Here is a 115,343-nt window from a genome sequence, read left to right on the forward strand (position 1 = left end):
ATGAACAATTTTTGGCAACAATGCGCAGCGCAGCTCGAGCGCGAACTGACTCCCCAGCAGTATCAGACCTGGATCAGGCCGCTGGCGCCGGTGGATTACGACGCATCGACGAAGATGTTGCGTATCGCCGCGCCTAACCGTTTCAAGCTGGACTGGGTCAAGAGCCAGTTCTCGGGCCGCATTTCCGACATGGCCCGCGACTTCTGGCAAACGCCCGTGGAGGTGCAGTTCGTCCTGGGCTCGCCGAACGGCGGCGCCATGCCTGCGAACGCCCCCACGGGCGTGCGCATGCCATTGCGTCAGTCGTTGAACAATGGCAACGGCGGTGACCACCAGGGTAACGGGGGCGGCGTGGCGACGGCCGCGGCCCATCCGGGCATGAGCCGCCACCACCAGGCCCCGGCTGCGCCCACGGGCGTGCAACCCTCGCAGGTGTTATCGTCGCCGCCGGGAGAACGGGGTGCCGAATCCGCCGACGCCGATCCGGACGCACCGAGCCTCGATGCCGCAGAAGCCGCGGCCGCCCGCCGTAACTGGCGCGCACCGGCGGCCGGCGGCGAGGCCTCGCCGCAAGTCGATCGATCGAAGCTGAACAACGCGCTGACGTTCGAAACGTTCGTGACCGGTAAGGCGAACCAGTTGGCTCGCGCCGCGGCTATTCAGGTGGCGGACAATCCCGGGATCTCGTACAACCCGCTATTCCTGTACGGCGGCGTGGGCCTGGGCAAGACCCACTTGATCCACGCGATCGGCAATCAGATGCTGGTGGATAACCCCGGAGCGCGGATTCGCTACATTCACGCGGAACAATACGTGTCCGACGTTGTGAAGGCCTATCAGCGCAAGGCATTCGACGAATTCAAGCGTTACTACCATTCGCTCGATCTGCTGCTGATCGATGATATCCAGTTCTTCTCAGGCAAGTCCCGGACGCAAGAGGAATTTTTCTACGCATTCGAGGCCCTGGTGGCCAACCGTGCGCAGGTCATCATCACCAGCGATACCTATCCGAAGGAAATTTCCGGCATCGATGATCGGCTGATATCCCGCTTCGACTCCGGGTTGACGGTGGCCATCGAGCCGCCGGAACTGGAAATGCGCGTGGCGATTCTGATGCGCAAGGCGCAGACGGAAGGCGCGACGGTGTCAGAAGATGTCGCGTTCTTCGTCGCCAAGCATTTGCGCTCGAACGTCCGCGAGTTGGAAGGCGCGCTGCGGAAGATCCTGGCCTATTCGAAATTCCATGGTCGTGAAATCACGATCGAGCTGACCAAGGAAGCGTTAAAAGACCTTCTGACGGTCCAAAATCGCCAGATTTCGGTCGAAAACATCCAGAAAACCACCGCCGACTTCTACAGCATCAAAGTAGCGGACATGTATTCGAAGAAGCGCCCCGCGAACATTGCGCGGCCGCGCCAGATCGCGATGTATCTGGCCAAGGAACTCACGCAGAAAAGCCTGCCGGAAATCGGTGAATTGTTCGGCGGACGGGACCATACGACCGTGCTCCACGCGGTGCGAAAGATCGCCGAGGAACGCAGCAAGGACCCGCAGTTAAACCACGAACTGCACGTATTGGAGCAGACCCTGAAGGGCTGACCCAAGCCATTGAACCGTTGGGTGTTTCGCTGCCCGACTCAGTTGGCGGCACTCCCCACCGCCTTCACGCTTGCCCCGGCATCGGCATTTCCGCCCGGTCGCCTCTCCCCCCATATTGCACAAGCAACGCGCACGTGTCTAACCGGCATTCCGGGGAGTGCGCACGGCTGTCACGGCGCATTTGCTGTGGTCATGGCGCACGCGGGGCGCGATCGATCAGGTTGCCATGCGCAACGCGCATTGATTATGGCGGTTTAGGCCATTGAATCTCCTGTTTTATAAGGCTTTTCAGCCCATTTTGAGGCACAATACGGTATTGCGGTAAAAGAAGCGTGCAGGCCTGCGCCGGGGGTTGCAGCGCCGGCCAGAACGCTTCCAATACGCAATTCGGACCTGAACGGTCAACCGCCGTGGCGCGGTGTTGCCATGGGTCTCGGTGGTTGATTGTCTCTACACACGAAGGATGTCGAATGCTATTGGTCAAGACTGAACGGGATACGCTGCTGCGACCGCTGCAGACGGTATGCGGTATCGTCGAGCGGCGCCACACGCTGCCGATTCTCGCAAACGTGCTGATAAAGAAACAGGGTGCGTCGCTTTCCTTCCTGTCGACTGACCTCGAAGTCCAGATCACGACGTCGGCCGATTGCGCCGCCGGTGCCGACGAGGCCGCTACCACGGTGGCCGCCCGCAAGCTGCTGGACATCCTGCGCGCTTTGCCGGGCGGCGACGTCAGCCTGACCCTGGAAGACAAGCGCTTGGTGGTGAAGTCCGGCAAGAGCCGTTTCGGCTTGCAGATGCTGGCGGCCGACGAGTTTCCGACGCTGGCGAAGGTCGAGGAATTCGGCGCGACTTTCAAGGTGCCGCAGCGTGCGATGCGCCAGTTGCTGTCGGCTGTGCATTTTGCAATGGCGCAGCAGGATATCCGTTACTACTTGAACGGGATGCTGTTCGTTGTCGAAGGCAGCAAGCTGATGGCGGTGGCGACCGATGGCCACCGTCTGGCTTATTGCTCGACGACGATCGAAGGCGATTTCCCGAAGCAGGACGTCATCGTGCCGCGCAAGACGGTTCTGGAGCTGCAACGGCTGCTGGAAGATATCGATGAGCCGGTCGAGATCGCGTTAGGCGGCTCGCAGATCAAGTTCTCGTTCGGCCCGGTGGAATTGATCTCGAAATTGGTCGAGGGCAAGTTCCCGGATTTCCAGCGCGTGATCCCGAAAGCGCAGAAGAATCTCTTCCTGATTGGTCGCGACGAATTGCAGCGTTCGCTGCAGCGTGCCGCCATCCTGACCACGGACAAGTTCAAGGGCGTGCGTTGGGAGGTAAAGCCGGGCGTGCTGGGCATCAAGTCCAGCAATGCCGACCAGGAAGAAGCCAGCGAAGAGCTGGAGATTGCGTATGACGGCGACGCGATCGATATCGGCTTCAATGTTACCTACCTCTTGGATGTGCTCGCGAATACGAAGGCCGACATGCTGAACATCGGCCTGGGCGATTCGAACTCGAGCGCGTTGATCACCATTCCCGAGAACGATGACTTCAAGTACGTGGTGATGCCAATGCGCATCTGACGTCCGCTGGTGCGTGGCCGGGAGGCTCAACGAGGGAGGGACCGCTGGTGTCCTGCTCGCGCCTTTTTTCCCGGCCGGTCATTGGCCGCGGTAAAGCCTCGCGACAAGCACGTTGCCCGCGGGACAGCGCGGAATGATTCCCCCGACGCACCGGAAAGGCGCCACCACGGCGCGACCTCCCCTCCCACGCGGATATCCGAGCGGATTCGACTGGAGTGGGATGGCTTGCCGCGGTAGCACTTTCCAGGAAAACACCTGACTTGTGTTTCCTTCCTGGCGCGAGAAGCGCTGTTTGCGGGACAGGAAGATGAGCAGGGCGGCACTGGCAGCGTGCCGCATCCGTTGCGCTCCGTTTGCCGATCGCAGCGTCCTATAGATGGGCAGGGCAATTGCCTTGCACCGTCGAGCAGAACCGGAATAGAACATGACTGAACAGCAGAAACCGCAAGTACCGGAAGCCGACAATGCATACGGCGCCTCGTCGATCCAGATCCTCGAAGGACTGGAAGCGGTGCGCAAGCGCCCTGGCATGTATATCGGCGATACGTCCGACGGCACCGGCTTGCACCATCTGGTCTTCGAAGTGCTGGACAACTCGATCGACGAGGCTCTCGCGGGCCATTGCGACGATATCCTGGTCACGATCCATCCGGATAACTCGATCTCCGTCGTGGATAACGGCCGGGGTATCCCGACCGGTCTCAAGATGGACGACAAGCACGAACCGAAGCGCAGCGCCGCTGAAATCGTGATGACCGAGCTGCACGCAGGCGGCAAGTTCGATCAGAACAGTTACAAAGTCTCCGGCGGTCTGCATGGTGTGGGGGTGTCTTGCGTAAACGCGCTGTCGAAGTGGTTACGTTTGACCGTGCGGCGTGACGGCAAGAAGCATTTCCTGGAATTCAATCGCGGCGTGGTCATCAACCGGACGCTGGAAACGCGTGATGGCGTGGAAGTGTCACCGATTCCGGTGGTGGGTGATGCCGAGCATAACGGCACCGAAGTCCACTTCATGGCGGACGAGGATATCTTTGGTAACGTCGATTTCCACTACGACATTTTGTCGAAGCGCATTCGTGAGCTGTCGTTCCTGAACAATGGCGTGCGTATCCGCCTGCAGGACAAGCGCTCCGGCAAGGAAGACGATTACGCGTTTGCCGGTGGCGTGAAAGGCTTTGTTGAATACATCAATCGCGCCAAGCAAGTCCTGCATCCGACGATTTTCCACGCGGTTGGCGAGAAGGATAACGTCACCGTCGAAGTGTCGATGCAATGGAACGACAGCTTCAACGAGAACGTGTTGTGCTTTACGAATAACATTCCGCAGCGCGATGGCGGTACCCACTTGACCGGCCTGCGCGCGGCGATGACGCGCGTTCTGAACAAGTACATTGTTGAAACGGACGCGGCGAAAAAAGCCAAGATCGAAACGTCGGGCGACGATATGCGCGAAGGTTTGTCCTGCGTGTTGTCGGTGAAAGTGCCCGAGCCGAAGTTCTCATCGCAGACGAAGGACAAGCTGGTGTCCTCGGAAGTGCGCGCGCCGGTGGAAGAAGTGGTGGCGAAGGCACTCGAAGACTACCTGCTTGAAACGCCTAACGACGCGAAGATCATCGTCTCGAAGATTATCGATGCGGCGCGCGCGCGCGATGCGGCGCGGAAAGCGCGTGAAATGACGCGCCGGAAGAGCGTGCTCGACGGCGTGGGGCTGCCCGGTAAGCTGGCCGACTGCCAGGAAAAAGATCCGGCCAAGTCCGAGGTCTACCTGGTGGAGGGTGACTCCGCAGGCGGCTCGGCCAAGCAAGGCCGGGATCGGAAATTCCAGGCGATTCTGCCGTTGCGCGGGAAAGTGCTGAACGTTGAAAAAGCACGCTATGACAAGCTACTTTCCTCGGAACAGATCGTCACGTTGATCACCGCGCTAGGTTGCGGGATCGGCAAGGACGATTACAACGTCGAGAAACTCCGCTATCACCGCATCATCATCATGACCGATGCGGACGTGGACGGCGCGCATATTCGGACGCTGTTGCTGACGCTGTTTTATCGTCAGTTGCCGGACCTGATCGAGAAGGGGTATGTGTATATCGCGCAACCGCCGCTGTTGAAAATCAAGCACGGCAAGGAAGAGCGGTATCTCAAGGATGAATCGGAACTGCGGCAGTACAAGTTGAAGCTCGCGCTCAATGGTGCTGGGCTGACAACGCACGAAGGCGCGGAACCGATCACGGGCGATGCACTGGGGGAACTGGCGCGGAGCTATTTGCTGTCGGAAGCGGTCATCGACCGGGTGCGTCGGCATGTTGATGCGTCCGCCCTCGAAGCCATCATGGATGGCGTCGAGATCAACCTGGATAGCAAGGAAAAAGCCGACGCGAGCGCCGCCGCGCTGCAGGCTGCCATTACTGCTACGCCGTTGAAGCCTGAGATCAGCGTGACGACAATGCACGATGATGTGCGTGAGTCGTGGTCACTTCGGGTTTCGCGTCGGCATCACGGGAATATCAAAGTCTCCGTGATCGATGGTGAGTTCCTTGCTACAGCGGACTTCCGGCAACTTGTGTCGACGGCCGAGACGTTCAAGGGGCTGATTGGTGAAGGCGCGCTGATCGCGCGTGGTGAACGTAATCAAGCCGTGACCGACTTCAAGAGCGCCATGAAATGGCTGCTGGCCGATGCGGAACGGAATGTGGCGATCCAGCGTTATAAGGGCCTGGGTGAGATGAACCCCGAGCAGCTCTGGGAGACCACCATGGACCCGGCAGTGCGACGGTTGCTCCGAGTGCAAATCGAAGATGCGATTGCGGCAGACGGGATTTTTAATACCCTGATGGGCGATGAAGTTGAACCAAGACGCGCGTTTATCGAAAGTAATGCGCTGAGAGCGGGAAATATTGATGTTTGAGTGAGTTGTAGCTAGACCCATAAGCTGAGAAAAACGGACCCATAAGTTGAGAAACTTATAGGTCCGTTTTTTTGATAGGCACAGTTTATAAAGCGCAAATTTAAGTCCTGTGCACGCCGTATTAATCATTGCACAGCCGCCGGGATGAGTGGTGCCGCATAGCGTGTTCACGTAACTGCGACGGCCCTGAAGGACTTATCTTTTTACGTACTTTTTTGCGCTTTTATATCTGGCCGCGTCCATTTCATCGAAGTACAAATTGCCTTGCTCTTTCGGTCGAATCGGTTCTTGCGCCAAATGCTTGTGTTCAAGTAATTTTCGGCTCTGCGTTCCCAACATTACAAAATTTTCGACAACGCTTTCAAGCGCTCGGATACGCTGCTCCATCTCACTTACGTATGCTCGCTCTGCATCGATTGGTTGATTACTCGAGCCAGATGCGATGCGTAACTGGCATACCGCGCCAGGAACGATTTCAACCGACAACATTTTCGACTGCATTTTAGGAAAGTCTGAGAACGCATCCTCCCCCTCAAAAACGTGCCGAAGCCAAGCATACTCAGCCCACGAAAGGTCTGCAGCGGTAGCACGGTCATCCATTCCAATCCGTAAAACTCTCTCTACCCCGCGTGTGACACGAGACCATTCTCCGTCCCAAATTTCCTGACCACCTACTGCCGCGAGCATCCCGAACCACGCCATCGCTACCGGCCACTTATCCTTCACTCGTTGGAGCAGAAAAACGTGCGTAGTCGAGCGGCCTACGAGAAATGCTCCGGCTGCCACCAGCAAGTTCGGCATTGGGTCGCATCGCTCACCATATTCCGCGTTAAGACGTATGAGAAGTTTTTGAAACGCTTTAACACGGTCCTCAACAGAATCACTTAGTAGACCGCTCTCCGCTCCCATAAGCGCGGCGATACTATTGCCTCTTACGGCCTTTGTCGTTACAAAACCGGCCATCCTCGCAAGCGCCCATTCCACGACCTCCACAGGATTCGCGTTTTCAGGAACGGTCATCTCGAGCAATGACCAAATCGGAAAAAGGTCGTTGAGCGATAACGTTCGCTTCGCAAAGCGCCGGTCGTCTTGAAATAAATGAAGCCGGTCAGCGCAGGTGTCTCTTACCTTATCGGCATCGTGAAGTAATTGCGCCTTCGCAAACGACATAGAAAAGCACGAAGATGCGTGCCCATACGCTAATGAGCCGAGCCTGGTTGCACCTTCGGTTTGACTCAGCAACTCGCCCAGTACTATCGACGCCCAACGATACGAGCGGTTCAAAATATTTTTTGTCTTAGCACCTCTTTTCTTCCCTTTTTCGAAGAAAGAGACACAGTCCGAAAAACTGAGCACCCGCCCAAACTGACTAATCGGAAATGCTTCTGGCGCGAATGTTCTGAGCCAAGACAAGGTCTCCGCCATCACTTCATCAGCAAGAACGATAAGTCGGGGTACTGCGTAACCTTGCTTTAACAAGTCGCTATCCAAACCGACGGCAATACCGGAAAGCTTGATACAAGCTTCTGGACTAGCAAAGAACTCAATCACTGATACTTGGTACTTAAACAGAAGCGAAGGCAACTCTAGCCGAGGAACGCCAACCCAACGAAAATCTTGTAGATTCATGATAGACCGGAGAATAGGCTTGCCGATGTCATTGGGCTAGGAAGCGCAAATGCTGCCTCTAAGGGCTTATTGGTTTCGTCCGTTCGAAATGCATTCAATGCCGTTCGTGCACGAGTGATTGCCGTGTAGCCCAACTCTCGATGATTCAAGCCGTACCCCTTTAGCTCTTCTACAGCAAACATGTGGACCGACCTAAATTCGGTTCCTTTGGCAGAATGCATCGTTATCACATGAATCCGCTTTTCATCGCCGAAATTCGAATCGCTATCGACCCCATGCACACAAACTAGACTCGCCAAATCGGTACCGTCAAAACGTTCCCTAAGCTCGGCCAGAGTTTCTCGCTTGCCGCAGAATACTCCAATTGAATCCTCGCTAAATGCATCTAACTGAACCCGAATTAAATCTAACATCGATGCGAACTGGCCATCTCGGGTATCAATCTGATGCATTTCTGCGGTGGAGGTACCTTCAACTTTAGCGTTGTAGTTAGACGTCTCCTCAAGAGACCTCTCCCCAGGCGAGGGCTCTAGAAGCCTATCAGCGACATGCGCAATGCGTTGACCAATTCGATAATGAGCCTTCAGCGTGTACCTAGCAAGATTTAGACTGTCCCCGATATCTAATCCATCACGTTTATAAACTCCTTGCCGCTTATCGCCACAAATACAGACTCTATCGCTCAGGCATAGCAATGCATCAAGCTCACGCACCGTCAAGTCCTGCGCTTCATCAACGAATATGGCACTGTATAACTTTGGCGATGGGAGACGTTTATTCGCTTCAATGACGGCCTCAAGCATCGCGACCCTGTCAGCCTCATCGAAATCGTCGCCTTTGGTCTTTTTTATCGGAACGTTTCCTAAATATTGACGTATGTGGTCAAACGCCCACGAATGATATGTTTTAATTTGCGATGTTGAGATTAGCTGGCTAGCGATAGGGCCGCTTCGTATGAAATTAGCTAACGTCTTCGTGTACGTAATAATTAGGACGTTCTTTTCGCCTGTTCCAGCCAAGTATTGCGCCCGTAGCAACAGCAAGTTCGTCTTACCTGAACCAGGAGGCCCTTCAAGTAAATAACGCCCCTGCACGGGCATTTCAAGAAATGCCCGCTGCGTATTATCGAGCTGTTCCAACTTTCGCCACCACATCGAATTCATTTCGGTCTCGCTCTTAAGGGGTCTGCTTGCTCAAAGTCATGCCGTGTATAGCCGAAGCGTCGCCAGGATTTGCATCGATAATATCAAGGCCAGCTAAAAATACTTCTGCTAGCGTATTAGTCAATATATGCTCGCCCTCAGCCTCGCCCTCCTGAATAGTGACAGAACAAGCAATTGCGTCGGCTTGAAACTTAGTATCGATTCCTTTCTCCGCCTCTACGATATACGCACCGTACATCAACGTAGCGGTATTTTCCTGCAAAGCGTCGCACCATCGAAAACACACCAAACACAGAATGCATACTGTATCGGTTACCGATAACTCGAACTGATAGACTGGATGTTCCACAAGCTTAGGCGGCCGCATATTAAGAACAAACCGGCCTTCGCAAACACCAAGCAAATTTGCTCTCACAGACTCCGAAAATCGCTTTTCAAATGAATTTCTTTGAAACTGCAATTGAGCATCGCGAGCCACTTTCGCTTGCTTAGCTGCACTCGGCACAGATTTCAACAGACGCCCCTTCAAACGCGACAAGGCATCGTCAGTAACATCTCTAGCAAAGTCATTCCATTCAACAATCGCCAACCGCGTATCGAGGTCTTTTGTTAAACAACGACTTGAAAGAGCCTTTAATGTTGCTAAACGTCCATCACCAGAATCGCCGAAAGATGGAATGTTTGTCATGACGGCTCGAGCAACTAGCCATCGATTCCCCATCGTCACTTCATCATGGAAAATCTGCCGTTTCATGATTAAATCATGAAGAACTGCTCCAACTTGGTAAATATTCAAACCTTTCCAGAGGCGAGTCGTCGGTGCATCTAAGCGGAACAGGTATTCGGGTGAACTGTATTGCGCAGTCGCTACAAAGGGGCGCGTTTGGCCTGTATCGGTAAGGCTCGCTTCGTCCCCATCAGACATTTCAAACGCACGCGCCACACCGAGGTCAAGAAGCTTTAACTGCTTGAAATCCGGGGATACATGGATGTTCTCAGTAAGCGTCCACCCAAGGCATCTTTCGTCGCGACATGGACGTCATCATGCTGTCGGATTTTTCGACGGATGCAGACGATGGAAGGTAAGCAAGTGGTACCCGTGACGCCGCGCACTGCGCGACGCAGTTTCACCAAGGAATTCAAGCGAGAGCTTGTGCGCCAGTCCATGCTGCCGGAGGTTTCTCGTGCAGCTCTGGCCTTGGCCAACGGCGTCAACGCCAATCAACTGGCACGCTGGTGTCGCGAGCATCAGCGTGCCGACCACGTCACTTTCGTGCCCGTCGTCAGCGCCGCATCCACTGCTTCAGAATACGCTCGTGCTCCGCTAGCCACAGTTCCCCCGACTGAGCTCGAGTGGCTGCATGGCCATACCAGGATCGTCATTCGGGGGAACGTCGAGGTCGAGATTCTGCGCACGATCATCTCGCAAACCTTGGCATCAACAAGCGCCGCATGATCGGCCTACCTCCCGGCACGCAAGTGTGGCTTGTCGCAGGCGTAACCGATATGCGGCGTGGCTTCGACGGTTTGGCCGCTGTCGTGCAAACCAAACTTGCCAACAACCCGTACGGCGGCCAGGTGTTCGTCTTCCGAGGTCGGCGCGGCGACCGAATCAAGGTACTCTGGTGGGATGGACAGGGTCTGTGTTTGCTCTGCAAGCGCCTCGAACACGGTTACTTCGTCTGGCCGCAGGCCGATTCCGGTAGCGTGCATTTGAGCGCTGCGCAGTTGTCCATGTTGCTTGAAGGCATCGACTGGCGCCGACCACAGCGCACCGCCACACCCCGTGCGGCGTAGTCGTAGCAGTTGTATACGGGGCCTGAAATGCGTAAACTGTCGCCATGGCCGAATCCCCTAACAGTGCGCTCCCCACCGAGGTCGTTGCGCTTCAGCGCATGGTCGCGGATCTGGCCGGCCAGGTGCGCAAACTCCAATCGAATCTGAGCGCACGCGAACTGCTCATCGAGCATTTACAGATTCAGATCGCGGCGCTTCGCCGCCAGATGTACGGCCGCAAGTCCGAGAAGCTGGAGACCGAGATCGGTCAGCTCGAGCTCAAGCTCGAGGAATTGCTGCTCGACAACGGGGAAGATCCGCCGCCCGCCACACCTGTCGAACAAGAACGTAAAAACCGCTCTCGCAAGCCGCTGCCGGAGGACCTGCCACGCGACACGCTCGAGCATCTGCCCTCAGGCGATGACTGCCCGGACTGTGGCGGTGCGCTCAAGCCAATCGGTGAGGATGTCGCCGAGCAGCTCGAGTACTTGCCCGGGAGCTGGCGTGTCATTCGACACGTGCGCCCCAAATTCAGTTGCGCATGCTGTCAGACACTCGTTCAAGCGAGCGCGCCGTCACGACCCATTGCCCGAGGGTTAGCCGGTCCCGGTTTGCTCGCACACGTCATGATCGGCAAATATGCCGATCACCGTGTGTTACGAACACAGCCTCCATAGCAGGAAGGAGAACTGTGGTGCTTTATTGAAGATGAGGGTGGGCCCCTCGGAGTCGGTTTGCAGGAGCAGGCTCCAAACCACCTCAAGCTGCTGGGGTAAAGAGCTCTGGTGGTGAGCGTTGAGGAAAAGGCGCAGCAATGACTGCGTCAGGTGCGGTACAGAGAGACGAATGAAAATGAACCGTCGATGTGGTGTCGAAACGTATATAGATGGCGTCGAAACCGGGCCTTGGTGGTTAGCCCGGGATGAAGGTCGAGGGAAGCCTGCCGACTGCTCGACCGGCGCCCGGCATGAAGGCGGCGTGACTCTGTATCAGGCTTCAGTAAGGAACGTAAGAACCTGTCGTCCCGATGTTAAGGGAGAAGTTCAAGTGGAAAGCCTCTGCGAGAACGAGAGTACCGATGCGGGGCACAGGGACGGAGATGCTCGTAGTAGGGTAGAAGGCTCTGTAATGGAGCTGGACCGAAGGGGCGTCGTCGTTCGGTCTCAGCATGGACACAACCTGCAAGGGGATGACGTTCATGTCTGAGGCAAAGTCGTTTGATATTACCAAGCGTGAAGTTTGGGACGCGTACAAGCGCGTCAAAGCGAATCGTGGCGCGGCCGGAGTTGACGGGGTCGGTATTATCGAGTTCGATCGAGATCTAAGCAGGAATCTTTACCGGATCTGGAATCGAATGGCCTCGGGCAGCTACTTCCCGTCACCGGTCAAGCGAGTTGACATTCCGAAGGGGGATGGCAAAACGCGACCGCTGGGTATTCCCACGGTTGCTGATCGGATTGCACAGATGGTCGTTCGGCGACGGCTTGAGCCGTTGCTGGAGCCGGTATTCCATAAGGATTCTTATGGCTATCGACCGGGGCGCTCGGCACACGATGCCTTGCGCGTTGCCAGAAGTCGTTGCTGGCAACGTCCCTGGGTGCTTGACCCTGATATCAAGGGGTTCTTCGATAACATCGATCACGCCCTATTGATGAAAGCTGTGCAGCGGCATACCGACTGCCGGTGGACTGCGCTGTATGTTAGGCGCTGGCTGAGCGCGGATGTGGTGATGCCGGACGGAACACGGCAAATGCGCGATAGGGGCACGCCGCAAGGGGGTGTTATTAGTCCCTTGTTGGCAAACCTCTTCCTGCATTACGCGTTCGACAAATGGATGGAGCGACATCATCCTACGGTGTCGTTTGAACGCTATGCGGATGACGTCATCTGCCATTGTGAAAGCGAAGCGGAGGCGCAGTCGTTATTGACTGATCTTAAAGCTCGTATGGCACAGTGTCAGTTGGAATTGCATCCAGAGAAAACTCAGGTCGTATATTGCGTCGATGCGAATCGGCGTGGTGACTTTGCTGTGAAGCGGTTCGACTTCCTTGGTTATACGTTTAAGCCAAGACAGGCGATGAATCGGCGAGGGGAGTTGTTCACAAGCTTCTCGCCGGCCGTGAGCGACAAAGCGGCGAAAGCTATGCGGCAGGAGATGCGTGATTGGGGCCTATCTCGCCTGAGCCGATATGATTTGGGGGAGCTGCTAGCGCGGCTTCGACCGAAGATTGTTGGTTGGGTACGGTATTACGGGCTCTTCCATCCGTCGACCTTGCAACGTTCCCTGAAGGCACTGGACTTCCATCTAGTGCGATGGGCGCGACGCAAGTACAAGAAGCTTCGCGGCCATATCTCGAGGGCCTGGGATTGGCTGTCTGATCTTCAACATCGCGCTCCGACGCTATGTCCGCATTGGGGCGCGGCAATACAAGCGACTGGACGATAGGAGCCGGATGAGTCGAGAGATTCACGTCCGGTTCTGGGAGAGCGCAGGGGTGAGATTCCCCTGCGCCACTCACCTGCCGCTGTACCGACAGTCGCACATCTATGCACGTGACGGACTGGACTTAGATCGCTCGACGCTGAGTGAATGGGTCGGCGGTGTCACACGACTGCTGCGCCCATTGGTAGAGGCGCTGCGCCGATATGTAATGGCGGGGCCGAGCGTGCACGCTGATGACACGCCCGTGCCGATGCTGGCACCGGGCAAAGGCAAGACTGTCACGGGTCGGCTGTGGGCGTATGTGCGTGACGAACGCCCAGCGGGCTCGGCAAATGCCGCCGCATTATGGATGGCGTTCACGCCCGATCGTCGCGGCGAACATCCGCAACGACATCTCGGCGAGTTCAACGGCATCATCCACGCCGACGGATTTGTGGGATATGACGCGCTGTATGGCGACTCGCGAACGCAGGCTGCCTGCTGGGCGCATGCCAGACGCAAATTCTACGAACTCACGAAGTCGCATCCGTCACCGGCGGCAGGCGAAGCGGTGCGCCGCATCGCGGCACTGTATGCAATTGAAGAGCAGATCAGGGGGGAGCCGCCGGACAAGCGTTTGCAAGTGCGAACCGAACACAGCAAGCCGCTGCTCGATAGTATGCGAGCGTGGTTGGACTCGCTGATCCCAACGCTATCGACCAAATCGGCGCTCGCCGGTGCGATCCAGTACGCGCTCAATCGATGGGAGGCGTTGAACACGTTCGTGCAGGATGGCCGGGGCGAGATCGACAATAACGCCGTCGAACGCGCGTTGCGCGCCGTGGCAACGGGGCGTTCATTGTGCACCTCCTTCTGAAACCTGGATAAACATTGGGATCTGGCCTTCGACATCGTTGCGACACGGGCGATACTTGCGCGCCAGTGCTGCGGTAACCGCTTCGCTGTGCAGATCGATCGTCCGAATCTGCCATGGGGCATCAGGCACGACCTGCTCGGCAGGCAGAATCCGATCGTTGATCAAACGCCGGATCATGTAGTGAGTGACACCAAGCTCCTTCGCTGCCTCAGACATCGTCAGCCAGTCGCCATCCTTATCTGCCGACTTGTAGGCGTGGATATCGCGGACATGCCGTACAGAGCTGACACGATGTGCGGTCCAGGTCTTGCCCTGTCCTGTGCGTATTCCCATGCGGTTCAGTGATGCAGCAATGTCCTCGTCGGACCATCGGGTTACCATGCTGCGAATAACCGCGAGCGCTTCGTCTGACGTACTGCAGCCATGCTCGCCAGTTCGCGGCCTGCGAATCCGTAGCCGGGAATGTTGACCGCCTTGCCAGTGGATCGTCAGAATGATTTCGCGTGTAGCCTCGTCGACGTCGGCAACGATATCGACGATGAGCGCGCGAACAAGCTGTTGACGTGTGCGCATGGCGACGCTCGGTGCATTCCACGCAGCATGAAGATCTTCGGCGAGCTTCGTAAAGTCAGGCAGGGGAGCCTGCGCCTTTGGTGCAGTCACCGTCTCCACGCGCGTCTGGCAGGCCTGTACACGACGTAATGCCGCTTCCCAGTTCTTCTCCAGCTGCGCGGCAATCAGGCGGTTCTCGGGATCACAGGCGGCGTAGCGCCGCTCAGCCAGCGTGGCCTCGTACTGGGCCTGCTGCAGTTCGAGTTCCACGATCTGTTGCTGCTCGTTCAGGGTATCCATGTGCATTTGCTCAGCCTGTTGTGCCGCTTCGATCGCCAATGGCTCCACGACGCGCAGAAGCTCCTTGCTGACAGTCGCATCGATACGGGAACCACCGAACCTCATACATCGCGCTGACGTGTCGAAGCGGTCACACCGGTACACGGCCTGCGGGATACGTCCAGCGTAGGCCACCGACAGGCGACGTCCACAGCGTGCGCAGGCAAGCAGGCCAGCGAGCAGCGCGCGGCCACCACGACCGGATTTTACGTCGCCCGCCTTGCCGTAAGCATTTGTCGCGAGCTTCTTCTGGTTGCGTTCAAACTCCGCCCAGTCGATGTAGCCTTCGTGGTGTTCCCGGAGCATGACGTCCCAGTTCTCAAACGGCTTGCGGTGCTTGTAGCTCTTGCGTGCCCGGCCTTCGACGATCGTCATCTGCTTGCCGCTCTTGCCATACGCGTAGACACCAGCATAGAACGGATTCTTGAGCACCGAAATCACGTTACGGTAGCGTATTGGAGTCCAGTCGACCCGCGTCAGCGTCCGGCCGTCAGAGGGGCGCGGGAAGTGGACCTGTTCAGCGTTCATCGACAGCAGAACCTGCCGCGCGCTGCCCAGTTGCCGGAAACGAGTAAAAATCAGGCGTATGACTTCCTGCAACCGTGCGTCTGGATCGAAACCCAGACCAACATCACGATGCCAGATATAGCCGACCGGCACGCTGATACGTAATTCACCACGGTGTGCCTTCTCTCGTTTGGCGTCGTGCATGCGCGTTCGAAGCACGTTGAGTTCGAATTCGCTGATGCTGCCCTTCATGCCAAGTAATAGCCGGTCATTTGCCCGGCAAGGATCGTACACACCGTCAAGGTCGATTACCCGCGCTTGAACGAGACCACAGAGCTCGAGCAGATGATGCCAGTCGCGTCCATTGCGGGCAAGGCGTGAGGCGTCCAGGCAAAGCACTGCGCCGACATCGCCTGCACACAATAACGCGACCAGACGATCAAAGCCCGGTCTCGCAACTGTGCCGCTCGCCGAGCGTCCCTGGTCGTCGTCGATGACTTCGACGTCGCGAAATCCATGTCGCTTTGCTTCCTGCACGAGGTCATACTGCCGGCGCCGGCTCTCGAGGTTCAGTTGGACCTGCGTTCGGCTGGACTGTCGGACATAAACTACCGCCTTGCGTTTAAGAAGATCTGCGGGCAAACGATCATCATTCGTCATCGTTACGCCCCTTCGCAGTCGGGATGCCCGCCGCCTGCATCAACAGGCATGCGAGATGCCTGAGCGTGTTTGCCCGTTGCACCGCGTTCATCCCCTGAAGCTCGACCGCGTCGAACATCAGGTTCATCTGGGGCGGCATCGACCGCGATAACTGTTGACCTGCTGGAACGACGTTTGGCAGATTGCCCATTGCGTTTCTCCCGGACGTTGGTGGAACCGTCCGGAGAGTTTCCCCGCAAATGCAGATCGACCAGCAATTGATGCAGATTATGCAGTGTCGCTACGGTAACTCTCGGTTCGCCGAGAACCATCGCTGAACAAATCGCGGCATCGAGCATCCATCCCGCGATCATCCTGATTACACCGGGGTCCGCCTCCACATGGACGACCTGACCTCCGCCGCGACGCTCGATGTCTTTAACCTTGACGCGACGCCCATACAGCGGATGCCAACGATAATGAATCTCGACTTCCTGCCCGATATGGGCAGAATGAACGGGAAATTGCGCTGGGCCGCAAGAATTATCTATTTGCTGGCTCGGAGTCAGGGGGCGAACGTGCGGCCGCCATGTACAGCCTAATCGGTACGGCCAAACTGAACGGCATCGAGCCCGAAGCGTATCTGCGCGAAGTGCTCACGCGCATAGCCGACCACCCGGTGAATCAGATCGACGATCTGCTGCCGTGGAACATCGCTTCCAGCAAACTCCACGAGGCTTAAAAAGCTTATTGAAGTGCCCATTTATTTTTAAATGGGCACTACCGGCATGCCGCCATTCGATACCCGGCCACATGAAATACGCGGCTAACAAGATGCCTTCGGTCGACGCTTACTGTTCTCAGGCTTAATATCACGATGTACGATATTAAGTTCATCTAGGTATTGAACGGCCACCACTAACTGAGAAATTAGCGAATGCACATGCTCATCCGGTACAGAACTCAGCGACTTAGCTAGTTGAGGCCAGTCGATAAACTCCATCTCCGTGAATGCAGTATCTTCTGCCTCTGAAATTTCAAATACTTTTACTAAATTCGGGCAATCGTGACTTACCAGGCGCCGCTGAACGTCCAATCGTCTACGTTCTGCCGGTCCAGATGGACCGCTGAGAAACTTCGGCTCGAATACTTTAAAGGCGCGTAATTCGCCGGCGCACGTAACCTTGAAAACTGCGGCTGAGCCGCCCGCGTCGAGAAGTTCGGGTACGCTACACTCATTTTTTTTCTTTAAAAACGCTACCAGACGTTTTTCTAAATCTTGTATGACTGCATCATCTAGTGACGGCATGTGCGATTCCCGTACGCCCATTACGATTTAATAAAAACGCCAACATTATGCAATGTCAACGTTATTGCATCTTTCCGCGCCCTAAAATCGAGCGACTACAATGCGTTCCGCAAACGATTATCCGTTCTCCACAATCTGCCGAAATTCTATGGCAAGTCGCTCCTCGACTTCCTCGAAGTGGCTGTGCAACGCACAGACAGTCTCCACCCCGATATGGGTACTATCGCGGGCATCGTTAACGCTATAGTCCATTAACATTGCCATCACAACGTTAATATAACTGATATGAATGTCTTTGCGGTACAAACGACACCCGTCGAACCAAAGCAACGGCTGTGAGTGATATCTGGTCAGAAGCAGAACAATGCGCGAGGAGCACGCACCTATAGCAACAGTCGCAAGGGGCAAGCGAACCGCTTAGTGGAATATCACATTCCGCTAGCTTGAAAAAACCTAAGCTAATGCCTAAGTTAGTAAACCAACGCCGATGCAATGTCGGCACGCAACGCCACCATTGAACTTTTATCGGTTCATTTGACTGCTCGCTCTGACCCTACCCCGGAATTAGTCCCGGCGGATTCAACCGGTCATTCCAATGTCTAATCGCGGAAGCACACGAACGTCCTTTGATAGCCGGTCATAGACAATCTAGTTGAATATTTTTTAGCTGGCATTGCAGGGCAGTAACCGCCCATGCGGCGACATTCGCGGTTGCGATTGAGCGGACGTTCAGCCGTCGGATCTGTGCCGGAAAACAATTTTTCGCTAGCTATACCGTACCTGCCCTACGTCCTTCATGCCTCGAACGAGACCCTAAGCCCCTGGACAAGGTGTGCAATGGCGAATTCATGACTCGAGGCCGCTACCCGCACGTGGCGGGGCGCGATGACGGCGGATGACTTGGTGGACGCGGCCCTTGTTGGACTGGGCCAAGGGGCGCGTGACTATTCCGACACGCCAGGACGTCGACGCACAGGGGCGCTGGGAAGCAGATCGCCGTGCGCTGACGCCGCTGTTCGCCAACGGCAAGCCGACGCCGCGCAACGATGGCGACCATCAAGCGCGCCCGGAGAAATCAATCGTTACAAAAACTTCCGACAGATCCTGCGGCACCGCCCGTTTAATTCAGTAAGCAACTCGCTTATGTGTTTTGAGATGGAAGGAGTCATGCAAGGTCTGAACAAATTGTTGGCGGCGGCAGGGGTCGTCGCTGTGGTGGCTGTTTGCGGTAATGTCGCTGCGTTCGCACAGGAAGTGATCGTTGCCCGGCCGGCGCCACCGCCGCTGCGCGTGGAAGTCGTACCACCGCCACGGGTCGGATACGCGTGGGTTCGCGGACATTGGCAGTGGGACGGGCGCGCCTATGCGTGGGTCCCTGGTCACTGGCGCGGCTCCCCAATGTGCCCGCCCGGCACGCATCCGGGACCCCACGGCCACCGTTGCTTCCCCTAAAGGGATGATCATGAAAAAACTTGCGTTCCTTGCGTTCGGCGCTGTTTTTGTTGTCATGATGTCAGGATGCACGGTGTCGCCTCGCACCGGACTTGTCTGCCCACCGGGGACGCATCCTGGTCCCTACGGGCATCGATGCATCGTAGATTAAAGGAAAGGGTGTACGCGATGAGCGACGACATCGGTCTGCGTAAGCGGTAAGGCCGCCTTCGTTGCTTATCGCCCCAGTCACTTTGGTCGCGTTGCACCATTAAGCAGGCAATTTTCTTTGGGTCGATTCTGCTGCTGCAACTTGCTGCCGGCAAATCGGCCTTTTCCATTACGCTCGAAGGCTATTTCGCACTACGTGGCTCTTACACCTGAGGCTAGCGACTGTGGGGGGGTAGTCGATCCCTGCGGAATGCAAAAGTGCGCCATTCCGCCTCTCCATCAAGTCAACGCCGAACAGCATCCGTTTCAGGCTACCGTTCTCCATGGGATACGACTAAACCGATCTCGGTTCGACTCATGAATAGCCACCCACAGTCAACAGTACGAAGGTTTGCACAATGACTTTAAATGCCGGCGAGATGACGATGTGGCAGTTGGTGCAACTTTACACGGGTCGAGTCGGATACCAGCGCGGTGTGAAGTCAGAAGGACTATCTGCAGACCCTCCAGTCATTGACTGCTCGGGGTGGACCAGACTGCTTCTCACGAAAGCGATGCGAGCAGAGAACGAAGCCGCTGGCTGCACAGTATTTGGTTTCGATTATGTAGACGCCCTGCAAGCGTGGTCGGATCGGATCATTCAGGAGATTGAGTCCCGGACAGGCTTCATTCTTGAGGGGCGAGAGATCACAGCCTTCAGTCTTCCGCGTTGCGCCACCATCGGGCTGAAAATGGGAGACCCGGCCTGGGCGAGTAACCATCCCCGTCTACGCGGCATCACTCACATTGTTCAGGTTATTCGTCGCCCGGAAGATGACGCGCCATTTGTCTCCGAGTCCTTCGGCGGTTCGGTTTCATCGGGAATAAGTCTCACGCCGCTCGGAAAGTGGCTGGCCCTCTCACAGCGGCACCTCCGCGCTGGCGAAATGTGGGCCGTCGATCCGTTTCGGTTGACCCAGAGAATTGAACGATCACCATGAAGGTCGCTTCCTAGCCGATTGCCGCCCTCCCCTGCCGGTGAATGCGACCGTCTAGCTTCGCGGCACTTTTTGATCATCGGCCGCAGTGGTGCCTGACACCAGCTTTGGCGATTTCACGCCACTCTCACCTTTGACGACCACGTTAATCGGTTAAGCAACCACGCTCTACAAATTGAGTTGAAATACAGCTAAAAAGTTACTTGCGTAAGCGCTTACGACGCGAAAACACCATCGGATGCGCATCAAAGTGTGCCAGCAAGCGCGACTTCTGCATGTCCGTGAGGTTCGAGTCTGCAATCATTCCCGGCCAGACGTCTACCGCAGCGGCGACCGTGCGCTGGATGACAGCAGCGGCCGGCTTCTCGACCAAACCCAGCAAGTCACAGAAAGACCGCAGCGTTGCAGGAGAGAGCCGCGCCTTGGCTTGCTTCTCATCTCCTGGATTGTGTGCTCGCAACTTCGGCTTCTTCTCGCCCACCGGCGGCAGAATATGCAACGCATGCCCTTCACGGTTGGCGTATGCGCTGTACCCGACAATGTCATATGCTGGCGACAACGCTGGCGTGTGGCCGTCGCGATAAATCACGCCCATGTTCTTGAGATGCATGTCGGGATTGCCGAGCAGCTCATTGACCGTCAGCCGGCGAAGCAACTCATACACGGCATCCTCGCCAAGCGACGGTACCGCAAGCATGACGGCTGCAACCTCTGCATAGCTCTTCGTATATTTGTCCTCGGGCTGCACGTCTAGAATCTGGCCGAAATCCTCGACCTGAATCCGGCTGCCAGGTTGGCGGTCGAATCGCGTGACGGCGAGAAAGGCCGTTTTCTGATCAGCGTCGCCCAAGTCGTAGCCGTGCTCGACCGCGAGCTTTTCCAGCGGCTCAAGCTGCGCGGTACAGGTGCTGACGCCCGCCGCGCGCGCCAGGCGCAGGGACAGCTCTTCAAGCTCGGGTAGGCGAGGGTATCCCACGACCGGCAGCTTGGCGATGATATGGGTGTCCTGCATCTTGGTGCGGCCGACATACCGGTCGCCATCCTTGATGACGGCAAGTTTCGGCTGAACGCCGGATACCGACACTCCGTCATCCATCGGCTCCTCAGTCACCGTCATCTCGAGCGAATCGGCATTCTGGGTGACCAGATGCGTCAACTCCTCGCGCGTAAGATGAGCAGGGCGCGCATAGACGTTACCTGGGAGGTCGCGTCCGGTGGCCGCCAGCATCTCGAAATGGTCCTTAGGATCGCAGCCACGAACGTCCGCAATGTGCGCCCGGAACACCCCTTCCGGTAGCAGCCCCTGAAAGAACGAGGGAAGCAGCCAGCCATTGCGAGGGGAATAGCGACCATTGAACACCTTGGCCGTCACGGTCGCCCACAGTGCGCGCTGCGCGTCGGCGTCGTCGGCAACCATGGAAAGGGACAGGGTCGGGGGGGCGCTCAGGTAGGCAAAAGCATCATCCGCCACAAACCGAATGATGGGATTGTCATCACCATACTTGAACAGAACGCCCACGCGGGTCGTGCCGAGCAGGATTTCGAGCGCTTTGACGTTCATGCGTCACCTACCTTCTTGACGCGCTCAAGCGCAGCCTCGACCCGGGTTTTTACGTGAGGGGCTGCGACCAGCGACTCCGCGACTAACCCCCGCGCAGCTTCTTTTGGCACCAACACTACCTCGAGCCCGAGCTGGTCAGCTATTGCGAAAAGGGTGGAGACCTTGAAGTCTGAACCCGTAAGCGCCCGCCGAAGCGTGACGCGAGTTACGCCAGCCGCTGCGGCAAGGTCGGACTTGTCAGTAGAGCCCGATTGCACGGCGTCGGAGAGCACAGCGCTGAGTTCGCCAAGGGTACGCATTAGAGTAATAAAGTATCCGAATTTCCTATTTGGATACTTTATTATTTTCGCGCAACTCTGTCAACAGATGATTAATAAAGTGTCTATAAAGACACAAAGGATACTTTATTAATCAAATAACTCTAAACTCGAGCAGTCCGTCGAGGTCCAGTGACTGCAATGTAGTTGGGGTAGCCGTTCAAATCATGACCCTTGCGACCGTGCTCAACGGCATCGGTCTGGTCGTCAACGGCGTCGTAATACTTTCCGCAAGTCAACTTAGCCAGAGGTGGGCCACCCGGCAGAAACCGTCACGGGCCCCTCAATACCTGCTCGCATCGATTTTTGCCGGACTGGCCGCTCGGCTCGCTTTCGCCAGCCGGCATTGAACATCGGAAAAGATTATCATCATCAGCGTAGTACCCTATTCCCGCTTTCTCACCACTGCTGATAAGGATTCTTATGATTATCAAATACACCGACAATGATTAATTTGTCATCAGCACAGCGTGCCGACACGACGCGCCAGGGTCCTCTTCCCTTGCCTGTTCCTTCCCAATCCCCGAGGTCTCTACTGTAGAGTCTGTCGAGCGCAACTTTAGGAAATTCCTGTTTTAATTTAGCTAGAACGGACGACGAAAACCGGGTATTCACCATGGGGTGACTACTTTTGTGTTGACGTCCATTCTCAAGTTCAGAAATTGCTTTTTCAGCCAGTTTATGCTGCTGATTTGTGAAATTTACTTTTTGGTTCGTAAAAATTATAGAATTACTAACGATAAATTGCTTCGCCCCCTCTTTTCCTTCAGATATTCCCGTACTACGTGATTCATGTGACGATTGATAGAGCGCATGTCGCAAACTTGAATTACTATTTCTCTGCCGAGAAATATCAGTGCTACGCGTACTAAACGAAGAACCATCTTCAGAATAATGCCGTCGATTTTTCTCAATATGCAACCCAACAACGTCTTGAAGATTGCGCTTTTGGTAAATTTCATTTATTTTTACTATTTGCTCCTTTCGCGAACTTAAAAACATTTCACCTTGAAAATTACTTAATTCTCGAACAAACCCATCAATATGATCCCTTGCCCTTATTCCCGAGGCAGTTACATGATAAACAACATCATTAAAACCATGCTCCTCAATAATACTTCTGTTCTTTTCCATCGAAAACTCATGTGAATCAAACAGCGTAACTTGGTCATTCTTGGCATGCAATAAATCACTCTGCACATCGCTTCTTTTTCGAAGTTGTTGCAAAATATCCTTATTAACGCTATCTGAAAATTGCCTGGTATGTTGGAAAGTTTTTTGTTCTGTCGTTTGAACATTAAGCAACACACCATACATCGCAGCACTACAACCTGACCACGACCATTTATTCCATTCAGGAGTAATATTATATTCATTCTGCAAAATCACTTTGACCTTTGAACTTAAACCAGAACCGGTAAGCCATTGACCGCCCACCATCGTTACCTTCCAGTTATCGGAATTCTTTATATCACCAAATTTTTTTATAAATTTTTTCAAATTCCTATCTAGAAAATTCATATCATCAATATGATAAATGCCAATATTATTTGTTTTGGAACAAACAACGGAAACGATAACTCCATTTTCAGCACCGAAAGAAAGCAGATAACTTAGTGGCTTAGAATTACTCTTGGATATTTTATACTCACCAGCAAGCACTACTTCATCTGGTGTTAATGAAATTTTCAACTCCGCTAAATTATTTATTGCAGAACTTCTTATTTCAGAAATTTTACTTGAAATTGTATAAAAACAGGCATTGGTTACTTTATCTATCTTTTCAGCTAGACTTTCACTTACATTCTCGATGTTTTCGGTTGATATAGCAGGCAATCCACCACTCACATTAACCTTTGTCAGTTTTATCATTCCTTCCCCTGCAATCTCGCGTCTTAAATTTCATGTAAGTAAAATAGCTATGGCAATATTGTCGAACCAGCGCGAGTAAGTCGCTATCAAAAACCGAAGCAACGCGATTACGCGGACGAAACGCATCCTTGTACGCGTTGCCGCATGCGTGATTAACCGCAAAGAAAACGATCATCAGCCGACGCAAAGACATTGCAATATTTGCAACAGCCGTGAAGCCGGATATCAAACACAGAAAACCAGCCATCCCGAAATAACGTTCAGCGTTTTAACACAGCCTCAATACACCCATCCGCCTTGTCGCGGACCGTCTTGTACATATCAGTGCCCTCCACCAGATTCGCAGTGAGCGTGATCGCGATAGAAGGGGCCAACTACCCTTTTTCGATCATTTCACCGCCATCTTCACAAACGGGCCCGCGCCCCATCTGGCAACAATGTCGTCGTGCTATTAGTGGTAAAAGAGATAACCACCCTGGGATGGGTGGGCAATCAACGGATGCGCAAAAGGCAATGTGTCAGACAAGCGACACGCATCGCGCACACTTAATGAAGAAAAAAGAGCAGATTTTTTAAAATAATAAGCAATGCTTGTTAAAATAAAACGTTTATAAAATGCACTTTTATGATGTGTATTCGTATTTTTAAAGGTAACTGATACTCATACGCGCTCCTTCTACGACGTCACGGTGCTTTTATCTTCTGGATCCGCGATTGCTAAAATCACCGTCCAACGCTATCAGCAACCCGTCTACGCTTTCGATGTAGGTGATAGGCCCGTCATAGTCGATGGCATTTTGTTGCATGCCGCGCGGCTTACGTCCTGGATCTAAGACCATCGTTAAACCACCTGCCTGATGGATTGCCGCCAATCCTTTCGATCCGTCTGCAAGCGATCCAGACAATACGATGCCTATGGCCCGTCTTCCCACGCTTGCAGCCAAGGACGCGAACAGAACATCAACGGTACGATTTCGATAGCGATTACTTGAACCGTCCAGACAGGCGATTGCTTCATTCTGGTCTATGTACAATACCTGACTCGATTCAGCTACATAGCAAACTCCAGCCTGAGTTGCCATTCCGTTCGTGGCAACGACAACGGAGAGTCGGCTTCTTCGCCGAAGAACCTTTGCCAAGTAACTGACCTTGTCGCTTGAGCGATGCAGCACAACGAAAACAGAAGCGTCAATGGACTCCGGCCAGCGCTCAAGAAGTCGGCAGATATCATCCAACCCCTCGACTCCCGAGGCACCAATACCTATCGCATACATAGGTCGCTTCATTTTCTAACCTCGGAGGAAACGGGCGAGATTCAGATCGACAGACAGAGCACTTCTAATCCGACGAATTCTCAGAGATCTGGGAAATTCACACAGACCCGGTACTTGCTAACCTCACGCTCCACGTCGTTTAGGGACGCCTGGTATTTTGGCGGGTTAAGGGCACGACATCGCCGCTTCTCATGACGTCAGATGCTTTTTCCAACCGCTGTTTTGGAGACGGAACACGTCAAATTTTACTCTTTGCGGGCATGACGGCATTCTTTACAGGATCGACCAGACCTTTACCATCGCTACCGTCCTCCCACTCCGCCTTCGGTATAGGATTAGGCTGCGCCTGGGCCAATTCCGCATTGTGGGCGGCCAAGGCTTTGGTATCAGTGAGATCGTCTTCCGAAAAATCTGATTTTGCATCAATAGTGTGCATAGGTACGTCCATTTAGCTCGTGGGGCGATGCTACGACGCTTCCGTCGATGGTTTTTTGGGGTCGGACGTCGGGTCATTCGGGCTGCCAATCACATCCCTGTCCTCGGTACCATCGCTTTCGATGTCGCCATTCTCTTTCCGCGCCGGTGGGATCGCGTCAGGCTCGACATTGCTGGGATGGGGCTGATTAGCGGATTGCGTATGCTGTAGCATAAAGTTCCTCCTGGAACGTGGTCCAGCACATTACAGGTACGCAAGGATCGTTCCGCGAGGCCGCGAATCGTCGGTCCGCACTTTGACGCCACAGCGAAGTGAAACGCAATCATGGCGTCAGCGATCCAGCTTTGCACCGTCAGCCCCCCCTGCGCGATCTGGGCCACGGAAGACACCGTAGTGACGCAATACATCGCGACAGGCATCGACCGATCAGGGCTAGCAAATCACCCAGGTTGCAAGAACGATTAGTCCCAGTCTGATTGTCATGATTTCCAGACGCCGATACATTCCGCTGATCTTCATACGGCAACATGGGTCGACGCATTGATAGCGAAATCTGCGCCATTGGATTGCCGCGGATCATCCGTCGCCACAATATTCACGTCTAGATAAGACATGCATCAACGACTTGTTAAATTCATCGATCACGTTGTTGATAGCCGTCGACGCTGGATCGACCTTGAACGTGCCACCGGCATATCTCGCCTGCGGTGGCGAAACGCCTATATTGGCAAGCAGAGAATTAACGGCGACATGCTGGAGGCTATAGCAAAGCGCTGGCCCCAATACCTTTGCTGGCTTATGGCTGGCGACGCAGCAGTCGGCGCGGAACAACGAGACCTAGAGGCCGACGCAATCGGCCCATAGCGCGTCTCTGCGTGCACCTACAGGGATTCCGTGCACCAAATCGTCGACAGGCGCGCCCGGGATACGTATTACTGTGGTTTGTACATGCGTGGTGATGCGCGTTGTACAACGCGCATCACCACGCCTCGCCTTAGAACGACAACCCCATCCCTACTTGCAGCGTTTGATTCGTCGTGGTCGAGCTGGGCTCATAGTAGAAATAGTCTACGGTCCCTGACTGGCCATATTTGAAATGGCTGATCTGATAGGCGGCGTTCACATGCAGATGTTGCGTGACAGCATAATCGAGGCCAAGCGACCCCATCACCGTGAGGTCGGAACCAAGCCTGAATTTACCTTGCGTGATATCGGTCTTCATACTGGCCGCGAACGTCCCGCCTACCGACGCTTCTCCGCTGAATACCAATTTTGGCGTGATCGCATATTGGCCGATCATGCCAAGCCCCGCGCTGTGATGGCTATAATGCTCATCATAGCCATAGTAACTCGTGGAATCACGGAGCCATTGGTGATAACCGTAATACACGTAGTAAATGACCTGCCCCTGATTCGTCACCGTAAACGCTTTACCGACCTTCACTGTGACATCCGTCGAGTTCACCCGAGTGCCCGCTTGATACGGAATGGAAGCGCCGCTGGCGCTGTTCAGATGACCGTCGTAGTCCGTACGCCCCTTTGAATAAGCAAAACTCGCGCTGAGATAGACATCCTTGATGCCAGCCATATCGCGCTGTATCGATAGTTTCCCTTGGTACGCCGATTGAAAGCCCGTTTCCGTATCCAGCGTTTGATTGTTCGAGGACTCACGGTAGTTTGTATATTGCCCGCCCGCCGATGCGGTCAACTGGGTGTTGACACTTTGGAAAATAGTGCCGGCGTGGGCCGTTATGGAAACACCCATGGCCGCGACAAACGCCGTTGCAATTAACCAAAAGAGACGCTGGATACAAACGGTATTTTTCTGCCGATACGCATCTTCAAAAGGTACGAGGGAAGTCGACGAAAGAAAAAAGCGCGCGCGGGAAGGCATGGAATCCTATGAATAACGGGCTGTTGTGGAGATGCAGCCGGCAGCATAAACGAGACAGTAAGAATTTGTAACCAGAAACTTTAAATTTCTCAAACAGTCGCTTTAACACATCACCAAGACAGAGGCGTACATAACATGGCAAGTGTCATATCAGTTATCTAGGCTGCTCAGAAACGGGGGAGGCCGCACGACATATGAATGTCAACATCCCGCGTATCTCAACGGGGTTTACGAGCAAACAATTACTCTTAAAGAAACGACCGTTCGACCCGTTTACCAGACATACCTTGTACCGGAGTCGCGCAGCGATGAAGACCTCTACAAAATTAATGTCCCTTGTCGTCACGGCCCTGGTCGGCGTGGTCGCCATTGCAGGCATCGCGCTCTACTCATTGAATACCTCGTTGCTCGACAGTCGTCGTTCCGAAGTGATCACACTGCTTAAAAAAGCGGAACACATCATCCAGTACTACCGTGACCAACAGGCAAAGGGCAGTATGACCCAGGAAGCGGCGCAAGCGGGAGCCATTCAGGCATTGGTCCAAACCAATCCTGATCGCGTCAGCTATTTCTGGGTTACCGATAGCGGTGGCGTCAACATCGTCCATCCGAACACGGACCTCATTGGCAAGAAGCTGTCCGGCAATCAAACCACCAGCGGCATGAGCGACGACGAAGCCTACCGTCAGGGGTTGGCGAACAATCATTTCGCGATGATCGACCTGCTGGTCAAACGCAGCGCCGATACCCCCGCGGTGCCAAAACTGCAAGGCGTGTTCCAGGTGCCGGATTGGAAGTGGCGCGTAGGCACCGGATTCTTCTATGACGATATCAATGCCGCTTTCTGGCGCGTCGCCCGCGTGCTGATCAGCATCACCGTCGTGCTGATCATCGCCGTCGGCACGATCGCCTGGCTCATCACGCGCAGCGTCCAGAAAACCCTGGGGGGCGAGCCAAACGAAGCCGCGACATTTGCGACCCAGATTGCCGCCGGCAACCTCGCCGCCGATGTGCCGCTCGCCGATGGCGACGAGAGCAGCCTGATGTTCGCGTTGCACGGCATGCGTACACGCCTGCGTGACCTCGTGGAAGAGATCAAGCATGCCACCGATTCCATTGCCACCGGCTCGAACGAAATCGCCCAGGGCAACACGGACTTGTCACAACGCACCGAAGAGCAAGCCGCCTCGCTGCAGGAAACAGCTTCGAGCATGGAGCAACTGACCTCCACCGTTAAAATGAACGCCGACAATGCGCAGCAGGCAAGCCGTCTCGCCGCGGAAGCGTCCGGCGCGACCACGCGCGGTGGCGAAGCGGTAGATGAAGTGATTGGCACCATGCGCAATATCTCGGAACAGTCAGAGCGCATCGGCAACATCATCTCGGTGATCGAGGGCATTGCATTCCAAACCAATATCCTGGCCCTGAACGCCGCCGTGGAAGCGGCGCGGGCAGGCGAGGAAGGACGCGGCTTTGCCGTCGTGGCCGGCGAAGTACGTACGTTGGCACAACGCAGCGCCAGTGCGGCAAAAGACATTAAGGATCTGATCGGGCAATCGATCGCACGCGTTGAACAAGGAACCGGGCAGGTCGCAGTGGCCGGCGAGCGGATGACCGAAATCGTGCAATCGATCCGTCGCGTCAGCGACATCATGAATGAGATTGCCGCGGCGTCGTCGGAACAAAGCAATGGCATTGAGCAAGTGAACCGTGCGGTCTCACAAATGGACGAGGTGACGCAACAGAACGCGGCACTCGTCGAGCAAGCCGCCGCTGCTGCCGCGTCGCTCGATCAACAAGCAGATCGCCTGCGCAACACCGTGGGCGTGTTTCGCTTGGCTTGAGCCCAGCAGGTTCGACCTTGAAAGCGGCGCGGAATAACGCACGTACGAAGCGCCGCTTATGCATTACGATTCCCACACGCAACAAACGAAGCAGCACCCGCGCCCCCCATTATTTCCCGATAGGCTTCCGCCAAGACCACCCTTTCGGTGGCATCCTATCGGAGAAAAGCCAAATGGGACTATTTGATACCCTCACATCGAAGTTGTTCGGCACTGCGCATGCAAAAGGCCCGGATGCATCCCGTAATCCTGCCCCGTCCGGCGAGGCACCGAGCGCCGAGACCGACCCGATGGTGCTTCTGCGTGAGCGCGCAAGCAAACATCCGGAAAAGCTTGACTGGGAACATTCGATTGTCGACTTGATGAAGCTGGTCGGCATGGATAGCAGCTTGGATGCGCGGACAAAGATGGCGGACGAATTGAAGTACTCCGGTGATAAAGCGGACAGCGCCGCAATGAACGTCTGGCTGCATAAACAAGTTCTGGAATCGATCGCAAAGCGCGGCAGCATCTAATTTCTCCTCTCGGCGTGCATCGTCACCGCCTGCTTCGCTGATTCCATCGACGACACTGCCCCACTCGTTCACTGCAGTGTCGCTCTCCTCCTCTTCCGTATATCAGCTGACTGCTTCGGGCAAATATGTCCATTGCTTCGTCATATTGAACGCCTTCTCGGCACAACGATTCAGACCGGGGGCGGTTGACCGCAATATCCAGAATTGATCGGTTTAATAGCGCGGCTTACGGAACGACTTTCCATGAATGTGAATGAGCTCACACAACAATTCCCCGGCATATGGGATGAAAAGCGCTTCTGGGATACCACTCCCGCACACGCTCTCGTACGCCGCGACAACGGCGACTATTCGTACTGGGATAAAGAAAGTCGGGAAATTTATATAAAAAACACCGTATTTCCTGACGCATCCACTTGGGTCGTCATCGCGGTGAAACTCGGACATGTCGACGGCGGCCTTGCGTCATTCGTTGTCCTGTCGCCAAAAATACATGACTTCAAGCTCCATCTGGCGCATTGCACAATGGCGATCGCCGTCCCTCCGCCAGATGCTTGCGTTTTCGGCGACCAGGATAGCGAAGCCAATGGCCATGAAATCGTGGTCTACCAAAGCACCATTCTCAGCGAGATCAAGCCGGAACTAGTTCGCCAACGCATCGCATTATTGAAAGAAAACATCAAGCAAGCGGAAGCGATGCTGCATCAAATTCCGCAGCTGATGGTAAAACAGCAACTCCCGCCCTACAAACTCACGAGGCCTGAACGCACCGCCTTTACCGCTAACTGCGAATCAACCGTTACCGCGTTTGTCGGCAGGCGTCGCGCCTTGGTGAGCGATATGTTTTCCAAGACGGTCCGTCCGCTGTCCGAGGGCGGCTTTCGATCTTTCGTGATTTTCCTGATGAGCGAGTCGCGAGAGCGTGATACGCGCCCCTTTTCGTCCATGCGTCAATCGACGATGGACGTGAAGCGATTCGACCGTGAAGACACTCTCAGCTTTTGGCATGCGGATCATACCGAAGTTGCAGTCACCCGACTGCGTTCCGGCCCGGGAAACGACGAAACCGTTACCGCTTACGCAAAAGCGTGCCGATGCCTGATACACGGAATACAGTCCGCTGATTGGCCATCTTTCCATGACGGACTTGAAAAATTTGCACCACTGGTCGTCGAGCTGACCGAGGGCTCGAACGTCATCGTTCGTCACGACATCTCCATCACTTCACTCTCGGGCCAAGAGATTGCAAGCCAGGTGGCGGCCTTTTGGAAATGCCTCGATAACGCACGCGCGTATTTCCAACTGCTCGAAAAAACCGGTATGAACGGCCATGTTCATTTTGAGGTCGTCAAGGAAAAGCGGCGCGCCATCCCGGAGTCAAGTTTCTGGGAAACGCAGGAACGGAGACTCTACGACGGCGACTACACCCATATGGGCAACGACGGCCATGCGCCGGGTGGCAACACGGTGTCGGCATTGGAAACAACGCCTTCTCTGGAAAACGACGTGGATGCGCCGTTCCCTCACCCGCTGTTCTAGAGTGAACGTTCGGCCAGCACATAGGCGACAATAGGGCTTCTCACTACCGTCATCCGCGCAGCTACCCGGCCGTTTCATCCGGTTAGCCGGCACGCGCGGCGTACGCCAGGAGCGTCCTCCATGAAAGCAGCCATCGGTCAGTACGTCGTCGACAAGGATCCGGCGGTCAATACGGAACGCGCCTCGGCATCGATCGCGCAAGCACATCTCGCCGGTGCGCACTTGCTCGTGTTGCCGGAGATGGCGCTTGCGCTCGATCCCACTGATGCCGATCTGGCCCGCCGAAGTGCCCAGCCATTGGACGGACCGTTCGTTACCGCGCTAAGCCATGCCAGCGCCAACGCCCCCGGCATGACCATCGTGTTCACAATGCCGGAGCCGGTTCTGGGCGACAACACCCAGGACGGCGGCAAGGCTTACAACACACAGGTTGCCTTGCGTGACGGCAAGTTGATCGCCGAATATCGCAAGATCCATTTGTATGACGCATTCAATATGCAGGAATCGAAGCGCATCGCGCCGGGTGATGCGGTGCCGCCCTTGCTCGACGTTCACGGCATGAAAATCGGCATGATGACCTGCTACGATGTGCGCTTTCCTGAACTTGCGCGGCGCCTGGCCATCGATGGCGCCGATGCCCTGGTGTTGCCGTCGGCGTGGATAAAAGGACCGATGAAGGAATGGCACTGGGAAGTGCTATGCACCGCCCGGGCATTGGAAAATACCTGCTATATGGTGGCCTGTGGCGAATGTGGGCCGCGCAATATCGGCGCCAGCATGGTCGTCGATCCGCTCGGCGTCTGCATCGCCCGCGCCGCGGATACGCCAACGCTGCTGTTCGCCGAGTTGCTGCCGGAGCGTATTGCCCAGGCGCGTGCCAGCTTGCCCTCGCTGGCGAATCGGCGGTTTGGAACGCCGGAACTGGCCGTCAATTCACATTCGAGATGAACGCGAGATAGCCGTCTCGCAGATTCGCCGCGGTTTCCATCTTCACGAAGACGTTCTTGCCATAAAAGAACGGCAAGCCGAAGTCCATCTGGTTGGTTTGCTGGACCCCGATGTCGTTGTACGCGTAATAATTGTTGCTGCTAAAAAGCGTCTGGGCGTTCGCGATATTGAACGTTGTACTGTATGTACTGGTCGCCCCCGAGACGTTCGACGAGAACGTCACGCTCCGACTGACGGTGCTGGACGGACAGAAAAATCCGCTATAGCTACCGCTGGTACAGGTGGCGATGGACGAGTCGTCCAAATACAGGAAGTTCGAACCCGTGTCGACAAACGCGCCTGTATTTGTCGTGCCGTTATAGGTCGACTTGAAATTGAAAGCACTGTCGGTCTGAACGACCGTGGCGCTACCCAGCGCATTATTGGTGCGCGTCCCGATACCAAAGACGAGTGCCCCGGTTGCGGTGGCGGCCCCCGTGCTGGCGATGACCGGCAATTCAATAATCACACCATTGTTGTCGGTGGCGAATTTGGATACGGGATTGGTGATCTGCTGCGCGAGCGGTACCGTTGTTTGCGACGGACTGCTGCATGCTGTCGTCGACGAGCATCCCCAATACCATGCCGACGTTGCCGTGCTGACGCACGTTGCGCCGCAATCCTGAATCAGCCCCTCCACACCCAGTATGCCATTGGCTCCGAGCGTGGCTGCCGTCGAATACGACGTGGCGCTGCCGTTCGAACACTGACTGGGGGCGCTCCCCACCGCGGAGTCGGCGATAACCTGGATCGGTACACTCGAGGCCGACTGCCCGCTCATCTTGATGTCCGCGAGCCGGCCGGTGCCCCACGTGTAACCACTGAGAAACTGGCCACAAACGGCAAGATACTGGCTGGATGAACTCAACTGTATCCGCGTAAGCGTGCTCAGCGAGTTGGGAACGGCCGACGCCAAAACCCGCAATCCGACCGACCCGGTGTCCACGATCACATTATTGATGGTGTCGCAGGTACTCGAACCCGGTGCACAGACGGTCACTGTCACAAACGGCGCATTGGCCAGATTAGCGTTCGGCCCCTGTTGAACCGTGATGGTCGAAACATTGGTATCCGCCGCGGCAATCGTGCTGGTTGCAGCAGCGGACGTCGCGCTGTTGCTACTGCTACTCGAACCGCCACCACCACCACACCCGGCTAGCATGCCAACGGCAATTAGTCCGGCAAGCCAGCCGGTTATCACGACAGGGCGCGGGCGAATTACGGTAAGAAAAGACAGAAATCGCATGATTCGATACGGTTGAACAGCGGTACGCCAGGCACGGGAAAACGCGCACACACGCACGCGTATTTATTTGATGTTGGCCGTATCCAAGCCGGACGGCACGAGCGTGGGCACCCAGGCCCGCCCATTGAATGCGCCGGGATGGCCTGTGATCTGAACCACCACATTGCTTGTTTGCACGTTGACGGGCGCGCTTCGCCCACGCCGAATGCCATTTTCGGTATCGGCCGTCTTGGCGGCCTCTCGTGCGTCCGCGTATTGCGTAAACGCGCCGCTGCCAAGAATGGATTGCAAATCAGGTATGAACGGCCCGGAAAACGCAACGCCGAACACCGTTCCATCAACATTCAGGTATTCACGTTCGACCGTACCGTCAGCTTGTGTCGACTCCCTCACCGAGTAAGTGGACGCGGATGCCGCGCCGCTCGTTGTTGCAGCCAGTGCCGTCGTGCCGGTGCGCGCCTGGAACGACTGCACCGCCGCGCTTGACAGCGTCGCCGATGCCGGTAAGCGAGGTGCGCCACCCAGATCGGCATGCGCCGGGAGCCCCGCGCCAAACATAAGCGCGCAGGCCACTGCAAAGCCCGCCATGCCGGGATATGGCGGCGCGGTGATAAGGCGGTGCGTGCGGGAAGACAGCATCAAGAGAAAATTCATCGGTACGACCTGCTAAATAAGAAGCCGTGGCAAATGTCTTTTACATATCTGACGGTTGCGTGACAGCTATCTCGAAATTTTTCCACCGTCCTGAGCGAAATCAAACGCGTGTTCCATATCGCCTTGTCGACGGCTTGCTTATTGTGCCCGATCCGTGCGTCATGGGAGCATCGCGCGGTCAGGATGCAACACTTGTGCGGCAGTGTTCCGCGCGGCCTTGATCGTACCTCCAAAGCCGTGCAGGGGGAATAGTGATATCGTCGCCAATGAACGTTTCCCTCCAATTTTTCTTGCGAGCTCTCGATCATGAAAGTGGCAGTCATGGGCGCCGGCGCGGTCGGCTGCTATTACGGCGGCCTGTTGGCCCGCGCGGGTCACGACGTGGCGCTGATCGGACGGCCGCGGCACGTGAATGCGATCAACGCCCACGGGCTACGTTTTCAAACGGCGACGTCCGACACGCACATTCCCATGCGCGCCAGCACCGAGACATCCGCCGTGGCGGAGGCGGATCTGGTGCTGTTTTGCGTGAAGTCGATGGATACACCGGCCACGGCACGCGACATGAAACCGTTCCTGAAAACCGGCGCGTTGGTGCTGTCGCTGCAGAATGGCGTGGAGAACGTGGATACCCTGCGCGCGGCCCTACTGGACCCGGATCAGTTGGCACGCGATGGCGCGAAAGGTGCGGCCAGCGTTTCGGTAGCCGCCGCGGTCGTGTACGTCGCGTCGGCGATGGGTGGTGATGGCCATGTGATACACCACGGTCGCGGTGAACTCGTCATCGAGCCATCGCCCGCCAGTGACGCCGTGGCCAGCGCATTGGTCGCGGCCGGCGTGCCGACGGAAGTGTCGCCTGATGTGAGAGAGGCCCTCTGGATCAAGCTGATGATCAACTGCGCTTACAACGCGTTGTCGGCCATCACGCAGTTGCCCTATGGCCCCCTGTCCCGTGGAGAGGGCATTCCGGAAACGCTGCGGGCCGTCGTTGGTGAATGCCTGGCCGTCGCCCATGCCGAAGGCATTGCCATCACCCGTGATATCCATGCCGATATCGCGCGGACCGCGGCGACGATGCCCGGTCAACGCTCCTCCACCGCACAGGATCTGACGCGCGGAAAGCTTACCGAGATCGATCATCTGAACGGGCTGATCGTTCGCAAAGGCATGATGCACGGCATCGATACCCCGGTGAATCGCACGCTGCACGCGCTGGTCAAACTCATTGAAGTCAAGCCGGGTGCCGCTGGCTGAGCAGGCCATCGGCACCTGCCCGTGCGTCTTGCCACGCCAAGCTTGCTCGCTGAGCAAGCTTGGCGCGCGCGTCTGGATTCGTCAGTACCCATACGTCAGGTTGATAAATACGCCTTTCGCACGGTCATCGCCAGCGATGCGGAAACGGTACTGGACGCTCGCTTGCCAATACGATCGCGGCGCGTGATACCGATCCTGCCGGAATTGCCACCGCATGGTAAAGCCTGCGCCCACCCCAACGCCGTAGCCGTTATTGGTCAATTGATTGTAATCACCGCCAACCACCGCATACGGGAAGATGGTCGCTTCCGGCTTGATCGCGTCAATGCGATACGTGCGGCCGAGGTCGGCCTCGGTGGTCCAGTAGTTCTTGCCGGCCTGTAAATATCGCCCCACTTCGCCGTAGAAGGTCCCAGTCCACCAGCTTGGCACGTCGTAGCGGATAGCCGTGCCAAAGCCGTTCGAATACGCCGCACGCGCAAGCCAGTCCGACACGGCGTTGCGGCCGAGTGGTATTTCCCGCTCCACAGCCAATACCGCGTTTTGCGTGGCAAACGGGCGCCCGCGCACCCCCACCGCACCGCTCAGGCTTGCAACCCCGGCATCGCGCGCGCCACTGTTCGACGCCGAGGCAAAGCCGGATCGATCGTCCCACCATGTGCCGCTGGCGCGCGCGTAGACTTCGACGGTATGGCCGCTCATATAACCCCAAGGCCGCCAATATCCTTCCACCGAAGTCTGCAGCGATTTGTTCGCGGTGCTGGCGCTCGGATTGTTTTCCAAGCCGGCGGCCACGCCCGGTCGGTAGCTCGTGGACACGGTAAGGCCACCACGGCGATCGATCTCGCTTTCGGTACGCCGCGTGTCGAGCAGCGTCGGTGGGGGAAGGGCAATCGTACCCGCCTGGTCCGCATCGATTGCCCGCTTGAAATAGCTGCTTGCCACCGGTGCGTCTCCGGCCTGAAGCGTCGCATAGCCAGCATCGAGATAACCGGTGGGCGGCAAATCCCCGTTGGCATCGGCGCGCTGGAAGCGTTGTGCCGCCAGCTTGGGGCGGTTGGCGGCGCTAGCCAGGTAGGCGCCTTGCAGATCCGGTACCAGATCGAGGAGGCCCTGGTTCACTGCGTTCGTTGCGACCCGACGCGCTTCCGATTGCCGGCCATCGGCGTTCAAGGCATCGATCAGCAATAACACGTGCGTGGCGTCGTCCGGCGCGATACGAACGGCTTCCCGTGCCGCCAGTACCGCGGCGGTGTTGTCACGTCGATCGAAAGCGCGTGCACCTGCTTGATACGCGGCATAGGCGGGATCGTAGGGATAGGTCATGCAGGCAGGACCGTATGTGCTCAACGTACATTCAAGGATAGGGGGGGCCGGCCGACCGCGGGCCACCGTTTGCGTCGATGCGGCGCCAGTGCCCGACCACGGCTCCGGAATGGTAACGGCACGTAGCGCGGAGGATGAGACAAGAAGGGGTGCGGCGCCGCCAGCGTCGGTGTCTGATGTTGTCGCCGGTATCCGCGGGTACAGTCGTGCGAGCGTCGGCGCTTTGCCAGTTGCCAAAGCCTGCGCTTCGCGCCACCGCTGCGCCACGGCAACCGCGTTGATATCGGTTGGCGCGGGATGCGCCTCGCCATCGGATTGTCCGAGTGCATCGTGCAATGGCTGCAAGGCAACCTCCGCCACCCCGGCATTTCCGAGATATAAGGCGAGATCGGCAATGCTGAGACGTGCATTGATGGCGCGAGTGCGGCGCGCCAATGCCAGATTGTCATCCGAATCAGTCGGGGCGAGCGATGGCGCATCGCGCACGGCCAGTTGCTGCAACGCCGACTGCGCATCGGCAATCGCTTCGCCGGGCTTGTTCTGCTGCGCCCGCGCAAACGCACGCCACACGTAAAATATCGCCCCGGAGGGATCACTGTCGCTCGCACCAGTCGTGCCGTGCAGCGCGATTGCGGCGGTCGCCTCGGTGTCGGCCGCTTGTGGTTGCCGGTCCGCGAACAGCGCCGCGATCAGCAATTCGCGATACGTCGGATCATTCGGCGCGAACAGTGTCGCGGCCTTCGCGTGCTTGACGGCCTGGACGTCATCGCCGTTCTTCAGCGCCAGTGCCGCGGCCGTCGCATCCGGAATGGCCAGCCGGGCACCCACCACCGCGCGTCGGTCGTTGAGGTCGCGCTCCGCATCGGCACGAGAAATAGCGGCAGCGTCCGCACGATCGTGGCCGGCCCGCGCCGCGGCGGTGAAGGGGGCGCTCGATGTATCAGCGATGTCGGACCCACCTGATGCGTCCATTTCGAGCGCGGCCTGGATCGCCGCATAAGCTTCGGCATCCTTGTGTTGCGCGGCCAGCGTATCGACCAGCAACAACCGCACCGCCATTGAACGGGGATCAAGGTCCAATGAACGGCTCGCCGCCGCCTCGGCCGCCGGATAGTCTTGCCGCGCATACGCGCGATACCCTTCCTGCGCGGCAAGAAACGCGGGCGTTGGCGTGTAGGGCCGTCCGGCGATCAGGATTTGCTGACGGCGAGCAAGCAATACCCGTTGGTCGCCGAAGTCCCTGCGTGCGTCGTCGATGACGTGAATTGCCTCGCGTTGATGCCCCCCGGCCGCCAGCGCATTCGCAAGCAGCAGGCGCAGATCGATGACATCCGGACGCTGTCGGATGGCTTCGCGCGCTTGCGTGGCGCTTTCGTCATAGCGGCGGGCGTTGTAGTCGCGCTGCGCCTCCTGCGCCACCGCGTATGCCGGACCGCTGAGCGGTAACGGCAATACCGCGTCAGCGTGCGCGAACGGCATGGCCCCGCCAAGCAAAAGCGGTACGACGCGTGACACCGTCTTCAAGACCGATGTCACCGACATGAGCGACGACATGGCCAACCTGAGCGGCGTGATCCCGTTGCGTCGCGTCGTCGCGCGAGGGACGCACCCGGTAAATTGCGCCGACGTTGGCGCGATCCGATCCGCCGCCCTCTTGGAGAATGTGCGTCGTCGCTCAGTCATTGCAGCAGCCGCTCGACGAGTTGATTGGAAACATAATGAGGTCCGTCGAACAGATAGACGCGATAGCCTTGATAGGCGAGTAATTGCGGCTTCAGTTCCTCGGCCGTCGCCGCACGGAATAGCGGTGCCGGTGGGGCCGAGGGCGACGCCGTGCCAGCCGCCGAGGACGCACCGGCCGCGGTCACGGCCGATGCCGATGCGGCGCCATGCGGGTCTACAGTGGGCGATGCAGGTAAAGGACGGAACGCTTCGGCAATGATCCGTACACGGCTCTCGCCAAAGTGACCGACAAGCGCATCGGCATATCCACGCGCGACGCGCGCCTCGCGAGCATAGACGCCTACCCCGTCCTGAAACAGCACGCCGATATCGTCGGGCAGCCAGGAGGCAAGCCAGCGCGCCAGTGCGGCGCCTCCGATATTCGATTGATCGTAGACGCTGATCCATAGAGGGCGGGGCAGCGACGCCAGCAATCCACGCATCGCCGAAACCTGCTTCCAGGTAGGGTCGACTTCAACCGGGAAATACCACCCGTCGATCGCCAACGGCATGCCGCCGTTACCGCGTTGCTGTTGCTGGATCAGCGCCGCCAGCTGGCGCGACTGCGCCGCCAGTGTCGACACTTCCGCTCGTGCACGCGGCTCGCTCGATAGGCCGGCCAGCCCCATCAACACGCGCCGCGCCCAGGGCATTGTCGCGATCCGTCGCCATTCGGGAAAACGCGGCGCGGCCTGGCATCCCTCGGGCACCGTATGACCTTCCGCGGGCACGAAGCAGACGCCGTCCACCGCGCTCCATTGCACCATCAGATCTGTCACGCCTAATGCATCCCATCGTCCGGCCGGATCGATATGCGCATTGTCGAGCTGCCAGACCACGCCCTGCGCCAAGCCAGGTCCCTGGCAGCCGCTCAGTATCGGTGTCGCGCTGGAGGCCGCGATGGCCGACGCTGCTGAAATCCCGAGAGGTGCGCCCGTGAATATTTTCCCCACCCCGCCGCGAGCCATCAGCCAGGCGAAGGCACCCCGACGGCCCATGGTACGCAATGCCGCACGGCGCGCCGGCTTCACACGGCCCCCGATGACGCGCCGGGAAGCGGCTCGCTCATGTCCGAGGGAGAGTGCGGCACCGCCCAGACTGGCGCCGGCTGCGAGGCGGTGACTTCTCGTGCCCGCGCCTGTGCCGCGATGGCCGCCTGCAACCCCTCCTGCGTGATGACACCCTGCGCCACCATGAAATCACCGATGCGCCCATGACGCTCCGGCTGATAGCGCGAGAGCACTTCGAAAAAGCGCTCGCGTGTCACGTAGCCGAACTCGATCATCAGATCGCCCAGCAGCGGCACGCGCGTCTGCTTGACGACTTCGTCCCGGTCAGCACCACGCAACATTCGTACACCGGTATTGATCTCGCTTTCGCTTGCCACGTGCTGCACCACGTGACGTGTATCCTCATAGCCCATCGCCGTCGCGAGTTCCAGCATGACGTCATCCGGCAGCACGCTCGCGCTCAGGATGATCGTATGTCCCAAGGCATCCTCGCCATGAATCAGCACGCTGTGCAGCGTCGCCACGTCCAACGGCAGTCGGTCCTTGCTGGCCTCGACCTTGGCAAGATCGAAGTGGACGCGTTCGAGGTCACCCTGGAACGCAATGGCCTCGGCAAGCGTTTCCTCGTCGAGCCATCCGCGCGTCATCAAGACGCGGCCCAACGGTACCTGCCGCGCAAAGTCGTCTTTCAAGGCTTCTTCCAATTGCGCCGGCGCAATGGCCTGCCACGACACCAGCAATTCCCCCAGCCGCAGATGCCGGCCGGCGGCAAGCCCATCGGTTGAAGGGAAGTCGTGCATCGTCTTGTCCCAGACAAGGCGCTTACCGGTGAGCAAGTGATAGCCGAACAACCGCCACGCGCGTGTGACGGCGAGGAAGTTGACGAAGTTGCTGACCACGCTTCGCGGTATGGCGATCAGCGCCTGCTCCCACCCATAGAGGCGCGATACGAAATACGCGCGCTGCGTGACCCGCAGGATCACCATCACGGCATTGATGACAAGCACGACGCGCAACCACGCCGCCTCGATGACCGGCGACGGAATCGGCAGCCAGTCAAAGCCGATGCCGGCGAGAATGATCAACACCAGGTATTGCAAGGCGACCACATAGGCAAGGATGCCGATGAACGCCGTGACGATGCTCTTGCGGTCGCGAAACAGCAAATAGCGCTGCGTGAACGAGCCGGTCCAGCCGGTCTGCTGCCAGTTCTGCAGTCCGATCCCCATTACCCAACGCGCCTTTTGCCGATACGCGGCGCGCAGGTTGTCGGGGAAAAACTCGCGCACGCACAGCGGCATCGTCAGCGTGATCTCCTTTGACGGCAACAGCCCGAACAGGCGGGTGCGCATCGTGCGGAACTGCACCGGGAAACGCACAAAAATCGCGCTCATGCCCATGCGCCCCAGACGCGTGCCGACATCGTAATCTTCAGTGAGGCTGTCCGGATTGAAGGGCTGGCGATCCGTTGCATCAATCAAGGCCTGCATCGCGCGCCGCGAAAAACACGTGCCGGTGCCGGCAGACGGCACCGTGCCGGTGATGCTCTCCCGAACGACCAGATCCTTGCCGTGCCATTCGGCGAACTCGTCCATATACGTACCGGCAACCAGTTCGTACCAATTCCGCTCCAGTGACACGACCGGCAACTGGATCATGTCCTTGCGCGGCAGCAGGTAATTGAAAAACTTCAGTTCCAGCGGGTGCAAGACGTCTTCACTGTCATGCATGACCATGCCGGCGAACTGCGTTCCATGATGCTGCTCGTACCGCACCACCGCCTGCACCACCCAGTTCAGGCAATCGGCCTTGCAGGTCGGCCCGTCGTGCGGCACTTCCACATGCCGCAATTGCTTGTAGCGGCGGCGCATCCGCTCGACCTCGGCAATCGTCCTGGGATCGTTTCGATAGGTACCGACAAAAATCACGTAGTTGCGATATTCGAGCACGCGCACCGCATCCTCGATCATCGCACCGATCACATCGTGTTCGTGCCACGCGGGCACCATGATCGCGATCAGTTGCTCATCGCGCCCTCGCAGTTGGGCGACCGTCAGCGGACGATAGGTCCGCTTGATCGTCAGCGAACGATACAGCTCCCTGATCCAGAACCAGGCATCGATGAACGCATCGTCGATGCTGGAAAACAGAATCAGGGTGGCGAGAACGGAAGCGCAGTACTCAAGGACCTTGTAGTACTCCGCGACGTAATAGGCGCTATAGAGGGACATACGCGGGTCCGTCCAGTACGCGGCCCACCCGGCCGCTATCGAGACCTGTCATCGCTGCCCCCGCTTACGGCTTGCGGTCCGTGGGACGGGCCGACGCATTGCCAGCGCTTCCCGACGCGGCATGCTTGTCCCGCGCGCCGTTGCCGTTGCCATTTCCATTGCCGTTGCGCGGCTCGGCAACATCGTCGAACGCCAAGCCTCGATTGTGTGCCGCCAGCTCACGGCGCCGGCTGGCCCGACCACGTGCCACCGCCGCCACGAGCAGGACGATCAGGAACGCGACGAGCAAGGCCAGCGGGATAACCCAGCTCAAGCGCAGACGGGCCCATGCGGCGGCCTTGGCCAGCCCGCTGGCATTGATGCCATCCAGGTTATTCGTGTCCAGCCCCTTCAGCAGGCCGGTATGATCAAAGATCGCGACATTGCCAGGACCGATATCTAGGTTATTGGCGATACGCACGTCTCCCGGACCGGCGTGACGATAAACAATCCCGTAGTAATCCCCAGCATGTTCAACATCGACCATCCCGACACCGGCATCCGCACCATCACGTCGACCCATCCCATTCGCGTCCCATATGACGCGGTTGTCCGGTGCGGTGATCTTCATCCGGTCGTTCGACAGCGCCAGCGGCGAGTCGGTCAGATCATCCATCGGCGCATCCACTGCCAGGAAGGTGCCGGAGAGGCGCGCCTTTTGACCCGCGGGTACGACGGTCAACGTGGCGTGGTGTGGCGAGACCATGGATACCGTTGCCAAGCGGCTCACGCGCGCGAGGCTGTCCGGTGCGCTATCGAGATAGGCCTGCGGGACGATCACGTCGACCCCATCGGCAAAGCGCGCTGCCATGCCGGTGAAGTCCGCGGTTGGCGTGGCGGTACCCAGTTGCAGGTGGCTCGTCGGCAGGATGGCAACCGGCCCGCCCTCTGAGTTACGGCAGCCTGTGTTCGATTCGCGCTCGAAGTGAATGCGCAGTTGGCTACGCGCCCGCAAGGTGTATTGCGGGATGTCCACGCTCAGGCGTTGCTCGCGACCATCCATCGTCAACAGCTTCGCGCCAATCAGCGTGTCGTTCATGAAGACCGATGCGACCACCGGGGTGTTTTCACTATCCGGCGTGCCGGCAAGGTCGAGGACGACTTGCTTTGGCGCTCGCCCCTTCGAACTGACGGCCCCGAGATCGAACAACGCCGACCAATCGGTCACGCGTTGAACGCTTACCGCTTGAGGTTGCGCGCCGAGCGCCGCCAGTGAGATACGGTCGCTCCGACCGACGATGGGATTCACCGCGTCGTGCACGATCAGATTGTTCGATACATTGATCGGACGCCAGATCGATGAGAACGTATCCACCGCCTTACGGTCCGCCAGCACGATGATCGCCTGGCCCGCCACATGCGCGACCCGCGCCTGCCCCGGATCCAGCGGCGCCGTCAAACCGCCCAACGCCCGGCTACGCCACGCGTCATAAGCGGCCGTCGCCTGCGGACCGGCCACGCCAACCTGCAAGCGCAGTGCATCGGATTCACGGTTGATCTGCGTACGCAACGCGTCGTCCATGACGACGAAGTCCGCGGGAAACGCCCGAGCAGAACCGACGACCAGCAACGCCGCGGCTTCGGCGTCGTTTGCCAGCGTATGGTTGCCGCTTCCGTTCAAGGCCGCAAACGCCGGGATCGCACGCAACGCGGCCGGAACCGTCACGTTTGACAGATTAATGGTGTCCCCGGTCTTGGGAAACGCGTGGAACCGTGGTGCGTTGCCGTCCTGCTCCAGCAATGTGCCGATACGCCAGGCAGCGTCAAACGCACCCGACGATACGTGGCTCGCTCCCACGACAACCGACGGCTCACGCGGCAGCGCGCTCCATGCGCCACGGAGGTCGCGGATCGCGTTGGTGTCGTAGGTGTAGTTCAGGCGCGTGTTCGTATCCACGCGTAGGATGTTGCCGCGGAACGGCTGGTTCACGCAGCGGTCGACATCTAGGATCGTCCACCAGCGCACCCCTAAACGCAAAAAGCCACGAACACGCGCGGCACCGCTGACACCCAATAGCTGCCCGGCATCGCCATCCGACGCGGTGATCCCGCGGGACGATACCGGGGAACCATCCAACGACAGCACCAACGTGGTCCGGCCACCGTCGCCACGCAGATAGCTGCCGTCGAACTGCAACGTCGGCTTGCCCAATGGCACGCCTTCCGGTACGGGGAAATAGTATTCGCGCACGCTGCTAGTGGTGTCCAGCGGGTCCGTGTCCGGCACGCCGAGTTGCCGCAGTGCGATGGAGCGACTGACGAGGGATTGACCGACCCCGGCGAAGGCATCGGCCACACTGCCATTGCCACCGACCGGCGGGCTTGGCCGCATGTCGGCCGCCGCTATCGCCGACAACGGCGATGGCGCCCCTGATGGATTGCTCGCCGAACCGATCGTCGACGCCGGGAGCGCGGTCGGTGCCGATGCACTTCGTGCCTGTACCGACTTCCTGTTCCCTTCATGTGCATGGCTTGGCGCGGCCATGACCACACCCTCCGCGCACAGCGCCGATACCAATGTCACGCCAATCGCGTTTCTGAAGACCGAACGTGCTTGCGAAGACAGGAAAACGGCTTTCAAGGAGACTCCTTCATTGGCAAAAGGTTAGGCAACGAGGCTAACGCCCACTATCAGCGTGGCTCTGGATCATGCCGACACTTGCCTCATCTCAAAAACGCAAGGGCGGCACGGGCGATTTGATCCGGCACGACGCAACGGACGTTGCCATACGACGAAAGGCAAACCGCTCTTCGTGACCGGCATGCAATTCTTGAGGACCATGCTTACGCGATAGCGCGAAACAGCGGCGCGACGTTGCTCTGCGCCGTCATTGGCACCGGGACGAACTCCCGCACATCACGTCCGGCCAGCACCGCGGCGATCCGTTCACAGGCGTGACCATCCCCGTACGGGTTGATGTCGAATGATGCGCTCGTCGCATCAGGGTCCGCCATCGCCATGCGTTCCAGGCAGGACAACACACCGTTGCGAATGGCCTTGCGGTTCGTGCCTACTAGCCGCACGATGCCGGCATCAACGGCCTCCGGACGTTCGGTCACGTCGCGCATCACCAGTACCGGCTTGCCCAACGACGGCGCCTCTTCCTGGATGCCGCCGGAATCCGTCAGGATCAGCGCGGCGCGCTGCATCAATCGTACGAAGGCCAGATAGTCGAGCGGTGCGATCAGATGCACATTCGGTGCATCCGAAAGCATGGCCCGCACAGGCTCCTGCACATTCGGATTCAGATGCACCGGGTAGACGATTTGAATACGCCGGGTCTGCGCAAGATCATGCAGCGCACCGCAAATCTGGTCGAACCCGTCGCCGAAGTTTTCACGGCGATGGCCGGTGACCAATACAACCGGCAGTGACGGATCAAGCGCCGGGAGCGCGGCGTCGAGACGCGCGCGCAGTGCGGTATCGGATCCCAACTTTTTTCCGATCATCCGCAATGCGTCGATTACCGTATTGCCTGTCACGACGATCCGGCCATTCAGGGACTCCGCCTCCAACTTGTCCCGAGCAGATGGCGTAGGTGCGAACATTAGGTCGCTGATCACATCCACGACGCGCCGATTCATCTCCTCCGGCCACGGCGAGGCGAGATTACCGGTACGTAGTCCAGCTTCCACGTGCGCCACGGGAATCTGTCTGTGAAAAGCCGCCATTGCGGCTGTCGTGGCGGTGGTGGTATCCCCATGCACCAATACACGATCAGGACGGTATCGGACCAGTACATCGTCCAATGCCGCTAACATCCTGCCTGCCAGTGCGTTCAAGGACTGATCCGTCGTCATGACGGAGAGGTCGATGGTCGGCGTTATCTCAAAAATAGACAGCACTTGGTCCAGCATCGCGCGATGCTGGCCGGTGACACACACGATGGACTCGATGTCCGGCTCTTGCCTGAGGCGATGGACGAGCGGCGCCATTTTGATGGCCTCCGGTCGCGTCCCGAAGATCGACAGGATACGGGTAGTCATGCGGGCTTCCCTGATTCTTGGAATCTTTGGAGGATGCGGATCGCGCGTTGAAAACGTCCTTTGGCCAATCCACTCCGAACGTCTGTGTACATCATAGGCACGGCACCCGAAAAACATCCCGCCCCTACTTACGGCGTTGCCATCGATAAATGCAATAGGAATTTGATTTGAAAGACAAATGCGGCGGAGCAACCGATTTGTTATGAAATGTATCCGACGCACACACGACACGTAGCGTCATTTGCTTTGCCTGATCTTTCGGCACATTCCCTTATTTCATGTGCCATGGCAAATCAACACGATTGCCTCAGCAGCCGTGTTCCCCGGACAAAAGGCGGTGGCTGTCGAAGGAGAAGATATTTTCCGCATCACGCATTGCGCGCCGATCCGGTGCCAGGACCGCGCAATGGATACTGTCGGGCCCTTTTGCCAGGTCTGTCAAAAAGCCCCGACGTCGATCCGGGATCACGAAACGGCGCCTGCCTCCGTATCCGCGGTTTCCGCAGAACCCGCGCTGAGCAACCCGAAGTGCGATTCAAGATCCAGCTCGGCTTGACGCAAGACAGTCAAGGCTGCCTTGGCCGCCGCATCGGGGTCCTTCGCCTCGATGGCGATGCAGAGGTCCTGATGCATGGGCAGTGAGCGGGCAGCCGCACCAGGTACCTTCATGCCGATATCGAAACTCGCCTGGAGAATGGCCGACATGGCGTTCTGCATCTGCTGGACAAACTGATTGCCGCACGCTTTCAGCACGACCCCATGGAAGGCGACATCAGCAGGCACATAGTTGTCGACATCGCTTTCCACCGCGCGCGCCATCGCGTCGTAGGCAACACGCAAGGCGATACGATCCGCGTCCGTTGCACGGATGGCGGCCATTCGGGCGGCGGCCGGCTCGATCAGACGACGCAGTTCGAGCAGGTCCGCAACCAACGCGGCATCGATCGCGCCGGTTGCCGCACGCCAGCGCATGACGTCCGGATCGAACAATTGCCACTCGGAACGAGGCAGCACCAGGGTGCCCGACTTGCGGCGCACCACCAGCATGCCTTTCGCTGTCAGGGCCTTGACAGCCTCGCGGATGGTGATGCGGCTGACGTCGTATTGCTGCGCCAAAAGCGGTTCCGGCGGCAACAAGCTCCCGGGGGGCATATCCCCGGAACAAATGCGTTCACCAAGACGCCTGATTACCTGACGATGTAAGGTCTCCATCCTGCCCCCGCTTCTCATTTCACGGAAGCGGATATGTCCGCTTCTGCCAATACAGCCGGGCTTATCCGCTCCTCGACCAATGACACGAGTGTACCCGAAGGCTTTCGTTTAAAAGGCGTCGCTACGTATTGGCCAGTTGTTTAAAACGCGAATAAGCAACACCCTCGGTTGCGAGCCACCGCGCGTTTGCCCCGCCTATTTGGCATTTGAGAAAGCACCTAAAAAACCCAGCGTAGAATCTCCTTTTTTACCTGCTCATATCGTGGCAGCGCGATCACGCCAAGCAACGGCGCCACGCGCCTACCTCCAGGAGTATTCTCATTGACCGGCCTAGCCGCCCCCTCCGCCGTACTACTCTCGTTGTCCCTCTGTTTATCGATCGCCGCAATGGTCTGGCCGCATATGACGTTTGCGCAGGACCACCGCACCGCATCGCGCGCGCATCCTCGCCCGGCAAAGCCGCGCGTGGTCGCGCCTGAAAACGCGCGTCGGTCGACGCGCGAAACCCATTCGGGCAGCGCACGGCACGGCGTCAAACGATCGATCTCGAGGCCAACGACGAAAGTCAAGCGTCCGCCGCGACCGCATCACCATCAGTCTCCCAAAGCACGCCCTTCCCGCGCCGCACGCGCAACGTCTCCACAATCGCGTGCGGCAACGGCACGATCGGCTCGTACGCGCGCATCCACGAAACATAAAACGGCGCAGCACGGCCGCGCGCGCCAGCATGCGGCGCATCGCCGGCATTCGCCCGACACCGCGGCGCCGCAGGTCTCGAAATCCGCGGCGGCCGCCGCGGCCCTGCTCGGCGCGACCGCGGAAGCACGCGGCCGGGTTCAAATGACCGCGGCCGATAACCGCTCCGGCGCCGGTCCGGCGCTTCTGTCACGTTGCGGCTATACCCCACACGCACGCCATCGGCTGCAAACTGCATCCATCTATGTGCGTGACGTGCGGTCCGGGAAGGTGCTGCTGGAGAAGAACGCGACGCGCGTGCGGCCCATCGCGTCGCTATCAAAGATGATGACGGCGGTGGTGGCGCGTGATGCGCAACGGCCGCTGTCGAGCAAACTGACCGTGACCAATGCCGACCTGGACGACATCAAGCACACGCATTCGCGCCTAAAAGTGGGATCGACTTTGTCACGCAACGATATGTTCCATATTGCGTTGATGTCCTCGGAGAACCGGGCGGCCGCCGCGTTGAGCCGCGACTATCCGGGTGGACGCCCCGCCTTCATGCAGGCAATGAATGCGAAGGCCCGCGCACTCGGCATGCGCCATACGCATTTCGACAATCCCACCGGCCTGTCGCCGCGTAATATCTCTACCGCGGTCGATCTCGCCAAGCTGGTCGACCATGCCATGGAGGATCCGTTGCTGCGGCGCTTCAGCACCGACAAGTGGAGCATCGTTCATCCAGGACACGGCGAGCTTGTGTATGTGAACTCCAATCGACTGGTTCGTTTGAATCATTGGCCCGTGGCGTTGCAAAAGACCGGCTTCATCAACGAAGCGGGCCATTCGATGATGATGCGACTGGACGTGGACGGCCGACCGATCACAATGGTGCTGCTCGGCGCACCAACGCCGCAAGGCGATGTGAACGACGCCATCATGATCCGCCGCTGGCTGACCTGTTCACTGAAATGACGCGCGACACGCTCCCGTACGTGGCGGGCACAATGACAAGATCGATGAATGAAAGGATTCCATGCGCTATCTGACGACCACCGGAACTGCGACACATCGGCGTACAAGACCGGCGAGGCGCCATGCCGCCTTCAGGACGTATGCAGCGGCCGTGACTGCGGCGGCCGCGATATTGACGTCGTCCGCGCACGCCGACGAGGCCGCGCCACGGCTACGCGTTATCGTGCCGACTGCTTTCGCCTACTCGGTGCACGATATCGTCCGCTCATTCACTGCGCGTACCGGCATACCGGTTGCCGTACACGTCGCCACTGCCGGGAATATCCCCGCCAATGTGCGCGACAATGCGCATGACGCTCCGAAAAGCGACGGCGTGAAACAGATGGTTGCCAATACGGGCGCTGCCGCGAGTAGCGCTGAGGTTACCGCGCAGGCAGCAAGCGCGGGCAAGGCGCGGCACAATGGGAGCTTACGCAAAGGCTCGCCCACGCCCTATGACGTTGTCATTGCCTCCGCTGCCGACACGACACAGATGACAGGGCAAGGCTTGCTCGCGGCGGACAGTCGCACGATGCTACCCAAGATCGGCATCGGCATGGCCGTGCCAAAAGGACATGCCATTCCCGACATCCACGACGTCAATGCACTGCGCGACGCACTGCTGTCTGCCCATACGGTTGTTTTCGAAGATCCGGCGATGGGCGGTCCCAGCGGCGCGAATGTGGTCAAGTTGTTCGACCGGCTCGGCATTGCGGACCAGATGAAATCGCGATCAAGGATGATTCCGCCTGACGATATCAGACATGCTTTAACCCATTCCGGCGCGGACCTGGCAATAGAAGAAGCACGCTTGCTGCGTGACGCGCCCGATATGCAATATGTCGGTGATCTGCCCGGAACCGTGCAATATTTCACTCGGTACGCGGCGGCGGTCACCACCCGATCGCCCCACAAGACGGAAGCACGCGCGCTGTTGTCGTTCATTGCCTCCGGGTTGTCGCCACACGTTCAAGTCGATCCTTGACTGACGGGCGGCGTCGAACAAGCGCACATCACGGTGCCAGGCCACGGCGCCACGGTCCTTACCGCCAATATTTCTCCGCCGGTCATCGCACAAATCGCTATTCTTTTTAAGATACAACGGTTTGACGCGCCCGCGTCCCGCCTCTCAGGCATCGAACTTGCTCCCTGTCATCCTTGAAAGCCGTCAGCGAACGGCGACACGGCCCGATGTTGTCTTCGGGCCTGATATGAGGGCTCCCACGAGGTACCCCTCTCTCCGCTCTACTTCATTCCAGGACGACTATGTCGAACGACATCACTCGCCGACACCACGCCGGCACCGCTGTCTCTCGCACCCCGCTCGGACCGCATGCGGAATCACGACAAGGTGGTGCCGACACGCACAGGCACGCGCCATTGTCGGACGCGCCTCCTGAGGCGAGCGGCGACGACCATCAACCTACATTGACGCGTCGCTCGTTCATGACATGGGTCAGCGTCAGCGGCGTGGCCGTCTCTCATCTGGCGCACGCCGATACCATGCACGCCGATGCACCGCTGCCATCCGAACCCGACATCGCCACGCACACGCAAGCCGAGGCCCCGGTAGGCGACAATGCCGTTCCCGTGCGCTTCACGCTGAACGGCAAGGACACGGCGCTCAAGCTGGACCCGCGCACGACGCTGCTCGATTGCGTGCGCGAATCGCTATCGCTGACCGGCACCAAGAAAGGCTGCGACCACGGCCAATGCGGCGCATGCACGATCCATGTCAATGGTCGACGCGTTAACGCCTGCCTCAGTCTTGCCGTCGCGCATGACGGCGACACGATTACGACAATCGAAGGCCTTGGCGAGCCGGGGCGCCTGCATCCGATGCAGCAGGCGTTCCTGGATCACGATGGTTACCAGTGCGGCTATTGCACCTCCGGACAGATCATGTCCGGCGCGGCCCTGCTAAACGAGCCATGCGGTGCCAGTGACGGTGCGGTGCGCGAAGCGATGAGCGGCAATCTGTGCCGCTGCGGGGCCTACAAGAACATCGTATCGGCCGTGCAATCCGTACGCATCATGCGCAAGGCCTGAACGGCAGACGGCCTCACCAGCTGCGCGTCCCGTCGTCACGCAACGCCGCGCCGCCAGGAAGGCGGGGCTCCGCTCCGCACCATGTCATCTATCCAGGAGTGCCAGAATGCGCACCTTTTCCTTCAACCGCCCCGCGGACGCCACGGCCGCCATCCATGCAGCCGCCCGGTCCGCCACCGCGCAGCAAGGCGCAACCGTCCGTTTTCTTGCAGGCGGAACCACGCTGATCGACCTGATGAAGCTCGACGTCGAGCAACCGCATGAACTGGTCGACCTGAATCGCCTGGGCAGCTCCGACCCGCGCTTCAACCAAGTGACGCAGCGCACCGACGGCGCCTTGGTCATCGGCGCAATGGTTCGCAATGCGGAGCTCGCCCATCATCCGATCGTTCAGCGCAGCTATCCGGTGTTGTCACAGGCGCTGCTGTCCGGCGCGTCGGCGCAATTACGCAATATGGCCAGCACCGGCGGCAATCTGCTGCAACGCACCCGATGCATGTATTTTCGAGATACGACAATGCCGTGCAATAAGCGGGTACCCGGCAGCGGCTGTGCCGCGCGCAACGGCGCAAATCGGATGATGGCAATCCTTGGCACCAGTGCGCAATGCATCGCGAGTAACCCCTCGGACATGAACGTCGCGTTGGTGGCGTTGGGTGCGACGGTCGTGATCCGGGGGCCGCAACGTGAACGCGAGGTGCCGATGGATCAATTCCATCTTCTGCCTGGGGATACACCGTCGCAGGAGACGGTGCTGCAACCCGGGGAGTTGGTGACGGCGGTGGTACTGCCGCCGCCGTTGACAGGTACGAAATCGATTTACCTGAAGCTGCGTGATCGCGCGTCCTATGAGTTCGCCTTGGCGTCCACTGCCGCGATCGTGGCATTGGATGGGGATCGGATCCGCTTCGCCCGCGTGGCAATGGGCGGTGTGGGCACAAAACCCTGGCATGCGGTGGAAGCGGAGCGGGTGCTGAACAATGCGCCGGTAAGCGACGCAACATTCGCCGCGGCCGCCGATGCCGTACTGGTGCATGCACAGCCGCAATCGCAGAACGGTTTCAAAGTCGAGATGGCGCGTCGCTGCTTGATACACGCGCTGAACATCGCCAGCGGCCGCGTTGCCGGCGCAGCCAGCGTATGAACCGAGAAAGGAGCGACACAGTGAGAGATTCCTATCGCGACATGACAATGGCCGTGGGCAGCGCGATCACGCGCGTGGACGGCCCCTTGAAGTGTACAGGCCGTGCGCACTACACATCCGACCGCCGCCTTGAAGGCATGTTGATTGCCGTGCCGGTGAGCGCCACGATTGCCAGGGGCGAATTGACCGGGCTGGATACGCGCGCGGCAGCGGCCATGCCCGGCGTGCGCGCGATCCTGACGCACGAGAACATCGGGGGCTTTCATCGCGTCGACAAGAAGACCGGTGTCAAGATCGATGAAACGCGACCGCCGCTCGATGACACAACCATCCGCTACTACGGTCAATACATCGCGTTGGTGGTGGCCGATACATTCGAAGAAGCCAGCGCCGCCGCGTCGGCCGTGCATGCCACGTACCAAACGGCAGGCCAGCCGAACGTCGCCATGCGGATGACTCCCGACGAGCAGCCGAAGGTCGGTAGCGAACGCGGCGATGTAGACGGCGCATTCGACCGCGCCGACGTGAAGATCGACTCCACCTATACCACGCCGATCGAAACGCATAACCCGATCGAACTGCATGCCAGCGTGGCGGTCTTCGATGGCAGCCATTACACGCTGTATGAGTCGACGCAGGCGATTGTCAATCATCAGGGCGTGATGGCGCAGATTCTTGGCGTGCCGAAAGATCATATCCGCATCATCACCGAGTACCTGGGCGGTGGTTTCGGCGGCAAGCTATGGCCATGGACGCATACGATCCTTGCCGCTGGTGCCGCACGCCAGTTGCGCCGCCCGATCAAGCTCGTTGTCAGTCGCAAGATGATGTTCGAAACGGTCGGGCATCGGCCGAACACCCAGCAGCGGATGCGGCTTAGCGCAACGCAGGATGGGCGTTTGACATCATTGCAGCAGGACTATATCTGCCATGCTCCGGCGCTCGACAAGCGTACCGAGAACTGCGGTGAAGCCACGCCGTATCTCTATTCCACGCCGAACCTGCGCGTGACCGGTGCCACCGCCCGGCGCGATATCGCGCCCGATACGTCGATGCGGGGGCCGGGTGCGGTGCCCGGCCTGTTCGCCGTCGAGTCGGCAATGGATGAACTCGCGCTGGCGCTGAACATGGACCCGGTTGCGTTGCGGCTCAAGAATGAGCCCACCCACGATGAAAGTCTCGGCGTGCCATTCTCGTCGCGACATCTGGTGGAATGCCTGCAACGCGGCGCGGATAAGTTTGGCTGGGAGAAGCGCGATCCGGCCATCGGATCGATGCGCGGGTCAGCCGCACCCAACCCGATCACGGGCGTGGCAGGTGACGAGATCCTAGGCTGGGGTGTGGCGTCGTGCTCATGGATGGCGATGCGCGTGCCGGCGCAGGCGGCAGTCGCCTTCCGTGCCGACGGCACATTGCGCGTGTCCAGCAGTACGCAGGACATCGGCACCGGTACCTACACGGTACTCGCACAGATGGCCGCGCAGCAGGCGGGGGTTCCGCTATCCCAAGTAGTGGTGGCCATCGGTGATACGCAGTTGCCATCAGGTCCGTTATCGGGTGGATCGATGGCAACCGCATCGCTGGTGCCAGCGGTCTCGCTCGCGGCACGCGACGCGGTGCGACAGTTGCTGCAGGTAGCGGGCAAGGCCGCCGGGACACCGTTTGCCGGCAAGACGCCCGCCGATCTGGGCTTCGGCGAGGGGCGCGTGCATCTGCGCGGGCAACCGGCTGCGGCGGGCATGCCCTTCGCGCAGGTGCTGCGCGCGGCACAATTGGATGGCGTGCGAGGCGAAGGCAAATCGGGCGCCAGTGCCAGCGACCCCGGCGCGAAACAGGTATCCATCCGTTCTTACGGGGCGCACTTCGTGGAAGTGGGCTGGCAACCGGAAATCGCGCGACTCCGCGTGCGGCGCGTGGTCACCGTGATCGATGGTGGCAAGGTCATCAATCCCAAGACGGGTGCGAACCAGATCGAAGGCGCGATCATGATGGGCGTGGGCATGGCGATGTTCGAGCGTACCGAATACGACGAACGCAGTGGCGCGCCGATCAACAGCAATCTTGCCGACTACATCGTCGCCAGTAATGCCGATACGCCAGATATCGATGTGACCTTTCTCGATTATCCGGATACCGCGCTGAACGAACTCGGCGCGCGCGGTATCGGGGAGATCGGTCTTGCCGGCTTTGCCGCGGCGGTGACCGCAGCCGTGCATCACGCCACCGGCGTACGCGTGCGGGATTTGCCCGTGCATGTTGAAACACTGCTGGGGTCGACCGTGACCGCTTAGCATGGCGGCAAGGCAAGCGTATGAACAGCGGCTTGTGCAGCGGCGCAGGCCGTGGTGCTTTTGGGGATGGCATTCTGGCTCTGGCGGTAGGCGGGAATGTTGTTGGCCCATGCGGAGGCATGCGGTTCCAGGGCGATGGTAGGCTCGCTGGAGCCGAGCCACCCTTTTTGCCGTTACGTGTTACCTTGCGGCTATCGTCGGCACCTGCCGGGCGCCGCCCTCTTCCGCATCGATATCATCCGTGTCCTCCTCCCCAACGCACGCCGCTTCTTCCGATTTCGCAGCCACGGGCGACGATACGCCGCCGATGCACGTCAGCACGTCGTCTATCGCAAAAGCGATTACAGACGCGCAAGCGCACGCACAGGCAGGTCGCCTCGACGAAGCGCGGCGTCTATTGCGCGATGTCATTATGCAATCGCCGGAACACGTCGACGCGTTATCCGGCCTGGCGTATCTCACAATGCGTCGCGGGCACGACATCGACGCCTTCACCGAAGCGGCACGATGGTTCGACCGGGCGCTTGCGGCGCAATCAGCGCGGCCAGGTATTTCGGGAACGCAGGAGCGCATCGGGCTGCTGCGAGACGCGGCGTTGACGCACCAGCATGCGGGGAATCTGATCCAAAGCCGCACCTTGCTGGTCGAACTGCTCACCCTCGCGCCCACGCCGGAAAACCTGCTCGCCCTGGCGATGGGCCATATTGCACTACAAGAGCTGGACGCCGCGCAATCATTGCTTGAACGCGCGATTCGCGCGCAGTCGAACGCCTGGGAGTTGCATTACAACAAGGGAAGGTTGCTCGGCATGCGCGGCCGTTATGACGATGAAATAGCCGCTTATCGCCACGCACTGCGACTCGCACCGAACGCGGTACCGGTACATGTGAACCTAGGCGTTGCCCTGCGGGATCTCCATCGTTTCGATGATGCAATGCAGGCATTCAAGCGCGCCGCGCAACTGGACCCATCGAGTGCGGCAGCACGCACCAATCGGGCGCAGACCAACCTGATGCGTGGCGAATTCGAACACGGCTGGCGTGAATATGAATGGCGTTGGCGCGAAGGACCGCCAACGCGGCCCGCATTTGCCGATGATCGTAATCAATGGGATGGCAAAGCGGCTTTGGCAGGCAAGACAATCCTGCTGTTCGCGGAACAGGGTTTTGGCGACACGATGCAGTTCGCCCGGCTGGCCCTGGATGTTGCCCACCGGAAACCCGCCCGGATCGTGATGCGCGTGCAAGCCGCACTGGCATCGCTTTTCCTGCAATCCCCTCGATTCGCCGATGCGGGGATCGAAATTCTGTCCGATGACGCACCGGTGCCCCTCTTCGATGTCCAGGCCGCGTTGATGAGTCTGCCGCATCTGCTGAACCTGCGCGTGCAGACCATTCCGGCGCCGATACCGTATCTGTCGGTGCCGGCAGCGTCGGCAGCGGGCCTGTCCACCAAGATCACCGCGCCCACGACGACGCACCGCAAGCGTATCGGTCTGGTCTGGCGCGGTAATCCGCACCACGTCAACGACGCCAATCGATCGACGACGCTAGCACAGTGGGAAGCGATGCTGCGGGCCACACATACGGGTATCGAATGGACTGCCTTGCATGATCGCGTTCCTGATGTTGAGCAGCCGTTGCTACAACGGCTTCATGAAGCAGACGTTCTACGCGATGTCCGCCCTGCATTGACGTCGTTTGCGGACACGGCGCGAGAAATCGCGGAGCTCGATCTGGTGATCAGCGTGGACAGTGCCGTGGCCCATCTTGCCGGCGCCATGGGAAAGCCGGTATGGGTTGTCCTGCCGTTCACACCGGACTATCGCTGGCTACTGGATCGTGCCGATACACCCTGGTATCCACAAGCGCGCCTCTTCCGGCAGACACATCGCGGCGAATGGGTGCCAGTCTTCGAAGAGATAGAACGCGCGCTTGCAAGCTAGCGGCTTGAGTACGTCGCCATGCCTTTTTGGCACATGCCCTGACCTCTCGCCCGCCATCGATAATTGCCGCGGCTAAAAATGCACGCTATCCGGCAGCGGTGGTGAATCCGTGGCATCGGTAGCCGACGGACAACGGCAGTTTGCCAAGCCGATCTGGGCAAGAGTCCAAGGAGTGAATTGCATTCCGAGGACCAGATCTTCGCCCCAATGCTGGCAGTTCGCTCTGTTACATCCCGCCAATGCTGGTACGCCACGAATTATCTTAATACGTGTCCCATATCGTAAATACCTATCGGTATCACCTCTGTCGACACGTCTGTCAACATCGAAATTCTTACAAATACTTTGGTACAATCATCTCGAAAATCAGCACTTCTTAGAAGTATTTCTTACTTCCAAAGGGATTTTCTGACAGTCAATCCCGTAAATCTTGCAGGATGTCGATCCATTCGGTGATGCAGCATGAACCTATCTGAGATAATTAGTGCGATTCAGTCGTCGTCACTGACGCAAATCAACAGTCCTATCAAGCTCCGTTGGGGTAGCCAGAATAAAGCCCTCGGACAGGCCCTGTTGCCTCAGCGGATTGATATTCGGGAAGGGATGTTTACGGGTATCGAGGGGCACATCACCTGCCTGGCCACGCGATCCGACCTGCCCCTGAATTCCTTCATCGGCATGCCTATTTCGGTGCAGCTCGTGACGGATCTCGGGAATCTGCATTCCATTAATGCGATCGTGACGGATGTCCGCTCGGGCGAGTCCGATGGTTCGTTGGCCAGCTACCAGATCACGGTTCGCGATGCCCTGTCCATCATGGACGGCCGAGTCAATACCCGGGTATTTCGCGCCAAGAGCGTTCCGGAAATCCTGGGGGTGCTGTTTAGCGAGTGGCGCTCGCGCAGCACGACCATCGCGTCGGCGTTCGACTTCGACCTATCGGGCCTGAGCTCCGACAACCACCCAAAACGAGAGTGCACGCAGCAGCTTAACGAGTCCGACAGGCATTTCGTCGAGCGCTTGTGTCGGCGTGAGGGGATCAGTTGGTACATCGCCGCTGGAGCGCGCGATCAAGGCACGGCAAACGCATCAACAGGCAGTTCTCCAGTACACACGCTGGTGCTGTTTGATTCGAACGCAACGCTGAAACAAGGGAGCGTCGCGGAAGTGCGTTATCACCGCAACGCGGCAACGGAAGAGCGAGACGCGATCACGCAATTCTCGCTGTCTCAAAAATTGATCCCCGCGGCCGTGGACAACGGCTCGTGGTGCGGTAAGGATGTCCGCATGTCGCGCGTTGAGCGCCCAACGACTATCGATCAGGGTACGACCGGAAATGACCTGGCTAAATTGCTCACCAATAGACTGTGGGATGCCCCCCACGCCGGGGACAGCAATGCGCATTTGACTCGTATGACCGACGCACGCATTGCCGCGCTCGAATTCGAGTCCATGCTCGCATCGGGTACTAGTAGCGTGCGAGACCTGACTGTTGGCACCTGGTTCAAGATGGTCGGACATCCCGATCTGACATCGCTGGATGCCAAGAAGAAGCTGTTCGTGGTCGTCTCCGTGCACCACAAGGGCGAGAATAATCTGCCGAAGGAACTGAACGAAAAAGCCCAGGCATTGTTCAAGGCAACCGGCTGGGCATCCCCGTTGGGAGGTGACTCAGGGGCGAAATCCTCCACCCGTGTCAGTTCCACACAGTCCGTTGAAACGAGATATGAAAATCATTTCACGGCAGTGCAACTCGACGTTCCAATTCGGCCCAGCTTCATACCCGAGGTGCACCTGCCACGGGTCTACCCACTTACTGCCATCGTTGTCGGCCCTGAAGGGGAGGAAGTGCATACCGATGCGCTAGGAAGAATCAAGGTACAACTTCAAGGACTGGATTCGGCAGACCACGAGCACGCCAGCGGCGCCGGTACCAGTGGCACCGACATCGACAGCGCCTGGGTGCGTGCTAGCGGGGCGTTGGCGGGGGATCGCTTTGGGAATACGCCGCTTTATCGGGTTGGCACGGAGGTGGTTATCGATTTCCTGAACGGCGATCCGGATAAGATGTTTATTGCTGGTGTCATGGCGAACGGCAGAAACGCGCCTGCCGCGTTTAGTCATGTTGGATCGCTGCCCGGCAATCGGTATGTTTCCGGGACGAAGACCAAGGAAATCAGTGGGCAACGATATAACCAATTGCGGTTTGACGATACGCCCGAGCAGATCAGCACGCAGTTGGCCAGCGAGCACGCCCATACGCAGTTGAATATGGGTTATTTGACGCACCCTCGGACCGACGGTGCGGGTGATGCGCGAGGGGAAGGCGCAGAGTTGCGAACGGACGCGGCTGCCGCCATTCGCGCGGCGAACGGGGTATTGATTTCGACGCATGCCCGCGCGCAAGCCAATGGGACGCACCTTGATCGCACAGAGCTTATTGAGTTAATGACCCTCACAGCGAATCTGGCAAAACAACTCAGTAGCTACGCGGCGCAACACGGCGGTGCGGCCCACGACTTATCGGGACAGGATGCCTTGGTGAAGTCTGTGTCGGAATGGGACAGCGCAAGCACCGCCTCTGGTAATGCCGTGCTTGCGACCGACTCGCTGGATGGGACCGTACACGCGACACCCAAATCGCACGCCGTACACGCCGGTGAAAACATCGACCATGTCGCGCAGGCGAACTTTCAAGTGACAAGTGGTCAGTCGCTCAACATGGTGGCCGGCAAGGGAGCAAGTGTCTTTGCTAATTCCGGTGGCGTAAAAGCAATAGCGAATCAGGGGCCGGTTACGATCCAGGCGCAATCCGACACGCTCGAAGTCGCCTCTGAGAAAGCATTGCGAATCGCCAGCAACAGCGATGAAATCACGGTAAGCGGCAAAACGATCAAGCTGATCGCGGATGATGGGTCCTACATCATCATCGGCGACGGTGTGACAATCGGCACAAAGATGGGCGTGATCGTGAAGGCCTCCGAGCATAGCTTCGAAGGCCCGACACATTTATCGCGCGAAATGAATCAGTGGTCGCAAGCCGGGTATGACCAAAGAATTCGCATGCTAATGCGGGACGGTTCACCGGCTGCAAGTCAAAAGTACGAAATTCATCGAACCGACGGCGCCGTGATATCAGGCGTGACCGATACAGATGGATGGGCGCAGGTTCAGAAGGGCGTAAAGATGGAAGGGGCCAAAGTCGTTTGGAAAGGCACCGCTTAGTGCACAAATCGATCAAGGCCACAACTCGTATTTAGGCTTATCACTTAGGTCCGTATTCTTCAAGGATTGATATGGCGGATTCCTACGCTATCCCATTACAAACCGAACACGCTGGGGATGGGTGTGTCTCAAGTAATTTTACGCTGACACCAATGTCGGATACGTCACATTTAACGTTGCGCATCCCACCTAATAACATTGTGCCCGTCATTTTTGTCCCAGGCATCATGGGGTCGAATTTGGTTAGTAAAGACGGGAAGTCGCAGGTCTGGCCGGCCTTCTCTTCGTCTCGTCTAGCGACGCGTTGGGCGTTTCGTTCCGCAAGCTCACGGGAAGACGCGCTGTCCTCCGACGTAACTGCTCTGGATCATAACGGACCTTGGTTCGGCTACAGCGCTACTGTAGGGAATGAGAGCGAAGGTTTAGCGCGAGGCCAGGGAACCGTTTCAAAAGAATTCTATGGGAACTTCGTTGTTTGGCTCGATAATGCCTTGAACGGCAATCAGACCATATTGGGCCCCACTAATCCGTGGTTTCCTTTTGTGGCCTCACATAATGAAAGTAGTGCTTGGTACCCCGAGAAAAAGTTTGATCCGATGATGCCCCGCGAAGCCATTGACGCCTGGAGTAAATACTGGTGCCCAGTTTACGCGCAGGGCTACAACTGGACACGGACCACTGCCGAAAATGGTCGACTGCTCGCTGCAAAAATCAAAGAAATTATAAATTATTGGTCGTCAAGACCGCATAAACCAGTCTGTGAAAAGGTTATTTTAGTTAGCCATTCGATGGGAGGACTAGTTTGCCGCGCCGCTATTGGTCATGACGATGACAAATTGCTAGGCAATGCATCCGATAAAGTTGCAGGCATTGTCCACGGTGTTCAACCGGCCACCGGCGCCCCCGCTGCCTATCACCATTGTCATCGAGGATATGAAGGCAAAACTGGCTTTGTGCTGGGAGATAGTGGAGAGAAAGTATCGGCAGTCTTCGCAAATTGCCCAGGTGCCATTGAACTTCTACCAAACCAACTCTATACAGTAAATGGGAAGAAAGGCTGGCTTAAAGCGTCGATATCTTCGTCTGTTCCGGTCGCGAACTTCTCAATACCTCTAGCTGATCCGTACAAAGAAATCTACGCCAAGCGGACCCGCTGGTTCCGACTGATGAATCCCGCATATGTTGACCCATCGAATAGGTACGGTAGTAATGATGCAGCATGGGGCGTATTCATGGCGAACCTTCAAGTAGCACAGGATTTCCATTATGCGCTACAGGCGCAATACCATCCTAATACGTATGTTACGTACGGTGCTGATACAGCCTATCCAACGTGGAACACTATTACGTGGAAGGGCTGGGCAGCGGCCGATGGTGGGTTAAGCCCGACAGACTTGCAAAATGCAGATGTTCATTTTGTAGACGACAAGTTCACCGTTATACGCTCCGCGTCAGGCAAAGGCGGTGCATCATTAAAGGTACCCAACGCGGAAGACTTGGGTAATGGGGAGATAGGCGATGGTACTGTCGCGGCATCGTCTGGAGAGGCACCTTTCAAAGACGGTGGTGTAAATGTTAAGCAAAGTTTTCGCATGAGAGGCTTCGAGCATCAGGGCGAATATAACAATGAAAATGTTCGAATGGCGACACTTTACGCGATCGGAAAAATACTTTCATCACTTGCATCAGAACAAGGATAAAGAATGACCAAACTGCTAAAAAATATCCTTTTCCTTCTATTGACTTTTGCCACTATGCAATCCGAGGCCGCAAAAATGTCTTCTCTTCAGGAATTTAGATTCGGTAGATTTTCAATTCAGGTTCCAACTTTGTCTGTTGTATCGATTAACGCTAGCTATTTAGGAGTAGACGTAATCGGCCCATCTCAAAAGGAAACGCTTGAAGATTTTCGAAAGCGCAGCGAATCTGAAGCAGCCCATTTCAATGGTGCTCAGATGAGCGTGAACAGTCGGCAACGTGAACTGTATGAATCAGGAGGCATGAATCCTGATGCAGTTTTTGGACAAAAACAACTCGTCTACTCAAATTTTGATACTAGTCTTGCCGAGGCATACCTTGCTTATCATCCGAAGAGCAACACGAGTCTAACGACCTTTAGGCTCTCGAAGATGACGCCGATTGGAACCTTCTCATTTGAACAGGAAAACGGCATCGCAACCGAAGTAAATACGGCCTTTTCACAACTGAGAAAATCAGCGGAAAACTTTAAAGCCTACGAAACCCCAAAAAACATTCCGCAACATGCATTTTGCGTGCAAAACGGATGTTTCGACGACCATGGCCGTCAAGCTGAAAGGGAAAAAGCCGTTTTTATCGCGAAACTAGGCCGGATCCCCGACACTGAATTTAGTGTCAGTACGAATGCTCGCACGCGCTCTGATCAAGACTACAACGACCTTGAAGCGCAAGCGGAAAGTGAAATTCATACTCTCGAAAAAAGTGCTGGTACGGTCTCCATATTACGTCGTGGGAGTCGTACGATTGTCGGGCAGAGTGGATATGAAATAGGTGTCGTCATCAAACCTGCAGATCAGCCACCAAACTATATTTTTGTATGGGCCAGCGCCGGAGTACTTCACGACCCTCTTAAACCGATCATTGACGTTGATCTCCGCATAATGCCGGATAAGATAAAAAGCGGAACGATAACAACATCTGAAGAAGCGGAGTCCCTTTGGGATAGCCTCGTCCAAACCCTCCAGTTGCGATAACGAAGGAACGTCAGGGATTTAGTGTGTGACGTCACCATTATGGAAATGGAGCCGTTATACCACCCAAACCCAAGATACCACCACATAAACAGCCTTCGGTGATCGACCAATTGGCCGCGTTCGAAAGAGCTCTTGGAGCAGCTCAACTAATCTGACAGGCATTTCGTGGAGCACCTGTGTCGACGAGACGGGATAAGTTTGGTACATCGCCGCTAAAACAATTGATAAATGCACGGCAAACGCATCAACAGGCGGTTCTCCGGTATACACCTAGGTGCTGTTTGATTTGAACGCAACGCCGAAACAAGGGAGCGTCGCGCAGGTGCGTTATCATCGCAACGCGGCGCCGAAAGAGCGAGACTCGATTACGCAATGCTCGCTACCTCAAAAATTACTCCTTGCGGCCGTGGCAAAGAGCTCGTCATAGGGTCAGTTTGATCGTCAGGGGTTCGACGAAAACTACGATGTGCGATTGCCTACTATTTACGCAGCAAATAATATATTGTCTGCACCGCCGTGACGGAAGCTGCCAAATGAATTTACTTAAACATATCTTACTGCTATCGGTAACGGCATTTATCACCGCCAACGCGGTTTCCGGCCCCATCAGTTATAACAGTCAGAAAGTCCCATTTGGACGTTTCTCTGTAGATATTCCCAGACTATCTTCGATCGCAAACGATGCTAAATACCTTGGGGTTGACGTTGTGTTTCATCGTGAAAAGCTGACGCCAGCGCAGTTCAAAGAAGAGCAAGATGCGCAGGCCCGTAAATATGAAAACGCTCCGATGCAGGTATCTGCGAGCTCGATGAAGCTTTGGAAGGCTGCTGGATTGAATCCCGACGAAGACTTTGGATCTAAACAATTAGTACAATACCAATACGACCACGCGAATAACGAAGCCTTCATCGCTTACAGGAAAGCGCCTGATTCAAGCGATGCGATCGCACGACTGACAAAGCTGGGGCCAACGGGTGTAGCATCATTCGAAATCACCAACCGTAGCGCTGTGGACATCAACGAATCTTATAACGATATCAGGCGTGCGGCCTCGATGTTCAAATTTGCAGAGAAAGGTAGTCCTCTACCTCTTCACGCCTTTTGCATAAAGGAGGGGTGCTTTCATGACAATGACCACTCTACTGCCAACGAACATGCCGGACTATCCGCGACATTAGGTGGGCATAAGGATGCCGAACTGAGCGTGGAGACCACATCGCGAACGAGCGACGGTCAAACTTTCAACGACCTCGAAAAAGAAACCGAGGGTGAGATCGAGCTTTTGAAGGATGGGGGTGGGCATGTGACAGTGCTTAAACGAGAAAAGAGAACCCTTGTTGGCCAATCGGGATACGAAATTGCGGTAAAAGTCGAAGCGCCTGAGCACCAACCGATTTACATTTTCACATGGGTCGGTGCAGGAGAAACAGGGGATCCGCTCAAACCAGTTATTCAATTCGATCTCCGTATTGATCCAAACACGCATCAGGGAATTAGCACTATTTCCTCGACGGATGACGCGGTACAGCTATGGGAAGCGCTTGTCACTTCATTTCAAGTTCGGTAATAGAGAACAACATCGAGGCGAAATCGCAGCTTGGATTCGGCGTCTGATCAAATTCTCAGAAAAATTGTTGTTCTTATATGAACGCATACCATTGGTAGGTTTTTTGCCTTGCACGATCATGAGACTACGGCAGCGCATAGATTTGGTTCCAACAATAGTTGCGTCTTCGTTATAGCGAAAAAATTTTAAATGTATCACCGTTGAACTACCTGATGCAGCCGATTTGCCTAGCTGGGAAATTGGAGACGGGACCGTGCCAGTATGCTCGGGAGAGGCGCCACTCAAGGACGGAGACGGGAACGTCAAGCAGAGCTTTAGGATGGATGGATTCGACCATCAAGCTTCGTACGATAACGAAAGTGTTCGTTGGTGTACTTTGTACGCTATCGGCAAGATTCTCTCTTCACTCGAATAGTCGAGGAATATGAACTTACTAAGACACGTCACGTTATTGTTATCAACAGCGCTTATCACAATGAATTCAGGTGCGGCATCAATGAACTACAACAGCCAAGAAGTGTGATTTGGGCGGTTTTCGGTTGATCTTCCTAGAATGTCGTTCGTAGCGATTGACGCGAATTACCTTGGCGTGGAGGTCACTTTCCAAAAGAGTGCTCTTTCAAAAGAAAAATTTAAGGAGCAGCAGGACGGGCTTGCTTATGGGTATAAGCAGAACAAGATGCACGTCGATCAGGATACACTCGATCTTTATAAGGGTAGCGGGATCGACCCAGCCAAGGAATATGGCGACAATCGCCTGATTCAATATTCGTTCAATTCGATCAAGGCCGAATCCTTTCTTGCCTATCGCAAAGACGCTGATTCACCAGTAATGATCGCACGGCTTTCCAGGCTCGGCCCGACGGGCGTGTCGGCATTCGAGATCACGAACCGCACGGCTAGCGGGGTTATGGACGCCTACAACGACATCCTTCGCGCCGAAAGAGTTTTCCAGTTTGAAAGTGCCGACGCCACTATCCCGGCGCACGCTTTCTGCGTCAAACAGGGGTTTTTCAATGATGGCGGACGTTCCACAAGAAACGAGCATGCCGGACTGACCGCCACCCTAGGAGGCCAGCAAGATGCGGAGTTGAGTATCGAAACGACGTCTCGAACCAGTGACGACCAAGGCTTCAACGACATTGAAAAAGACGCTGATCGTAATATCCAGCTCTTGAAAGACGCGGGGGGACAAGTAACGGTGCTCAAACGCGGAAAGCGGACGCTTGTCGGACAGACGGGAAACGAAATTTCCGTGAAGGTCGTTGCTCCGGGTCACCAACCAATATACATATTCACATGGGCAAGCGCGGGAACGACGGGAGATCCTTTGAAGCCAGTAGTACAGTTTGATTTGCGCATCGATCCGAACGTACATCATGGCGTTAGCACGATCTCATCAACAGAAGAAGCGGAGCAGCTTTGGGTTATGCTGACTGCGTCATTTAAGGTGCGTTAAGACAGTTGTTTTGCAAATTCGGTAGGTGGGCAAGATGAATCACCCCGGATATGAAGTGACCTTCGAGAGTTGGACGTTGAAGGATTGATTTCTCTTGCTCGCATTCGAGGTTCGGTAGCACTCAGTCCAGCAATTTTCGATTTGATGTGGTGCCCGCTTTATGACATTGTTATGTTGGCGGTGCGATCTAGAAAGCTTATCCAATCGCTTCGGTAACTATAGTATCTGAAGCCTTTTCGGTGCGAGCTAAAGTTTCACTATCTACGCCGGGAGCACAAGTCATCGAATATCTTCGGACCACCACCATGAGCATTCGTGAACTTTGAAGAATGAAGGTCATTCAGTCAGTCATTGACGGTGCTCTGATGCAGTGATGTGCCGCTTAGCAGAGCGCTACTAGTTCGCCAGATCGAGCGTCTGTTTTCTCGTCATGGCCTGAAATGCCCCGCTGGGTTAATCTCTTTCAGGCGCGCGTGTCCGAGTAACCACCAATTGTCGCTTGGACTCACCACGTAGGCCTTGGCCTCGGTCGCGCAACGCTATCTCGACTTCGGTTCTACGTTTGCTTGCGGCGGATTCAACCGGTCACTGCAACACCCCGATATTGATCGTTATAAAATCTGAGGTGTTGTCATGGCGAGCATATTTGGCCCGATGAAGGATGCACGTAAGACCCATATCTGGACTTTATGGCGAGGAAGTGCCTGCAGACGCTGACCAGTGAGGATGAGAAAGAAACTGTGATGATGGTTGTTCCCGATGCCGATGAACTCATGAACAAGGAAATCTGCTATTGAACCGTCCCAACGTGTTCTGGAAGCTGGCTCCCTTTGTTGAAAGCAGTGCGAACATCACGCAGAGTTTCAGTATGACAAAGCCCGATCACAATGGCGCGTACGACAACTTCGAAGTTCGGATGGCCGCACTATATGGAGTTGGGTAGTTGCCTACACTGAAAAATGGCGAACAGATACCGAGAAATGAAAAAGTTTTTATTAGTAGCGGTGGCGTTATTACTGTTAGCTTCATCGGTGCCAGCACTCACGAAGGCGATTAATGTGACCTATAACACGACGAATTATCGCCTCGGACGATTTGCCGTAGATTTACCGCGCGGCTCACAAGTGTCTGTGGCAGGACAATATCACGGTGCCGATGTGGTAGATGATGCAGACATACGCGACTTCGACGCGTTAAAGAACAAGCTCGATCCCTTCGCAGAACAATATCTTCAGACGAAAATGCAGCACAATCTTGACACGGACGAATTGTTTAAGGCCACTGGTTTAGACCCTGCAAAAGAGTTCGGCAATAGCCAGTTGGTGACGTACCAAGCGTATCCTGAACGCGGCGAAATTCTGTTCGGGTATCACCCGACGGCTACCGACGCCACCATAACAATTCACTTATACAAAGTTTCACCAGAAGGGAGCGTCACATTCGCCCAAACGGACCGCGCCATCGATAATCTGGCAGTAGACGCTGCGGCGTTGCAGCGAATGGCATCCAGTTTCAAGATGTACCGTATTGGCGAGAAAGTACCCGCTGGCGCGTTTTGCTTAAAGCAGGGCTGCGTAGATGATCACGGAGCACAGCCTGTCAATGAACAAGCGTCGCTACGTGGCACCCTTGGCGGGCACGAGGATGCGAAGATAAGCATTTTGACGCTAGCGCGAGTTACTGCTGCGATGAAAGGCAGCGACCTCGAACACGAGGCGGACAATCAAATACAGCAGTTCTCCGAGTGCGGTGCACATGTCACTGTACTACGGCGCGGACAAAGATCCATCGCCGGGCAGAGCGGTTTCGAGGTCGCGATTTCGTGTACCAGCAACGATAACCTCGTACGACCTGCATTTATCTTTGCTTGGGTTGCTGCCGGGAAAGTGCAAGATGCAAATAAGCCGATGATTCACTTCAACCTGCGAATTCAACCTACATCTAATGGGCTTTCAACGGTGTCTACGCCAGAGGAAGCACTAAAGCTCTGGGACACGTCCCTGAACTCACTTGCACCGACTTGATCATATACAGCGTCAATGTTTGCAAGCGGCTGCGTCGGCGATGTCTGAGCTCAAGCGCGTTTTCCCTTTGAGAAGCCAGTTTGAATATCGGTGACCGTCCTGGACAACCTTAGCGAGCCCTCGAAATCTTGCTTTCGCCGCAATTTAAGCACGTAACCGATCTGCTACCGTAATGCGAGGCGCCTAGTTATGCATAGCCAGTATGCAATGTGGAAGATTTGGCCTCTCTCATAAAATGTGATTAGATAATGAAATTCCCCGCCGCAGGCGTAGCCCTGGTGATAATTGCTTTCACGCAGCATTTAGCGGCGTCACAAATATCTTCGCCCCTGCAACATCGATTTGGACGCTTCTCTATTGATCTTCCTTCGCTTTCAGTTGTTCGCGTCAACGCTACCTATTTGGGTGTAGAGGTGCGAGGGCCATCGCTGGCTGTCTCGTTGGAGAAATTCAAGGATGGAGCTGACAGCGAAGCCGCAAAGTACGATCAATCCGGAATGAAGGTCGATCAGATTCAAACGGATATTTTCAAGGCTGGTGGACTCGATCCAAACGTGGAGTTTGGCAAAAAGCAGCTTGTTCAGTATCGTTTCGACTCAGTCCGAAGTGAATCTTTTATCGCATATCATCCGACTCCGAGAACCAGTGATACCACGGCGCGGCTAACGAAACTGACCTCTGATGGTATTTACGATTTTGAACAGGCGGACGGTTCAGCGTCAATGCTGAACCAAACCTATGCCGAGTTGACTAATGCATCAATCGCATTCAAGCGGTATAAAGATGCGGATTCGATGCCTGTGCATGCGTTTTGCATTGCTAATGGATGTTTCGATGATGGCGCAAAACAAAACGACCGGGAAACCGCCAAATTAAGTGCGAGCCTAGGGCCGCAGCCTGGTACCGAGCTTAGCATCGTTACAAACGCAAAGGTGCGTGCTGATCAAGACGATAACAATATCGAAACGCGGGCAGATGATGAAATTTTAAACCTGGAAAGAACGACTGGTCATGTAACCGTGCTACGCCGAGGATATCGCTCAATCGTAGGGCAGCGAGGATTCGAGGTAGGCGTTTCCATTGAAAGCCCCGGACGTCCCCCAGCCTATGTTTTCGTGTGGGCCAGCGCTGGCGAATTGCATAATCCCATGAAGCCGATTATTGACTTCGACTTGCGAATCATGCCGACGGAAGATGGCATGAGCATGGTCAAAAAAAGAGAGGAAGCCGAGCATATCTGGGACAGTTTGGTTCAGTCATTCCATGCCAGATAATTAATCATAGTAGCGGCGGGAAAATAGCAACCATGCCTCGTTTTTAAATAGAGTGCCTTACGCGACCCAGAAAGACACTGGCGTTAAAATGCCCCTGCACCTGTTTCGCTCTGTTTGCGGTGATAGGTTGAATCAACTTGCATTGAATAAAATCGGCTACCATGAGGTGCGCAAACTATCAGCCAATCCCTTACCAACGCATGCATGAATAAAAAAGGATTTTCCTGGAAAGAAGTTGCCGTGAAAAAGTGCAAGCCATGGCTTAATATCATGCAGTGAGATGCTGTCGATTCGACAGTTTCTGAGTATGCATCAACCACGCGTCTATCAGGCTAGGCACCTAGCCCTTACGACTGCAATTTATTCATTCATCTCCGCAAAAGTCGGTCAATCCAGATAAGTTGGAAAACGACCGACAACGCCCTGCAACCCTACCCCCCACGCATTTCCACCGAGCGCGCATGCGCCGCCGCCAATGCCGACTTGACGGTCTCGAAGCAATTGCCTGCATCCAGCGCGGCGATTGCGGCAGCGGTTGTTCCGCCCTTCGAGGTCACGTTCTGGCGCAATTGCGCCAGGTCCAACGGCGACTGCCTTGCCATCTCCGCCGCGCCGACGAAGGTCGCGCGAACCATCTGATGCGCGGCCTCTGGTGGCAACCCTAGTTCGATTGCCTGCTGCTGCATCGCTTCCATGAAATAGAACACATACGCCGGGCCGCTTCCGGACAAGGCCGTCACGGCATCCAACGCTTCTTCATTGTCGAACCAGACGACCTCACCGGCCGCTTCCAGGACGAACTGCGCCGCGTCACGGCTGGTGCCCGGCACACCCTCCGGCACATACCCCCCCGTCATCCCCTTGCCAATCAGCGCGGGCGTATTCGGCATGACGCGAATCAAATTCGTATAGCGACCACCCAGCCATTGCTGCAACGATGCCACCGTCACACCTGCGGCAATACTCAGCACGAGCGCATGCTGCAACAAGCCCCCCAACTCACCGGCCACCCCTTCGAGCACTTGCGGCTTCACCGCCAACACGATCACATCGGCGGCGCTGACTGCCTGACGCGCCGCGTCATCCGCCAGCGATTCGCTGACCGGCGTACCGAAATCGGATGTGGTCCGTGCGCGCGCTTCCTCGTTACGATCGACGACGTGGATTGCGCTCGCCGGCTGGCCTTGCTTGAGCAAGCCGCCGATCATCGCGCTGGCCATGTTTCCGCCGCCGATAAAAACGATATTCATGCTGTCTTTCCTGTTTCGAGAAATCATTGGAATCGCGTGATTGCAAACGGTCGCAGATCGATCGTCGGCGCTTCATCGGCGACAAGTTCCGCCACCAGACGACCGGTGGCCGGGCCGCACGTCAGACCGATATGGCCATGACCGAATGCATAAATCAGATTACGCGCACGCGGTGAACGATCGATCACCGGCAACGAATCCGGCGTGCTAGGACGGAACCCTAGCCAGCGACGGGGCATGCACGGTGCGTCGATTTGCGTTGTCTCCGTACTCGTATTCCCCTTGCCGCATGGCGTATTAATCGACGCGGCATCGCGCGGCGCGGCGTCGACCCGGCTCTCCTCCCAGGTGGCAATCTTGCTGATCGTCGGCGCCAGCGCCGGATACATGCGCGCCAACTGGCGCGCGAGCAGATCGGTACGACGCCAGTTCGCAGGCGCTTTCAAGCCGGCCAGCTCGACGGTCCCCGCCGCGCGCACGCGCCCGGCCATCGGTGTGGCGAAAATTTTGGCTTCGGCCCACAACGTGGGAATCCGGGGTCCGATCGGGGCCAGGTCCTGCGGCAAGCCCATCGCCTCCATCGCCCCGACTACCTCGTCCTGTGCCGAAAACGTCTTCCCTTGCGCACCTGAGGCTACCGGTCCAACACCTTGCACCTCACGCCCCACGTCGGCGGGCATCGGCGTCCCATGGGGAATCTCGATATGATAGCCTCGCTCGGTATCTAGCAACACCCGATCGCCCACACCACGCGCGAGCGCTCCGGACCACGCACCGGCGGCCACGACGATCGTATCGGCATCCGTGGCAATCACGCCGGTATCCGTCTCCACGCCAATGGCACGGCCGTCGCGCATGGCAATGCCCCGCACGTTCGCACGCAAATACGTGCCGCCGTTAGCAAGCACATGTCGTGCGATATGCCGTGCGTAAGCGGCAGGATCAATGACATGCCCGGTTTCGCCGATGTAACGCGCGCGCAGGAACTGATCGGCAAGGTGCGGCTCCCGGGCGCGCAATGCGTCACGATCGATGTCCTCGACGACGACGCCTTCCGCAATACGTCGCTGCATCGCATCGATGTCACCATCATAGGCCGCCTGCGTGCTATACGCGATCAGATGGCCGGCCGAGCGCAGCAGGTGGCCCGCGCCCACGGCCTGCGCGAGCGCCAGGCTTTCGCGCAGTGCACTCCCGGCAAGCGTGCGCAGCGCCGTCACATGATGGGCGACCCGCGCCGCATCGGCCGCGGCAAGGAAACGTATCAACCACGGGAGCATGGTCGGCAGGTACGCCGGCCGGAGCACCAGCGGCCCATCGGGGTCCAACAGCCAGGACGGCATTTTCTTCAGCACGCCGGGCATGGCCACCGGGATAATCGATGAGGGGTTGATGCAGCCGGCATTGCCATGGCTGGCGCCGGCGGCCACTGCATCGCGATCGATCAATGTGACGCGATAGCCTGCCTGTTGCAGATGATAGGCGGTGCAGACACCAACAATTCCGGCGCCGACAATGGCCACCGACTGATTTCTTTGCAGCATAATCCAGACGCCATCGTCGCTACAGCGTGCAAACGCCTGGCCGCCGCGACGGGAACAATGAAACGGTGAATGTCAGAACACGCGCCAACGTGTCAGTGTTGCCGGAACCGCTCCAGAGGCAACGTAGCGCGCGGGTTGTTACAGGCGCCGAAGAGGTGCTTCAACGTCCCGATTGCCACAATTCTACCCTGGTCCACAACGCAGCCCCGGGTTCGATGTCGGCACAGCCAGACGGCGGCCTTGGGGCATGTATTGCTTGCAACGCTTCGGAGTCCAACGAAAGATCGTATCTTCATCGATTGTCGATGACACCGCTTCGTCGCCTCCACGCGATGTCGGAACACGTCACCACCGGTTTTGGTTGCGCGGACTATTTTTTTGAGCGACGATTTTCGCGCGCCCGCCGCCCGCTCCCCTCTGCCTCCCTTGAAACCATGCCTCCGCCTCCACCCACCATGGATCCCCACGCCCCGAACGTCCCCTCCGGCACGTATTACCACGCCAAGGCCGTCAACACAGAGGATATCCCGGTTATCGATATCGGCGGCCTCGTGGCGGGTCAGCCCGGCGCGCTTGACGCAGTGGCGGCGCAAGTGATGGAGGCAGCCCAACGTATCGGCTTCTTTTACATCAGCGGCCATGGTATCCCCGTGGAGGTCACGACGCGGGCAACCGCGGCGATGCGGGATTACTTCGCGCTGCCCCCAGCGGTGAAAAGCAAGCACCCCGTGAATACCAGCCAGTGCGGCTGGATGGCGACCGGTGTTGCGCGCCTGGAAGGCTCGAAAACCCATGACTTGAAAGAGATCTTCTTCTGGGGCCCGGAACAGTGGGCCGACCGACTGGCCGCACGCAAACGGGCCGATTCGTTGATTGCCGATAACGTCTGGCCCGACGAGGATTTTCCAAGGCTGCGCCAGGACTTGATCCCGTATTACCTGGCAACGCAACAGGTCGGTCACGCGCTCCTATCGGCGATTGCCAAGGGGTTAGGCCAGGACCCGGCGTTCTTCTCGCACCGCTATACATCGCCGATGGCGCGCGGCCAACTCGTCTACTATCCCCCCTCCACCCCTGCTGATGAACGCGAGGAACGCTTCGGTTCCGCCCCGCATACCGATTTCGGCGTGCTGACCTTGCTGTTGCAGGATGCCAATGGCGGACTGCAGGTGCGCAACCGCCATGGCGAATGGATTGCGGCGCAACCGATAACAGGGACGTTGGTGTGTAATATCGGCGATTTACTGCACCGCTGGTCAAACGCGACATTACGCTCGAATCTCCACCGCGTGATCAATCGCTCCGGCAACGCCCGGCATTCCCTGGTCGTGTTCTTCGATCCGGATCCTGACGCCGTCATCGATCCGTCGGATCTCGGCTTCCCTGCCGGCCGCGAGACCTACCCGCCGGTGACGACGTCCGACTATATCCACGGCAAGAACCGTAAGAACTTCACGCAATATGGGGCGGTGAAATGAGCCAGGTAATCTCAAAAACCGCAGGAGATACACACGATCTTCCAATGAAATCGGCCCCTGCTCCAGCCAAGGAGGACGCATCTTCAGTGGGCGTTGCGCGTCCACCGCTGCGCGTTGGCCTTGCCGGCTTTGGTGCGGTGGGCCAGGACCTCGCTCGCAGACTGCTGCGGGGCGATCTGCCGGGCGCGGTGCTCAGTGCCGTCTGCGCAAACCGGCTCGACGCCGCCCGCGAGCGCCTGGATGCACTGGACGACGTGGCGGGCGCCGGTAAAACGGTGCCTGCGATGCGCCTGGATGCGATGCTGGACAAGGTCGACATCGTCTGCGAATGTGCCACCGCGGAATCCTTCCCCGCCATCGCTCGGGCGGTGGTGAGCGCGGGAAAGACGATGATCACCGTCAGCGTGGCGGGCTTGCCGAACACACCGGACCTGATGGACCTGGCGTTGCGTCATGGCGGCCGCATCCGCGTGGCCAGCGGTGGCCTGCCCGGCCTCGATGCGGTACGAGCGGTCAAGGAGGATGGCATCGACACCATACGGCTGAAGACAACCTTTCGTCCCGAATCCCTTGCTCATGAGCCATTCGTGCGCGGCTTGGGATTCGATTTCGGCAGTGTGCCTGCTGCATCGGTGCCGAATACCAAAGTGTTTGCCGGCACCGCGCGAGAAGCGGCCGCCGCATTTCCACGTCATTTCAATGTCGCCATCGCGCTGAGCCTTTGCGGCGTTGGCTTCGACAAGACCGATGTCGAAGTGTGGGTCGATGGCGCCGTCGAAGGCGCCGTGCAAGAAATCGACGTCAAAGCTTACGCCGCCGACTTGACGCTGATCAGTCGCAATCGCCCCTCGCGCAATCCGCGCACCTCCCGAATCGTCGCGCCAAGCGTGATGGCGGCGCTGCGAAATTTTGTCGATATCCTGCAGGTCGGTTCGTAAATCGGCCATCTCGGCGCCTGTCCGAGCGCGCCAGGCTCGTTTCGCGATCATGGAAATATCGAACGTTCGTTCTTCAGGTTTCGGGAAACACGCCGTTTACCTCATCAGGACGGGCGAAAACGTACGGTCGTTATGCGACATATCGCCTCTTTCCAGCAAACCGACCGGGATGACGCGTATGTGGCCCTTCGCTCCAGATGAAGTCCGTACCGTGATGGCAACGCTCGACGCCATCGAATGCACCGTTCGAGAAGTACCCGACGATCAATCGGTACTTAACGACCATATCTACAATCTGCTCGGCTTGATCGAGATGGTGCGTAGTGCCGCCACCGAAGAGTGGAAGATCAGCGAGAACGTCGATGCTCTGACGATGCTGGTGTCGGAAATCGATACCCTCGTGCAACAGACGGATATCGTCGCGCGCCGCGCCTCGAATGCCGCGCATGGCGGCGGCGTGGGCCGCCCGATTTACCTGATGCTGGCGGAACTACAGTTTCTGTCCAGCCGCGCCAGCGATCTGATGCTGGCCGTTGCACGCGTCGGCGACGGTATCGCGCACGACTGATCGGCCCTTTGCGCCACGGCGCAGGATGCCCCGAGCGGGACACCGTGCCTCATGGCGCGGCGGTCATTACAGCACTGTCTCAGCACGCAATCCGGCGCCGAGGGAACCGGCCGTGCCCACACGCTCGTCAATTCGACCGGCCTGTGCCAACAGGGCATCCAGTTTCTGCTCGAGGCGTAGGTTCGACGCCGCCACGAGATAAAGAATGCAGAAGAAATTCACAAGCGGGATCACACAGACGATTGTCCACACCGTCACGTGACGGCCTTTGTCTCGCGCAATAAAGCCTCCGACCACCGCAAACGCCAGCGATGTGATCAGCAGGGAAATGAGCGAGGACAGGGTTTCGGGGGTCATCGGTGGCTCCATTACAAGTCATGACGGAAAGCACGGCCCAACATGCGGGGGCGCTTCACTTAGGTGGGCCAACATCGTGCAAGTTGCACTGATCGTCGCCTTACGTTGACGTTACAGTATCCCCGCTGTGACAACGTGCCGCAAGCGCAATATTCAACGATGCAAACTGCATTGCGATAACCCTGGCGAATATCCGTTGATCGTCGGTTAATTCGCTGGCATCCGCTATCGGCGTTTTTGATGCCAAGTCAATTGTCTGTATAATTAAGCGCTGTGGTTGATGGAAACGGCAATGACTTGCCGCGCCATACATACACCGCGACGGGCATCGCCGGTCGGCGTACGTGTGGCAACCATCGCCAATCGGTCTTGTTTGTCGCGCCGGATGGTGCTTTAACGCCAGCCGCGACACGAGCGGGACCATTGTCACTCACCTGTACCGCGTGAGACGCCCGTCCGTGAATTGATACGGGCGCATGCTCGGTACGCCACTTGTTCAGCGCTGCAATAGCCGCGACTGGACTGTCGTCTGCAATGCAGGCGGTGAAGGGCCAGCGGAGACACTGGCAACTTCTCCGAAGTGCGGCTTCAGATCGTGCTCAATCGTTCGTCAACCCTCGATATGTCGCGGGTCAGGCCACGCTTGGCGTTATCGGCTCAGCATCGCCATTCGCCTCGCGCGGCCCGTGCTTTGCCTTATGTCGAAACCGGTTCCACGGCAGTAGCGCCCCCACTATGAGGCGTTGCCGCTGATGCGCAGTACCGTCATGCCATCGTGCGGGACAAACAACGGCCATATGTGCCGTGGTTTCGTTCATTGCCGATCGCGTGGCACGCCCGTGCTCGTCCATTGCTCGCGAATGCGCGCCTTGCCGAGTGTGGCCTCGCTCGTCCCGAATTGTCGTGACGCGTCCTGGAACCCCAACACGGAGTTATCTCGCTGATGTCAGCTCATCAAGACCACACGCTGGACCGGTCGCACGCCCGGCCCGCGCGCAACGCACAACATGCACGCCCGAAGCAGGCGTCCACGCAGCGGCCGCAGCAAAACACCGCTGCCGTGCCGCGCGGCGTGCAACATGAACCCGCCGTCCGCGTCGGAATACTGGAACGTATCGGTATGCCGCGATCATTGGCCGTGGGCTTTGTCGGCCTGCTGCTGTTCATGATTGGCGATGGCGTGGAAGCCGGCTACCTCGCACCGTTCCTGCATGGCCACGGCGTCTCGAACGCGAAGGTCGCCCTGCTGTTCACGATCTACGGTGTGACGGTCTCCATTTCATCCTGGCTCTCTGGCGCGCTGTCCGACCTATGGGGCCCGAAGCGCGTAATGACGATTGGCCTCGCGATCTGGATGGTGTTCGAAGTCGTATTCCTCACCGCCGGTGTGCAAACCCAAAGCTATCCGATGATGCTGCTGGCCTACGCGGTGCGGGGTCTGGGCTATCCGTTGTTCGCGTTCGGCTTTCTGGTCTGGATCGCCGCCGCAACACCGGCGCGGCAGATGGGCTCCGCGGTGGGGTGGTTCTGGTTCGCCTTTTCCGCGGGCCTGCCAACGCTCGGGTCCCTGTTCGCCAGCATCGCGATCCCGCTGATCGGCCAGATTCAGACGTTCTGGGCGTCGCTGGGTCTCGTGGTCGTAGGCGGCATGATCACATTGGTGGGGTGCCGTGACAAAGCTGGAATGGTTCGCATGGCCAATCCGGATACGCACCCGGTCAAGGTTGTTCTCGGCAGCGTCACCATCCTTTGGCGCGAACCGAAGATCGCCATGGCGGGTGTGGTGCGCGCGATCAATACGTCGTCGGAATACGCATTCCTGGTGATCATGCCGGCCTTTTTCACGAAGGTCATCGGCCTGACGCTCGAGGATTGGCTGCACCTGTTGTCGATCATCTTCCTCAGCAATATCGTCTTTAATCTCGCATCCGGCATGATGGCCGACCGCATCGGCTATCGCCGCGTGATCGGGTTTGCCGGCGGCATCGGATCGGCAATCAGCGTGCCGCTGCTGTATTACATGCCGTTGTTGTTCAAAGGCGATTTCACGATGATCGCCGTGTTCGGCGTGTTCTACGGCGCAACGCTGGCCTGCTTCGTTCCGCTGTCCGGGCTCGTGCCGCAGTTGTGCCCGAAGGAGAAGGGCCCGGCTTTGTCGATCCTTGGCCTGGGTGCCGGTATCAGCGTATGGCTGGGCCCCCTCGTGGTGACGTTGTTTCAGGATTCGATCGGGATCGGCGGCGTGATCTGGGTGTTCTCGGGCATGTACCTCATCTCGGCCGCCCTGACTTTCTTCCTCAGCGTGTCTCCGGAGGCGAAGGCGTATGCCGAGCAAAATCCCGATGAAGCAGGCGCACCCTCGCTCGCTCACTAAACGGTCTTAGCCTGCCCCTTGCCGAGCGCGTTCCAGCGCTCGCGCCACCACGGATGAGGCGATGCATGTGCCATGAATCATCCGTTGGTCCCACTGCCTGATTTCCCCTCGTGTTCTCCCAGCCTTGCAGCATGACGAAGAAAGTCGTCGAGGCAAGCACCGCTTGTGCCCTTTTGCATCGACCCCGCGCCAAGCTTTCAAGGTACCGCATTGCACAAAAAGGCCTCGATATCGCGGGGATACTACAAACACCCGATTGAATCGGACGGCCGAAGGTGAGTGCCACGCGACACTTCGTTACGCGGAAAACGCTTACTGCACCGGTGTGATCAGGAATGCTTCAGAAATGAGTCAGTTATGCCATATGCTGTAAACAACATGGCGGCCGCCGTGTAAAAATGACTGATATGGCATGTATTAAATGAATCTCGGCTCGTTTATACATCGGCAACATCTGGAGCGCCCTGGCATGGACAGCAGCACCAACCATGGTGCGCCCGCGCGTGGCCTGCGGTGGCGCTGGCCATCTGGCGAGGGCTCCTTACGCGGCGTACGCGAGCAAGCCCGTGCACGTCTTGCCACGCATCGCCGCTGGATGTTGTGGGCGTGGTCGCATCTGGTCGTGGCGGGCGGAACGGTATGCGCGTTGTTGATGATGTCCCTTTGCGGATGGTCGCTATATCAAAGTCGCCTGGATACGCTCGACAACGCGCGAGCGCATCTCGAGAATATTTCGTCGATCGTCGAGCGCGACATCGAACGCAATTTCGAGTTGTATTCGCTGTCACTCGAAGCCGTCGTGGACGGCATGCAACAGCCTCAAGTGCTCCGTTTACCGCCGGGATTGCAACGGCAAGTGTTGTTCGATCGGGCGGCATCCGCGCAATTCCTTGGCTCGATGCTGGTGCTGAATCCCGCTGGCGACATCATCATCGACTCCGAACACGATATTCCGCGCGCCGGGAACTTCGCCGATCGCGATTACTTTCTCGTGCATCGCGAGAACACAGGCGTCGGGCTATACGTCAGTGACCCGTTCAAGTCGCGTTTGAGCAACGAAGCGTGGACCATTGCAATGTCCCGGCGATTGAATAACCCTGATGGCTCATTTGCCGGTGTTGCAACGCTGAGCATGCGGCTCGAATACTTTCATTACCTGTTTTCAAGCTTGCGCCTCGGGCCGGAAACATCGGTTGCATTGGTAAAGGACAGTGGCGAATTCATCATGCGTGAGCCGCTGCCGAATCCAGGAATCATCGGCCAGTCATTCGCCGGAAGCCAGGCATTCGAGCATTTCAATGCGACGAACGAAGGCTCGTTTATCGCGCATTCGCGCTCCGACAACACGGACCGGCTGTACGCCTATCGTCGCTTGCCGGGGTTGCCGCTGGTCGTGGCAGTGGCGTCGTCATTGGATCAGATCTATGCCACGTGGTGGCATAGAACGTTGACGATCGGCATGCTGATGCTACTGAGTGGCCTGGGTTTCGTGGCAATGGCGGCAACGTTGGGCAAGCAATTACGCCGACGGATGGCCGCGGAAGTCGAACTGGAAGTGATGGCGCGTACCGATGGCCTGACAGGCCTCAGCAATCGCCGGATGTTGACCGAGATCCTCGAGAGGGAGTGGTTGCACGCACATAACACCGGTAGCGCCTTCTCCTTGCTGTTCGTCGACATCGATCATTTCAAGATGTTCAACGACACGTATGGGCACCAAGCCGGTGATGACACGTTGTCCGCGGTTGCACGCTGCATCCGCGAGAGCATCCGTGACCACGTCGACAGCGCGGCGCGATACGGCGGCGAGGAATTCGTCATCGTCTTGCCGAACACCGGCCCGGTGGCGGCGAACGCCATTGCTCATAAAGTCCTGCAGTCGATCCGCGCGCTGCGCATTCCGCATGAACTGAGCGTGCATGCCTGCGTCACCGCCAGCATCGGCATTGTCAGTTGGACGGTACAGTCGGATCGCTCGATTGATGCATTGGTGAAAGCCGCCGACGAGGCGCTGTACCGCGCGAAGGCGCAAGGCCGTAATCGGGTTGTGTCGGATGTGCCGATCCCGTCGACGGCGGCTCCGATCATGGCGTAAGAGCACATCACCGGTATCCGCAGATACCGGGGGTATCGACCGTCCCTCGGGCCGTGCTACAGCAATGTCACCACCCGCGGCGCATCGGCAGGGGGATCGCGGTGCAGCTCGGCAGCGGTCGCTTCCGCGCTGGTCAGCACCGACGGCACGACGCGACCGTCGATCCGCGTAAAGCGCAGTGACACCGTCTTCGTGCCAACCGCCAGATCCTGGATCGTCAATTGTTCGACGCCCGGTGGCAGCTCCGGTCGCTGAATCAGCACCTCCTCACGCGCGGCGTCGATCTCCACGCCCAGGCAGGCCTGCAACAGCATGAACGGGGTGCCACAGGCCCACGCCTGGGGCAAGCACGCCACCGGATAGGCCGTCGGCGGTTCACCATGCATCCGCGGGAAACCGCAGAACAATTCCGGAAGCCGCAATTGGAAGCCAGTAGCCGCTTCATGCAATGTCTGCAACAACGTCACCGCGCTACGCTTGTCCCCATAGCGCGCCATGCCCCTCGCGCACAAGGCTGTGTCGTGTGGCCACACCGAGCCGTTGTGATAGGACATGGGGTTATAGCGGGCCTGATCCCAGGCCAGGGTGCGGATGCCCCATCCATTGTCGAAGGCACTGGCGCGTAATTGCGCGGCCACCGCCTGCGCCCGGTCTTCCCGCACTAACCCAAACGCCAACAGGTGCCCTGCGTTGGACGCACGAACGCGACACAATGCGCCATGGCCATCCACGGCGATACCGTAGAAGCGCTGTTCCTCCATCCAGAACAGCGTTTCGATCTTCTCGCGCAGGGCGGCCGCGCGCGCCGCGTAATCCGCGCCCGCGTCGTCGGCGATATCGGCATCACCCTGGTCCGCGCTCGCGCGCGTGGCGGCAAAGCGCGCCATCGTCTCCAGCGCCGCGCAGGCATAGCCCTGCACCTCGACCAGCGCGATTGGCCCATCCGGAAAACGACCATCGGCATGAAACACGGAGTCCTGGCTGTCCTTCCAGCCTTGGTTCGCCAGGCCGGAAGACTCGCCGCGCGCATACGCGAGCAAGCCGAGCGGGCTCTCATCGCACACCTGTGTGATCCACTTTGCCGCCAACGTCAGCGCCGGCCACAATTCGTCAATCAGCGCATGGTCGTTGGTGCGGGCCGCATACGCGCCGGCGAGCACGATAAACAGCGGTGTCGTGTCCACCCCGCCGTAATAATTCGCGAACGGCACCTCGCCGGTGGCCGACATCTCGTTCTTGCGCGTCTCGTGCAGGATCTTCCCCGGCGCCGCGTCCTGGAACGACGACGTTTCCTTGGCCTGCCGCGACGCCAGGAAACGCAGTACCCCGCGCGCCAGCGATGGCTGCAGCCAGAGCATCTGCAATGCGGTCAAAATGCCGTCGCGGCCGAAAGCCGTGGAAAACCACGGTATCCCGGCGTAAGGATAGGGACCTGTCGGCAGGTCCGACGTCAACAAGTCCAAATCCGCCTTTGACCGGGCGATCCATGCATCGAATAGCGTATTGCTGCTGCGCACGATGGCGCACTGATGGCGGCGATTGCGCATGGTCCGATGCGCCTCGACCAGCGCGTCTCGAAAGGCGCGACGCCCACGGTGTGGATGATGATGTGCCGCGGTCGCCAAAGCCTGCGTGACACGTGACACGTCCGTCGGCGCCGGCACGACATTCCCGCCGATCGTCGCCGCCCGCGTGACGTCACTGCCCACCGGGCGCATCGCTACGTCCACCGTCAGATACAGCGTGGTACAGCGATGCGGCTGCAACTCGATCAGGTAGTCTGCGCGATCCGCGCACAATGTCCGCGGGGCCGGCGAAAACATCAGTCGCACGGTCCGTTCGACGTTATCGCGGCCCGCGTAGTGCAATGTGACCACATCCGTCTCTACCTTCGGCGCGGACTGGGTACCGCGCTGAGCGCGGAGTCGGCCCCGCACCTCGAACATGTCCTTGAAATCGGCCCCGAACGCGATCGACAGCGGCACGGCTACTGGCCCGCTACCGAAATGCGAGAGCGCGATGGCCTCATGCACGCCGCAGGGCGTCAATACCCGCATGCGCTTGATGTGCACCACCCCCTTCGCCACGCGCTCGTCACCCAAGCCAGGGAGCGGCACGTTCGTCAAATGGGATGTAAAGACGGTATTGCCGTGATTGACGTTGCCCGAAAGCAACGCCGGTATTTCGTCCGCGACCGTCAAACTGAGCCGCGACAGCACCCGCATGTCGTCGACAAACAAGCCATCCTCGCCCCCTCCGATATCACCAAAAACATCGTTGACGATAAACGTGTCGTCCGACTTGAGAACAAAACGTGTGCCCAGTTGCGACCCGGACGGCCCGGTCTTCTCGACCGGGGCCTCTCCTTGTCCGGTGGTGCTAGAGCCGGCGGATAGGGCCGGAGCGTCGTCCTGCGGCGGCGACTCGGGCAAGGCGGAAGGAAAAGTGCGGTCGGTCATACAAGATCACTCCTGCGAAGCGGGTATCAATCTGGCCTGTGGCGTGGCGACGCGCGGCCCGGTGGCAGGCGCAAACAGACGTCGAAAGACGCGCACCGAGTAACTTGCGCCGCGGGTTTCGCCACGACATGTCCGATAGCGGACCTGCCATGACCCGACGGTATCACCAGCGATGCTTTTTGTCAGGGCGCTCCAACGCACTACAATGGCGCGGGCGACTTCACGCCACGCCGCGGGCAGATATCCGTGACCTAGGTGTGGCAATGTGCGCATTTTCGAGAAAATCGGCCGGGCTGACGGCAACGGCAGGCACGGCACGCTCCAACCAGACACGAAGAGGCATTCAGATGGTGACACGCAGGCGATGTATTTCGGGACTCGGCGCGGCGGCGGCAATAGCGGCTACGGGCGCAGGCGCGCTATTGCCGCAAGCCGCATGGGCGCAAGGCGCGGCCGGCGAAACATCGCTCGCGCGGGTCAAGCGCACCGGGGTGCTGCGGACCGGGTTCATCGCAGGTGCATCGCCCTATTTCGTCAAGTCGGTCGCCACCGGGGAGTGGCAGGGCTTCTGCGTCGATTTCGCGAAGCAACTGGCGCAATCGCTCGGTGTGAAACTGCAAGTCGTGGAGACCACCTGGGGCAATTCGGTGCTGGACCTTCAATCGAACAAGATCGATTGCATGTTCGGCCTCGCGCCCACTGAACAACGAATGAGGACGGTTGGCTTCACGGAGCCGTTATTTCGTAATACGTTCACGCTGGTGGCACGCAAGGGCTTCGATCCGAAGAGCTGGGATGACGTCAACAAGCCAGGCGTCAAGCTGTCCGTGGACGTGGGCTCGAACCAGGATACGTACGCGACCGATAATTTGAAAAAAGCATCCATCCGTCGCTTCGAGACGTCAGGAGACGCGACCTTGGCGTTGCAGACCGGGCAAGTCGACGCACAAGTGCTTGTGGTGCTGTTGGCGACCAATGTACTGGCGAAGGTGCCGACCATCGGTCACCTGGTGATTCCGCAGCCGGCCAGCGGCGCGCCAACGTCTATCGGGGTGCAAAAGGAAACCGATCCAGGCCTGACGAACGTCATCAATGCCTGGCTGGCGAAAGCACATGCAAGCGGCGATATTCGCAAGACGATCCTCGCCAACATGCAAAAACTGGCCAATATCGCGCCAGATTCTTTCCCGAAGGAAGTGTCGTTCTGACGGTTGCTTGACGCGTGCATTCGAGGTCTGGCGACTGATGCGCGCGAATTTTCGCTGTCCCGTCTTGGGCGCGGGAGGCACCGCCCCTGCCCCCATCCGGTTGTCGCGTAGGAGTTGTCGTGTATCACTGGGATTTCGGGTCCATTTGGATCTATCGCTGGCTGCTGGCCCAAGGACTGCTGTACACGGTCCTGTTCACCCTCGTCTGCGTCGTGTTGGGTTTCGCCGCCGGCGTGCTGTCGGGGATGGGTCGCCGCTCGAAATGGAAATGCATCGCCTGGCCGATGCACGCGTACGTCGAACTGTTTCGCTGCACGCCGCTACTGGTGCAGTTGATCTGGTTCTACTACGCGCTTCCCATTCTGACCGGCATCGCGATGACGCCATCGATGGCGTCAGTACTCGCGTTGTCGCTTTACGGTGGCGCGTTTTATTCCGAGATCGTCCGCGGCGGTATCAATTCACTGGATCGTGGCCAGACCGAAGCGGGCCAGGTGCTCGGCATGAGCCATTGGCAACTGATGTGGCATATCATCCTGCCGCAAGCGTTCAAACGCATGCTGCCGCCGCTGATGAGCCAATCCATCATGCAGTTGAAGAACACTTCGCTGCTATCGGTACTGGCCGTACCGGACCTGCTGTACCAAGGGCAGTCGGCCGCGCACGATTCCTACCGACCGTTGGAAATCTATACCATCGTCGCGATCTGCTATTTCGTCGTGCTGTTCCCGGCCACGTTGCTGGTGCGCGTACTCGAAATCCGGCTGGCACGGCGCGGTCGCTGAACGGCTCATGATCAGGCGACAAGCCAAGGGGCCTGCTGTCTCAAAAATGTTGCAATCGGACCGCCACGCCGCGATGATTACGCACTATTTCTAACAATTCGCGGCGATTGTCCCTACTTTCCCTGATTTCCGGAGCATCAACCGCGACATCGTACTATCCTGTCCTCTCGGCCTGCACTGATCCTTGTGGGACATCGCCGGATTGCAATCTTGAAATCTCGGCTGACGCGAAGTAGGGCAACGCGACACGGGTACATCCCGTTTTGCCTTCCAATTCCTTTCATTGTCTTTCAAGCGCCACTTGTGCTTGTGCCGAGGCTCCTGTACTTCCCGTGACATTGCGCATGACCACGTCTTCGATCAAAAATGCCCGGCGCTGGGCGCCCGGTGGCAAGCGCGGCTGGTTTTTCGCCGCCATCGCCGTTATCGTGGCGACCGGCGTCCGGCTGTCGCTGCAACCACTGCTTGGTCCGGCGCGCCCGGATTTCGCGTTCTATATCGCCGCTGCGATCATCGAGTATTACTTCGGTCTTTGGCCCGCCATCGCGGTAATGACCACCGGCTTCGTCATTACGGACGTCATGTTCGTGCCGCCGTACGGCCAAATTCAGCAAATCGACAGAAACGACATCATCCTCGGCATCAGCTATCCATTGCTGGGGACGGTGATCATCGGGCTGATCGAGCGGCTACGGCGCGGCCAATATCATTCCGAGATGGTTGCCGCGGTGGCGCGCTGTCGTTACGAGATGCTGCTGCGTGCGGACAATGACCGTCTGCTGGCGCGGCGCGATGCCGGCGAAACGCATCGGCTGCTACGAATGCTTACCGAGAAAAACGACAAGCTCGTGTTCATTCAGGTCACGACACCGGATCAGATGCCCGGCGCAGCGGCGGCCATGCAGCCATGCGCGCGCTTTGACGACGTGCATCCTGACGACATCGCCCGACTGGGCAACCTGCCGACGCTCGGCGCGCAGAAAGTGCGACTACGCCGCGCGGCGACGCAGGAGGACCTAGCCCCTGATGGCACCGCCGCGCCAGCCGATCTTGTCGATGCGATTTGCGAGCGGTATACCACCCCGAACGGGCAATTTCTGATCTTGCGCCTGGAGGGCTGAGTCATGACCGGTGCTTCCATTCGTGCGGCCAAGCACACCATTGCGCCCATCCAATATACCGGCGACGGTCACGGCGTGTTGCTGTTGCACGGGCTGTCGAGCTCGCCGCTGGAAATGCGCTTTCTTGCCCGTGCATTGCATCGGGAAGGCTTCACCGTTGACGTGCCCGTCCTCGACGGCTACAGCCTGGACCCGGATGCCCCTACGCTGCAGCGGTGGATCGATGCCGCCACGCAAGCCTACGATGCGCTGGCTGCCCGCTGCGAGCGCGTATCCGTCTGCGGGCTCTCGATGGGCGCCACGTTGTCACTTGCATTGTTGCATGCGCGTCCCCAGGCGCAGGCACTTGCCTTGCTGTCCACGACGATTCACTACGACGGCTGGGCCATTCCCTGGTATCGCTTCCTCCTCGATTGGGCCTATCACACGCCGTTGCGTCATCTTTGGCGCTATCGTGAGAGTGAACCGTTCGGGTTGAAGAACGAGGCGCTGCGGACGAAAGTCGCGCGAGCGATGGAAAGCGGGCAGCTCAGCGAGGTGGGGCCCGCCACGATTTCGATGCCGGCGTTGCATACGGCGAACCAACTGGCGCGACATGTAAAGCGTGTGCTGCCGACGATCGAGCGCGATTGCCTGGTCGTGCACGCGATCGACGACGAGACGGCCAGCCCGAAGAATGCGCAAATGGTGACGGCCTCGATACGCTCGGCATTTCAGCGAATGATTTTTCTCGACGATTCCTACCATATGGTCACCGTCGACAACGAACGCGAGATCGTTGCTCGTGAAATCGTTGTATTTCTGCGCGAGAGCGAAGCGGCGTCACGGGCCGGCGGCACGAACGCCGCCGTGGTATCGAAGGCATTGGCGCGACGCTTGCGGCAATTGGCATCCATCGGGAAATAGCGGGCGGTTCGGGGAATCTGCTACCCTTGCGGCCTTGAGGTGTGCAGACAGCGCGGCGTGTGCTGCCATCGTGGCCACCGCCGCCCTTTGCCGCAGCCGTCGCGGCGCCTCGCCGCCCGTCCGAGAATCGACCATCATGACCGCCCCCGTCCCGCCCGTCACCACCGACCTTTCGGCCACGCCCGTCGACACCCTGGCCGCTGTTCCGGCGGCCCTGCGTTTCGATACGCTGCCACTCTCCGCCTCGATGCGCGAAAATCTGGCGCGAATGGGTTATCACGCCATGACGCCCATTCAGGCGCAAAGCTTGCCGCTGACACTGGCCGGGCATGACCTGATCGCGCAGGCGCAGACCGGCAGCGGCAAGACCGCCGCCTTTGCGCTTGCCCTGCTCGCGCACCTGGAGACCCGCTACATGAGCGATCCACAGGCGCTGGTGCTCTGTCCCACGCGGGAACTCGCCGATCAAGTCGCTCAGGAAATCCGGCGTCTGGCGCGAGCGGAAGAAAATATCAAGGTGCTGACGCTGTGTGGCGGCGTGACGATGCGGCCGCAGATGGCCAGCCTCGAACACGGCGCGCACATCGTCGTGGGAACGCCGGGCCGGATCATCGATCATCTGGCACGCGGCTCGCTCAGAGTGGATTCGTTGCGCACGCTGGTACTGGATGAAGCCGACCGGATGCTCGACATGGGCTTCTACGACGACATCGCCGGCATTGCACAGCAGTGTCCGGCGAAACGCCAGACACTGCTGTTTTCCGCGACCTATCCTGAAGGCATCGGCAAGCTGAGCCGCCAGTTTCTGCGCGATCCGCGTGAAATCAAGATCGATGCCCCGCATGCACCAACGAAGATCCGCCAGCGCTATATCGAGATCGATGCCGACTCGCGTCTTCCCGCCATCGCGCAAGTGCTGATGCATTTCCGTCCGGTCAGTGCGATTGCCTTTTGCAACACCAAGCGGCGCTGTACCGAGGTGGTCGAGTATCTCCGCGGCACAGGCCTGGAAGCGATGGCGTTGCACGGCGACCTGGAGCAGCGGGATCGGGATCAGGTATTGATCCAGTTCTCGAATCGGAGTTGCACGGTGCTAGTGGCAACCGACGTCGCCGCGCGCGGACTGGATGTCGCGGATCTGGAATTGGTGATCAATGTCGACGTGACGCCGGACCCGGAAATACACGTCCACCGCATTGGCCGGACCGGACGCGCGGACCAGCAAGGAACTGCCGTGACGTTGGCCGCCGGTGAGGAGATCGCGCGCGTGGCCGCGATCGAGCGGCAAAGCGGTCAGGATGCGAAATGGGAAACGCTGGACCAGCTGCCCGCCGATAATTCGACCCGCCTCCTGCCGCCGATGGCGACGCTGCAGATTCTGGGCGGACGCAAGGAAAAGATCAGGCCCGGTGACGTGCTGGGCGCATTGACGAAGGACGCGGGTTTCGCCGGCGACCAGATCGGCAAGATCAACGTCACCGAGTTCTCGACCTATGTCGCCGTAGGCCGGGACATCGCCAAGGAGGCCGCAAAGCGGCTGAATGCCGGCACGATCAAAGGCAAGACCGTGCGCGTCAGATTGTTGCGCGACTGAATCGTCGACAACACCGAACCTGCCACGCAGGCAAAACGGGCCGAAAGCAGCATCCGTTCGGCCCGTTTTCATTCATGCGAAGGTACCGGCACCGATCGCCCCGGCATCAAGCGCTGCCCGCTCCGTTACTTCGCGGCCTGCTCCGGTTGATAGCCATCGTTCAGCGTCCCGAGGAAGGCGATCACATCCTTGATCTCGCCGTCATTCAGCGCCGGCGCATCGCCGTGCTTGCGATCGAACGGCGCGTCGGCCACATCGACATTCTTCTTGTATCTGGCGGGCAAGTCGTTATACACGTCCAACTTGCCATTCTTGCCCTTTGGATACCAGCGCGCGGGATCGGTCTCGCGCTGTACATAGAAGTGCATTACATCGTCAATGGAATGGAACACGCCGTTGTGGAAAAAGACCTTCCTGGATAACACATTGCGCAACGTCGGCGTCTTGAAGAGACCACAGTAGGCATCCACATGCGTATAGTCCTTGCGAACCGGACCGCACAAACCAAGGTCGTAGTAATGCGGATTCCGGTTAGCCGCGATTTCCATGTTACGCGGCGCACCGAATGCCTCGAACTGAAAATCCGTGAAAACCGGCGGGAACTTACCGTCCACCGATGGCTTGTCGATATGGCATGACGAGCAATTTCCCTTGTTCGGATCTTCAAATAGCTTCAGCCCGCGCATCTCCTGCTCGGATAACGTGGCCTTGCCGGCCAGGTAGTAGTCGTACTTGCTGTCGTATGGATGGAAACTCGGGTCTTCCAATTGATATCGCGTCAATGCAAACAATGCTTCGCTGATGGCAAGATGTTCATCATCGAAGATACGGTCGCCGAATAATTGCTTGAACTTGGCCGCATACGGCAAGTCACGCAGCTTGCTGACCACTTCCGAGGCATTCTTGTTTGCCATCTCATGGGGATCGAGCAGGGGACCGGTGGCTTGATCCTGGAACGTATCGATGCGACCGTCCCAGTCGAAGCCCCCCTGCGGCACATTGTTCGCTGCCGCCTGCTGTGCCGCCGCCGCAGCGCCAGTCGGGTTCCCCCCCTTCGCCACCGACGCCACCTTGACGTCGCTCACCGGCGCGGCCGGTGCAGCCGTGGCGACATCGGTATCAGGCACGGAACTGTTCGGTCCGATCGTGAAATCCGGATTGTGTTCGAGATACTTCAAGGAGGGCACCGCGCGGGCACCCTGCTTTTGCATATCGAGACCACCCAGCTGGACGGCAAGGCCATTCGGCGGTCCATAGGCATGCGACGGATCATGGCAAGAGGCACAGGCCATCTTGCCCGACCCGGACAGCGACTTCTCAAAGAACAACTGCTTGCCCAACTGCGCCATGGCGCTGAGCGGGACCGGGTGATCCCGCCAAGGCGCCGCGTCGTATGGCACGCTTGCGCCCTTGGCAGGCGCCGCAGCGCGCAGTACCGCATCCGGCGCCACGGACGGCGCGGCCGAATCGCCGGTCGACGGCTTGGATGCGGAGGGCGCGGCGGCCTGCGTGTTCGATGTCACGTCGGACGAGACCGACGAGGGTGCCGCGGCACGAACAGCCGATTGCGGCGCCGCGTTGCCGCCATCATGTTGTTGCCCACAGGCCGCCAGCAGGACGCTCACAAGTAGCGATTGCATGGCGCCCAGGGTGACGGCGATGCGCCGCCGAGCAAGAATCATCATTGTTGTCAGCTCGAAACTTGCAGGCCCGTACCGGTATCCAGGAACAACTTCTGCGTGGCACCGTTGTTCGAGAAATCGAACATGTTCTCGATCGTGCCGGCTTTCGCATCGAAAGAGCCTTGACCAATACGTTGACCCGAAAGCCAGTTGTCCTCGATAAAGCGCAGCACGGACGTCTGGTCGGTCAGCGTGTGGTCGATGTAGTTGGACTTCGCATACGGCGAAACCACCAGTAGCGGCAGGCGCGGGCCATAGCCGCAACGGCCATTGACAGGCGAACCATTGACCCCGTTCAGTGGCGAGCCCGACCCGCAGGTTGACGTGCCGTTCAGCGAATCCAGCGTCGAGAACGACGGGTTCACGATTTGATACGCGTGGTCGTACCAACCGTCCGAGTCGTCGTAGGCCAGGATCACCGCCGTGCTGCTCCAGTCCGTTTGCTTTTGCAGGAAGTTGATGACCGTGGTCACGAATACCTGCTCATCCAGCGGGTCCGAGTTGCCGGCGTGGGCATCCTGGATCGCGGGGGCTTTCAGGAAACTGACCGACGGGAAGTTGCCCGCCGCCACGGCCGTGAAGAAGTCATCGGTGTCGTATTGGTGATTCGCGGCATCGGTATAACCGATCATCGCGGTCGACGTCGGCCGTGCGTGCGTCGGGTTCGCGGTGGAGGCGTAGTATTGGAACGGCTCGTGGTGAGGCACGTAATCGCTCTTGTAGCCTCCCACCACCGACGAGTACGACGAGCGCTGGCACCCGGTCGTGCCGTTCGGATTCGTCTTCGTGCGGTCGAAGCCGCCCTCGAACCAGCCCCAGGTGATGTTGGATGCATTCAAAACATCGCCGATGTTCTTGCCGCTCATTGACACGGTCGCGTTCGTCGTCGACGAGCAGGCATCCCCGGTTGGGTCCGGATCACCGATAACCGTATAACCGGCTTGTCCATCCGCCACCGTGTAGCCGGACGTCACAGCCGCCGCCGCAGGCGTGGTGGAGGACGACAACGCAGCCGTCGCGCCGTTCGTCTGACCCGAAATCAGGTTCAGCGCACCAGGGGTCGACGGGCCGAACTGGGTGTTGAACGAGTTGTCGTTCATCGCGAAATGCTGCGCGTAGTTCCACAGCCCGGTGACCGTGTTGCCATCGAAGTAACCCATCACCAGGCCGGTGGTGGCATAAGTGGCGGACCCGATCGCGCCGGCCCTGCCCGTGTACTTCGGGAACAGGTCCATTGCCAGATTGTCGAATGCCTGCTGTTCCGGACCGTAGTTATGATTCATCGACGCCGTGCAGGCCTGCGACCGATCCAGGCGGAACGGGTTTGACGCGCCGGTACCGTTGGCCGTGTTCGTGTAGTTCGGGTTAGCGGTCAACAGCGACGCATTCGCCGTGTAGTTGTTCGCCGCAGGCGTGCCCGTCAACGCCGTGAACACCGGCTCGCCTTCTGGATTCGACGCATTCGGATACGTACCGAAATAGTGATCGTATGAGATGTTTTCGCCAAAGATCACCACAACGTGCTTGATCGGCGTCTTTGTCGCCAGCGCGTCTTGCGCGCTGAGACTCACGGTCGCAGGATGCCCATTCGAACCACCACAGGCGGCCAGAATGCCCGCCGCCATGGCGATAGAGAGTCCTGCCGCAATGGCAGTCGTTTTAATGCGTGGCATGTTGTCCTCGGATTCCCGATGTCTGGAGAGCGTCTTGTGGGGAAATGCGCGGAAAGGGTATCGACAATAAAAGGCTCCCTCATGACGAATTGCTGACGCAATCCTTTCTAAAAATGCACATTGGCTGACAGTTGTGCGACGTTTATTCAAGAATCGTGCCCTTGAATGAAAGGCTTCGGCAGGTATGGCGAAGGTTTTCTTACACTTCACCGACATCGGATAGCGAGAGAATCCCCTGACGCCGATGGTGTTTTCACTTATATCGTAGAATCACGATATGAACTTCGTGACTTAACGATATACGTCGCATCGCGTTGCGCTTCGGCCGCCTGCGTCCCCACGAGTGCAATGGAAAAAGTTGTAGGTCCGTCATTCTTTTTGCATCGGGCGGTGGCATCCGCGGGCTACAGCGCGGTGCCGAACCATGGCGATATCTTTCAAAGCGATTACATGACACCAAAATGGCGCGTTCCACGGTAATCACGAAAGGCATGACAAGAAAAGACAACGGTAGCGCCGCGAAGGCATCGGGCAATGGCAACTCGGTTGCACGACAGCACGCGGACGCAAACGATCCCGATCTCGAAGTGGTGCTGAAGGCGTTGAGTCATCCGTTGCGACGCCAGATTCTTGCGTGGCTCAAAGACCCGGGCCAGGAGTTTCCAGCGCAGACGCATGCGCGTGAACTCGGGGTCTGCGCAGGCCAAATCGACGCGCGTGCCGGGATCTCGCAGTCCACCGTCTCCGTGCATCTGGCCACGCTCGTTCGCGCCGGCCTGATTACGTCAACCCGCTTCGGGCAATGGCATTTCTTCCGCCGCGATGATGATGCGATAGCCGCCTTCAAACAGCGGCTCGACGATTTGATCTGAGCTGGCTGTCACAATCGCAACATCGCGTGGTTAGTCTGTTTCACTTTTTAGTGTTCCTTATCATGCCAATTGCCTTATTTGTCCTTGCCCTTAGCGCCTTTGCGATCGGCACCACGGAATTCGTCATCATGGGCTTGCTGCCTGACGTCTCGCGCAGCCTCGATATCTCGATTCCCAGCGCCGGATGGCTCATCAGCGGATATGCGCTGGGCGTTGCCATCGGCGCGCCGATCATGGCGCTGCTTACCGCCCGGCTAGCTCGGAAGCGCGCGTTGCTGATGCTGATGGGCATCTTCATCATAGGCAATGTTCTGTGCGCGGTCGCCCCCGACTATGGTTTCCTCATGATCGCGCGCGTGATCACGTCGCTCTGCCATGACGCGTTCTTTGGCATTGGCTCCGTGGCCGCAGCGAACCTGGTGGCACCCAACCGTCGCGCACAAGCAGTATCGTTGATGTTCACCGGGCTGACCCTGGCCAACGTGCTGGGCGTGCCGCTTGGTACCGGACTGGGTCAAGCAGCCGGATGGCGTTCGCCATTTTGGGCCGTTGCCGTCATCGGCGTGATGTCACTCCTTGGTTTGTGGCGCGTGTTGCCGGTCAACAAGAACGAACCTCGTATCGATCTGCTTTCCGAGATAGGTGGGCTCAAGAGCATTGGCGTGCATTGCGCATTGCTGACCACCACGCTGTTTTCGGCCGCGATGTTCGCGCTGTTCACGTATATCGCGCCGATGTTGGAGCAGATCACGCATGTATCACCGCGGACGGTGACATGGACCTTGTTCGTGATCGGTATCGGCCTGACGGTTGGAAACTACATCGGCGGCCGCATGGCGGATGCGTCACTGGGACGCACGTTGATCCTGGCCTTCATTGGCATGGTGTTGACCAGCGTCGCGTTCTTCTGGACCAGTGTCGGGATGGTGGGGGCGATCATCACGCTGGCCCTATGGGGCATTGTCACGTTCGGCGCGGTGCCGGCGCTGCAGATCAATGTGATGACATTCGGCAAGGATGCGCCCAACCTGATCGCCACGCTGAACATCGGCGCGTTCAATATCGGGAATGCGTTAGGGGCGTGGGTTGGTGGGACCGTCATCGCGCGAACACATGAATTGCACTATGTACCTATTGCAGCCGCGGGGCTCGCCATTTGCGCATTGCTGGCGACATTGCAGTCACTGCGGATTGCACGATCCACGGGCCTCGCCGTAGCAACAGGCGCGTGAATTAGATTGAAATGCGGCAATAGGCGTGGCGTATGCCTTGCTTGCTTGCTTGCTTGCTTGCTTGAAAAGTATTCCCTTGTGGCATGTGACGCGGTGTCTATTGGCACCGTATGTCTTTTTAAGTTTTTCCCTAAAGGAGTGTGCAATGACATCGTTATTCGATCCGATTCAAGTAGGTGCACTGTCCCTGCCGAACCGCGTTTTCATGGCGCCATTGACGCGTTCGCGCGCAGGCGACAGCCGCGTGCCGAATGCCTTGATGGCCGAGTACTATGCGCAGCGTGCGTCGGCGGGGATGATCCTCACTGAAGCGACCTCCATCAGTCCGCAGGGTGTCGGATATGCCGGCACCCCTGGCATCTGGAACAATGACCAAGTGGGCGGTTGGCGTCAGGTGACCGACGCCGTGCATGCGAAGGGCGGACATATCCTGATGCAGCTCTGGCACGTCGGCCGCATTTCGCATTCCCGCTTCTTGAATGGCGCGTTGCCGGTAGCACCGAGCCCGATTGCGGCGGGCGGACACGTGAGCCTGGTGCGTCCAATCACCGCGTTCGAAACGCCGCGCCCACTGGATGCGTCGGAATTGCCGGGGATCGTCGCCGATTACCGGCGCGCTGCGGAAAATGCCAAGGCGGCCGGCTTCGACGGCGTGGAAGTGCACGGCGCCAACGGCTATCTGCTTGATCAGTTCCTGCAAGACAGCACGAACCAGCGGGATGACGATTATGGTGGCTCGGTTGAAAACCGCGCACGTTTGGCATTGGAAGTGACCGACGCCTGTATCGATGTCTGGGGGGCGGATCGTGTGGGGATGCATTTGTCGCCGCGCGGCGATATGCACACGATGGGCGATAGTGATCCCCTGGCAGTGTTTTCGTATCTGGCCACCGAACTGGGCAAGCGTCGTATCGCGTTTATCGCCGCCCGCGAATCACTGGGTGAAAAACGTATCGGACCTGCGCTGAAGAAAGCGTTCGGCGGTGTGTATGTGTCGAATGAAAAGTTCAACCGGGATACGGCGCAGCAGGTAATTGATGCAGGTGACGCAGATGCGGTCGCGTTCGGCGTGCCCTTTATCGCGAATCCGGATCTGCCCGCGCGGCTGAAAGCCAGTGCCCCGCTGAATGAAGCACGGCCGGATCTGTTCTACACGTCAGGCGCTGAGGGCTATACGGATTACCCGGCACTCGCATAAGGAGGGTCGACCAAGAAACGTTGATACGTGCCGACCGGCTTTACGTTCGGCACGCCACCCTGCTCCGACTTCTGAGCGGAGCAAGCAGCGGCGCAGGGTCAGCCCGATGATGCGCCGACGCCCTTTAGTAACCGCGATTGGGGCAATGCCACTGCAGCTCGTCGGCGTAAGCTAAGACGCGATGACACGTGATAACCCACCAGCATGACAACGCAAGCCCCGATTCTTCACGGGGCGCAATTCATTCAACCGTATAAAGCGACAACCCCTGATGCCTTCGCCAGGGCATACCAGGCAGCCTCGATACATGGTCGATATATCAAACGATGGCGCATTCGACCGGCATCCTCTTCGAGAACGCTGTATCGGCGCAGCAACAACAAGACACCTTGACGCAGGCAGCGTCAAATAGGGGGGTGATGCAGATATATAGTATGGACATGATGGCAGGCGCGGCTGGAACGGAGAAGGTATCGCAGGGAGGATCGCGGACAACCTCACGAGCATGCTTGCTACCTTGCAAGCGTTTTAAAACCGTTAATGCGCCGCGTGCGCTAAACATTCCGCGATAGGAGAAACAAGATGACTTTTCCGACTTCCGTCAATAACCAGATTACCGATGCCGTCACGCAGTCGAATGTAAAGGTCGTGGGTGAGGCCCCGGCCATGGCGCTGGGATCGGTCTACGAGACGATGGCGCACTCCAGCGGTATTCTGTTCCAGAATGCGGTGTCTGCACAGCAACAGCAAAACACGCTGGCCCAGGCGGCCGACAATCAAGGTGTGATGCAAATCTATAGCGAGAACACCATGGCCGGGGCCGCAGCCACCGAGAAAGTCTCCCAGGGTGGCATTGCCGATAACCTGACCAGTCTGCTGACGGTATTACGCAGCCTCCCGCCAGACCAGTAACCGAACGCGGTCGTGACTTGAATGTGAACCGCGCGCTTGGCATTAGATACGGCACTTTTTCGGTATAAAGCCCAGCATATGACCAACGTGCGTTACCACCGGACAGAACGATCATCGATCGCATGAACTGTCGTCTTCCCTTATCTATCGCATCAATCCGACAAGCGCGCCCGAACCAATTGCAAATGTGCCGCTAATAACAAAAAGCGTTGGCAGCGATACGACACTTATTGCACTTGATCCAATCAAAGGTCCAATAACCAATGCAGCAAGCTGTGCACTACGTGCAGTCGCGCTAATCGTACCCAGCGCCTGTGGCGGCGATGCGGTTTGCATCACGACGCCGAACGTCATCTCGGTGATACCAAAACACGCGCCGTTTGCCAGCCAGATGATAAAGAGCGCCTCTTTCCCTAACGGAGCGCCAGCAAGCGCAGCTGCTCCCGGTAGCAATACCGTCACGCCAAAACCGATCAGGCCGGCCGTGGAAACGCATGTCATGTTCCAGGTAGCCAAGATTCGCCTAAATAACAGTGCTCCAATAATCCCCCCGGCTGCTGTACAGCTGACGATCTCGCCAAATGTCGACGCGGCAAATCCCTGCGCCCGGAGAAATAACGCGAGCATCGGATCGTATAAACCTAGTGTCAACGTTTGAACAAGCGATGCAATAAAGGCGTTTCTGAATTCGCGATGCCGCGCGAGAAAATTCCAAAGATCAAGGACACGAGGTTGCGTGCGTTTTACCGTGTTGTCGTCGGCGGACAGGCCGACATGCGCTAATAGCAACAGGAGCATGACCCCAAATAAAGCGAGCGTTGCGGAGAAAGCAAATCCTAGCAGGGGAACGTGAAGACCGGCGATGACAGCAGCAAGTAATGGTGCCATGATCTTGATACCTTGATCGATAAGCGTCATCCAACGCGCGTTATCCACAAACTGCCCGGGAGTCAGCATCATCCGAATAAGCACCTGCTCTGCCGGCATGGCTCCCAAATTGCTTAGCCCTTTCAATAACACAAAGAAAACAAAAATCCAGGCATTGGGCGCAAGCAGCAAACAAAGCGATGTGATGCTCCTGGCTAAATAGCTGTAGCGCAAAAAGATCAAGGGTGGATGCCTGTCTGCAAGACGTCCGAAGAACGGGCCGAGCAGCAGGCCAGGCAAACCATAAAGTGCGGAGGCAATGCCGATCGTCGTTGCCTCCGCGTGCCAAAAGTAGGTTAACGCTGAAAATATCAACGTGAAATCAACCCGAAGTATGACGGAACTATTGGCGCGAGCGAGGAGCAGGTAACGATATCCTCGCGGCCAGGCGAGCGGTGACGGTTCTTTCATCTGAATTGCTGGAACCGATGCGCATCTCGTACGTATATTTCACCGTCGATCACAAACCCGTCGAGGCCTACCTCCTCAGCATACGCAACGAGATCCGTAGTCCGGTTAATAAACCCTTTCCCGTTGAAATTCAAAGACGTGTTACAGAGTACGCCAACACCCGTTTCTAGTTTGAAGCTTTGGAGTAATTTGTGCAGTTTGCCGTTGTCGACTTGGCTTACTGTTTGCACGCGAGACGATCCGTCCACGTGCGTTATCGCACGTAGTGCTTTATTCCGTACAGTTGTGAAATAAAGCATCCCGCGCCTGTAGGCTTGTATTTCTTTGGAATACACCACTCGCAGTGGCACTATGCGGCAAGCTACGCCAAAGATATTTATTTTGATCGCTGGGTGCTGTCATCTTCCCCCACCGATCGCCCGCCCTAACGCATCGGCCCCGTCGTGCAACGCCGCGGCGATTCCCGGCTCGAACGTCCAATGTCCTGACGCATCGATCATCCGTAATTGCGAAGACGGCCACGCGGCGTGCAGGGCCACCGCCTGATCGGCGGGGCACACCATATCGAAGCGGCCATGCACGATGATGCAGGGGTGATCCTGCAACGCGTGCACGCGTGAAAGAAAATCCGGCGCGGGCAGTTCATGCGCCATGTAATGATGCTCGAGCAATGCCATCGACACCGCCCGCTGCTCGGCTTCTCGCGAACTGCCCCCCTCCACGGGCGCGGCCGGTGCTGGCTTCGGCACGGCGCCGGCATCCGCAGGCGTCTTCGGCTTCACGCTTCCCACCGACGACAGCTTGGCCTCGAACCCGGACCACGCCTTGGCGAGCGCAACGCCGGCCGCGTCGAAGCGCGATAGCGGCGCCGCGGCATATTCGAGAATCTGGTCGCGATTCCGAGGCCGCCGCCCGTCCGCGCGTTCGATCGCATCGAGGAATCGATCGTGCGCCTCCGGAAACACGCGCCGCACATCCCACAGGAACCAATCGATATCCTCACGCCGCGCCAGGAAGATGCCGCGCAGCAGGAAGCCGGTACACCGCTCGGGATGCGCGATGCCGTAAGCCAACGCCAGCGTCGTACCCCAGGAACCGCCAAACAGCGCCCATCTTTCAATACCCAGCGCGGTCCGCAATGCCTCGATATCACCGACCAGATCGCTCAGTCCGTTGTGTTCGGTCTTGCCGAATGGCGTCGACCGACCACAGCCGCGCTGGTCAAACAACACCACGCGCCATTTCAGCGGGTCGAAAAACTGCGCCCACGACGGATTCAACGCACCACCCGGCCCGCCATGAACGATCAATACCACAGGTGCATCGGGGCGGCCATGGGCACGCCAATAGATGGCGTGCCCATGACCTACCGGCAATTGACCATCGGCGAAATGGGGGAAGGTGACATCGTCGTTTGCAGCAGTCGTCATGGGCTATCCGGCATCGAGGTATCAACAGGTACCGCAACGATCGCCAAACCCGGCCAAACCAACTCATCGCCAGCGCGTGTCTCCGGCGCGATCGTCATTCACCCGTCAGTCTACCGTTAGCCGCGCATCCGCGCCGGATGCTGGCGTCGCACCAAAAGGCCAGCAAAACCCTGGCCTGCCGGAACGGCAAGCCGCGACCTGGTACACCCACGCGTCACGCGGAGATCGTCCACACAGCGGCGACCTTTTATCCCTCCACCTCGGCCGGCGCCACGGTCACCTCCCTCGGCGGCATCCTGTCCGGCATGACGGCGCCAAGCCTCAGCGCCTCGCTCATGATCTCCGACAGCACGGGCGTGGCGACGGTACCCCCTCCCCGCACCGCGCCCGTCGGGCCATCGATCATCACCGCCACCACATAGCGCGGATCAGTTTCCGGTGCCAGCCCCACCGCGGTGGCCAGATAGGCGTTTTTCGCGTATTGCTTGCCCGCCAGCTTCCGGGTGGTACCCGTCTTGGCCGCAATCGCGTAATGCGGCACGCGCGCACGCTTGGCGGAACCATCACCATCCACGCCTTCTCGCAGCATCCGCCGTACCGCCGCGGTCGTCTTTGGCGACAATCGTCTCTGCGCGGCATCGGCCTGCGCACCACGACCCGCGTCATCCCGCGTCGCCGTCGGCATCGTTTCCGCCATCGTGAGGCTCAAGGGCAATATGCGGCCCTCAGGGCCGAACATCGTGAAGGCGCGCGCAAGTTGCAGCAGTGATACCGAGAAACCATAGCCGTACGAGAAAGCGGCCTTGTCCGTCCCGCTCCAGGCCGACGATGCGCGCAAACGCCCCGAGGACGCGCCGGGAAACGGCAAATCCGGGCGAATGCCGAATCCCGCCGCCTCGAGCCCCTCGTGGACTTGCTCCGCGGTACCACGCGACATCAGCCGGATCATGCCGACATTGCTCGAATATTGCAGGACACCGCCCACGCTCAGCGCATCGCGCGGCATGGTATCACGCACGACAAAACGCCCCACCCGCTCCCAACCGGGCGATACATTGATGACGGTCTCCGGGTTCACCCATCTGCGCTCCAGCGCATTCGCCACGTGGATCGGCTTAACCGTGGAACCCGGTTCGAACTGATCGGTGATCACGCGATTGCGCAACGCATCACCCGTGCGGGCGCGCGGCTTCCCGGGATCGAAAGACGGCCAGTTCGTCATCGCCAACACCTCGCCGGTGCGGGCATCGAGCACCACGGCGCCGCCGCCTGCCGCACCATGCGCATGCACCGCTTGTTCCAGTGCCTCATAACTGGCCTGCTGCAACCGGGCATCCACCGTCAGTTGCAACCGCTCGCCCATCACCGGCTCACGCAATATCGTGTTATCGACAATCTCGCCCAAACGGTTGCGGATCACCGCGCGCGCGCCTGGGCGCGGCTGGAGTTGCTTGTCGAATGCGGCCTCGATGCCTTCCTGGCCCATGCCGTCAATATCGGTAAAGCCGAGCAATTGCGCGCTGGCGATGCCGTCCGGATATACCCGTTGCCACGCTTCCGATGTCCGCACTTCCGGAATCCCCAACGCCCGCACCTTCTCGGCAACGTCCAGCGGCACCAATCTTTTGAGATAAATGAAGTGCCGGTCCACTGCCAGCATCGCCTCCAGCCGATCCGGCGACAGGTCGAGCAGTGCAGCGAGCGCATTCCGCTTGTCGGCCCAGACTGTGTCGAAACGGGCGGCCACAAGAAATAACGAAACCGGTCTCATCGGACGTTGCAGCTTTTCGATTGCGACAAGCCGAACGAAACCCGGCGAACAGATTGCAAAGGTTCAACAACCCCATGCGGGCATCACGCCCGCATTGCTGTCATAAGCGTTTCTGAACCGAGTAACCGGATCACTCGCTTCATGTTGTACGCCAGCACGTGCAAGCTCATTTCAGTGCTCACTCGTTCGATGGTCCGCGTGAGGAAATGAGTGGCCCCCATCCATGCCTTAATCGTGCCGAAGGGATGCTCGACTGTCTCTCGCCGGGTACGCATTATCTCAGGAGCATGATCAAGTCGCGCCTGCATTTCCTCAACAAGGGTCTCGTGCTCCCAGCGGGTCATACGCCGCTCAGTGCCCGGCGTACATTTCTCTTTTAACGAGCACTGCTGGCAATTCGAACTCCAATACTTGCCGAGCTTCAGAGCACGCTCTATGGTCCAGCATCGCCAGATGAGCCGCTCACCGGCCGGACACCGATATTCGTTCGTTTCCGGGTTGTAAATAAAATCATCCCTGCTGAAACGGCCATGCGCCGTGGCGGTTGATGTCACCGTCTTTGCCACGAATACGGTGATGCCAGCTTCGTGGCATGCAAGTATCTCTTCGCTCTTGTAGTAGCCTCGATCCGCGATCGCAGTGAGTTTGCCTACACCCATTTCCGTTCGGGCAAGCTTCGCCATCGACGTCAGTTGATCACGATCAATGCCGTTGTTAGTTACCTCGTGCGCGACGATCAAATGGTGTTTCGTATCCACTGCCGTCTGGACGTTGTAGCCAACAACTCCGGTCCCACGCGTCTTCATTGAACGCGCGTCCGGGTCGGTAAGCGAAACCTGCTTGTCAGGTGTCGCGTTCAGTCGCACCTCGATCTCCTTGAGGCTTCGCATCTGCTCCTTCAAGGCCGCAATCTTGTCTTGCAGTCGCTCTGTCCTGACCTTCGCGACTGCCGGCTCCTGACGATCCGCTGTGTCCATTGCCTCGAGATAGCGAGCGATACTTGACTCGATGTCGCGCATGCGTCGTTCAAGCTTCGCGCTCGTGAAGTTACGGTCGCGGTGGTTCACCGCCTTGAACTTGCTGCCGTCAATCGCAACGATCGCTTCGGCGAAGAGGTCCAGACGCTGGCACAGCACGACGAACTGACGGCAGACGCTACGGATCGCTTTGCCGTTGTCTTTACGGAACCGCGCAATGGTCTTGAAGTCTGGTGCCAGGCGGCCCGTAAGCCACATGAGTTCGACGTTGCGCTGAGCCTCGCGTTCAAGGCGGCGGCTCGACTGAATACGATTCAGGTACCCGTAGATATAGATCTTGAGCATCACCTCGGGGTGATACGACGGCCGACCAGTCAACGCTGGTTCGACGCCTTCAAACCCAAGCTTACGAAGATCAAGCTCATCGACAAAGACATCAACTACGCGCACGGGATTGGTGTCCGTCACGTAGTCATCGAGCGCTTCAGGAAGGAGAGAGCTTTGTGTACGATTGTCGCCTTGAACGAACCGTTTCATGTTGCTCATCCTCGCTTTCGGATGGCAAATTTTAACGCATCCAAAATGCGTTTTGACACAATCTGGGCCGGCAATGGCCGCGCCAATGCCGACGGCATGGCGTACACGGTCCGTACCGGTTGGCTCATCGCCAGCAACCGGCCATGCCGGTCGACGATGTCACCACGTGCCGCCGGCATCGCCAGCTCGCGCGAGAACCGCTTGCGACCCTCGGCATCGTAGAAAGTCTGATCGATGACTTGCACCCAAAATGCCCGGGCGCCCAAACCGATGAACGCCAAGGTCAAGAGCGCCATCACCACCGCCGAACGCCAGCGCGGCAATCCGCCCGGCACCATTGGCGAACGCATGCCATGGGTCGCCCCTGAGCGGGTTGGCCGCCCGGAACAGGCAGACAAACCGGCCAGCAGCGGTAATACGTCGGCGGCAGCGCGTCCGGATGCGCCAATACGACCATCCACACGACCGTTTTTACCTGCCTTGCCACGCCCTACGCTGTGCTTCATGCCGTTCTCGTTTGCCATATCGTCGCCGCACATACTGCCCATCAGCCAGATAAACACCATCAGCGAACTGCCCAAATTGCATTAAGTCTAGCCCTATCGCGATGCCCCTGTCCGTTACATCGTGCGGCGTCGTGGCACGAATGCTGCATTCCTGTGCATTTCATCGATGGCGCGGGCGCGCCGTGACGGGCCACACGCACCATCAACCGCGCTCGGCAAACGGACGTCCCCCGTGCGGATGGCAGCCGTTTGCCTGACCGTGCCACCTTATTTTCCAGGAGCGACTGATGAATGATCCCAAACCCGTCGGCAAACTTGCCAACCAGGTGGCACTGGTGACCGGTGCCAGTTCCGGCATCGGCGCTGGCGTGGCAACGGCGCTGGCCAAGGAGGGTGCCGCGGTCGCCGTCAATTACCACGCCAATGCCGACAGCGCGCATGAGTTGGTCGACGAAATCCGACGTGCAGGTGGCCGTGCCGTCTCGATAAAGGCCGATGTCGGCCAGCCGGACGATATCGCACGCATGTTCGCGACCGTCCACGATCAGTTGGGGGACGTCGATATCGTCGTTGCCAATTCAGGCATCCAGAAAGACGCGCCATCGATCGATATGACGCTGGAAGACTGGCACAAAGTCATCGAGACAAACCTGACCGGCCAGTTCCTGACCGTCCAGGCCGCGGCGCGAGCCTTTCTGGCACGGCAACGGAAGCAACAGTTTCCCGATGGGCACCCGCCGCACTCGAAGGCGCTGGGCAAGGTGATCTGCATGAGTTCCGTCCATGACGTCATCCCGTGGGCAGGGCACGTGAATTATGCCGCTACCAAAGGCGGGATCAACATGATGATGCGCACGCTTGCACAGGAATTCGCACCGAAGAAAATCCGCATCAACGCCATATCGCCAGGCGCTATCCGTACGCCAATCAACCAGGAGGCATGGGAAACGCCGGAAGCGCTGGAAAAGTTACTGCGTCTGGTGCCGTACAAGCGCATCGGCGAGGCGGAAGACATCGGTAATGCCGCAGTGTTCCTGGCATCGGACGAAAGCGATTATGTCGTTGGCACGACCCTGTACGTTGATGGCGGCATGACCTTGTATCCGGGATTTGAAGACAATGGCTGATACAAACCGGCCGCGAGGCGCATCCACGCAAAAAGGTCCCGCCGCGCGAGACGGCGCCACGGATAACCATTCGGCATCCGATGCGTCATTCGGCACCCCGGATGACACGCCGCGCGGTCCGGCGAACATCACACCGGTAAGCGCCGCCATCGGAGACCATGGCGTGGTCGGCAACATGCGCACGCTTGCCTTGGTCAGCACGGCAGCACATATCGATTTTCTCTGTTATCCGGCATTCGACTCCCCTACGGTGTTCGCGTCACTGCTCGATGCGGAGCGCGGTGGCCATTTCGCCATTGCACCGCGCTTGCAACGGCCGCGCGTGCGTCAGATGTACCTGCCGGAGACGAACGTGCTGTTGACGCGCTTCATGTCCGAAGAAGGCGTTGTCGAGATCGTCGATTTCATGCCGTTGCATACCGGACGCAACGACGGCAATCATGCCCCCGGCACGAGTGTGCCGCAGGAAGGGCACGCCGCGCCGCAATGCACCGAGGCCAATCAGCTGATCCGGATCGTATCCATCATTCGCGGCACGATTGGATTCGACTTGCTTTGCGCACCCCGCTTCAATTATGCCCGCACGCCGCACGAGACCACGCAAGACGCACACGGCGACGTACTGTTCATCCCGTGTTACGACGACGCGCCACCACAGGACGTCGCGGCCGCATCGGACGGCGTGGGCGCCCCCGCGCAAGACCGCATCCGGCAACCACCATTGCGGCTGAGTGCATCGGTGCCGCTGTCGATCGCCAACGGCGACGCCTGCGCGCACTTCGCGCTGAGCGAAGGAACACGCGTGGCATTCGTTTTTGGTGCCGACGACGACGGCCTCGGGCAAGGTGCAACGGGCGACATTGCCCGTGCGATTCATAGCCCGGAAGCGGATATCAATGCGTCACTGGCAATGCCCTCACCATCGCGCGCCCCAGCCTGCGGCAAGGCATCGTCACACGAGGAAGGCGAAGGACGCCGGTCGCCTGCGAACGACGAAAAGGGCATGATGTCCCCCGGACGGCAAACACTGGCGGCGATCGTGCCGTGCCTGCATGCGACGATTGCCGGATGGCGCGCCTGGAGTGATCGCGCAACCTGCCGCGGCCGCTACCGTGAAATGGTGACGCGCTCGGCGTTGCTGTTGAAATTACTAAGCTCGCGCGACCACGGCGCCATCATCGCTGCCGGGACCTTCGGCCTGCCCGAGACAACCGAAGGCCATCGGCGATGGGACTATCGATACACCTGGATTCGTGACGCGGCATTTTCCATTTATGCGCTGATCCGGCTGGGCCACGCGGACGAGGCGGATGCCTTTGTCCGCTGGATGAACCGGCGCGCGGATCATCCGGATTTCGATGGCCGTCTCAAGGTGGTCTATGGCCTGGCCGGCGATTGTCCGTCGGAGGAAGTGGCACTGGCATCGCTTGCCGATGGGCACGCTCAGCAGCCACCGCTTATCGGCAACGCCGCGGCCGACCAATTGCAGCTGGATATCTATGGCGCGTTGATGGACGCGCTTTACCTGGACAATAAGTACGGTACGCCCATCTCCCACGACGGGTGGCGTAATGTGACGAAGATGATCGAGTATGTCGTCGAACATTGGCGTGAACCGGATGCCGGCATTTGGGAGTTCCGCCCCGGCAACCAACCCCTGCTGCATTCGCGGCTGATGTGCTGGGTGGCCGTTGACCGTGCGCTGCGGCTGGCGGCCAAGCGTTCATTGCCGGCGCCGGTCGAGCGCTGGACCGCCGTCCGCGGCGACATCTACGACGATATCTTCACCCACTTCTGGAATCCGGATCTGAAAGCGTTCGTCCAATCCCGAGGCGGTAACCGACTGGATGCCGCGGCATTGATGATGCCGCTCGTCAAATTCATTTCGCCAAAGGACCCCCGCTGGCTCAGCACACTGGATGCGATCGGACGCGAACTGGTCGTGGACCCGCTGGTCTATCGTTATCCGCCAGACGGCGGCGATGGCCTGGACGGCAGCGAAGGTAGCTTCCTCGCCTGCAGTTTCTGGTATGCGGAAGCGCTGGCGCGGGCCGGACGCGTGGATGAGGGACGACTGATTTTTGAGAAAACGCTCGGCTATGCGAATCACCTCGGTTTGTATTCCGAGGAGCTATCGGCCGCCGGTGAACCGTTGGGCAACTTCCCGCAATGTCTGCCGCATCTCGCGCTGATCAGCGCGGCGTATGAGCTGGACCGGAATCTCTAGGCGGTGTGATCTTCAGCACGACGTGGACAGTCCCTCCCCTGTCAACCAATCGCGCGGCTGAAGGTATCGGGTGGTAAAAAGCGCTTCCACGGAGCCCGGCTCGGGCGCCCAGTCGTACCGCCAAATCGGATTCGGGGGCATCGACATCAATATTGCATCCGTGCGCCCGCCGCCTTTCAGGCCGAAAATGGTGCCGCGATCCTGCAGCAGGTTGAATTCAACATACCGTCCGCGCCGGTAGGCCTGGAAGTCGCGTTCGCGCTCGCCATAGAGACGATCGCGTCGCTTCTCGATGATCGGCAGATAGGCGCTCAGGAAAGCATCGCCCACCGCGCGCAGCAGCGCAAAGCTGCCCTCGAAACCAAAATCAGCGAAGTCGTCGAAGAAGATGCCGCCCACACCGCGCGGCTCATTGCGATGCGGCAGATGGAAATACGCATCACACCATAGCTTGAATGCCGGATAAAGCTCCGCGCCGAACGGCGCCAACGCGTCGGCACAGGTTTGGTGAAAGTGCCGGATGTCGTCATCGAAACCATAGAACGGGGTCAGGTCCATCCCGCCACCGAACCAGAAAGTCGGTGCTTTGCTACTCCCCGCCTCCGGCTGCACGATGAACATCCGCACGTTCATATGCGTGGTAGGGCAGTAAGGATTGCGTGGGTGCAGCACCAGTGAAACGCCCAGCGCCTCGAAAGGCCTGCCCGCCAGGTGGCGACGACCGGCGCTGGCGGATTCCGGCAATGCCGCCCCACGTACCTGTGAGAAATTGCAGCCGCCCCGCTCGAAGAAACCCCCTTCCTCGATCACCCGGGTAATGCCATCCCCCTCCAGCACGTCACCTGCCGGTCGCGTCCAGGCATCCTCGCGGAACGGCTGGCCATCGGCTTGCGTCAAGGCATCGACGATACGGGTCTGCAGTTGCAAGAGGTAGGCACGGACAGCGGCGACGTCGGGCGAGAGTATGGCGCTGGTCAGCGACGCGTCCGGTATCGACGTGTCCGCCGGGGACACGTCGGCCGCGAGCCAATTGGGTCCCGACGAGACGCGGGCGCCACGCGACGGCAGCACCACGGCGGGCTGGACCCGCCGTGATTGCAAGGCCGCGGTGCGGCGAACGGAGGACGAAGCGGACGGCACGGACATGATCGGACGCGCCGCAAAACGGCGCCTCGCCAAAGGACATGACTGTCAGTCTAGCGGGAGGGTGCAACAGCGATGTTGATATGGGTCAAGATAGACGCGGATCCCGCATCGCGTGGCGCGAATCGACGGCTCATGGGTCCGGCAAGAAGCATCCGGCCCCCGATAGGCCCGCATGCTCGTGGTTTTCCACCGTCTCCTCAATCGCCCAGATCGTCGAAGAGCCCGTGCTTCACGGCATAGCGGATCAAGGCCGCATCGGTCGTCATCGCCATTTTTTCAAGAATGCGCGCTTTGTATGTGCTGACGGTTTTCGGGCTGACGTGTAATGCCGCCGCAATCTCATTAATGCTCTGGCCCGCGACAAACCGTCGATACACGTCCAGCTCCCTGTCCGACAGCGTGTCCTGTGGCGGCGGCCCGTCAGCATCGTTCGCGCCGCGCGTCAGCGCCACCGCCATGTTTTCCGCCATCGCCATGCTCACATACGGATGTCCACCGGCAACACGCGATACCGCATTGACCAATTCCGTCGATGCGCTTTCCTTCGTCAGATAGCCATTCGCTCCGGCCTTAAAAGCCCGCAACGCGTACTGGCGTTCCGCATGCATCGTCAATACCAGGATCTTCAACGCCGGCCGCATCGCGCGGATCTTTGGAATCAAATCCAGTCCGTTCCCGCCAGGCATCGACAGGTCCAGCAACAAGACCTGTGCAAAGGCCTGGTTGACCATGGCCAGCGTGCTTTCCGCATCCGCCGCCTCGCCCGCTATCTCGAAGCACCGCGCTTTCCGCAGGATATGACCCAGCCCCTCACGGACCAAGGCATGGTCATCGGCGATCAGCACACGAATAACCACGGGATCAGTGCCGATTGCATCAAATGTGCCTTTGTTATCCGGGGCACCGATACCATCGGCCAATGTCCCGCCGTTCATCGCGTCTCCTCGCGGGCAATGGCCGCAGATGGCACCGTCACGCAGATCACAAACCCATTATCGAACATCACCGCGGTGTCCCATGCCGCCTTTGGCCATGGTTCATGGACGCCTTTATCGTCCATCTCCCACACCCTTTGCCTCACTTCGGCAGGGCTGCCGTAACGCAAGACGCCGCCCATCAACGTGGCGCGCTCACGCATGCCGATCAAGCCGAACGATCCGCGCGCATGCGGCCCCCCGGCCGACGACGCATGGGGCGGCGTATTCGATCCGCCCACCCCCACGCCATTGTCCGCGACCCATATGCGATAACACGGCTGGAGCGGTGCGTCGGGGGACGGCGCGGCGGTCGTCCGTTGCAGCGTCACGATGGCGCGCGTCGCGTTGGCATGTCGTCCGATATTGGTCAGCGATTCCTGCACGATCCGGAAGATCGCCGTGGTGGCATTATCGGTAATGGGCCAGTCGTCCGCATCGTCGGCAGTGGCCTCGCTTCCTTCGACGGCGAGGCCCTCTCCCGATGCTCCCGAACGAACCGTCACGACGATGCCATGCCGCCGGCGCCACTCACTGGCAAGCCAGTCGATGGCGGCCACCAACCCCAAGTCATCGAGCATCACCGGGCGTAAATCGGCGGCAATTCGACGGACGGCCTGCACCGTATCGTCGATCAGGCGCTTCATTTCCGACGTGCGACCTCGCCATCGGTGCAACGCAGTCTCGGAACGCGACGCTTCTTCGTCCAGATCCGCCTCCAACAACGACAGATCGACTTTCAACGCCGTGAGACGTTGTCCGAGATCGTCATGCAGCTCGCGCGCGATACGCGACTGCTCATCTTCTCGCGCCGCTTGAATACTGGCGGACAGGTGGCGCAATTCATTGCGTGATGCTTGTAGTTCGGCCCTTGCCTGCAAACGCGCGGTGATATCGCGCAACAGCACCGTGTACACACGGCGCCCGGTATCGCCGGAACCGTCACCGTCGCCGTGTTCTTCGCCACCGCGCCTGCTCGCGTCCCCATCCTGGCTACCCGGCCCGGCGCATTCGACGAATTGGGAAATCGATGCCTCGATGGGAAACTCGGTGCCATCGGCACGCAGGCCGAACAACGGCCTGCGCTTGCCCATTTGCCGTTCGCTAATGCCCGTCACGCCGAACTGCCGCACCTGCTGTGCATGCGCATGCCGGTACCGTTGCGGAATGAAGCGCTCCAACGAGGTGCCTATCGCGTCCTGTGCGGTACAGCCAAACAACTTTTCCGCGGTCGGATTGAAAATCAGGATCGTTTGCGCCTCGTCGATCGTGATGATGGCCTCGGATGCCGAGCGGATGATGCCTTCGAATTGGCGCTGCATATCGCCCGCGTTGGCAAACGGCGGGAGCGGCAACGCGGCATGCGGCGTGCACGCCGACGGCACATCGAAAGACGACGATGCGACGGCGGGGCGTGACGAATTCGCGGCGGAAACGGGATCGGACATGACGATGAGCCAGAATGTTCCTTGATGCAGGTCAATCGACAGAGGGCACCGGCGCGGTATGGTCCTGGGCACGACCCCTTCCGTTTGCCTGAGCCCGAGTATACCTCCCCATGGACGTCGATACCGCCGTAATCCAACGGCACCGCCGGTGCGCGCCGCGATACGATATCTACCCCGCCAGCGACTGGTTCGTGGAAGCATTCGACGCGGCAGCGCTGGATGCCACGCTAGCCGCCTGCTCGTCCCTCGGTCCCGTGCGCGTCGCCATGGATCTGCGCCTGCCCGCGCCGGGCATGGGCTGGTCCAGCCGCGACTGGCGCGAACTTCCCGCGTTACTCGGCCGCGATATGGCGCTCCATGTGGCGCGCCTGGCATCCGATGGTGTCGGCCGCGCCGTGCCGGTCGACGAAGTCCGGCTCAGTTGGCACGAGGCGCCGCACGGCGGTTATGCCGAACGTGATGGCACGTCACCACCGTGGCTGATGACCCTGTTGCGCGACCATTTCGCGATGTCGCCCCATGCTCACTGCAGTGTCACGGTGCCAGCCTCATGCCGACGGACCGGCGCAATCCAGATGTTGCGTGGCGACGGCTTCCAGCGGATCGAGATCGTGGACGATGGCAACGCGTCCGAAGGGGTACGCCGCTGGGTGCAAACAGCGGCCGTAATGAATTTTGCGTCGATCGGCGCGGGCTTCGTCTACGGTGCGCCAGGCCAGACCGCCGGCGCCATGCGTGAAGCGCTGACCGCGCTGCTCGATGCAGGGCCGTCCTACGTCGTCTTGCAACACGCGGAAGACTGTCGGCGCGGCTTCCGTCCGGTACTTGACCGCTCGCATAGCGACCGCTCGACGGTTGAGGTGATGAGCCTGCTGGTCTGCGCGGCACGCATCCTTGCCGCCGCGGGCTATCGCTGCATCGGCCAGGACTTGTATGCGCGCACCGATGATCCCCTTGCCGTGGCCCATCGCCAGGGACGCCTGTTGCGCAAATCGCACGGTGCGTCACTGCGCCCCGTATCGCTGGTGCTGGGCATTGGCCCGGATGCCATCGGGACGGTGGGCAATGCGTATTATCAAAACCGCGCCGATCCCACGCGCTACCGTCAGGCGTTGATGCACGATCAGTTACCCGTCAAGCGCGGCGCCGTCCTCGGTGCCAACGACATGGCGCGACGCGCGATCATCCAGGCCTTGGTGACGGATCTGTTCATCGACATCGCTGCCATCGAAACGACGCATCGCATCGACTTCGTCCGCGGTTTTGCCGAGGAAACCGCGGCATTGCGCGCATTCGAACAGGTCGGGCTGATGCTGTTCGACGACGCGATGGTCGAGCTGACCGATGCCGGTCGCCTGATTGCCGGCAGTATCGCAATGGTATTCGACGACGCGGTGAAGCAGGCCCGACTGCGCATGCCCCTTCACGGTCCGCTATAGCGCTGCCCGTAGGGATTTCCTGACACGAAGGAAAATCTTCCTACGTCCAATCCGTCCATTGCTGATGGCAGCGCGCCAAGCGCGGACGGATACTGCGATGCAGGGCCTTTACGCGCCTACTCCATCAAGGCTTGATGCCTGGCTGCATGCCCTGCGTTCGCCTTCGCATTTGACGAGATAGCCGATGACAACCGCGCACCGCTTCGCCGCCCCCGAATCGATCGGGACCACCGAACATCCGATACGCATTCATCGCCGATCGGAGACGCGCCCCGCGCAGGCGGATCCATCCGACTCGACATTGGTGACCACGTCCCGTGTTCGCTGTTCCAATTGCGCGATGCGCAATATCTGCATGCCGGAAGGGCTCGACGCGAATGCCTACGCGAAACTGGACGCGGTCATCTGCACCTCGCGGCGCGTGCGGCGAGGCGAGGCGCTGTATCGTTCCGGCGAGGCGTTTCACAATTTGTATGCGGTTCGGCTCGGTTCGTTCAAGACGGTTGTCGCCCACCCCGACGGTCGCGAACAGGTCACGCGCTTTGACCTGGCTGGCGAAGCGCTGGGGCTGGACGGCGTCTATACGGACGAGCACACATGCGATGCCATTGCGCTGGAAGACAGCGTGGTCTGCATCATTCCGTTCCACCTGCTCGAACTGTTATGCCGTGAAGTGCGACTGCTGCAGCGGCATGTGCATAAGATGATGAGCGGCGAGATCGTCCGGGAGTCAGGGCAGATGATGCTGCTGGGCAATATGCGCGCCGATGAACGCGTCGCTGCATTTCTGCTAAATATTTCGCACAGGATGAAACAACGTGGCTATTCCGCCAGTGAATTTCAACTGCGCATGAGCCGCGAAGAGTTGGGAAGCTATCTGGGCATGAAGCTTGAAACGGTCAGCCGCACCCTTTCACGCTTCAAGCGGGACGCATTGATTGCCGCGACGGGTCGTCGCGTGCGTTTGCTCGATATCCCCCGCCTGGAAGCCATCTGAATCTCCCCTCTCTTGCGGGGCCGGACGGCATCGATTGATCCCGTGTGTCGCGAGGTTGCTTGATGTCACGCGCCTTGCGCCGTATTGCCGCAGTCCGGTTTGAAACGCGTGTTTATCTGATGCGCGTCAATGTTTGCAAAGCCCCCTCGCAGGATGATCAGCACGACGGTCGGATGGACCGGCCGCAATCGGGGGTTTTCAAACATGTCCGCAGCAACCAGGCGCTGGAAAGCGCATCTCACCACCATGCTGGCGCCATTGGTCCTGGTGACCTTGGGCTTCTTTTCCCCACACCGCGCCGACGCGGCCCAGGGCGACATCATCGCCCGCATCCGCTCGGTCAGTATTCTGCCCGACGTCAAGACCAGCGGCACGCTGTCCACGCTGGGCGTGGGCGTCAATCCTTCGACGGTGCCGGAACTTGACTTCACGTACATGGTGCGCAATCACATCGGTGTCGAATTGATCCTCGGCACCGCGCGGCACAAGGTCACGTCGAATGTTGGCAGTCTCGGTCAGATCAGTCATTTGCCGCCCACGCTGACGCTGCAATGGCATTTCAATCCGGCTGGCCGGATTCGCCCTTATGCGGGCGTCGGCGTCAACTACACGCTGTTCTATGACAACCACCTGAACGTCGCCGGTGAAGGCGTGGGCGTGCGCAATCACAGCTTCGGTCCAGCGTTGCAAGCGGGTGTCGACGTACAAGTCAGCAAACGATTCTTCGTCAACCTGGACGTCAAGAAACTGTGGATCAAGACCGACGCAACACTCGGTGGCCAACCTATCGGCACGTTGGAGATCGATCCGTGGGTGGTGGGATTTGGCGTCGGCATGAAATTCTGACGGAGTATTGCCATGAAGCCCACGGCGCGCCTGGCGATAAGCGTCGCATCGACCAAGGATAAAGCGCGGACCTTGCTGCGGCGGCAGGGCCTGATGCGTGATGTGGTTATCGTGCTGGTGATCAAGCTCGTGCTGATCCAGATACTGCGCGTGACGTGCTTTGCCCACCCTGCCGCACCCGATATGAATATGCCCGACGACGTGGTGGCCGCCGCGATCATCGGGCCCGTCCCTTCATTACCCGCCGGCCTGCCAACGCGCGTTGCACTGCCAGCACCGCGCGGCAAGCCCGCACAACAGGATGTCGATCATGATCAGCCATGAGGTCGTCGATCTGTCCCGGCTGCAATTCGCCGTGACGGCGCTATATCACTTTTTATTCGTTCCCCTGACCCTCGGGATGACCTGGATGCTGGTCATCATGGAGTCGGCGTACGTGTTGACGGGCAAGACCGTCTACAAGGACATGACCCAGTTCTGGGGCAAGTTGTTCGGCATCAACTTCGTGATGGGGGTGGCCACCGGCCTCACGCTGGAATTCCAGTTCGGCACGAACTGGTCGTATTACTCGCACTACGTGGGCGATATCTTCGGCGTGCCACTCGCCATCGAAGGATTGATGGCGTTCTTCCTCGAATCCACCTTCGTCGGGCTGTTCTTCTTTGGCTGGCAACGGTTGCGCAAGGGACAGCACTTGCTGGTGACCTTTCTCGTGGCGCTGGGCTCCAATTTGTCGGCGCTATGGATTCTCGTCGCCAATGGCTGGATGAACAATCCGGTAGGCGCGCATTTCAACTACACGCATATGCGCATGGAGCTCGACAGCCTGTCCACGCTGATCCTGAACCCGGTGGCGCAAGTGAAGTTCGTGCACACGGTCTCGGCCGGCTATGTAACCGCGGCAATGTTCGTGCTGAGCTTGTCCTCGTACTACCTGTTGCGCGGCCGCAATATCGCCTTCGCATTGCGCTCCTTCACCATCGCCGCCAGTTTTGGCCTGGCCGCCGTGTTATCCGTCATCGTGCTGGGGGATGAGTCCGGCTATACCACGGGTGAAGTGCAAAAAATGAAGTTGGCTGCCATTGAAGCTGAATGGGATACGCAACCGGCGCCGGCATCGTTCACGCTGTTCGGTTTGCCGAACCAGGCCGAACAACGTACGGATTATGCGATCCACATTCCCTGGGCGTTGGGCCTGATCGCCACCCGTTCCCTCGATGAGCAAGTGACCGGACTGAAAGATCTGAAGGCGGAAAACGCGCAGCGGATCGCCCGTGGCATGCAGGCATTCGCGGCATTGCAGCGGCTGCGCGGTGGCGATACGTCGCCCGCCGCTCGCACCGCGTTCCAGCATGTTGAAGCGGACCTCGGCTATGGCCTGTTGCTCAAACGCTATACGGAAAAGGTCACCGATGCCACCCCGGCGCAGATCGATGCCGCCGCGAAAGATACGATTCCACGCGTCGCCCCCGTGTTTTTCTCGTTCCGGATCATGGTCGCCTTCGGCTTTCTGATGCTGTTCACGTTTATCGCTGCCGTCTGGCTGGCGGCGCGGCGCCGGCTGTTGCGGCCACGCACGCGCGCCTTCCTGCGCCTGGCGTTGTGGATGCTGCCCCTGCCGTGGCTGGCCAGCGAATCCGGCTGGATCGTCGCGGAGATGGGGCGTCAACCATGGACCATCGCAGGCGTCCTGCCCACGCACTTGTCGGTCTCGTCGCTGCATGCAGGCGATCTGTACGCCAGCATCGCCGGCTTCGTCTTTTTCTACACCCTGCTGTTGTGTTTTGAGATGTATCTGATGGTCAAGTACGTGCGCAAGGGTCCTGACGGCCTCGGTATGGGTCCCCAAGCAACCGCAGGCACGGACAAGGACGACAGCACCGCACCACTGACCGGGAGCCCGGCATGATCGACTACACGATACTCAAAATCATCTGGTGGTTGCTGATCGGCATCCTGCTGATCGGCTTCGCGCTGACCGACGGCTTCGACATGGGCGTGGGTGCCCTGCTGCCCTTCATCGCACGCACCGATACCGAGCGACGGATCGTCGTCAATACCGTTGGCGCTACGTGGGAAGGTAACCAGGTTTGGTTCATCACTGCCGGCGGCGCCACGTTTGCCGCCTGGCCACAGGTATATGCCACGGCATTCTCGGGTTTTTACGCGGCGTTGCTGCTCGTGCTGTTTTCCCTGTTCTTCCGGCCTGTCGGCTTCGATTACCGCAGCAAGGTCGCCCATCCAGCATGGCGCGCCTTCTGGGATTGGGGCATCTTCGCCGGCAGCGCGGTACCGGCGCTGGTGTTCGGCGTCGCCTTCGGTAACCTGCTGCTTGGCACGCCGTTCTCGCTAGATGCGGACATGCGCTCGACCTATCAAGGCACACTGTTCGGCTTGCTGTCACCGTTCGCGCTGCTGTCCGGACTGCTGTCGGTCGCGATGCTGGTAACTCACGGCGCCGGCTTTCTGACATTGAAAACGGATGGCGTGCTCCTGTTGCGGGCACGGCGGGTACAACGCGTGGCGGCCCTGCTGTCGATCGCGCTATTCGCCCTTGCCGGGTATGCGGTCTCGCATCATGTGGTGGGATTGCGCCTGGCGGCCGACGGCACGATCAGCCGCGGCGTGGGTTTCTGGATGAACAACTATGCGCGTTGGCCGCTGGCCTGGCTTGCCCCGATCGTCGGGTTCGGGGGCGCGATACTGGCCGCGCTCGCTTCGCTGAAGAGCGGCAACGGTGCGCAGAAGGCGGGATTTGCCGGCAGTACGCTTTTGATCGTCGGCGTGATCTTTACCGCAGGCACGTCGCTGTTCCCGTTCCTGATGCCCTCGTCGATCGATGTGCCGAGCAGCCTGACCGTCTGGAATGCGACGTCGAGCCAATTGACACTGCAGATCATGCTGGTGGCCGTGATCGTGTTCCTGCCGCTGATCTTGATCTATACCGGTTGGGTGTATCGGGTGATGCGGGGCCGCGTTACCAGCGCCGACATTGCCCGTGACAGCCATTCCTTGTACTGACGCGACGATCGGTGCGCGTATTCGATTGGCTTGCCGGCGTCATCCGCCGGCAACCTGCAAAGACCCTTTTCCATTCATGCAGACGGCGCATGGCCGCCGAAGGACGTTGATCATGTGGTACTTCACTTGGATTCTGGGCGTTGGCGTGGCATTGTCATTCGGCGTGGTTAGCGCGCTATGGTATGAAGCCCGCGGCGAATATCCCGATAGCGAAGGGCCGTTGTCCGCTAGACCGGTGCCGTCACGCGCCGAAAATTAACAGCCGCATCATCGGCGCTAGACACCACATGGGTTTTAACCATAATGACCATATCGATCAATATGGTTTGTCGGCACCTGTAATTGGCGGAGGTTAAGATGATCACTGAAGTCAGCGCAGTAAATTTTCGGCAAAACCTGGGCGACATGCTGAACCAAGTTCAGTACCGGAACGACAGTATTGTCATCAACAAGGATGGCAAGGCTGTTGCGGCCTTGGTCGATGCCGAACTGTTTGCGCGGATTCGGCGGTTAAAAGCGCGTTTTGACCGGTTGAGCGAACAACTCACCGACGCATATGCGTCAACTCCCGAGGCTGAGGGGCTCGCTGAAATCGACGCGTTGCTAGCCGAAGAACGTAAGCGCTGATGCCGGGCATGCGCGTGGTGTTGGATACCAATATTTTGGTATATGGAATGGTCTATCCCGGGAGCGTTCCGGGCCGAATCGTAGGCGCTTGGCGGCAAGGCATCCTTGACGTGGCACTTTCACGTTACATCCTTGACGAGATGGTGAGGGTTCTTCCGCGGCTCTCCAAGAATCCTTATAGCGCCAATCAAATTCGTGACCTTGCGGACAGCTTCATGTTCTTGGCCGATATCGTCGAGCCAAGCGCCAAAGAGGATGGTGATTTACGAGATACCGCTGATCAGCCCGTACTGGGGACGTTGGTCGCTGCCAAAGCACATTACTTGATAACAGGTGATAAAGATCTGCTTGTATTGCCCGGCAGATATCCGATCGTGACAGCAGCCGAGTTTTGGGCACGCCACGGTGAGTGAGCGTATCGCTGACCGGACAACTGCTCGACAAGCGTGCTTCAATCAAGGCGTTTGTCAGGAAAAACCCGTGCGATCGACGA

At 58.5% G+C, this 115,343-nt stretch carries 90 protein-coding genes and 5 pseudogenes; 58 read left to right on the forward strand and 37 right to left on the reverse strand.

Annotation, left to right across the window (positions count from 1 at the left end):
• The 3 genes and pseudogenes from dnaA to gyrB all read left to right on the forward strand — a co-directional run.
• A pseudogene (gene dnaA, locus SJQ66_RS13665) lies at nt 1-1,599 on the forward strand (chromosomal replication initiator protein DnaA); the annotation flags it as partial.
• A 470-nt stretch (nt 1,600-2,069) separates the two neighbouring features.
• On the forward strand, nt 2,070-3,173 hold the full coding sequence (gene dnaN, locus SJQ66_RS13670; RefSeq protein WP_024905182.1) for a DNA polymerase III subunit beta: 1,104 nt from the start codon (nt 2,070-2,072) through the stop codon (nt 3,171-3,173).
• A 424-nt stretch (nt 3,174-3,597) separates the two neighbouring features.
• Nucleotides 3,598-6,078, forward strand: coding sequence for a DNA topoisomerase (ATP-hydrolyzing) subunit B (gyrB, locus tag SJQ66_RS13675; RefSeq protein ID WP_024905183.1), 2,481 nt, complete (start codon nt 3,598-3,600; stop codon nt 6,076-6,078).
• A gap of 195 nt (nt 6,079-6,273) precedes the next feature.
• Here gyrB and SJQ66_RS13680 read toward each other — a convergent pair whose 3' ends face one another.
• From SJQ66_RS13680 to SJQ66_RS13690, 3 genes are read right to left on the reverse strand one after another with little or no spacing between them, the layout of a single operon-like run.
• Nucleotides 6,274-7,707, reverse strand: a complete 1,434-nt coding sequence (locus SJQ66_RS13680) for a hypothetical protein (protein WP_157685720.1) — start codon at nt 7,705-7,707, stop codon at nt 6,274-6,276.
• Nucleotides 7,704-8,846, reverse strand: a complete 1,143-nt coding sequence (locus SJQ66_RS13685) for a UvrD-helicase domain-containing protein (RefSeq protein WP_320534880.1) — start codon at nt 8,844-8,846, stop codon at nt 7,704-7,706. The genes SJQ66_RS13680 and SJQ66_RS13685 overlap by 4 nt, the downstream gene beginning before the upstream one ends.
• Before the next feature lie 37 nt (nt 8,847-8,883).
• Nucleotides 8,884-9,795: a hypothetical protein gene (locus tag SJQ66_RS13690; RefSeq protein WP_320534881.1), complete on the reverse strand. Its 912-nt coding sequence runs from the start codon at nt 9,793-9,795 to the stop codon at nt 8,884-8,886.
• Between the two features lie 150 nt (nt 9,796-9,945).
• Between SJQ66_RS13690 and SJQ66_RS13695 the strand changes: the two genes are divergently transcribed.
• From SJQ66_RS13695 to tnpC, 5 genes and pseudogenes are all read left to right on the forward strand, one after another.
• Nucleotides 9,946-10,326, forward strand: a complete 381-nt coding sequence (locus SJQ66_RS13695) for a transposase (RefSeq protein WP_176026070.1) — start codon at nt 9,946-9,948, stop codon at nt 10,324-10,326.
• Nucleotides 10,323-10,667, forward strand: coding sequence for an IS66 family insertion sequence element accessory protein TnpB (gene tnpB, locus SJQ66_RS13700; RefSeq protein WP_046154715.1), 345 nt, complete (start codon nt 10,323-10,325; stop codon nt 10,665-10,667). The genes SJQ66_RS13695 and tnpB overlap by 4 nt, the downstream gene beginning before the upstream one ends.
• A 44-nt stretch (nt 10,668-10,711) precedes the next feature.
• Nucleotides 10,712-11,323, forward strand: a complete 612-nt coding sequence (locus tag SJQ66_RS13705; RefSeq protein WP_320534882.1) for an IS66 family transposase zinc-finger binding domain-containing protein — start codon at nt 10,712-10,714, stop codon at nt 11,321-11,323.
• 521 nt (nt 11,324-11,844) lie between these two features.
• Nucleotides 11,845-13,092: a group II intron reverse transcriptase/maturase gene (gene ltrA, locus SJQ66_RS13710; RefSeq protein WP_320534883.1), complete on the forward strand. Its 1,248-nt coding sequence runs from the start codon at nt 11,845-11,847 to the stop codon at nt 13,090-13,092.
• Nucleotides 13,093-13,162: 70 nt separating this feature from the next.
• A pseudogene (gene tnpC, locus SJQ66_RS13715) lies at nt 13,163-13,924 on the forward strand (IS66 family transposase); the annotation flags it as partial.
• Here the strand turns inward: tnpC and SJQ66_RS13720 are convergent.
• Together SJQ66_RS13720 and SJQ66_RS13725 are read right to left on the reverse strand one after the other, a co-directional pair.
• Nucleotides 13,925-16,003: a recombinase family protein gene (locus SJQ66_RS13720; protein WP_320533729.1), complete on the reverse strand. Its 2,079-nt coding sequence runs from the start codon at nt 16,001-16,003 to the stop codon at nt 13,925-13,927.
• The gene (locus tag SJQ66_RS13725) at nt 15,993-16,193 is read right to left on the reverse strand and encodes a hypothetical protein (RefSeq protein WP_320533730.1); all 201 of its coding nucleotides are present in this window, start codon (nt 16,191-16,193) and stop codon (nt 15,993-15,995) included. The genes SJQ66_RS13720 and SJQ66_RS13725 overlap by 11 nt, the downstream gene beginning before the upstream one ends.
• A gap of 306 nt (nt 16,194-16,499) precedes the next feature.
• Between SJQ66_RS13725 and SJQ66_RS13730 the strand changes: the two are divergent.
• Nucleotides 16,500-16,724, forward strand: a pseudogene (locus SJQ66_RS13730) (transposase domain-containing protein); the annotation flags it as partial.
• An 84-nt stretch (nt 16,725-16,808) separates the two neighbouring features.
• Here the strand turns inward: SJQ66_RS13730 and SJQ66_RS13735 are convergent.
• Nucleotides 16,809-17,291 (reverse strand): protein kinase domain-containing protein, encoded by a 483-nt coding sequence (locus SJQ66_RS13735; RefSeq protein ID WP_320534884.1) that lies wholly within the window; start codon nt 17,289-17,291, stop codon nt 16,809-16,811.
• Between the two features lie 919 nt (nt 17,292-18,210).
• On the opposite strand from SJQ66_RS13735, the gene SJQ66_RS13740 reads away from it, so the two are divergent.
• From SJQ66_RS13740 to SJQ66_RS13750, 3 genes are all read left to right on the forward strand, one after another.
• A complete protein-coding gene (locus tag SJQ66_RS13740) occupies nt 18,211-18,423 on the forward strand; it encodes a hypothetical protein (RefSeq protein WP_320534885.1) in 213 nt (70 codons plus the stop codon).
• Nucleotides 18,424-18,458: 35 nt separating this feature from the next.
• On the forward strand, nt 18,459-18,743 hold the full coding sequence (locus SJQ66_RS13745) for a YXWGXW repeat-containing protein (RefSeq protein ID WP_046152451.1): 285 nt from the start codon (nt 18,459-18,461) through the stop codon (nt 18,741-18,743).
• Nucleotides 18,744-19,447: 704 nt separating this feature from the next.
• On the forward strand, nt 19,448-19,873 hold the full coding sequence (locus SJQ66_RS13750) for a hypothetical protein (protein ID WP_157685721.1): 426 nt from the start codon (nt 19,448-19,450) through the stop codon (nt 19,871-19,873).
• 196 nt (nt 19,874-20,069) lie between these two features.
• On the opposite strand, the gene SJQ66_RS13755 is transcribed toward SJQ66_RS13750, so the two are convergent.
• Nucleotides 20,070-21,431: a type II toxin-antitoxin system HipA family toxin gene (locus tag SJQ66_RS13755; protein ID WP_320534886.1), complete on the reverse strand. Its 1,362-nt coding sequence runs from the start codon at nt 21,429-21,431 to the stop codon at nt 20,070-20,072.
• Nucleotides 21,428-21,730 (reverse strand): helix-turn-helix domain-containing protein, encoded by a 303-nt coding sequence (locus SJQ66_RS13760; protein WP_046152374.1) that lies wholly within the window; start codon nt 21,728-21,730, stop codon nt 21,428-21,430. The genes SJQ66_RS13755 and SJQ66_RS13760 overlap by 4 nt, the downstream gene beginning before the upstream one ends.
• Nucleotides 21,731-21,900: 170 nt before the next feature.
• Here SJQ66_RS13760 and SJQ66_RS13765 point away from each other — a divergent pair.
• A pseudogene (locus SJQ66_RS13765) lies at nt 21,901-22,098 on the forward strand (LysE family translocator); the annotation flags it as partial.
• A gap of 49 nt (nt 22,099-22,147) precedes the next feature.
• Here SJQ66_RS13765 and SJQ66_RS13770 read toward each other — a convergent pair.
• The 4 genes from SJQ66_RS13770 to SJQ66_RS13785 all read right to left on the reverse strand — a co-directional run bounded on the left by SJQ66_RS13770 (nt 22,148) and on the right by SJQ66_RS13785 (nt 25,543).
• Nucleotides 22,148-23,620, reverse strand: coding sequence for a hypothetical protein (locus SJQ66_RS13770; protein WP_320534887.1), 1,473 nt, complete (start codon nt 23,618-23,620; stop codon nt 22,148-22,150).
• Between the two features lie 695 nt (nt 23,621-24,315).
• Nucleotides 24,316-24,906, reverse strand: a complete 591-nt coding sequence (locus SJQ66_RS13775; RefSeq protein WP_046152378.1) for a chemotaxis protein CheB — start codon at nt 24,904-24,906, stop codon at nt 24,316-24,318.
• Between the two features lie 226 nt (nt 24,907-25,132).
• A complete protein-coding gene (locus SJQ66_RS13780; RefSeq protein ID WP_157685723.1) occupies nt 25,133-25,330 on the reverse strand; it encodes a hypothetical protein in 198 nt (65 codons plus the stop codon).
• Between the two features lie 30 nt (nt 25,331-25,360).
• The gene (locus tag SJQ66_RS13785; protein WP_024905684.1) at nt 25,361-25,543 is read right to left on the reverse strand and encodes a hypothetical protein; all 183 of its coding nucleotides are present in this window, start codon (nt 25,541-25,543) and stop codon (nt 25,361-25,363) included.
• 399 nt (nt 25,544-25,942) lie between these two features.
• Here SJQ66_RS13785 and SJQ66_RS13790 point away from each other — a divergent pair, with 399 nt between their 5' ends.
• The gene (locus SJQ66_RS13790; protein WP_046152380.1) at nt 25,943-26,194 is read left to right on the forward strand and encodes a hypothetical protein; all 252 of its coding nucleotides are present in this window, start codon (nt 25,943-25,945) and stop codon (nt 26,192-26,194) included.
• 130 nt (nt 26,195-26,324) lie between these two features.
• Here the strand turns inward: SJQ66_RS13790 and SJQ66_RS13795 are convergent, their stop codons facing one another.
• Nucleotides 26,325-27,095: a hypothetical protein gene (locus tag SJQ66_RS13795; RefSeq protein ID WP_320534888.1), complete on the reverse strand. Its 771-nt coding sequence runs from the start codon at nt 27,093-27,095 to the stop codon at nt 26,325-26,327.
• 437 nt (nt 27,096-27,532) lie between these two features.
• On the opposite strand from SJQ66_RS13795, the gene SJQ66_RS13800 reads away from it, so the two are divergent.
• From SJQ66_RS13800 to SJQ66_RS13815, 4 genes are all read left to right on the forward strand, one after another.
• Complete coding sequence (locus SJQ66_RS13800; protein ID WP_320534889.1) at nt 27,533-29,068, forward strand: methyl-accepting chemotaxis protein; 1,536 nt, start codon at nt 27,533-27,535, stop codon at nt 29,066-29,068.
• Between the two features lie 173 nt (nt 29,069-29,241).
• Nucleotides 29,242-29,583, forward strand: coding sequence for a DUF3597 domain-containing protein (locus tag SJQ66_RS13805; RefSeq protein WP_024905688.1), 342 nt, complete (start codon nt 29,242-29,244; stop codon nt 29,581-29,583).
• Nucleotides 29,584-29,826: 243 nt separating this feature from the next.
• A complete protein-coding gene (locus SJQ66_RS13810) occupies nt 29,827-31,122 on the forward strand; it encodes a hypothetical protein (RefSeq protein WP_320534890.1) in 1,296 nt (431 codons plus the stop codon).
• A 120-nt stretch (nt 31,123-31,242) separates the two neighbouring features.
• On the forward strand, nt 31,243-32,070 hold the full coding sequence (locus tag SJQ66_RS13815) for a deaminated glutathione amidase (protein WP_046152383.1): 828 nt from the start codon (nt 31,243-31,245) through the stop codon (nt 32,068-32,070).
• On the opposite strand, the gene SJQ66_RS13820 is transcribed toward SJQ66_RS13815, so the two are convergent.
• Together SJQ66_RS13820 and SJQ66_RS13825 are read right to left on the reverse strand one after the other, a co-directional pair.
• Nucleotides 32,051-33,355, reverse strand: coding sequence for a DUF3443 family protein (locus SJQ66_RS13820; RefSeq protein ID WP_320534891.1), 1,305 nt, complete (start codon nt 33,353-33,355; stop codon nt 32,051-32,053). The genes SJQ66_RS13815 and SJQ66_RS13820 overlap by 20 nt on opposite strands.
• 63 nt (nt 33,356-33,418) lie before the next feature.
• Nucleotides 33,419-34,009 (reverse strand): DUF2844 domain-containing protein, encoded by a 591-nt coding sequence (locus SJQ66_RS13825; protein WP_320534892.1) that lies wholly within the window; start codon nt 34,007-34,009, stop codon nt 33,419-33,421.
• A 306-nt stretch (nt 34,010-34,315) separates the two neighbouring features.
• Here SJQ66_RS13825 and SJQ66_RS13830 point away from each other — a divergent pair, with 306 nt between their 5' ends.
• Nucleotides 34,316-35,263 carry a ketopantoate reductase family protein gene (locus SJQ66_RS13830; RefSeq protein WP_320534893.1) on the forward strand — a complete coding sequence of 316 codons (948 nt, stop codon included), beginning with the start codon at nt 34,316-34,318 and terminating at the stop codon, nt 35,261-35,263.
• An 81-nt stretch (nt 35,264-35,344) separates the two neighbouring features.
• Here SJQ66_RS13830 and SJQ66_RS13835 read toward each other — a convergent pair whose 3' ends face one another.
• From SJQ66_RS13835 to SJQ66_RS13860, 6 genes are all read right to left on the reverse strand, one after another.
• Nucleotides 35,345-38,272 carry an NfrA family protein gene (locus SJQ66_RS13835; protein WP_320534894.1) on the reverse strand — a complete coding sequence of 976 codons (2,928 nt, stop codon included), beginning with the start codon at nt 38,270-38,272 and terminating at the stop codon, nt 35,345-35,347.
• The gene (locus tag SJQ66_RS13840; RefSeq protein ID WP_082102448.1) at nt 38,269-39,342 is read right to left on the reverse strand and encodes an alpha-amylase family protein; all 1,074 of its coding nucleotides are present in this window, start codon (nt 39,340-39,342) and stop codon (nt 38,269-38,271) included. The genes SJQ66_RS13835 and SJQ66_RS13840 overlap by 4 nt, the downstream gene beginning before the upstream one ends.
• Entirely contained in the window at nt 39,339-41,552 is a 2,214-nt protein-coding gene (locus SJQ66_RS13845) for a glycosyl transferase family protein (protein ID WP_320534895.1), read from the reverse strand. The genes SJQ66_RS13840 and SJQ66_RS13845 overlap by 4 nt, the downstream gene beginning before the upstream one ends.
• Nucleotides 41,553-41,616: 64 nt before the next feature.
• Nucleotides 41,617-44,172: a cellulose biosynthesis cyclic di-GMP-binding regulatory protein BcsB gene (locus SJQ66_RS13850; protein ID WP_320534896.1), complete on the reverse strand. Its 2,556-nt coding sequence runs from the start codon at nt 44,170-44,172 to the stop codon at nt 41,617-41,619.
• Between the two features lie 203 nt (nt 44,173-44,375).
• Nucleotides 44,376-45,578 (reverse strand): non-hydrolyzing UDP-N-acetylglucosamine 2-epimerase, encoded by a 1,203-nt coding sequence (gene wecB, locus SJQ66_RS13855; RefSeq protein WP_320534897.1) that lies wholly within the window; start codon nt 45,576-45,578, stop codon nt 44,376-44,378.
• Nucleotides 45,579-46,043: 465 nt separating this feature from the next.
• On the reverse strand, nt 46,044-46,790 hold the full coding sequence (locus SJQ66_RS13860; protein WP_024905700.1) for a FadR/GntR family transcriptional regulator: 747 nt from the start codon (nt 46,788-46,790) through the stop codon (nt 46,044-46,046).
• Between the two features lie 321 nt (nt 46,791-47,111).
• On the opposite strand from SJQ66_RS13860, the gene SJQ66_RS13865 reads away from it, so the two are divergent.
• The 13 genes from SJQ66_RS13865 (at nt 47,112) to SJQ66_RS13925 (ending at nt 68,193) form a co-directional block, all read left to right on the forward strand.
• Nucleotides 47,112-48,443 carry a serine hydrolase gene (locus SJQ66_RS13865; RefSeq protein WP_236693402.1) on the forward strand — a complete coding sequence of 444 codons (1,332 nt, stop codon included), beginning with the start codon at nt 47,112-47,114 and terminating at the stop codon, nt 48,441-48,443.
• A 151-nt stretch (nt 48,444-48,594) separates the two neighbouring features.
• On the forward strand, nt 48,595-49,467 hold the full coding sequence (locus SJQ66_RS13870) for a substrate-binding domain-containing protein (RefSeq protein WP_157685726.1): 873 nt from the start codon (nt 48,595-48,597) through the stop codon (nt 49,465-49,467).
• Nucleotides 49,468-49,928: 461 nt separating this feature from the next.
• On the forward strand, nt 49,929-50,531 hold the full coding sequence (locus SJQ66_RS13875) for a (2Fe-2S)-binding protein (protein ID WP_081765190.1): 603 nt from the start codon (nt 49,929-49,931) through the stop codon (nt 50,529-50,531).
• A 106-nt stretch (nt 50,532-50,637) separates the two neighbouring features.
• Nucleotides 50,638-51,675, forward strand: a complete 1,038-nt coding sequence (locus SJQ66_RS13880) for an FAD binding domain-containing protein (RefSeq protein ID WP_046152390.1) — start codon at nt 50,638-50,640, stop codon at nt 51,673-51,675.
• Between the two features lie 20 nt (nt 51,676-51,695).
• Entirely contained in the window at nt 51,696-53,966 is a 2,271-nt protein-coding gene (locus SJQ66_RS13885) for a xanthine dehydrogenase family protein molybdopterin-binding subunit (protein ID WP_320534898.1), read from the forward strand.
• Nucleotides 53,967-54,207: 241 nt separating this feature from the next.
• Entirely contained in the window at nt 54,208-55,911 is a 1,704-nt protein-coding gene (locus SJQ66_RS13890; protein ID WP_253464224.1) for a tetratricopeptide repeat protein, read from the forward strand.
• A gap of 462 nt (nt 55,912-56,373) precedes the next feature.
• The gene (locus SJQ66_RS13895) at nt 56,374-59,136 is read left to right on the forward strand and encodes a type VI secretion system Vgr family protein (RefSeq protein WP_253464225.1); all 2,763 of its coding nucleotides are present in this window, start codon (nt 56,374-56,376) and stop codon (nt 59,134-59,136) included.
• Nucleotides 59,137-59,207: 71 nt separating this feature from the next.
• Nucleotides 59,208-60,836, forward strand: coding sequence for a lipase family alpha/beta hydrolase (locus SJQ66_RS13900; RefSeq protein WP_253464227.1), 1,629 nt, complete (start codon nt 59,208-59,210; stop codon nt 60,834-60,836).
• A gap of 3 nt (nt 60,837-60,839) precedes the next feature.
• Nucleotides 60,840-61,868 carry a T6SS immunity protein Tli4 family protein gene (locus SJQ66_RS13905; protein ID WP_253464229.1) on the forward strand — a complete coding sequence of 343 codons (1,029 nt, stop codon included), beginning with the start codon at nt 60,840-60,842 and terminating at the stop codon, nt 61,866-61,868.
• A 533-nt stretch (nt 61,869-62,401) separates the two neighbouring features.
• A complete protein-coding gene (locus tag SJQ66_RS13910) occupies nt 62,402-63,436 on the forward strand; it encodes a T6SS immunity protein Tli4 family protein (protein WP_320534899.1) in 1,035 nt (344 codons plus the stop codon).
• Nucleotides 63,437-63,989: 553 nt separating this feature from the next.
• On the forward strand, nt 63,990-64,895 hold the full coding sequence (locus SJQ66_RS13915; RefSeq protein WP_253464232.1) for a T6SS immunity protein Tli4 family protein: 906 nt from the start codon (nt 63,990-63,992) through the stop codon (nt 64,893-64,895).
• Between the two features lie 980 nt (nt 64,896-65,875).
• Nucleotides 65,876-66,919, forward strand: a complete 1,044-nt coding sequence (locus SJQ66_RS13920; RefSeq protein ID WP_320534900.1) for a T6SS immunity protein Tli4 family protein — start codon at nt 65,876-65,878, stop codon at nt 66,917-66,919.
• A 248-nt stretch (nt 66,920-67,167) separates the two neighbouring features.
• Nucleotides 67,168-68,193, forward strand: coding sequence for a T6SS immunity protein Tli4 family protein (locus tag SJQ66_RS13925; RefSeq protein ID WP_320534901.1), 1,026 nt, complete (start codon nt 67,168-67,170; stop codon nt 68,191-68,193).
• 431 nt (nt 68,194-68,624) lie between these two features.
• Here the strand turns inward: SJQ66_RS13925 and proC are convergent, their stop codons facing one another.
• Together proC and SJQ66_RS13935 are read right to left on the reverse strand one after the other, a co-directional pair.
• Nucleotides 68,625-69,443 (reverse strand): pyrroline-5-carboxylate reductase, encoded by an 819-nt coding sequence (gene proC, locus SJQ66_RS13930; protein WP_320534902.1) that lies wholly within the window; start codon nt 69,441-69,443, stop codon nt 68,625-68,627.
• A gap of 23 nt (nt 69,444-69,466) precedes the next feature.
• Nucleotides 69,467-70,987: an NAD(P)/FAD-dependent oxidoreductase gene (locus SJQ66_RS13935; protein WP_320534903.1), complete on the reverse strand. Its 1,521-nt coding sequence runs from the start codon at nt 70,985-70,987 to the stop codon at nt 69,467-69,469.
• A gap of 305 nt (nt 70,988-71,292) precedes the next feature.
• On the opposite strand from SJQ66_RS13935, the gene SJQ66_RS13940 reads away from it, so the two are divergent.
• The 3 genes from SJQ66_RS13940 (at nt 71,293) to SJQ66_RS13950 (ending at nt 73,971) form a co-directional block, all read left to right on the forward strand.
• Nucleotides 71,293-72,465 (forward strand): isopenicillin N synthase family dioxygenase, encoded by a 1,173-nt coding sequence (locus tag SJQ66_RS13940; RefSeq protein ID WP_320534904.1) that lies wholly within the window; start codon nt 71,293-71,295, stop codon nt 72,463-72,465.
• Between the two features lie 44 nt (nt 72,466-72,509).
• A complete protein-coding gene (locus SJQ66_RS13945) occupies nt 72,510-73,403 on the forward strand; it encodes an aspartate dehydrogenase domain-containing protein (RefSeq protein WP_024905012.1) in 894 nt (297 codons plus the stop codon).
• A 178-nt stretch (nt 73,404-73,581) separates the two neighbouring features.
• A complete protein-coding gene (locus SJQ66_RS13950) occupies nt 73,582-73,971 on the forward strand; it encodes a hypothetical protein (RefSeq protein WP_320534905.1) in 390 nt (129 codons plus the stop codon).
• A 66-nt stretch (nt 73,972-74,037) separates the two neighbouring features.
• On the opposite strand, the gene SJQ66_RS13955 is transcribed toward SJQ66_RS13950, so the two are convergent.
• A complete protein-coding gene (locus SJQ66_RS13955; RefSeq protein ID WP_157685730.1) occupies nt 74,038-74,328 on the reverse strand; it encodes a hypothetical protein in 291 nt (96 codons plus the stop codon).
• Between the two features lie 943 nt (nt 74,329-75,271).
• Between SJQ66_RS13955 and SJQ66_RS13960 the strand changes: the two genes are divergently transcribed.
• Nucleotides 75,272-76,702 (forward strand): MFS transporter, encoded by a 1,431-nt coding sequence (locus tag SJQ66_RS13960; RefSeq protein WP_201779123.1) that lies wholly within the window; start codon nt 75,272-75,274, stop codon nt 76,700-76,702.
• A 595-nt stretch (nt 76,703-77,297) separates the two neighbouring features.
• Nucleotides 77,298-78,797: a GGDEF domain-containing protein gene (locus tag SJQ66_RS13965; RefSeq protein WP_046152460.1), complete on the forward strand. Its 1,500-nt coding sequence runs from the start codon at nt 77,298-77,300 to the stop codon at nt 78,795-78,797.
• A 56-nt stretch (nt 78,798-78,853) separates the two neighbouring features.
• On the opposite strand, the gene SJQ66_RS13970 is transcribed toward SJQ66_RS13965, so the two are convergent.
• Nucleotides 78,854-81,256 (reverse strand): amylo-alpha-1,6-glucosidase, encoded by a 2,403-nt coding sequence (locus SJQ66_RS13970; RefSeq protein WP_253464237.1) that lies wholly within the window; start codon nt 81,254-81,256, stop codon nt 78,854-78,856.
• Nucleotides 81,257-81,519: 263 nt separating this feature from the next.
• Between SJQ66_RS13970 and SJQ66_RS13975 the strand changes: the two genes are divergently transcribed.
• The 5 genes from SJQ66_RS13975 (at nt 81,520) to dbpA (ending at nt 86,870) form a co-directional block, all read left to right on the forward strand.
• Complete coding sequence (locus tag SJQ66_RS13975; RefSeq protein WP_320534906.1) at nt 81,520-82,464, forward strand: transporter substrate-binding domain-containing protein; 945 nt, start codon at nt 81,520-81,522, stop codon at nt 82,462-82,464.
• Nucleotides 82,465-82,583: 119 nt separating this feature from the next.
• The gene (locus SJQ66_RS13980) at nt 82,584-83,249 is read left to right on the forward strand and encodes an amino acid ABC transporter permease (protein WP_024905003.1); all 666 of its coding nucleotides are present in this window, start codon (nt 82,584-82,586) and stop codon (nt 83,247-83,249) included.
• Between the two features lie 344 nt (nt 83,250-83,593).
• Nucleotides 83,594-84,370, forward strand: coding sequence for a DUF4118 domain-containing protein (locus SJQ66_RS13985; RefSeq protein ID WP_036012135.1), 777 nt, complete (start codon nt 83,594-83,596; stop codon nt 84,368-84,370).
• Nucleotides 84,371-84,373: 3 nt separating this feature from the next.
• Nucleotides 84,374-85,276, forward strand: coding sequence for an alpha/beta hydrolase (locus SJQ66_RS13990; RefSeq protein ID WP_036012132.1), 903 nt, complete (start codon nt 84,374-84,376; stop codon nt 85,274-85,276).
• 247 nt (nt 85,277-85,523) lie between these two features.
• Complete coding sequence (gene dbpA / locus SJQ66_RS13995; protein WP_046152461.1) at nt 85,524-86,870, forward strand: ATP-dependent RNA helicase DbpA; 1,347 nt, start codon at nt 85,524-85,526, stop codon at nt 86,868-86,870.
• A gap of 125 nt (nt 86,871-86,995) precedes the next feature.
• Here the strand turns inward: dbpA and SJQ66_RS14000 are convergent, their stop codons facing one another.
• Both SJQ66_RS14000 and SJQ66_RS14005 read right to left on the reverse strand, forming a co-directional pair.
• Nucleotides 86,996-88,555, reverse strand: a complete 1,560-nt coding sequence (locus tag SJQ66_RS14000) for a cytochrome-c peroxidase (RefSeq protein WP_236693406.1) — start codon at nt 88,553-88,555, stop codon at nt 86,996-86,998.
• Between the two features lie 5 nt (nt 88,556-88,560).
• Nucleotides 88,561-90,225, reverse strand: coding sequence for a phospholipase C (locus tag SJQ66_RS14005; protein WP_407691533.1), 1,665 nt, complete (start codon nt 90,223-90,225; stop codon nt 88,561-88,563).
• A 491-nt stretch (nt 90,226-90,716) separates the two neighbouring features.
• On the opposite strand from SJQ66_RS14005, the gene SJQ66_RS14010 reads away from it, so the two are divergent.
• From SJQ66_RS14010 to SJQ66_RS14030, 5 genes are all read left to right on the forward strand, one after another.
• Nucleotides 90,717-91,097 carry an ArsR/SmtB family transcription factor gene (locus SJQ66_RS14010; protein WP_024904998.1) on the forward strand — a complete coding sequence of 127 codons (381 nt, stop codon included), beginning with the start codon at nt 90,717-90,719 and terminating at the stop codon, nt 91,095-91,097.
• A gap of 62 nt (nt 91,098-91,159) precedes the next feature.
• On the forward strand, nt 91,160-92,329 hold the full coding sequence (locus SJQ66_RS14015) for an MFS transporter (protein WP_320534907.1): 1,170 nt from the start codon (nt 91,160-91,162) through the stop codon (nt 92,327-92,329).
• Nucleotides 92,330-92,474: 145 nt separating this feature from the next.
• Nucleotides 92,475-93,527, forward strand: a complete 1,053-nt coding sequence (locus SJQ66_RS14020) for an alkene reductase (RefSeq protein WP_320534908.1) — start codon at nt 92,475-92,477, stop codon at nt 93,525-93,527.
• A 326-nt stretch (nt 93,528-93,853) separates the two neighbouring features.
• Nucleotides 93,854-94,099 carry a RebB family R body protein gene (locus SJQ66_RS14025; protein ID WP_260843878.1) on the forward strand — a complete coding sequence of 82 codons (246 nt, stop codon included), beginning with the start codon at nt 93,854-93,856 and terminating at the stop codon, nt 94,097-94,099.
• A 10-nt stretch (nt 94,100-94,109) separates the two neighbouring features.
• Nucleotides 94,110-94,439: a RebB family R body protein gene (locus SJQ66_RS14030; RefSeq protein ID WP_024904995.1), complete on the forward strand. Its 330-nt coding sequence runs from the start codon at nt 94,110-94,112 to the stop codon at nt 94,437-94,439.
• Nucleotides 94,440-94,583: 144 nt separating this feature from the next.
• On the opposite strand, the gene SJQ66_RS14035 is transcribed toward SJQ66_RS14030, so the two are convergent.
• The 6 genes from SJQ66_RS14035 to SJQ66_RS14060 form a co-directional block, all read right to left on the reverse strand.
• Nucleotides 94,584-95,777 (reverse strand): MFS transporter, encoded by a 1,194-nt coding sequence (locus SJQ66_RS14035; RefSeq protein ID WP_253464241.1) that lies wholly within the window; start codon nt 95,775-95,777, stop codon nt 94,584-94,586.
• Complete coding sequence (locus SJQ66_RS14040) at nt 95,774-96,076, reverse strand: carbamoyltransferase C-terminal domain-containing protein (protein WP_320534909.1); 303 nt, start codon at nt 96,074-96,076, stop codon at nt 95,774-95,776. Before SJQ66_RS14040 ends, SJQ66_RS14035 begins: the two co-directional genes overlap by 4 nt.
• 99 nt (nt 96,077-96,175) lie before the next feature.
• Complete coding sequence (locus tag SJQ66_RS14045) at nt 96,176-97,207, reverse strand: alpha/beta fold hydrolase (protein ID WP_320534910.1); 1,032 nt, start codon at nt 97,205-97,207, stop codon at nt 96,176-96,178.
• A gap of 247 nt (nt 97,208-97,454) precedes the next feature.
• Nucleotides 97,455-98,978: a peptidoglycan D,D-transpeptidase FtsI family protein gene (locus tag SJQ66_RS14050; protein ID WP_320534911.1), complete on the reverse strand. Its 1,524-nt coding sequence runs from the start codon at nt 98,976-98,978 to the stop codon at nt 97,455-97,457.
• An 83-nt stretch (nt 98,979-99,061) separates the two neighbouring features.
• Nucleotides 99,062-100,492, reverse strand: a complete 1,431-nt coding sequence (locus SJQ66_RS14055; RefSeq protein WP_224028112.1) for an IS1182 family transposase — start codon at nt 100,490-100,492, stop codon at nt 99,062-99,064.
• Nucleotides 100,493-100,497: 5 nt separating this feature from the next.
• Complete coding sequence (locus tag SJQ66_RS14060) at nt 100,498-101,058, reverse strand: hypothetical protein (protein WP_320534912.1); 561 nt, start codon at nt 101,056-101,058, stop codon at nt 100,498-100,500.
• A 227-nt stretch (nt 101,059-101,285) separates the two neighbouring features.
• On the opposite strand from SJQ66_RS14060, the gene SJQ66_RS14065 reads away from it, so the two are divergent.
• A complete protein-coding gene (locus SJQ66_RS14065; protein WP_024904991.1) occupies nt 101,286-102,125 on the forward strand; it encodes an SDR family oxidoreductase in 840 nt (279 codons plus the stop codon).
• The gene (locus tag SJQ66_RS14070) at nt 102,118-104,352 is read left to right on the forward strand and encodes a glycoside hydrolase family 15 protein (RefSeq protein ID WP_320534913.1); all 2,235 of its coding nucleotides are present in this window, start codon (nt 102,118-102,120) and stop codon (nt 104,350-104,352) included. Before SJQ66_RS14065 ends, SJQ66_RS14070 begins: the two co-directional genes overlap by 8 nt.
• 12 nt (nt 104,353-104,364) lie before the next feature.
• Here SJQ66_RS14070 and hemF read toward each other — a convergent pair whose 3' ends face one another.
• The 3 genes and pseudogenes from hemF to SJQ66_RS14085 form a co-directional block, all read right to left on the reverse strand.
• Nucleotides 104,365-105,498, reverse strand: a complete 1,134-nt coding sequence (hemF, locus tag SJQ66_RS14075; protein WP_096335617.1) for an oxygen-dependent coproporphyrinogen oxidase — start codon at nt 105,496-105,498, stop codon at nt 104,365-104,367.
• Nucleotides 105,499-105,695: 197 nt separating this feature from the next.
• Complete coding sequence (locus SJQ66_RS14080; protein WP_024904988.1) at nt 105,696-106,433, reverse strand: response regulator; 738 nt, start codon at nt 106,431-106,433, stop codon at nt 105,696-105,698.
• Nucleotides 106,434-106,600: 167 nt separating this feature from the next.
• Nucleotides 106,601-107,776: pseudogene (locus SJQ66_RS14085) on the reverse strand (PAS domain S-box protein); the annotation flags it as partial.
• Between the two features lie 254 nt (nt 107,777-108,030).
• Here SJQ66_RS14085 and SJQ66_RS14090 point away from each other — a divergent pair.
• A complete protein-coding gene (locus tag SJQ66_RS14090; RefSeq protein ID WP_024904986.1) occupies nt 108,031-109,359 on the forward strand; it encodes an oxygen-independent coproporphyrinogen III oxidase in 1,329 nt (442 codons plus the stop codon).
• A gap of 184 nt (nt 109,360-109,543) precedes the next feature.
• Entirely contained in the window at nt 109,544-110,356 is an 813-nt protein-coding gene (locus SJQ66_RS14095; protein WP_024904985.1) for a helix-turn-helix domain-containing protein, read from the forward strand.
• A gap of 65 nt (nt 110,357-110,421) precedes the next feature.
• Here the strand turns inward: SJQ66_RS14095 and SJQ66_RS14100 are convergent, their stop codons facing one another.
• Nucleotides 110,422-110,562, reverse strand: coding sequence for a hypothetical protein (locus SJQ66_RS14100; RefSeq protein WP_157685731.1), 141 nt, complete (start codon nt 110,560-110,562; stop codon nt 110,422-110,424).
• Here SJQ66_RS14100 and SJQ66_RS14105 point away from each other — a divergent pair.
• The 7 genes from SJQ66_RS14105 to SJQ66_RS14135 all read left to right on the forward strand — a co-directional run bounded on the left by SJQ66_RS14105 (nt 110,561) and on the right by SJQ66_RS14135 (nt 115,263).
• Nucleotides 110,561-111,202 carry an OmpW/AlkL family protein gene (locus SJQ66_RS14105; RefSeq protein WP_082102453.1) on the forward strand — a complete coding sequence of 214 codons (642 nt, stop codon included), beginning with the start codon at nt 110,561-110,563 and terminating at the stop codon, nt 111,200-111,202. The genes SJQ66_RS14100 and SJQ66_RS14105 overlap by 2 nt on opposite strands.
• A 12-nt stretch (nt 111,203-111,214) precedes the next feature.
• A complete protein-coding gene (cydP, locus tag SJQ66_RS14110) occupies nt 111,215-111,526 on the forward strand; it encodes a cytochrome oxidase putative small subunit CydP (RefSeq protein WP_024904983.1) in 312 nt (103 codons plus the stop codon).
• Complete coding sequence (locus tag SJQ66_RS14115) at nt 111,513-113,111, forward strand: cytochrome ubiquinol oxidase subunit I (protein WP_320534915.1); 1,599 nt, start codon at nt 111,513-111,515, stop codon at nt 113,109-113,111. The genes cydP and SJQ66_RS14115 overlap by 14 nt, the downstream gene beginning before the upstream one ends.
• A complete protein-coding gene (gene cydB / locus SJQ66_RS14120; RefSeq protein ID WP_024904981.1) occupies nt 113,111-114,223 on the forward strand; it encodes a cytochrome d ubiquinol oxidase subunit II in 1,113 nt (370 codons plus the stop codon). The genes SJQ66_RS14115 and cydB overlap by 1 nt, the downstream gene beginning before the upstream one ends.
• Before the next feature lie 112 nt (nt 114,224-114,335).
• Complete coding sequence (gene cydX, locus SJQ66_RS14125; protein ID WP_036012088.1) at nt 114,336-114,482, forward strand: cytochrome bd-I oxidase subunit CydX; 147 nt, start codon at nt 114,336-114,338, stop codon at nt 114,480-114,482.
• Nucleotides 114,483-114,580: 98 nt separating this feature from the next.
• Nucleotides 114,581-114,850 carry a type II toxin-antitoxin system Phd/YefM family antitoxin gene (locus SJQ66_RS14130; protein ID WP_024904980.1) on the forward strand — a complete coding sequence of 90 codons (270 nt, stop codon included), beginning with the start codon at nt 114,581-114,583 and terminating at the stop codon, nt 114,848-114,850.
• Nucleotides 114,850-115,263, forward strand: a complete 414-nt coding sequence (locus tag SJQ66_RS14135) for a putative toxin-antitoxin system toxin component, PIN family (protein WP_046152410.1) — start codon at nt 114,850-114,852, stop codon at nt 115,261-115,263. Before SJQ66_RS14130 ends, SJQ66_RS14135 begins: the two co-directional genes overlap by 1 nt.
• Nucleotides 115,264-115,343 lie beyond the last annotated feature (80 nt).

It is taken from the genome of Robbsia andropogonis, from assembly GCF_034047095.1.
GTDB lineage: Bacteria > Pseudomonadota > Gammaproteobacteria > Burkholderiales > Burkholderiaceae > Robbsia > Robbsia andropogonis.

Excerpts from the sequence above, each read along its gene's own strand:
- tnpB (WP_046154715.1), top strand. The coding sequence starts at position 10,323 with ATGATCGGCCTACCTCCCGGCACGCAAGTGTGGCTTGTCGCAGGCGTA.
- SJQ66_RS13940 (WP_320534904.1), top strand. The coding sequence starts at position 71,293 with ATGACACCGCTTCGTCGCCTCCACGCGATGTCGGAACACGTCACCACC.
- SJQ66_RS14115 (WP_320534915.1), top strand. The coding sequence starts at position 111,513 with ATGATCAGCCATGAGGTCGTCGATCTGTCCCGGCTGCAATTCGCCGTG.
- SJQ66_RS13920 (WP_320534900.1), top strand. The coding sequence starts at position 65,876 with ATGAAAAAGTTTTTATTAGTAGCGGTGGCGTTATTACTGTTAGCTTCA.
- SJQ66_RS14005 (WP_407691533.1), bottom strand. The coding sequence starts at position 90,225 with ATGCCACGCATTAAAACGACTGCCATTGCGGCAGGACTCTCTATCGCC.
- SJQ66_RS13905 (WP_253464229.1), top strand. The coding sequence starts at position 60,840 with ATGACCAAACTGCTAAAAAATATCCTTTTCCTTCTATTGACTTTTGCC.
- SJQ66_RS14135 (WP_046152410.1), top strand. The coding sequence starts at position 114,850 with ATGCCGGGCATGCGCGTGGTGTTGGATACCAATATTTTGGTATATGGA.
- SJQ66_RS13945 (WP_024905012.1), top strand. The coding sequence starts at position 72,510 with ATGAAATCGGCCCCTGCTCCAGCCAAGGAGGACGCATCTTCAGTGGGC.
- SJQ66_RS14000 (WP_236693406.1), bottom strand. The coding sequence starts at position 88,555 with ATGATGATTCTTGCTCGGCGGCGCATCGCCGTCACCCTGGGCGCCATG.
- SJQ66_RS14015 (WP_320534907.1), top strand. The coding sequence starts at position 91,160 with ATGCCAATTGCCTTATTTGTCCTTGCCCTTAGCGCCTTTGCGATCGGC.
- SJQ66_RS13935 (WP_320534903.1), bottom strand. The coding sequence starts at position 70,987 with ATGCTGCAAAGAAATCAGTCGGTGGCCATTGTCGGCGCCGGAATTGTT.
- SJQ66_RS13990 (WP_036012132.1), top strand. The coding sequence starts at position 84,374 with ATGACCGGTGCTTCCATTCGTGCGGCCAAGCACACCATTGCGCCCATC.
- SJQ66_RS13790 (WP_046152380.1), top strand. The coding sequence starts at position 25,943 with ATGCATCAACGACTTGTTAAATTCATCGATCACGTTGTTGATAGCCGT.
- SJQ66_RS13845 (WP_320534895.1), bottom strand. The coding sequence starts at position 41,552 with ATGTCCCTCTATAGCGCCTATTACGTCGCGGAGTACTACAAGGTCCTT.
- SJQ66_RS13760 (WP_046152374.1), bottom strand. The coding sequence starts at position 21,730 with ATGCGTACCCTTGGCGAACTCAGCGCTGTGCTCTCCGACGCCGTGCAA.
- SJQ66_RS13895 (WP_253464225.1), top strand. The coding sequence starts at position 56,374 with ATGAACCTATCTGAGATAATTAGTGCGATTCAGTCGTCGTCACTGACG.
- SJQ66_RS13955 (WP_157685730.1), bottom strand. The coding sequence starts at position 74,328 with ATGACCCCCGAAACCCTGTCCTCGCTCATTTCCCTGCTGATCACATCG.
- SJQ66_RS13965 (WP_046152460.1), top strand. The coding sequence starts at position 77,298 with ATGTTGTGGGCGTGGTCGCATCTGGTCGTGGCGGGCGGAACGGTATGC.
- SJQ66_RS13825 (WP_320534892.1), bottom strand. The coding sequence starts at position 34,009 with ATGAATTTTCTCTTGATGCTGTCTTCCCGCACGCACCGCCTTATCACC.
- SJQ66_RS13735 (WP_320534884.1), bottom strand. The coding sequence starts at position 17,291 with ATGCCGTCACTAGATGATGCAGTCATACAAGATTTAGAAAAACGTCTG.
- SJQ66_RS13720 (WP_320533729.1), bottom strand. The coding sequence starts at position 16,003 with ATGACGAATGATGATCGTTTGCCCGCAGATCTTCTTAAACGCAAGGCG.
- SJQ66_RS14010 (WP_024904998.1), top strand. The coding sequence starts at position 90,717 with ATGACAAGAAAAGACAACGGTAGCGCCGCGAAGGCATCGGGCAATGGC.
- hemF (WP_096335617.1), bottom strand. The coding sequence starts at position 105,498 with ATGTCCGTGCCGTCCGCTTCGTCCTCCGTTCGCCGCACCGCGGCCTTG.
- SJQ66_RS14040 (WP_320534909.1), bottom strand. The coding sequence starts at position 96,076 with ATGCTTTATTTCACAACTGTACGGAATAAAGCACTACGTGCGATAACG.
- SJQ66_RS13725 (WP_320533730.1), bottom strand. The coding sequence starts at position 16,193 with ATGGGCAATCTGCCAAACGTCGTTCCAGCAGGTCAACAGTTATCGCGG.
- SJQ66_RS13925 (WP_320534901.1), top strand. The coding sequence starts at position 67,168 with ATGAAATTCCCCGCCGCAGGCGTAGCCCTGGTGATAATTGCTTTCACG.
- dnaN (WP_024905182.1), top strand. The coding sequence starts at position 2,070 with ATGCTATTGGTCAAGACTGAACGGGATACGCTGCTGCGACCGCTGCAG.
- SJQ66_RS13780 (WP_157685723.1), bottom strand. The coding sequence starts at position 25,330 with ATGCACACTATTGATGCAAAATCAGATTTTTCGGAAGACGATCTCACT.
- SJQ66_RS13975 (WP_320534906.1), top strand. The coding sequence starts at position 81,520 with ATGTGCGCATTTTCGAGAAAATCGGCCGGGCTGACGGCAACGGCAGGC.
- cydP (WP_024904983.1), top strand. The coding sequence starts at position 111,215 with ATGAAGCCCACGGCGCGCCTGGCGATAAGCGTCGCATCGACCAAGGAT.
- SJQ66_RS14055 (WP_224028112.1), bottom strand. The coding sequence starts at position 100,492 with ATGAAACGGTTCGTTCAAGGCGACAATCGTACACAAAGCTCTCTCCTT.
- SJQ66_RS14060 (WP_320534912.1), bottom strand. The coding sequence starts at position 101,058 with ATGGTGTTTATCTGGCTGATGGGCAGTATGTGCGGCGACGATATGGCA.
- SJQ66_RS13860 (WP_024905700.1), bottom strand. The coding sequence starts at position 46,790 with ATGGAGACCTTACATCGTCAGGTAATCAGGCGTCTTGGTGAACGCATT.
- SJQ66_RS14070 (WP_320534913.1), top strand. The coding sequence starts at position 102,118 with ATGGCTGATACAAACCGGCCGCGAGGCGCATCCACGCAAAAAGGTCCC.
- SJQ66_RS14045 (WP_320534910.1), bottom strand. The coding sequence starts at position 97,207 with ATGACGACTGCTGCAAACGACGATGTCACCTTCCCCCATTTCGCCGAT.
- SJQ66_RS13695 (WP_176026070.1), top strand. The coding sequence starts at position 9,946 with ATGGAAGGTAAGCAAGTGGTACCCGTGACGCCGCGCACTGCGCGACGC.
- SJQ66_RS13915 (WP_253464232.1), top strand. The coding sequence starts at position 63,990 with ATGTCGTTCGTAGCGATTGACGCGAATTACCTTGGCGTGGAGGTCACT.
- SJQ66_RS14030 (WP_024904995.1), top strand. The coding sequence starts at position 94,110 with ATGACTTTTCCGACTTCCGTCAATAACCAGATTACCGATGCCGTCACG.
- SJQ66_RS14105 (WP_082102453.1), top strand. The coding sequence starts at position 110,561 with ATGTCCGCAGCAACCAGGCGCTGGAAAGCGCATCTCACCACCATGCTG.
- SJQ66_RS14095 (WP_024904985.1), top strand. The coding sequence starts at position 109,544 with ATGACAACCGCGCACCGCTTCGCCGCCCCCGAATCGATCGGGACCACC.
- SJQ66_RS13830 (WP_320534893.1), top strand. The coding sequence starts at position 34,316 with ATGAAAGTGGCAGTCATGGGCGCCGGCGCGGTCGGCTGCTATTACGGC.
- ltrA (WP_320534883.1), top strand. The coding sequence starts at position 11,845 with ATGTCTGAGGCAAAGTCGTTTGATATTACCAAGCGTGAAGTTTGGGAC.
- SJQ66_RS14065 (WP_024904991.1), top strand. The coding sequence starts at position 101,286 with ATGAATGATCCCAAACCCGTCGGCAAACTTGCCAACCAGGTGGCACTG.
- SJQ66_RS13745 (WP_046152451.1), top strand. The coding sequence starts at position 18,459 with ATGCAAGGTCTGAACAAATTGTTGGCGGCGGCAGGGGTCGTCGCTGTG.
- SJQ66_RS13785 (WP_024905684.1), bottom strand. The coding sequence starts at position 25,543 with ATGCTACAGCATACGCAATCCGCTAATCAGCCCCATCCCAGCAATGTC.
- SJQ66_RS14080 (WP_024904988.1), bottom strand. The coding sequence starts at position 106,433 with ATGAACGGCGGGACATTGGCCGATGGTATCGGTGCCCCGGATAACAAA.
- proC (WP_320534902.1), bottom strand. The coding sequence starts at position 69,443 with ATGAATATCGTTTTTATCGGCGGCGGAAACATGGCCAGCGCGATGATC.
- SJQ66_RS13910 (WP_320534899.1), top strand. The coding sequence starts at position 62,402 with ATGAATTTACTTAAACATATCTTACTGCTATCGGTAACGGCATTTATC.
- SJQ66_RS14025 (WP_260843878.1), top strand. The coding sequence starts at position 93,854 with ATGGCGCATTCGACCGGCATCCTCTTCGAGAACGCTGTATCGGCGCAG.
- SJQ66_RS13705 (WP_320534882.1), top strand. The coding sequence starts at position 10,712 with ATGGCCGAATCCCCTAACAGTGCGCTCCCCACCGAGGTCGTTGCGCTT.
- cydX (WP_036012088.1), top strand. The coding sequence starts at position 114,336 with ATGTGGTACTTCACTTGGATTCTGGGCGTTGGCGTGGCATTGTCATTC.
- SJQ66_RS13875 (WP_081765190.1), top strand. The coding sequence starts at position 49,929 with ATGACATGGGTCAGCGTCAGCGGCGTGGCCGTCTCTCATCTGGCGCAC.
- SJQ66_RS13680 (WP_157685720.1), bottom strand. The coding sequence starts at position 7,707 with ATGAATCTACAAGATTTTCGTTGGGTTGGCGTTCCTCGGCTAGAGTTG.
- SJQ66_RS13810 (WP_320534890.1), top strand. The coding sequence starts at position 29,827 with ATGAATGTGAATGAGCTCACACAACAATTCCCCGGCATATGGGATGAA.
- SJQ66_RS14035 (WP_253464241.1), bottom strand. The coding sequence starts at position 95,777 with ATGAAAGAACCGTCACCGCTCGCCTGGCCGCGAGGATATCGTTACCTG.
- SJQ66_RS13795 (WP_320534888.1), bottom strand. The coding sequence starts at position 27,095 with ATGGGTGTTTCCATAACGGCCCACGCCGGCACTATTTTCCAAAGTGTC.
- SJQ66_RS13805 (WP_024905688.1), top strand. The coding sequence starts at position 29,242 with ATGGGACTATTTGATACCCTCACATCGAAGTTGTTCGGCACTGCGCAT.
- SJQ66_RS13900 (WP_253464227.1), top strand. The coding sequence starts at position 59,208 with ATGGCGGATTCCTACGCTATCCCATTACAAACCGAACACGCTGGGGAT.
- dbpA (WP_046152461.1), top strand. The coding sequence starts at position 85,524 with ATGCGCGAAAATCTGGCGCGAATGGGTTATCACGCCATGACGCCCATT.
- SJQ66_RS13985 (WP_036012135.1), top strand. The coding sequence starts at position 83,594 with ATGACCACGTCTTCGATCAAAAATGCCCGGCGCTGGGCGCCCGGTGGC.
- SJQ66_RS13950 (WP_320534905.1), top strand. The coding sequence starts at position 73,582 with ATGTGGCCCTTCGCTCCAGATGAAGTCCGTACCGTGATGGCAACGCTC.
- SJQ66_RS14130 (WP_024904980.1), top strand. The coding sequence starts at position 114,581 with ATGATCACTGAAGTCAGCGCAGTAAATTTTCGGCAAAACCTGGGCGAC.
- SJQ66_RS13750 (WP_157685721.1), top strand. The coding sequence starts at position 19,448 with ATGCGAGCAGAGAACGAAGCCGCTGGCTGCACAGTATTTGGTTTCGAT.
- SJQ66_RS13775 (WP_046152378.1), bottom strand. The coding sequence starts at position 24,906 with ATGAAGCGACCTATGTATGCGATAGGTATTGGTGCCTCGGGAGTCGAG.
- SJQ66_RS14090 (WP_024904986.1), top strand. The coding sequence starts at position 108,031 with ATGGACGTCGATACCGCCGTAATCCAACGGCACCGCCGGTGCGCGCCG.
- SJQ66_RS13770 (WP_320534887.1), bottom strand. The coding sequence starts at position 23,620 with ATGATAAAACTGACAAAGGTTAATGTGAGTGGTGGATTGCCTGCTATA.
- SJQ66_RS13820 (WP_320534891.1), bottom strand. The coding sequence starts at position 33,355 with ATGCGATTTCTGTCTTTTCTTACCGTAATTCGCCCGCGCCCTGTCGTG.
- SJQ66_RS13690 (WP_320534881.1), bottom strand. The coding sequence starts at position 9,795 with ATGTCTGATGGGGACGAAGCGAGCCTTACCGATACAGGCCAAACGCGC.
- SJQ66_RS13815 (WP_046152383.1), top strand. The coding sequence starts at position 31,243 with ATGAAAGCAGCCATCGGTCAGTACGTCGTCGACAAGGATCCGGCGGTC.
- SJQ66_RS13880 (WP_046152390.1), top strand. The coding sequence starts at position 50,638 with ATGCGCACCTTTTCCTTCAACCGCCCCGCGGACGCCACGGCCGCCATC.
- SJQ66_RS14100 (WP_157685731.1), bottom strand. The coding sequence starts at position 110,562 with ATGTTTGAAAACCCCCGATTGCGGCCGGTCCATCCGACCGTCGTGCTG.
- SJQ66_RS13755 (WP_320534886.1), bottom strand. The coding sequence starts at position 21,431 with ATGAACGTCAAAGCGCTCGAAATCCTGCTCGGCACGACCCGCGTGGGC.
- SJQ66_RS13960 (WP_201779123.1), top strand. The coding sequence starts at position 75,272 with ATGTCAGCTCATCAAGACCACACGCTGGACCGGTCGCACGCCCGGCCC.
- SJQ66_RS13800 (WP_320534889.1), top strand. The coding sequence starts at position 27,533 with ATGAAGACCTCTACAAAATTAATGTCCCTTGTCGTCACGGCCCTGGTC.
- SJQ66_RS14020 (WP_320534908.1), top strand. The coding sequence starts at position 92,475 with ATGACATCGTTATTCGATCCGATTCAAGTAGGTGCACTGTCCCTGCCG.
- SJQ66_RS14050 (WP_320534911.1), bottom strand. The coding sequence starts at position 98,978 with ATGAGACCGGTTTCGTTATTTCTTGTGGCCGCCCGTTTCGACACAGTC.
- gyrB (WP_024905183.1), top strand. The coding sequence starts at position 3,598 with ATGACTGAACAGCAGAAACCGCAAGTACCGGAAGCCGACAATGCATAC.
- SJQ66_RS13970 (WP_253464237.1), bottom strand. The coding sequence starts at position 81,256 with ATGACCGACCGCACTTTTCCTTCCGCCTTGCCCGAGTCGCCGCCGCAG.
- wecB (WP_320534897.1), bottom strand. The coding sequence starts at position 45,578 with ATGACTACCCGTATCCTGTCGATCTTCGGGACGCGACCGGAGGCCATC.
- SJQ66_RS13835 (WP_320534894.1), bottom strand. The coding sequence starts at position 38,272 with ATGACTGAGCGACGACGCACATTCTCCAAGAGGGCGGCGGATCGGATC.